Below are 83,968 nucleotides of genomic sequence, written 5' to 3'. Positions count from 1 at the left end.
AGAAGTGTTACCTTCTTGTTTTGTTGAAAAGAAAACACGTTTCTTTTCGTTGACATACTGGTTGTTTTGTTCAGTTTTCAAAGAGCAAATGTTCTATTGCTTCAGAAGCAACTTTACTACTATATCATAAATCACTTTTTGTTGTCAACAACTTTTTTCTTTTATTATTTCTTGTTGTTTTTTCGACAACTTTCAAACTATATCATGTTGTTTTCTATAAGTCAACACTTTTTTTAAAAGTGCGATGGGCCTGAGTGGACTCGAACCACCGACCTCACGCTTATCAGGCGTGCGCTCTAACCAGCTGAGCTACAGGCCCAAATAATAAATTATTTGGAGCGGGTGAAGGGAATCGAACCCTCATCATCAGCTTGGAAGGCTGAGGTTTTACCACTAAACTACACCCGCATAATATAAAGTTGTTCAAACGTTTCACTGGTCGGGAAGACAGGATTCGAACCTGCGACCCCTTGGTCCCAAACCAAGTGCTCTACCAAGCTGAGCTACTTCCCGTAAATAATGGTGCGCCCGACAGGGATCGAACCTACAACCTTCTGATTCGTAGTCAGATACTCTATCCAATTGAGCTACGGGCGCATGGAAATAGTGAAGGAACACAGTCTAACATATATTAAATTCAATAGCAAATCTTCTTTAAGTGCGGCCGAGAGGACTTGAACCTCCACGGGTTATTCACCCACTAGGCCCTCAACCTAGCGCGTCTGCCGTTCCGCCACGACCGCATAGTTTATTCATTAAAGGAATACTTTTTAAAAAATGATATTGATGAGCCATGAAGGATTCGAACCTTCGACCCTTTGATTAAAAGTCAAATGCTCTACCGACTGAGCTAATGGCTCATGATTAAAAGACATTTCATTTAGTAAAACTATGGGCTTTAGCTTAAACCTGCCCTTATATTTTCGATAAAGACATTTAAACGATAGATTTTCTCATAAAAAAATACTATTTTAAAATAGTATAAGTAATCTCAAGCATACATGTAATTATATACTGGAATTAACTTTAAAATGGCTGGGCTACTAGGATTCGAACCTAGGATACACGGGATCAAAACCCGATGCCTTACCGCTTGGCTATAGCCCAACAATGGCGGTCCGGACGGGACTCGAACCCGCGACCTCCTGCGTGACAGGCAGGCATTCTAACCAACTGAACTACCGGACCACAACATATAAAGATAAATAGATGACCCGTACGGGATTCGAACCCGTGATACCGCCGTGAAAGGGCGGTGTCTTAACCGCTTGACCAACGGGCCATTCACTAAATAAAATATGGCGGAGAAGGAGGGATTTGAACCCTCGCGCCGCTTACGCGACCTACACCCTTAGCAGGGGCGCCTCTTCAGCCTCTTGAGTACTTCCCCATATGGCTCCACAGGTAGGATTCGAACCTACGACCGATCGGTTAACAGCCGATTGCTCTACCACTGAGCTACTGTGGAATAGTGAAATATGTTAGTAATACTTAAATTACCTTTAAGCTGTAAGTTAAAATCTAATTAACAGCAACGAGAAATATCTTAACATGTTTCCCAATGTGTTGTCAACATCTTTTTAAAAGTTTCTTGTTACCTTTTTCTTGCTCATTTCTGAATCGCATATTACTACATATGTACTTACATGCCTCTTCATCGTGATTAAGTTTCCCCATCAGATTTGATAGCTTATTTAATTTACCACGGATGACAATTTTCGTCAATGTATTTTTAATAAAAAATTCACAAATCTGCTTAACACCTTAGTTAAAGGCTATTATGGCTAACAACTTACCTTCTATATCCACATTTTTTACGCAAGCTCTATCAAATTTCCATTGCATTTGCCACAGCGATATTTGTTTAAATCTACTCGGCGTACTCGTTTATATTCTTGATTGCATTGTTTACATTTATATAGGTATCGATATGTTCTTTTTTGCGAAGGCAGCGGCTTGCAATGCCTCGGTGAACCTGTCTTCCTTAATAGCACTTTGAATTCTGGATCAATATGCTTGTACCCTTTTCCTTCTATATGAAGGTGATAATGACATAACTCATGTTTAATGATGCCAATAAACTCATTATTATCCATCTCCGTAACATACTTTGGGTTTAATTGAATTAATTTCTTTGCAGGAATGTATCTGCCACCAGTCGTCCTTAAGCGATGATTAAATTCCACATCATGTTCAAATGGCTTATCAAAGAATTCTACAGAAAGCTTATCAACCAAATTATATAACGTCTGTCTGTTTATTGGATCCATTTCATATCTTCCTAACTAGATAATAATGAAAATAAGGACTGTTTCCATTCCCCTACATTTTAACATATTTCTCCCTATATTCTACATTAATCCCTATACATGAAACAAGGCTATTATAGGTATCAATAAATTACTTCTACTTAGAATCCTACGAAATCTTTAATTTTCTTTACAAGGGTATAAATATTGATTTTAAATTTGTATATCTTATAATTACATTATGAGCTTATAACGTTGCAATACTAACACTTCAAAGTCTCTTCTTTCACTATACTTCAATCCTTTTTACCTAGTATACTCTTACAGATCAGCGCCATCAATTACTCAAGTTTTATCATTTAATATTTTAGTTAAGAACACTTTCCTATTCAATTGCTAAGAATCACCTCACTTTAATATCATTATCTTATACAAGAAACCCAATCAGAGCAAACTTTACACCCATTCTATGAGTCTATAATCATAGTATTATTATAATTACTATGTTATTATAATAATTGTAGTTTATAATTTAGGAGGGAATAAATTAATGAGCGAAAATAACAAGAAAATGACGACCGCTTTTGGTGCTCCAGTGCCTAATGATGATGATTCAAAGACTGCAGGTCCTAGAGGTCCATTATTGATGGAGGACTTTTGGTTCTTGGAGAAACTAGCACATTTTGATAGAGAAGTAATTCCAGAACGTCGTATGCATGCGAAAGGTTCTGGTGCATATGGTACTTTAACCATCACAAACGACATTACAAAATATACGAAAGCTAAAGTTTTCTCTGAAGTTGGTAAGAAAACCGACATGTTTGCTCGTTTTTCAACTGTTGCTGGTGAACGTGGTGCTGCTGAGGCAGAACGCGATATTCGTGGTGCAGCATTGAAATTCTATACAGAGGAAGGTAACTGGGATTTAGTTGGAAATAATACTCCAGTATTCTTCATGCGCGATCCTAAACGTTTCCCTGATTTAAACCATGTTGTTAAACGTGATCCAAAAACAAACATGCATAATCCTCAATCTAACTGGGATTTCTGGTCAAGTCTTCCTGAAGCATTACATCAAGTAACAATCGTAATGAGTGATCGCGGAATTCCAAACGGATTTAGACATATGAACTTATTCGGAAGCCATGCATATAGCATGATTAACGCAGACAATGAACGTGTTTGGGTTAAATTCCATTTTTACACAGAACAAGGTATCGAAAACTTAACAGACCAAGAGGCAGAAGTTTTAGTTGGTCAAGATCGTGAGAGTAGCCAACGAGACCTATTTGAAAATATCGAAAAAGGCAACTTCCCTAAATGGAAAATGTACATCCAAGTAATGACTGATGAGCAAGCAAAGAATATGCCTTATAACCCATTCGATTTAACAAAAGTATGGTATAAAGGTGACTTCCCTCTAATCGAAGTTGGGGAATTAGAACTTAACCGTAATCCAGAAAACTATTTTGAAGAAGTGGAACAAGCTGCGTTCGCTCCTACTAATATTGTTCCTGGTATTGGTTTCTCACCTGATAAAATGTTACAAGGACGTCTATTCTCATATGGTGATGCACAACGTTACCGTCTAGGTGTAAACCATTGGCAAATCCCTGTTAACTATCCGAAGAATGTGAAGAACTTCCATCCATACCACCGAGATGGTGCAATGCGCATTCATCCAGCTGGCGGTAAAGTTTCTTATAGCCCTAACAGCTACGGCGAATGGGAAGATAGTAAAGAACATCAAGAGCCAACACTCGACCTTGGTGGCGATGCTAACTATTGGAACTTCCGTGAAGATGATGATCTTTACTATGAGCAACCAGGTAAATTGTTCAGACTACAAAGCCCGGAAGCACAACAAAGATTATTCGAAAACACTGCACGTAATATGCAAGGAACAACAAAAGAAATTCAACTTCGCCATATCAATAACTGCTATAAAGCAGATCCAGCTTACGGTGAAGGTGTTGCAAAAGCACTTGGCATTTCACTTAGTGAAGTAGAAGCAGCAAGCGACAAAGAATAATTTTTAGCAAAAGGCGCTTCCCTAGTTTTAACACTTGGGAAGCGCCTTTTTGTTATTTCTCATTCTGTATCATAGATAATGCAATTCTGCCTTTATCTGCATCAATATTCTCGACCCACACTGTTACAACATCGCCAACAGACGCAACATCCATTGGGTGCTTTACAAACTTGTTCGCCATCTTCGAGATATGAACAAGGCCATCTTGTTTCACACCAATATCGACGAACACTCCAAAATCAACAACATTTCTTACTGTACCTTGCATTTCCATACCAGGCTTTAAGTCTTCCAATGACAATACATTTTGCTTTAACAATGGCTGTGGAAAATCATCCCGCGGGTCTCTTTCTGGGCGGCTTAACGCATCAAGTATATCGATTAATGTTGGCACCCCGATTTCTAACTTCGCAGCAAGCTCTTGCTTATCATAAGTAATGGTTTTTTCACGAAGCTTAGCTGAGCCTATATCTGAAAGCTTACAATCCATCATTTTCAAAAGACTTTCCGTAGTTTGATAGCTCTCTGGATGGATTGGTGTTCGGTCAAGTGGATGTTCGCCATCAACAATTCGTAAGAAACCAATCCCTTGCTCATAAGTCTTTGCACCAAGTCGTGGAATTTTCTTCAATTGTTTACGATTTATAAATTTCCCTTCCTCATTCCGCTTTTTCACAATATTATTCGCTACGGTCTTACTTAAACCTGCTACATATTGCAGAAGTGAGGAAGAAGCAGTATTTACATTAACACCTACTTGGTTTACCGCAGTCTCAACGACAAAGGTTAAGGATTCATTTAATGCCCTCTGACTTACATCATGCTGGTATTGACCAACACCAATTGATTTTGGATCAATTTTAACCAGCTCTGCCAATGGATCCTGCACCCGACGAGCGATGGAAGCAGCACTTCTTTGTTCAACCTGTAAATCTGGGAACTCCTCTCTTGCTAACTCTGATGCTGAATAAACACTTGCACCAGCTTCATTCACGATGATGTAAGGAATATTCAACGAATGATTTGCGATCACATCAGAAATGAAATGCTCTGTTTCCCGTGATGCAGTCCCATTCCCAATTGCAATCAGTTCAACACCATATTTCTCCACTAATTCCTTGACGATTTTCTCTGATCCAGCAATATCATTTTTCGGTGCGGTTGGATACATGACACCAACATGGAGAACCTTTCCAGTTTCATCGATAACAGCTAACTTACATCCTGTCCGAAATGCTGGATCAACCCCCAGAATTGTTTTTCCTTTTAATGGAGGCTGAAGTAGCAAGTTCTTAAGATTTACCGAGAAGACATCAATTGCCTGTTCTTCCCCTTTTTCTGTTAAGCTATTGCGAATCTCCCTTTCAATCGAGGGCTGAATTAGACGTTTATAGCTATCCTCGATCGCATCATATAATAGCTCCACGATTTTGCCAGTTGACGCTTTTTTCACTACTTTTTTCTGCAAGTAATCATTTATACGATCGATTGGCGGTTCAATGGTAACCTTTAATACTTCTTCCTTCTCCCCACGATTGAGTGCTAATATTCGATGTGAAACGAGTGAACGAACTGCCTCATGGTATTCGTAGTACATTTCATACACATGCTTCTCGTCCTTTTCCTCATTCTTCACCTCTGAACGAATTACCCCACGCTTAAAAGTTTCCTCACGAATATAATCGCGGTATTCCGCATTATCGGAAATCCACTCCGCGATAATATCGTTTACACCAGCTAGGACATCTTCTATTGTATGTAATTCATACTCTTCACTGAAGTACTTTTCAGCTTCCAGTTCTAGATTCATTATTTCTTGTTGCCAGATAAGTTCAGCCAATGGTTCCAAACCTTTTTCTTTGGCAATCGTCGCTTTCGTTCTTCGCTTTTGTTTATATGGTCGATAAAGATCTTCAACTCGTTGTAATTGTGTCGCACCAATAATCTCACGCTGAAGTTCTTCCGTTAATTTTCCTTGTTCATCAATTATCCGTAATACTTCTTGTTTTCTATCATTAAGATTAACAGCATAATGCCATTTGTCTTGAACCGATTTTATTTGAACCTCGTCTAATCCACCCGTCATTTCCTTCCGATATCGGGCAATAAAAGGAACCGTATTTCCTTCGTCTAATAATCCGATTACTGTTTTGACGGTACTGGCTTTTACTTCGGTTTCTTTTGCAACCCAGCCAATCAAATCCTGATTTAATTCTGCTACCACTGTTTTTCCTCCTTTAATTACTCCTTTATTTTATCAAAAAAATGTTTTGTTTCATAATTTCTCATAGGGGCCCTTAGTATGATTGGATGTTTATATAAACTGCAGACTAGTTTAGTGCTTTAGGCTCTCAGGCTGATCGCTACAGAAATACACTACGCTTTCCGCGGGGAGCTTGAGTCTTCGTGTATTTCTTTCGCTGGGATTGTTCAAAAGCATCTAAAAAGAGTAACTTACCACTCACTATCGAAGTTGATTGAAGTGTTGGAATGTAACCTTTTGTGTGGACAGCAACCACTGGCCTGATTTTACATCAACTTTTACTATCGCTCAGGATATAAGAAAAGGACGGCACAGAATGAAGTGCCGCCCTTTTCTCACAAGCCTGTTCCAGCCCGAATGAACTACCTCATGCATCATATCGCATCACGATCAATGTCGTATCATCATCTCTAGCTTCAAAGCTTTTCAGTGCGAATGTGTCCGTGATTCGATGGACATCATCATAGGTAAAGTAATCCTGTGAGAGCTCTTTATCTGATACTCCATCAGAAAACATAATGAAACACATTCCGGGTTCAAGATTTCCTCTTTCAACTTTAAAGGTTCGTTTAATTCCCGCTAAATAACCTGTATTCGGGATATTACGTTTCTTCTTTTTATTGTTCATAATAGAGATTACCCCGATATTTCCAATCGAAGAGAAGGTATACATCCGTTCTTTGAAATTGATCTTCAAAATACCAAGCACGGCACCACGTTTTCCTTGCAACCTTTTATTACAAAGCTTTACTAACTGCTCAACAGAAATATTGATATTTTCTTTAATAATATCAATCACTATCTGTGAGGATTCCTTAGCAAATTCACCATTACCTAAACCATCTGCAACTGCACAAATGAACTCCGTGTCTGATTCTGCATAGAAATAACTGTCGCCACAGCAATAATTTCCTTTTTTAGCCTTTTGGAATACAGAAACATCTACCTTCTGATGTATATTCAATCAAAAACCTCCGTGCTCTCGGACTGAATTGCTTCCCTAAGCTTGCGTAGTGAACGCCGCTGCAAACGTGAGACATGCATTTGCGAGATGCCAAGTATTTCGCCCGTTTCTTTCTGACTCAAATTTTCAAAATAGGTATATTTTAAAATTTGTTGTTCGCGCTCAGATAGGATAGGAAGAATCTTTTCAAGAATAATTTTTTGATCTACATTATCGTAGCCCTGCTCCTCATTTCCAACCACATCCAAGATGGCAACCGTACCACCATCGGAATCTCCTTCAACTTTACGATCGACTGAAAGGGCTTTATAGCTTTTGCTCATTTCCATTGTTTCTAAGATATCTTCTTCTGATGCTTCAAGATGGTCTGCTATTTCCTTGATTGTAGGAGATTTTTGATTCTCTGTTGTTAATTCATCTACAGCCCTTTTTATCTTCGGTCCTAATTCTTTAATGCGTCTTGGTACATGAACACTCCAGGTTTTATCACGAATGAATCGTTTTATTTCCCCAATAATGGTTGGAACAGCAAAGGATTCAAAGGATTTACCAAATGATGCATCATATCTTCTAACTGCTGCTAGTAATCCAATCATACCTACCTGTACTAGATCCTCATGAATCATACCATTTCTTGAATATTTCCTAGCAATTGATTCTACAAGATTTTTATATGTAAGTACAATCTTCTCTTGTACTGCTTCATCTGTTGGCTCTCTTTGTAGAAATTCAATCCATTGGTAAACCTCATCTCTTCCTTTATTGTGGGGTTGAGATTTGGTTGTCATCCACATCCACCTCAGCTTCGTATAAATACTTCGTCATTAGCACTATGACACCATAATTATTATTAATACGCACTTCATCCATTAATACATTAATTAAAAACAGACCAAAGCCACCTTCTCTTAAATCTTCAACTGCTTCATTACCTGCATATGGTCCAATTTCCTCTTTAACTTCTTTTATATTAAAACTGCCACCATGATCAGCAACCATGATTTCAAGTTTATTCTCATATACACCAAAGCCAATAGTGACTTCGCCTTGGTCATCTTCCTGATACGCGTGTGTCACTGCATTTGTAATTGCTTCAGAAATGGATACTTTAAGATCTTCGATATCCTCATAAGAAAATCCCATTCGATTGGCAATTCCAGACAAACTTAAGCGGATAACACCAATATATTCCGCCTTTGCCGGAATCTTCATCTCAATAAAATCAAAGTTTTCCATTAACACTTTCACCTCGAATCGTTGTATCTATGTCGATAATTTTATCCAATCCTGTTATTCTAAACAACCGTAATATACGTTCTTGTAAATTGACTAATTTCATACTGCTTTTATTTTCCTTCGTAGACTTCAGTGCACTAACAAAGATACCTAAACCAGTGCTGTCCATATACTCCACATTTTCGAAGTTGATTTCAACAACATTTCCAGCTTGTTTAGTCAATGGTAAGAGATTCTCTTTTAATTCAGGCGCAGTATACGCATCGATTTCACCAGATAAATTTACAATAAATTTATCAATATCCTCATGAATATTCACGTTTAAGTTCATTATTCTCCCCCTCTGACTATTCTATACTGCTGTCAAATGCACATCATCTGCAGCCACTTTTTACATTCTCATAACATCCATTTACCCAATTGTTACGAAGCTTAAACCTCTTTTCGTAAAATAAGTAACGTAAAGTCATCTCGTAATTGAAAGTTTTGTAATCGCTCAAAATGCTTGTATACATTCGTTACTAGTTCCTGTGCTGGTAAATGGATATACTCAGTAATCACATTTAGTACTTCCTCTGTTTCAATAAATCGTTCTCCATCCCTACACTCGGTCACACCATCTGTTAGAAAAATCACCATATCCTGGTCATGGATTTCTAACTCATATTGTTTGTAATCGGTATCCGGTAATACTCCTAATATTAATCCTTCTGTCTCTATTTCTTCAAAAGTGCCCTTCGCAGCATTATAATAGAAGCCGGGCTCATGTCCAGCCGAGGCGTACATAAGTTTACTTTCTGAAGGAAGGTATTGCGAATAAATCATCGTAATAAACATACTAGGATCTACATTTCTCTCAACCACCCGATTGAGATTCTTTAAAATCATCTTCGGGCTCATCTTATCCTCTGGGTAACTATCAATTGCATATTTGATCATCGACATACATAATGCAGCAGGTATTCCCTTGCCAATTACATCGGCCATCGCGATGCCAATAGAACCATCATTTCCTTTTACAAAATGATGATAGTCACCATTCAATTGATTCGCGGGAATACTAATAACTCCAATATCTAAGCCACTAACATCTGGAATGGTTGTTCCTAGAAGTGTATCCTGCATGCTAGCTGCTACCGATATTTCTGACTTAAGCGCAAACTGCTCTTCTCGTAATATTTGCACCTCCTGTAGTGCAAGTCCATAAGAAATCATTGCTTCTAGAAGAAAGTCCATGGAATGCTTCACATCGAGGTTTATATCTGGGTATAATTCGCCCAATGCTTGAATGTGTAAACTTATAATTTCCTCTGGGAGTATATTATTTTTAATGAAAGATTTACTAACTAGTTCTACACCATACAGAGATTGTTCATCCTGGGTTACTATATATTTTTTCAGTAGTGTTTTATAATGTGCGATATCTAAGTCAACAATTTTATCCATAAAAAACCTCCTAGTATATTGGCGGTGATGTTGCTTAATCGTATGGAATATATCGTAGAATATAGCTATTCTCTAGTATTATTTATTTTGAAGGAGATATTAACGAACCCATTTGACTGTTTTGATCTGTGTTCCCTGTCCAATTTCAGACTGTATATCGAATTCATCCATTAATCTTTTAACACCTGGAAGTCCCGCTCCAAGACCACCGGAAGTGGTATAGCCATCTTGCATTACTTGACTAATATCTGTTATACCTGGCCCTGTATCAAATGCACCCATTCTTAGCCCTTTACGCTCAATTGTTTCAAATACTTCAAAACAAATCTGACCTTCTTCCGCATATAGATAAATATTCCGAGCAAGTTCTGATACCGCTGTTGCTATCCTAGCCTGGTCAACCGTACTAAACCCCAGTTTTTTTGCCATTTCTCTACCGAGCTGCCTAGCACTGACGATATCCCATTCTTTTCTAATTTTAACACAGGAATGTGGGGACATATTTATACCCCCAACTCTTGGTACAGTTTAATAAGACCTTGCTCTAAATCCAATGCTGTAGCTACCTTTTGCATATGAATACCAAGATCGATTAATGTTATCGCTACTGCTGGCTGAATACCTGTTAGAACTACTTTCGCCCCCATGAGATCTGACATTGTAATTACATCACCCAAAACCTTTGCAATAAAGGAATCAATAATTTCTACAGACGTCAAGTCAATTACTACTCCTGTTGCGCCGGTTTTGTGTATCTTATCTAATAAATCCTCTTGGAATTGAATTGCAGTTTTATCATCAATTTCTGTTTGAATTGAAATCAATAAATAATTATATAGCTTTAATATAGGGATTGACACTGTTCTCACTCTCCTTGTAGAGATTTAATCATTTCTTCAATACCATCTTCTTTCGGCTTTAGGTCTACAATTTTTCGATTGGTAATCTCTAAAGCGCTCGTAAACCCTTTCTTCAATGAGCTCTTCGTCGGTAAGTTCGTTAAATCGATACCAAGATTTACAATTGTCTGTGCAATTTCAGGTCGGATACCGACAAGAATACAAGTAGCGCCAATCAAGCGTACCGCCTCAGCTGCTTGAATAATATGGTGCGCAACCATCGTATCAACTACAGGAACTCCAGTAATATCGATCAATACCACTTCCGAATTATGCTTGATTGCTCCTTCAAGCAAGTTCTCCATAATTAACTTCGCACGTTCCGTATCAATCGTACCAATTAAAGGCATAATTGTTATTCCATCTGTTACTGGGATAAGTGGCGCCGACAACTCCTGCAAGGCGATGCGTTGAATCGACAAAATATGCTCCCAGCTGCCAGTATATTCATTGATAAGTTGATGAATAATCGGCTCTACCCATCTATCGACACTTGTCAGTAATTCTGAAAAGAAACTCGTATCCACTTGATCTGAGTTACTAAGTATAAAATCAATCGTAACACGTCTAAACATTTGTAGGCCATCTGTGATATAACTTAATGGCCAACCTAATGTAATAATCTTCTCCGAGAACGCAACGACTTCAATTAGTGACCCTTGCTGTTTAATACTTGTAAAAATTACATTCACGAATTCACGATTGGTGTTTTCGAATAATTCATCCGAAGTAGAAGAACTAAATTTATCGACTTTCAATGAATCTATTTTTTCTAACCACATTTGTACGATTGTATCACTATTTTCAATGGCAATTTGTATCAGCTTAGAATTCATCATTTACCTCCATTAGAATAAGAATAATTATTATAAATATTGTTACATGTTCCTGCCTTCTATGCAATCTTTAGACATAACCTTCATCTGAAAGAGCTTATGAGATATTATATCATACTAAAAATTTCGTAAAGTGAAGTAGCTTTTATCTTTAAACAAATAAAATACCCCTCTCATATGGAGAAGGGTAGTACTAATGACCATTATAAATATCTTTAAGTCCAAGGCTTATCTCTACTGCTTGATTGATTTTCTTCATCATCTCATTATCTAACTTCGTAATCTTATCTGTTAACCGTTGCTTATCTAACGTCCGAATTTGTTCTAACAAGATGACTGAATTACGTTCAAACCCATATCGTTTCGCGTCGATCTCGACATGTGTCGGTAATTTAGCCTTTTGGATTTGCGCAGTAATAGCTGCAACAATGACAGTTGGACTGAAGCGATTGCCAATATCATTTTGTAGGATCAACACCGGACGAACGCCCCCCTGTTCTGACCCAACAACAGGAGAAAGGTCTGCAAAATATACCTCGCCTCTTTGAACAATCAAGATGTTACACCCCGATCACAGAGCGCTCTAGGGTGTAATCAGCCTCCTCTTCAGCCTGAAAAGCTTCTGAAGCAATCGTCAGATTAATGCGACCCATTTCTTCGTATCCTCGCTGCATTGTTTCGTGAAATTGTTGAATATGCTCATCTTTTTTATGTTGTAGATAGCTTTTTGTAGCCTGACATATGAAATCACTTAAATTGCTATTTTCATATTGCATTAATCCATCCACCTCATTTAGTAGGTTTTTCGGTAATTTTACTAGCACTTCCTGCAAGCTCTCTGACAAAACCACGCACCTCCGCCAACTGTTGAACAAACATTATAAAATTCTCTTTAATAATATCATTGAATCAAAAGGTTTGCAAAGGGTTCTGGCGATTTATTTGTAAAAACCTTTGTTTTTGTCGTTTATTATTTATTAAATGTGGTATAGATACTATTTATCGTCAGTAAAATCGGTGCAACTAGGCGTTTTTATTATCTCTTATTCCTCCTGTAAATATATGCTTCATATTTCATTTAATGACTGAAATGAATACTCAAACAATCTTTCCACCTTCTACGGTAGGAAACCCCCGCTTAGGCCATCTAAGGGGGGCAATGAAGGATATGCAATCATTTCGTTGATGAAATGAACACTCCTATGGCACGGTAGGGATGCCTCAGAAATGTGCTTCCACTTTATTTCGTAAGCTGTCCTTGTACTGATTCTGCTACTTGGATCATCTCATCTTTCGTTAATTCATCACTTGCCAAAATATAATCCACCCCATCATGGGTCCACTCTAATGTTTTATCTGTGAGTGCAGCGAGTGTATATCCTAGATTGACGATTTCACCTTGTACCTCTTTAGGTTCGGATAACGTTGGAAATACTTCCGCGTGTTCCTCAATTAATGTAAAGCTTCGTTCTCCAGCAAAGGTTAATAAGACACGACTGCCATTTTCTAGTTTTACATTCTTCTGTTCTGCCAGCTCTGCACCTGCAGTATATTCAGGGAGCATAACAGACAGCACTTGAGGTGTTTCCGATTCTTGTCCAGCTGTAGTCGTACTAGCAGCGCCAGCAGCAAGATTCTTCTCTACGGAGAAATCATCCTCTGCAAATTGCGAATCTAATTCGAAGCTAGCAAAATTAACTTCTACTAGTACATTATTATCTTTATCCAGTACTTTTACCGTCATTGGTGTCAGCGTCTTTTTATCAAAATGGATTTCTTGCATTGGTAAATTACTATTCGTTTGATAATTTGTTTTCGTTCTAAAAATGTAGCTTGTAGCATTTGCTTCAAACGCTGCCTCACTGTCCTTCAGCACATCATTGATAAGGGATTGATATAAGTAAGGCTGACTGCTGTTTTGTGGCCATTCCGATTGAAATTTGAAGCTCTTATTTAATGCTGGGGTCAACACGAATACGCCGTCTGCATTCTTTAATATGATTTGACTTCCTTTATCATCTACATTGCTTGATAGGGCTACACGATAAAAATCTTTTTTCTTATGCCAAATATCAATATTAAACTTCTGCTCCTCTTGCCCCGTATTCATCGTCATTTCCGCTTGTGCCTTATAAGAGCCTAGTTTTTCAAGATTCTCACCCAATTTCTTAACGACGTCCTCCTGTGACTTTTCCCCACATGCTGCTAGCACGAGAATCAATAATCCAAAGATAAGCAGCTTCCAATTAAATACCCTTCTCATTAACATATCTCCCCCGTCTCTATTCGTTGCATGTTTTAACTACCAAAGAAAACTATTTACTTCCGCTTGAAAGCAAGACATGATACGATTTGGCAAATATCTTTACAACTTGGATTGTAAAAATGTTGCTTCGTAACGATCTTTTGCGGCATTCCAATAGTCACTTTGCTCCATCCTACCCGCATTAAAATATATGAGACAACCCTGGAAAATATGTTAAATAACGAAGGCATATCCGACAGTAAACCTATAATACTTAGAACCTTTACGAATCCCCTGCTTCAATCACGACTTGTGCCACGGCATAATCACGGCTGTGCGTGATGGAAATGAAGCTACGATATTCCTCATATCCATGAGCGCTTATTACCGGGGCACCATGACTATCTGGTAGAACTTCAATATGGTGGAAGCTAAGCTTACCAATTCCCGTACCAACAGCCTTTGCAAATGCCTCCTTAGCAGCAAATCTGCCAGCAAGAAACTCAACTTTCCGATGGTGATTTTGCAGTTGATTAAATAAATGCCTTTCATTTTCTGTTAAAATCCGATCTACAAATCGAGTGTTTGCTTCCATTCCTTTTTTTATTCGATATAACTCGATAATGTCGATGCCAATTCCTTTGATCATCTTTACTTTTCCCTCGCATTCCTTATTCATGAGCTTACAGTAGTCATTTGAATTAATTTTCCGTATTATAATAATAGTACCCAACTTTGTTCTGATACAACATTATTTCTTACAAGGTTGTTCAAACACGCAATTACAATCACGATTCATTTAGTTGTTGGAGGGAGTCCATTACATGTTTATTCGTAATGAAAGAAGTATAAAGGAGTTCATGCAGTCCTATCCAGTAGTATCCACTATAGTCATTATTAATCTTGCATTATGGCTATTGATTAACTTTCTACAGCTACCAATTGGCTTATTGTTTCGCGACTGGGCAATTGGCTACAATCTCTATATCGCCGCGGGACAGTACTGGCGTCTCATCACCCCGGTATTCCTACATGGGGACATCATGCATGTATTATTCAACTCGTTCTCACTCGTCTTATTTGGACCTGCTTTAGAGCAGATGTTAGGTAAATTTAAATTTATTATCGCCTATCTCAGTGTTGGTATTATCGGCAATATTGCAACCTACTTATTTGAACCGCTCCAATATGTTCATCTTGGTGCATCAGGATCCATTTATGGGTTATTTGGAATCTATGTCTTCATGATGTTATTTAGGAAAGAACTGATTGATAGTGGTAGCTCACAAATGATTAAAACAATCGTCATCATTGGCTTAATCATGACATTCCTTCGTCCAAATACTAATATTTTTGCCCATCTTGGCGGATTTGTTGGTGGGCTACTCATTGCTCTACTTATCCTTAAAAATGTTCATGCATATAATCCATGGCAACGCAGACGTTATGATATGGATGATGATTCAATCCAATTTAATCCGAACCGATGGAATAAAAAGCGCATTCTGCCAGCAAAGCTAAAGCAGAACCTTCCATGGATTATTATCGGAATTCTAGCCTTATTTGGTTTGCTAAGTAGATTTTTCTAAATCCATATTGATGAATTGAGTGGACTTAGGCAACGCACGCATTTGCATAAGTCCCCTTCTAGTTGTATTTTTTCCTAAGGATTATATATTAACTAGTGTTGCACGATAACTACAAGTATAGATAAACTGTGAACTAGTTAAGGATGTATTTGCTTCCTTGGCCGGTCGCTCCAGAATTACACTACGCTTTCCGCGGCGAGCTGGTGAGCCTTCTTATGCTTGCCCACTTCGAAGTCTCACCTAGGCTCTTCTTCCCGCAGGAGTCTCCGTGTATTTCTTCCGCTGGGGATAATGCAGAATCTAAAAACACAAGAATCTCTTATCTAATAACGACATTGATTTTAGCGAAGGAATGGAGCCTCTTGTGAATAGCAACGACTGTCCAGATCTGAAATCACAATTGCCACTAGTTCATACTTTATATCAATAACTACAAGGGATTTGTAGGATCTTATACATCACGGTAAGAATACCAATCCGATAATTGATCAATCATTTCCACATCAAGCTCTTTTAGAAAATAATGCGATCCTGTACCCATCATGCCAAGAATGGATATGTGCATGTTCCCAAGATCTTGTTTTCGATGGATGATATGCTGTGTTTTTTCGAATGACTGGATACGATTGTGATACATAATCATCGTTCTTTTACTAAATAAGCGGTACCTTAGCAATAACAACTCCCCTTTAACTTGATAACCCGCATCCTTGTAACGAAGATAACCTAAATAAATGAATGCGAGCAGCAATAATACCGGCAACAAGCTGAATTGTGGCAAAAAGTAAAATACGACAATACTAGCCAAAAGGAAGAAGATACTCGACCGTAGCAGATAATATTTCAAGGCTCGCTTCGGTAAGCCTGTCCATTCCTCTTCTTGAATTGCATAATTTGGTAAAAGTTCAGCTAGAAAGGATGCAACTTCCGTCTTCTTCATAATTGGAAATAACACCGTTGCTGCATCATCCCCTTTTCCTATCGTTCCACCTGCAACTTCAGCGAAAAGGGTCACATAGCCCAATGGTTGTCTGAGGATACTCTCCTCGATTCCAATTGCCTGAATTCTTTTTAACGGAATTGTAAGTTGCTTCTTCTCCAATAATCCCCGAGTAATAAATATCTCCTCATGGTGCTTTGTTATTGTGAAATTCCCATATTTAATCATTGTCCCTGCAATGCCAAATAGCCAAACGATAATTAATACTAAAATTGCTAGACCAACAATAAAAAAGATACTCAGGCCAATAACCCATGCCACAGTCGTTTCGAAAAATCGTTCCGGAATTAATTGCTCAATCTCAGTTATCCCCCCACCGAGGATTGCAATGATTATCCCGAGGCTCCCAGAAGTAGAACCGGCAACAAACAAGCGTTTGAAGGAAATAGTATAGGAAGCAAACTCCGGCTTAATCACTTCCTGTTCGAGGTCTACATTTTTGCCCCTTTTTAACTCATTTTGCAGTCGCTCTCCTTCTGCAAATTTCACAGCCTGAAGGGATACCTCCGCGCCGTTACCACTTCCTGCTGTTTCAATTTGTACTTTTGTCAGCTTAAATATTCTGTGTAGTACGCCTTGGGTTAAATCAATCGATTGGATGCGATTTTTGGAAATAAACCGTTTCTTTCGAATAAAAATACCATATTCTATTCGTAATTCCTCATTCTTAATCCGATAGGTATAACGATACCAAGAAAGAATACTAGAAACGAGTCCTAAAATTAGAATTGCTGCGATTACAAGAATGTAATATAGTAGACCATCCTCTCGAAACGTGACAAAACCAAAAATAATTAGGAAAATCATTTGCCTGATCCCTTTGATAAAGTTAAATAGAATAGCTACTGGATGTAAACGCTGTTCCTTAGACATCATCTTCATCCACCCTTGCCAGCGCGGAAATGCGATCGCGCAGTTCAGACGCATTCTCTTCTAGAAGCGCTGGAATCTCATGGGTTGTAGCTGCTGTTGAGATGGTGACGCTTGCCAATTGATATTTTTTCAAAATTGGACCTTGCTTCGTATCAACATGTTGGACACGGATCATCGGTACCAATGTTCGCGACGTAATGAGGATTCCGTGCTGTATGTATATTTCTTGTTCAAAAATCTCGTAACGCCATCTTCTAAATCGAACCTTTGGTAAGACAAATACAGATAAATACGTGCTAATAATGCCAATGATTACTGCAATTAGTACATACCAATAAGGCAGTTCAAAGTAATACGTAACGATGGCAAATAAAATAATTGCAATCCAGAAAATCACTTCATAAATTAATGCGGTTATCCTCCAAGCTTTCATCGCATCTGCAGCAATTGTATTCTTTGGCGGCTTTCTCATCTTATCCCATCCTTTCTCTCTTATCCTATCCTATTTACGAATAAAAGAAGGCAAAAGTTTCACACGTAACCGATATCTCTCACGCTCAGTACTAATCTCATGCACTCATTTGGTTCTCGTTCGCTTAAATCATATAGAGGAAATGTTAATGGCATATAACAGCGAAAAAGCAATGGATATCAGCCTATTCTCGGAAAATATCAGCATGTTTAGTAAATATATCAGCGTTTTTTAATTCAATAAAAAAAGCCCTCTATTAGAGAGAGCTTTTCTACCTTCATTATTGATCGCGATTTCTGCGTTTTTGGAAGTTTCCTTTGCGGTTTCTTCCTCCACTTTGGTTGCGGCCGCCTTGACTTCTAGAACCTTGGTTACGACCACCAAATCGGTTATTATTTGAACGACGTTTATCAGAGCCATTCGCTTTCTTCACACTAATTGGTGCAACTGAAGAAATTCTAACTGGTGTATCTCTGCGTTCTTTTGTTAGTAATTTTAATGCAGCTGCAATGACAGTAATTGAATCATTATCTTGTAATAATTCGTTTGCCGCTTCATGATATGCATTTAAATCTTGTTTATCAATTGCTTTTTGTAGTTTATCAATCGCTACTTGTTGTTGACCTCTTTGTGCATCTTGATTCGTTGGAGGCATTAATCGTTTCATCTTGCTATTTGTAACTTTCTCGATTAAATGCAAATGTGCGATTTCTCTTGATGTAATAAATGAAATTGCTTCTCCTGTACGACCAGCTCTACCTGTACGTCCGATTCGGTGTACATAGCTTTCAGGATCCTGTGGAATATCGAAATTATATACATGGGTTACACCTGAAATATCTAATCCACGAGCAGCAACATCTGTCGCAACTAATACATCTAAGCGTCCGCTTTTGAATTTGTTTAGAACGGACATACGTTTACCTTGCGTTAAATCACCATGGATTCCTTCCGCACGGTAACCTCTTGCTTGTAATCCTTCTGTAATCTCATCTACACGCTTTTTGGTTCTAGCGAAGACGATTGCGAGTTCCGGCGAGTTAATATCTAAATGGTTATTTAGTGTATCAAATTTATATTTTTCCGGAATTTCAATAAAGAATTGTTCAATATTCTCTACCGTCATTTCCTTAGATTTTACTTTTACTTCTTTCGGATCCTTCATTAGCTTAGAAGCAATATCGCGGATTTCTTTTGGCATTGTGGCTGAGAATAGCAATGTTTGACGCGTTTCAGGAATCCCTTTAAGAATATCGCGGATGTCATCAATGAAGCCCATGTTTAGCATTTCATCTGCCTCATCTAATACTGCAACCTGGACATTTTCAATGTGAATTGTTTTTCTACGCATATGGTCAAGCAGTCTTCCCGGTGTTGCTACAACGATTTGTGGACCATCTTTTAGTGCACGGATTTGGCGATCCATAGGTGATCCGCCATAAATTGCTAATGCACGTACACCCTTGAATTTTGAAAGGCGGTTAATTTCTTCTGCAACTTGAATGGCAAGCTCTCTTGTTGGAGCTACAACTAAACCTTGAATCTTTCTTAATTTTGAATCGAATTTCTCGATCATCGGAATACCGAATGCCGCTGTTTTACCTGTACCTGTTTGTGCTTGTCCGATTACATCGTTACCAGCAAGCGCGAATGGGATTGTTTCTGCTTGGATTGGTGTTGCTTCCTCAAATCCCATTTTTTCTAATGCTTTCATGACTGGTGCCGAAACACCTATTTCTTTAAATGTTGTCAATGAATTGTCTACTCCTTTTTTTGTGAAAAATTTATTCGCAAAAGAGGCCCTAAATTTTCTCATACTTTATTCTTTATATAGTTTTCCCCAGTTTATAATTGGGTAAACTTAACTTGTTTAAGAATATAATATATAACTCGTATCATATATTTACGTTTAATTGTAAAGTACAAAAAAGGCTTCACCATTTTTGGTAAGAGGCCTCAAAACTAATGCTAGATTAAGTATAGCATAATTGAAGTAATGATAGCTACTTCTTGTCGGATTAATGTTATTTTTTTCTGCATTATGTTAAAATAATACATGTTTGAATTACTTCTATCGTGAAAGGGAAGTTAATAATCGATGCGTATTCCTCCATTTAACCCATATATAGCTGTTATTATTGGTGTTATCTCGATTTCAACAACAGCAATATTCGTCAAGTTAGTAAGCGGTGCCCCCGCTGCAATTAGTGCAAATTATGTACTCTTGATTACCATTTTAATGATGGCTCCATCTTTCTTAACAAAGTACAGACAGGAATTTAAAACGATTACAGCGAAAAATTGGCTTTTCTCGATTGGCGCTGGAATTGTGCTGGCAATGCATTTAATTCTTTTGATGGAATCGTTACAATTTACATCTGTTTCAAGTTCTGTATTAATACTAACGCTACACCCTATCTTTACATTACTGCTATCCTATTTCTTTCGCCAAGAGAAATTATCATCTGGCGCAATCATTAGCGCTATTATTATACTTTTCGGGAGTTGCATTCTATTCCGAGGAGATTTTCTTTTAGGCGAATTGGTGATCTTTGGAGATATTCTCGCAATTCTAGCAGCAATTACATTGGCCGCTTTTCAACTATTGGGACAGCCAATCAGAAGACGCGTATCCAACATCAGCTATATGTTTATTGTCTTTTCAGTTGGTGCCATCGTGTTATTTTTCTATAATATCGTGCAACAGCATTCTTTCGTCAATTTTCCATCTCACTATTGGTGGATATTTATTGCATTGGCGATTATTCCGACTTTCCTAGGGCGTTTCTTATTTCATTGGGCAGCAAAGTGGATAAACAGTTCCACCATTTCCTTTGCTTCCATTTTTCAGCCTATTGGCGCAACGTTACTAGCTTCGCTTATATTGAAGGAATTCGTTTCTTGGTACCAGGTTTTAGGTGGGGCGATTATACTATTTGGTTTAGTCTTACTAATTGTCAGTACAACAAGGAAGCCAAAGGTAACCATATCACGAAAGGAAAGAAAATAGTCTCAGGTTCGATAATTCATATATTCGACATAGAAAAGCGAGATAATCATACTGTCCTGCCCTTTTAGCTGATATACTAGTAACATTAATAATAAAGTAGGTGTTTCCATGAGTATTCAATTAATGACGGATAGTGGTGCCGATATTCCAAAACAATTAAGAGATGCAATTGATATAAAAGTGATTCCATTATATTTAAATTTCAGTGATGGTGAATATAAAAGCGGTGTCACATTAGACTTAGAAGGTTTTTACCAAAAAGTAAAAGAGCTAAAGGAAGTGCCGCGTTCTGCTGCTCCTAGTCCAAGTGACTTCTATGCAGAATATAAAAAAATTGACCCAAATGTACCAATCCTAATGCTAAGTATTTCCAAAGGATTAAGCAGCACATATGACAATGCGGTTGCAGGAAAAAACTTGATACTTGAGGAGGAACCGAATCGCAAAATCGAAGTAATCAACACGAAAACAGCATCAAGCGGGATTACACTATTACTACAAGAAGCGAAGGATAAAATAGATGCGGGCTACACATTTGAGCAACTCATAAACCATATGAAAGAATGTGCCGAGCATATTACAACCTTGTTTGTTTTGAAAACCCTCGATAATCTTGTACTTGGTGGTCGCTTAGATAAAGTAAAGGGGAAAATTGCCAAAACCTTGAATATCAAACTGTTGATGCGCGGTAGTGCTGAAGGTACAATTGAGGTTACAGAGAAAGTTCGCGGCGATAAAAAATCCATTCGGCGATTTATCGAACAGATTGGCGAATATACGAAAAACGTCGAAGATAAAGTAATCGCAATGACCCATTGCAATGATGAGCATCGGGCAAAAAAAGTGCTTGCAGACATTCGTAGTAAATATGCATTTAAAGATGCCCTCTTAACAGAAACGGGACCATTAATCTCCACTTATGGTGGGGAAGGCGCATTAGTAATCGCCTTTTTTAAAGATAGATAAAGTGAAACTTCAATCAGTGATAGTTAGTTGAACAGAATCGGACATTTACGGGATAAACGTTCAAAAAGTCTGCTTCCATTTATGGAGCAGACTTTTAATTTGTCCTTGTTAAAAAGTCATAAACCATTGTATTCAATGTATCTTTATCATCTCCTAGACAAATGAGATGCCGTGAACGGTCAAAGAAAACGACCTCTTTCTTCTCCGAGTGAATTTCCTTTTCCAAGTAATAAGCTGTTTTATATGGTACAATCCCATCTTGATGTCCTTGTGCAATCAGTACTGGTGAATGAACTTCTTTTAAATAACGCCGAGTAAATTTCACAAGCCTCATAAATTCAATATTCGCCCGGATCGGAATTGCTCGTGCGCCTAGCTTCCTTTTATAATGGAGGTATAATTTATTTTCACCTAATGTGCCTCTAATCCCGTCACCAATGACATCACCAAGATCTAAAGCAATTTGTTTAAAGTTTAAATATTTACCTGAGGCGGCTAATAAGACAAGCTTATCGATGTTATATTTCGCGGCTAAATAGGCGGCAATCATTCCTCCCATTGAAAAGCCAATTAAGTATATTTCATCAAAATCCCGTTTCATTTTTTTGAGTTGGTTTTCTGCCGTAGTGATCCAATCTTTATAGGATGCATTTTCCAGATGAAGCTCCATCCCATGTCCCGGCAATGTTGGTACTTCAATATGCCAATCCGTATTTTCCTTCAAATATTTTGCCAATGGGTCTACTTCGTATGGTCCACCAGTAAATCCATGAATAACTAAACATCCAATCATTGCTCATTACTCCTTTTCATTTAATATGTGTCAGGCCATCTACTATTATCCTATAATTTTTTACCATTTGATGGTTATTTGCTCACTCTTTCACTATTCTTTGCAAATCCTCAATATATTTATGTTGGTTAAAGAAAAATATAGCTGATGAGTATTATTACTAACACCATCAGCCCCAAAATAATTACGTTCTAAAGTTTTTTATGATTGATCCAAATTGTTGGATTATCGGCGATACTTGATGATAGGTGCTTGCTAGCTGACCAACAGTTGATAACATTTTGTCGAAGTCTACTTGCCCTTTCTCGTCTTGAAAATAGGACTTAATATTACTCGATTGGCCACCATTAGGTGATTGCGAGAAATTTGGGTTTGTTGATGCTTGATTAGCCCAATTTAGCGGTTGCTGTGGCTTTTGGAAATAGTCATAAGGTGTCTGTTGCTGTTGCATTATTGGACTGTTGATTGGGTAGTTTTGCTGAAATGGTTGTTGCGGGTACATATGATTGTAAAAGTTATTTGGTGGGTAGACAGGCTCGCCTTGATAATAGGAGGGATTATAATTCATCGATACACACCTCTTTATTTAATCATTTCTATAATAAAGTATGCATTCTTTCGCATGTATGTGTATTATTTACTAATCACTAATCCCCATAATTTCTGTAGTTAATCTGCTTGCTTTTATACAATGCCGTATCACTTTGTTTACCTAATGCAGCCTTTAGCTTTTCCTTTTGAAATCCTAAAATCGGATGTTTCTTATCTTCAATGAAAGTCGCAGGTGTGCCAAATATCCCTCTATTCTGCAGCTCTTGCAAATATTGCCCATTCATTGTCACATTCTTCGTTTTATATCCTATCTCCAATGTGTCCATTAAATGTAATACTTTTTTGCAATGTGGATTATTCTCACTAATATAGATAATCACATTTTTATTACTCAAAGTAATCCCTCTTCCTAGTTCATAATACATGGATTGCTATTTTATCAATACAGTGATTAATACCCGGATTTTACGTAGATTAAACAACTTTTTAACAAAATTGTAATATTGGACAGATGCTAAAGAATTGTAAACATTTTTTATCCCACGACTGTAGTAGAAGTTTGTATAATGGAAGTATAGAAACTTTAGAAATTCGGATTTAGATGGAGAGGATTTATCAACATGACAAACAAAACTGCAACAATCGATATTTTATATACGAGTGATATTCATGGACATGTTCTGCCAGTACTATATGGCACAAATGAGGAAGCAGAAGTTGGACTGGCAAAATACGCAACCGTTGTGAAAGAAACAAGGGCAAAAAATGAAGATGTCATTGTTCTTGATAATGGCGATTTAATTCAAGGAACACCGTTAATGACGTATTACTTAAATCATGGTTCACAGAAGGAAAATCCAATGATTGGCATTTTTAATCAGTTGCAATTGGATGCTGGCGTGATCGGCAATCATGAATTTAATTTTGGCAAAGAGATTTTAGCGGATGCGATTAATCAATCCAATTACCCTTGGATTTCTGCAAATACACTGGATTTAGAAAGTGGGGAGCCTTTATTTGGCCCACCATATATCATTAAGACATTGTCAAATGGAATAAAGGTGGCCATTGTTGCTGTCACAACGCATTACATTCCAAATTGGGAGTCACCAAATCATATTAAAGACATCCAATTTGCCGATGCCTTTTCCACATTACAAAGATGGGTAACCAACATTCGTGAATTCGAGAAGCCAGATGTGCTTGTTGCCGCTTATCATGGTGGGCTAGAACGTGATCCTGAAACTGGTGAGCCAACGGAAACTTTGACAGGTGAAAACCAAGGCTATCAAATGTGTGAAGCGATTGAGGGCATTGATGTCTTGCTAACCGGACATCAGCATCGTACAATCGTTAGCAGCATCCATAATGTGCTCGTTATGCAGCCAGGAAATACTGGACAAGTATATGGCAAAATCGCCATCACGCTTGAAAGGAACAATAATAAGTGGGAAATTACTGATAAACAAGGAGCACTTCGCACATTGGAAAATATCGAAGCCGACCCTTGGGTAATCAATTATATAAGTGAATTGGAAGAATCGACACAGAAGTGGTTGGATCAACCAGTTGGGTATATTGAAGGGGACATGACAATAGCAAATCCTCTCCAAGCTAGAATTCATAAACATGCATTTATTCAATTTATTCAAGACGTGCAAATGGATGTAAGTGGTGTGGATATCTCTGTCACCGCTTTACTAAATAATACATCCACAGGGTTTGATCCTGTCGTAACGATGCGAGATATCGTTGCAAATTATATGTACCCGAATACCCTTGTTGTGCTTGAGTTAACTGGGAAGGATATTAAAGCAGCATTAGAAAAGACTGCTGCCTACTTTATGTTAGATGATCAAGGTCAAATTATCGTTAATCCATCCTATCTTGATCCAAAACCACAGCACTATAATTATGATATGTGGGAAGGGATCGAATATGTAATAAATGTTACAAATCCAATCGGCTCCAGGATTGAAAGTGTTACCTATCATGGTGTGAATCTCGGAGTAGATAAAACGTATTCAGTCGTTCTAAACAATTATCGTGCATCAGGTGGTGGGGATTATTTGATGTTCCGAAATAAACGTGTAAAGAAGGAAATTCAAAAGGATACGGTAGAATTAATTCATGCTTATTTCGAAAAAAATAAGACGGTTCAAGCACATATAGTGGATAATTTTATTGTAAAGACGGGATTATAATTGGAGAACTAAGACCATTTGTATTAGTACAAGCGACTCGTTCTGCGAGTAAAAGAAGCTAACCGATCAGATTAGCTTCTTCTTCATAGCTTAGGAAACTATAAAATCGGATGTTGTGGATCACTTAATTACCGAGAACAGCCACGTCCAGCTCCAGCGCAAATGCTGTAGCGAGAATTCCCTCACCGCCGTAACCTAAGTCAACCGCTTACGCACCCAATCAATTACTAATTTCTCTAATCTTCGCATAGATACATGAATCACGTAATTCCTGCCGATCAATAGACATCGAATCATTGCGGAGCGTCCCCTCAAGCGTATATCCTAATCGTTCTGGGATTGCGCGACTCTTTACGTTTTTGGAATCACATAGAATTTCAACTCGATTCGCCCGCAATGCATAAAAGGCATAGAATGTCAGCCCCTCGATTGCTTCAAGCATATAACCCTTACCGCTTTGTCTACTATCAATCCAGTACCCGATTTCGAATTTCGGAACACTCCAGTTGATATGATGCAGGCTTGCTGAACCAATAAATTCCCCCGTCTTTTTATGAAAAATGTGAAAACGTAATTCGATTCGTTTTAAGAAATGAATATGTGCTTCCCTTACCATTTGCTCCACTTGTTCCAGAGTCTGCTCAAATAATGCGAACTCCAGCCACTTATTCAAATCCTGTCTGCTCGCATTCATCGCATCATATACAACTTTGCCATCACCAGGCAAAGCCATTCTAATAAAAAGGCGTTCCGTATGAAATTCATGTGAAAAATCAATTAATATCGGATTTATCATGCTGTCTCTTCCCCTTATTCTCCGCTAGTTTATCCCATTATACTCATCTGTAGGTATTTTGGTGCCTGCCACTTCCCGAGTTTTGTCTAATGGTGTCGAAAAGCAACCAAAAAACGACCACCATATAATATGAATGATCGCTTTAACCACTAGCCTAACTGCTGATGAAGAAACGCTGATACTTCTTCAGGTGATTTCGTGTATGCACTATGCTGATGTGCAAGCTTTTCTCCATTTTGAAAAATTAAGATACTCGGAATTCCCATCACATCAAAGCCTTCCGCAATTCCGCTTAGCTCATCACTATTTACTTCATACCATTTATATTGACTGAATTCATTTTTCACATCACCAATAAACATATCTAATACCTTACAGTCTGTACACCAATCCGCATAAAACTTCACAATAATAGGATTTTCACTTTGAATTTTTTCGTTAAACACTTCGATTGTATTGATTCTTTCCACTCATGGCCACTTCCCTTCTTTTATTCCATTGTATCCATCTATTCCCTTCTTGTCCTATTGTTTGCTTCAAATATACTTTTCAATTCATTAGTAGAATATTTTAAAATCCCGTTGCAATTTCTCCCAATAAATATATACTGTAAATAAGCTACTTTGCATGACAAGGTAGCAAACAAAAAAATAACTACATTGTTATGCAAGGTAGGTGAGTGGAAATTTCACAACGAAGCCAATTATTTAAAGGAATTCTTAAAGGATGTATTTTATCGATTATTAAGATGCAGCCAACCTATGGCTATGAGCTCTCAATGAAGCTCCAAGAATTTGGATTACCCGATGTTAGCGAAGGATCGATCTACCCGATATTACTTAGACTGCAAAGAGAAAAATTAATCATTGGGGAAATGAGAAAGTCTGACACCGGGCCGAATCGCAAGTATTATCAATTAACGGAAGCAGGACAAATGCAGCTCGCGGAATTCATTCATCATTGGGATTTACTGAAACAGCCAGTAGATAAAATTATAGAAAAAGGAGGGAATTGAGATCGATTCCAAGGATATTGTACAATTAAACAATGATAAGAGAAAGATGTTAAATGAAGAAAATTTGGCTTACTATGAAGATATGCTTATTTATATCCGGTTAAATGCCAATAAATCTGAGCAACAGACTGAGGAAGTATTATTTGAGTTGCTAGAGCATCTGCTACACTCCCAGACGGAAGGGAAGACTGCAAAGGATGTATTTGGCGATGACCTGAAGTCATACTGTGATGAGGTTATCGAAGAAATACCGGGTGAACTGACAAACAATACTGTAAAGTATCTCAGTTTTATTGTCATACAGTTTTTGGCTATTATTAGTCTCTGTCATGGCATTATTGGGTTTGCTATCCATTACTTTTTTGACCTTGGAGAAAGTTCAATGACATTTCAGCTTGGATCTGGAATTGTTGTTATTGTTGGTTATTTAATCTTACTATACCTATTCATCAAGACAATATTAAGATGGATTAAAGGAACATCATTCAAAAAAAAGAAAACAAAAACATGGGTAGAGTTTCTGCAAGTTTGGATTATTAGTATGGTATTTATTGGCTTGTTTATCCTCTTTCCAATTGCTGTTCCAAGCTTTGGAAAGACCATAAATTTACCTATAATCACATTTGCAGGGGTAGGAATTGTTCTCTATATAATATCTTTTATCCTAAATAAAAAATATCGAATAACAAACTAAATAAAATGCATCCCCTCTTTTTCAGTGGGGATGCATTTTATTCTTCCACAAACTCAAGCTCGGGCACCCACTGTGACATATGTGCTTTAATTTGCTCATATTGTGCGGATGCACCGGCCAAATCTTGATTGGTTAATTGAAACATCGGGACAACCTCATAATCCGCAAAGTCTGGTCGGAACTTAACATAGGTTGGCATAAATTCCGGAGAATGAAGTTCAATTGTTTCCTTCTCTCCCTCTACTGTCTTCTTAATCTTAATAGTTGATATTCCACCTATCCGCTGATATAATTCCTGCTGATTTGAAAGGAAATTACCAAGTGAATACGCGACGAAGGTCTTATTTCCTTCCTTACCTGTCACCCATTCTACTGGTTGTAATACATGTGGATGATGTCCGATCACAATATGGACACCAAGGTCCGCTGCAAATTGAACGAGCTCCTTTTGCGCTTCATTCGGCATTCTTTCGTATTCATTACCGAAGTGAAGGCTTAACAGGGTAACATCCGCCTCCTGCTTTGCTTTCGCTATTTCATTTGCAATCAATTCCTTGTCAATGAGGTTCACTAAATAATCCTTTCCCTCTGGTACTGGGATGCCGTTCGTTCCATATGTATACGATAAAAACGCAATTGAAATTCCTTCAGATGTTTCATAGACTCTTAGATTATCCCGATCTATTTCGTCTTTGTATGCACCTGTATACATCATATCAATCGTTTCCCAGTGGCTGATTGCACTTTGAATTACAGCTTCCCCGCGATCCAATGTATGATTATTAGCAATGGAAACAACATCCACTCCAACATTTTTCAATGCATCCCCAACCTCATATGGACTATTGAAGGAAGGATATGTAGATAAACCAAACTCCTCTCCACCTATCATCGTTTCCTGATTTGCGATTGTGACGGTGGAACGTTCTAAGAAAGGTGCAACTTGTTCAAGCATCGGTAGAAAATCATAACCGCCATCAACCTTCGCATCTAAATAGACAGGACTATGGATTAGCATATCTCCAATTGCTGTGAGACTAATCTCTTTTGTAATAATTGGCTGTTCCTTTTCCTTGAGAGATACTTCCCCCAAGCTAGAATTTCCAACAGTATCGACTATTTCACTAGATTCGCTACATGCTGTCATTATCATCATTGAAAAAACAACGAATATTAATCGACAAAATTTTGCTTTAAGCATCATATTACACCTCATTATCTTTGCCGCTATTATATCATTTAGTAGAGTTGAATTCTCTAAAAGTTATAAATTTCTATTTCCTGTTAGAAAACTAGGGTTTAACCATCCTTTACGGTGACAGCCTTCGTTGCACTTATTCGTTAAAAAAATCGTTATAATTACCTACTAAAAAATGCATCCTATCATTGTCTTTTATTCCGAGTTAACTGGCAGTTGGCCCCCCCAATAAATGAAGTTTCACTTTTTAAATCCACGTTTTCCATAGTACACTTGTCCATTTCTATTCTATGAAAATTGAATACATTGCTAAGGAGGGGAGTGAAATGCATGGCGAATGAAACAAAAATGACGCCTGAATTAGCCAAACAACTACTAAATGATAATAATGCCTATTTAACAGAAGAAGGAAAACGCCTTCTACAAGGATTCGTGAAGGAAAAGAAAATGTATCACTAATTGAAGATAAGCTTAAACAAAACAGATACCAAGCACATTGTTATCTGTTTTGTAATTTTATGAAACTATTTTAAGTCATCACACGTAAGAAAGTATAGATAGAATAATGGAGGTATGAATAATGACAGAAATTGCAATGGAATTGATTGACCTCAAAAAGACAATTGGCAAGAAGGAAATTATTAAAGGGTTATCCTTTACGATTAACCGTGGGGAAGTATTTGGCTTCATTGGCCCGAATGGTGCAGGGAAGACGACAACAATTCGGATGATGGTTGGATTAATGGAGATTACCGATGGCGATGTCCGAATACTCGGGAACAGTATCAAGCAACATTTTAAAGAAGCAATTCGAGAGGTTGGCGCAATTGTTGAAAATCCGGAAATGTATCCCTTTATGACAGGGTGGCAAAATTTGTCGCACTTCGCTAGGATGATTCCAGGAATCGGCAAAGAACGCATCCATGAGGTAATCGAGATTGTCGGACTGGAAAAAGTAATTAACCAAAAGGCTGGTAAATACTCATTAGGTATGCGACAACGGCTCGGCATTGCCCAAGCACTATTACATAAACCATCCATTTTAATTCTTGATGAACCGACAAATGGATTAGATCCTGCTGGAATAAGAGAAATCAGGCATTATATTCGCAAGCTAGCAACAGAGGAAAACGTCGCCGTAATTATCTCAAGCCATCTTTTATCGGAAATTGAACTCATGTGTGACCGAATTGGAATTATTAAAAATGGGGAACTTGTCGCAACACAGCTAGTAAACGATACGACAACAGATCACACCAATCTTAGACAAGTAACACTTGAAGTAAAACCAATTAATCAGGCAATCGAAGTATTAAAAGCAAATCACGAGATCGATGCAATTCAGGAAGGTGAACAGCTCCAATTCCAAAGTGAAAAAGAAACAATACCAAATGTAATTGAGACCTTTGTAAAACATGGAATTGCTGTTTATCAGGTTGGTGTTTCCAAAGCAACATTAGAAGACAAATTCTTTGATTTGATTGGAGAGAATACGATTGAGTAACTTTTATCAGCTTGTATACAATGAACTAAATAAAATATATATCCGTAAATCAACATGGGTTATGTACGTAATTTTAGCCGCCTTAATTATCGGTGGTGCCGTTCTTACAAATTCAATTGATGATGGCTTGAATAAATATGATGATGACAATTGGCGTGAAGTATTACAAGAGGAAAATACCGCATTAGAGCAAGAAATTACGGAATATGAATCAGATGATTTTATTGCGCAAATCAATACTTCGGAAATTGGGAAAAATAATTATTACTTAGAAAATGACATTCAGCCTCAATATGGTGCATGGCAATATGTGTTAGAAAATCAGGGAATGCTCTCCATTGTCAGTTTACTTACAATTATCGTTGCAGCAGGAATTGTAGCAAATGAATTTCGCTGGGGCACGATTAAATTATTGTTAATCAGACCAATTACTCGGACAAAGATACTCGCATCGAAATACGTATCTGTACTTATTTTTGCTCTGTTCACTTTATTATTTGTGCTACTCTTTTCTTTAATTGTTGGTGCATTATTCTTTGGACTGGATGGAATTAATCCATCAATTGTTGTCGAACAAGGTGAAGGGTTCACTGATGTAAGTGCTCTTTCACAAATACTTTCAGGATACGGTTATGGCATGGTGAACCTAATCATGATGACAACCTTTGCCTTCATGATTTCTACTGTTTTCCGTAATAGCTCCCTCGCAATCGGTACTGCTATTTTCTTAATGATGGCAGGTAATACAATTGTTGCGATTTTTATGGAAAAATCATGGGCAAAATATATTTTATTTGCCAATACAGATTTAAGTCAATATGCAAATGGAGGAGAGCCTTGGATTGAAGGAACATCGCTTGGCTTCTCGATAATTGTATTAATTGTGTACTTTATTATCTTCCAATTACTATCGTGGTTCTTCTTTAATAAACGTGACATTGCAGGTAACTAAGTGTAAGAGCTAGCAGGAAAACAACTGCTAGCTCTTTATTTTAGTTATATTCAATGCTATAAGCAATCCATTCTTTTGCTATAATATAATTGAGAAGCAAGATTGTTGTTTATACAAATGTTTTATGAAATTTTCAGTTGATAAAACTGTGGATTAGGAGCAAAGTCGATGTAAAATCTGGCCAGTGATTGCTGTCCACACAAAAGGTTACATTCCAACACTTCAATCAACTTCGATAGTGAGTGGTAAGTTACTCTTTTTAGATGCTTTTGAACAATCCCAGCGAAAGAAATACACGAAGACTCCTGCGGGAAGAAGAGCCTAGGTGAGACAACGAAGCGCGATAGCGCAAGTTGGCTCACCAGCTCCCCGCGGAAAGCGTAGTGTATTTCTGAAGCGATCAGCCTGAGAGCGTAAAGCACTAAACTAGTCCGCAGTTTATACAATTTCCAACCAACTCAAGCAGTTTTACTTTTTGCAAATATTAGGAGTGTTCATTTTGAAGCGTTACTTAACAATCATGTTTATTGTTTTAAGTGGGATATGTGTTTTAATCGGTCTAATGATTGACCAGGTTTGGAGTGGCATCGTCGGCTGGGCACTTGCTGTCATTCTCCTGATATTCGCTGTATACTATACGAAATATATTCCAGAAGGAGTCAAGGCAAAAAGCCGGAAATGATTAAATGGATTGGAGGAATCTTCAATGAAAAACATGACTTCAAATGAAAGCGTACCAACAGTTTACTGTACAAATGAATACGATCGATTGAAGCAAGTCATCACGGTATCTCCTCAATATATGAAAATAGAAGAAGTCATTAACAACACACAACAGCACTATCTAACAAATAATATCGATACAGAAATCGCAGTACTGCAGCATGTAAATTTCATCAACACATTGAAGGCGAATGGAACGGAAGTTATCCAGCTAGATGCAACAGAGAAGCTAAATGAACAGGTGTTTACGAGAGATATTGGCTTTACGATTGGCAGTATCTTCTTTGTATCCTCTATGAAGGAAGCGATGCGTAAACCAGAGAAAGCCGTATTAAAGGAATGGCTGAAAACGGAAAATATCCCATTCCAATCTGTTAATAATAGTAGCATTGAGGGCGGCGATGTAATTGTCGACAATCGGAATATTTTGGTTGGCATAAGCGACCGAACATCACGAACAGCCATCACTGTATTACAAAGCATGCTTCCTGATTACAATATTACACCTATCCCTTTAAGAAAGGATATCCTTCACCTTGACTGTGTTTTCAATATTATTAGTAGCGATACTGCATTAATCTATAGGCCGTCAATTGATTCTGATATGTATGCGCAATTGAAACAATCCTATCGGTTAATTGAGGTCACAGAAGAAGAACAGTTCAAAATGGGACCGAATGTACTTTCCATTGGTGATAAAAAAATAATCAGCCTGCCAGAAAATAAACGGTTAAATCAAGTGCTAATGCAAGCGGGATATCAGATCATTGAAATTGAATTCTCTGAGATTATTAAATCTGGTGGCTCCTTCCGCTGCTGTACACTACCGCTTAATAGAGGCTAATTATTTCAGATCATTTAAGAATTGATGTTTTCTCTTTAATGAATTTGGTGCGACCTTTACCATTAATTGCATAATCAAAATTGCAATTGTCACATCATCAACGACACCGAAGCCTAAAAGGAAATCTGGGATAATATCGAGTGGAAGCACGATATAGCCTAAGATCACAATAATGAACAATAATTTGTTTGCATTATTAATTTCTTTAGATAGAAAGAAATCTTTCATAAATGGAATTGATTTGTGAAACTTAAATAAAAAACCGATTCTTGAAATAAAACGTTTCATCTTAACACCTTCTTATTAGAAAATTAAGGTTTAGTAAAGGATAGAGAACACCACTCTGATAATTAAAGTGGTGTTCCGCTTTTCACTCTTCTCGCAAAATCAACAAACCGGAATTTATCCGGCCGATGCCGCGACTCATTATATTGAAATAATCGTGTATCCTCTAAATAAACAAGGCTTTTAATCACGACAATATTCGAAAATCCTTCTAAATCCAATAAATCGCGATCCTCTGCGGTTGGCTCTTCTACTATTATTTCCTTTTGAGCAAAACCAATTACAAGCTCAAGCTTCGTCTCAATATATTCATAAATCGAATGCTCACATATCTCTTTAGAGAGTAATGGAATATAGTTTTCATTAAAATAATCCTTATCCAAAATAATTCTCTCACCAGACATTTCCCGCACACGAGCCACATGCCATATGGGCTCACCCTTGTCTACCTCAAGCGTATCTTCAAATGAATTTCCGCTTTCAAGTCTTACAAGATTCTCCACATAGGTTTTACTTGATAAATCTAATTTATCGGCAAGCTCCCTAAAGCTGACTATTCCGGATACAGGGAAAGAGAATTTATTACGATTAATAATGACAGAGCCCTTTCCGTGCACTTTTTGAATATAGCCATTTTGCGCAAGTAAATTTAGTGCCTTGCGAATGGTTTCCCTGGATGTTGCATAAAGAATACTCAATTCGTTTTCAGATGGGAGCATCGCTGTTTCTTCCCATGCATTGGCTTGGATTTTATTTAATAAATCATGGTAAATCGTTAAATACTTCTTTTGCATTTCTATCCCTCATTATTTTATATAATACACAATGGATTCATAAGCCCTTAATGTTAGCTGTTCTCCTAGCATATCAGAATCAGGATAGTTTGATAATAATATTTCGGCATTATTTTTAATTTCAATCGGTAACTCTATTGTTGTTTCCTCAGCATAAAAATTACTAATAACAACAAGCTGTTCATCCTCAAGGTTTCGTGTATATGCAAATATTTTCGGGTCATCTGCTAGTAATAATTGATAATCCCCATATGTGATAATATCATATTTCTTCCGCAATGCGATTAATTGCTGGTAATGATAAAAAATGGATTGCGGATCTTCTGTCGCAATTTCTGCGTTAATCTGCGGGTAATTACTAGCCGGATTGATCCAAGGATTACCTGTTGTGAAGCCTCCGTTTTCAGCTGTTGACCACTGCATTGGTGTTCTGCTATTGTCCCGAGATTTTTGCTGAAGGATTTCGATTATTTCCTGTTCCGACTTCCCAGCTTCTAAAAGTGCCTTATATGCATTATGTGATTCTACATCCCGATAGTCATCAATTGAAGTGAAGTTCGGATTTGTCATGCCAAACTCTTCACCTTGATAAATATATGGAGTACCCTTCATGAGATGGAGTGTTGTTGCAAGCATTTTTCCTGATTCACGGTGGTATTCCCCATCATCACCAAAGCGAGAAATAGCGCGTGGCTGATCATGATTGCACCAGAATAGTGCATTCCAGCCTCCGCCATCATGCATGCCTACTTGCCAATCAGAAAGAATTTTTTTCAACTCCAGGAAGTCAAAGGGTGCCTTTGTCCATTTTTCACCATTTGGATAATCCACCTTCAAATGATGAAATTGGAATGTCATCGAAATTTCTTCTCGTTCAGGTCTCGTATATTGCACACAATTTTCCAATGTTGTAGATGACATCTCACCAACCGTTAACATGTCATAATCCTTCAATGCCTTCTGATTCATTTCATGCAAGTATTCATGTACACGCGGTCCGTCTGTATAGAACTTTCGTCCATCTCCAATATTATCGTTTGGAAATGCTTGGTTTTTAGAAATCAGATTAATGACATCTAAACGGAAACCATCAATACCCTTCTCAGCCCAAAAATGGATCATCTCATATAGTTTATTTCGCAGTACCTCATTCTCCCAGTTCAGGTCTGCCTGTGTCACGTCAAATAGATGCAAATAATATTGCCCTGATTTCTTATCGTATTGCCATGCATCTCCAACAAATTTCGATTGCCAATTGTTTGGCACCCCTCCTGTATCAGCAGCAGGATCTTTCCAAATATAAAAATCACGAAACGCATTTGTCTTCGATGAAGCTGCCTGTTTAAACCATTCATGCTCTGTGGAAGTATGGTTAATAACAAGATCCATAATCAGCTTCATTCCACGCTTATGTGTTTCTTCAAGCAACTCCTCGAAATCATCCATTGTTCCATATGACGGTTCAATTGCATAGTAATCACTAATATCATAGCCATTATCATTTTGCGGAGACTTGTAGATCGGTGTCAGCCAAATAACATCGACACCTAATTTCTTTAGATAATCTAATCGACTAATAATCCCTTGAATATCTCCTGTTCCATTTCCTGTCGTATCCTGAAAACTTTTTGGATAAATTTGATATACGACTGATTTCTTCCACCATGGTTCACTCATACTGACACTCCTAACATCTTTTCTTAAAAATTTGCTTCTAACTATCTCATCTTACGTTTTGCGATAATTAACGTAATCACGAATGGTACAACGATAACGATTGCCATACCGATAAAGAACGCGACCCAACTGCTTTGCTGAATTGATAAGAAAGCTGGAATTCCACCAACACCAACAGATGATGCTAATACTTTCTGAACGGAAATAAATGCTCCAGCAATTGCAGTTCCAATAATTGCGGCATAAAACGGATATTTATATCTTAAATTTACCCCGAACATTGCTGGTTCCGTCACACCTAGCCATGCAGAAATACCAGAAGTACCTGCTAAACCTTTTAACTTCTCATCTTTCGCAGCAAGGAACATTGCAAATACTGCTGAACCTTGGGCAATATTCGATAGTGCAACAACTGGCCATAAGAATGTCGATCCCGTGCTGCCAATCAGTTGCAGGTCTACTGCAAGGAATGTATGATGCATACCTGTAATAACTAATGGTGCATACAGTGCTCCATAGATTAATCCACCAATGAGAGGTGCAAAGTCAAATATTGCAACAATTCCTTCTGTAATCCAGTTCCCAATTGTAAATGTAATTGGTCCAATTAGAATGAACGATAAGAAACCGGTAACTAATAAAGCAATTGGTGCTACTACTAATAGTTGCAAGGAATCAATTACATGTTTCTTCAACCAAACTTCGATTTTCGCTAAAACCCAGGAAGCGACTAGTACTGGAAGAACCTGTCCTTGATAGCCCATCATATTTATATCTAAACCAAAGAAATTCCATGTAGGTGCATTTCCTCCAATTACTGCCTGTGCAAAATCACTGGCAGGCATTAATGCTGGATGAACTAAAATCAAACCTAGTACAATACCGAGCAATGGGTTTCCCCCAAATTGCCGAACTGCGGACCAGCCAATTAATGCAGGTAAGAAAGTAAACGCAGTATTAGCAATAATATTTATCATGTCGGCTATTCCAGCCCATGATGGGTACATTTCAATAATCGATTGATCAGAGAAGATCGGATTCACTAAAATATTATTAAGTCCTAGTAATAAACCTGCTGTAACAATCGCTGGTAAAATCGGAATAAATATATCTGCTAATGTTTTAATCGCCCGTTGCAAGGCGTTCTGCTTCTTACCGCCTGCCGCTTTAACATCTTCTTTTGAGGCCTCTGAAACCCCAGCTTCGCTTACCATTGCGTTATAAACTTTATCTACTGTTCCTTGACCGATAACAACTTGAAACTGGCCATTTGCTGAGAAAGTTCCTTTGACAAGCCCCATTTTTTCCAATGCTTTTTTATCTACTTTATCTTCATCTGATAATGCGAAGCGCAGTCTTGTTACACAATGGGTTGCAGCATCAATGTTATCTAATCCACCAACTGCCTCTACAATATCTTCTGCCTCTTCACTATATTGTGGTCTATTTGTCGATTTGCTTGTTGATTTACTGCTGGTCGTTTGAGCCTCTTTCTCTATTACTTGAAATATAGCCGATTTCCCTGCCACAACTTCCTGTTCATCTGTCTTATTGTTTACCTCGAAATCATTACCATTTGTAATAATAATTGGCGTTACATGGCTAGCTGCCTTTTCTTTAATGAAATCTAAATCAAAGGTTATTAGTGGATCGCCAACTTTTACATGATCCCCTTGTTTAACATGTGCTTCAAATCCTTCTCCACCTAAAGCGACAGTTTCCAATCCAATGTGAATTAATACCTCTATTCCTGATCTCCCTTGCAAACCAATCGCATGTTTTGTCGGAAATAGCTGCACAATCTCCCCATCAATCGGTGCTACAACTTTGCCGTCTGTAGGCATGATTGCTAGCCCATCTCCAATCATTTTTTCCGCAAACGTTGGATCTGGTACATCTTCAAGCCGTATTACTTGTCCATTCAATGGCGCAACAATGATTTCTTCCTTTGCTGTTGCTTGATCTTTAGCCAATTGAAAAACCTCCTATATAAAAATATATTATTGCAAACTTGTATATACATGTCTGTTATAATATAGTATAACTTGTATATACATGTTTTGCAACTGCTTTCATTCAAAAATGGATGATTCAACTATATGTTCCCTACTCATCGTCGTTTTTAACCAATATTGAATTCATTGAATCTTAAATAAAAATGAGCTAAACTTAAGTAGAGAAAATACATGATAAAAAAGGAGGCAATTATTTTGACAGCCCAAATAGAAAATGTAAATGGAGTACCTTCTGCTATCTATACGCGCCAGATCAATCACTCTGTTGTTGATGTATGGTCCTACTTAACGGAGAACGGCAAATTAAAGCAGTGGTTTTCCGAGTTAGAAATTATCACTTTACAAAATAATGGTAAAATTCGCTTTCACTTTGGTGATGGCAGCTATGAATCAATAGCGATTACAGAGGTAGTGGAGAATAAGGTATTCGCATTTACATGGCCGCCAAAAAATTCCGTCCGCTTTGAATTAGAGGAAAATGATCAAGGTTGTAAGCTTGTCTTTATCGAGTATTTACATGAGATTACGGATCATACAGCAAAAGACTTAACTGGGTGGCATGTTTGCCTCGATGTGATTGAGACCCTACTCGACGGCAAAACAATTGAAGATCGCCAATCGTATTGGCAGGAACGCCTGCCACAATATCAAGACTTATTGAGAGAAGCATCTATTTAATTAGGTGCTTCTTTTAAATTGTTTGAAACATTCACGATTTGAGCGAGAACATGTCAATATCGCGCGAGCACCATAATAAATCGAGCGGAAGCGTCTCTGAATAGAGCGAGACCAGGACGAGATTGAGCGAGGTTCTTTCCAATATAAATACCCCCTAACCGAGTGTCATTCACTTGGTTAGGGGGTATCTTATCTTGAATTGATTATTATTTATGTCTTGCTGCTTTTTCGCGTTCGTTTTTATTTAAAATTTTCTTGCGTAGACGAATGGATTCTGGTGTAACTTCACAGTACTCATCTTCGTCCAAATATTGTAATGCTTCTTCTAATGACATCTTACGTGGTTTCTTGATGGTAGAAGTTTGGTCTTTGTTCGCTGAACGTGTGTTGGTTAAATGTTTTTCCTTTGTAATATTTACAGTAAGGTCATTTTCCCGGCTATGTTCACCGACAATCATCCCTGCATAAACTTCTGTACCTGGTTCGATGAAGATAACACCACGGTCTTCTAACTGCATCGTACCATACATCGTTGATTTACCATTTTCCAAGGCAACTAATACACCCTCACGTCTTCCACCGACATTTCCCTTGATTACTGGTTCGTAGGCTTCAAATGTGTGGTTTAGAATTCCATAACCATGTGTTTGTGTCATGAATTCAGTTGTATAACCGAGTAATCCACGTGAAGGAACCTTGAATTCAAGGCGTACTTGTCCATTACCATGGTTAACCATGTCAAGCATTTCACCTTTACGTTCACCAAGAGATTCCATAATCGCACCTGTGTATTCTTCAGGTAAATCGATTTGTACTCGTTCCATTGGTTCACATTTTTGTCCATCAATTTCTTTAATAATAACCTGTGGTTTAGAAAGTTGTAATTCGAAACCTTCACGGCGCATATTCTCAATTAAAATAGACAGATGAAGTTCCCCACGACCAGATACGATCCAAGCATCAGGTGATTCTGTTGGGGCAACTCGTAAGCTTACGTCTGTTTCCAATTGCTTCATTAGGCGTTCTTCAATCTTACGCGACGTAATATACTTACCTTCACGACCAGCAAATGGGCTATTGTTCACAACGAAGGTCATTTGTAATGTTGGCTCATCAATGTGTAACCATGGCAATGCTTCTGGATTACTTTGTGGTGCAATTGTTTCACCGATGTTAATATCTTCCATACCAGCTACTGCTACAATTTCTCCAGCTCTTGCTTCCTCAATTTCAATACGTTTTAGGCCAATAAACCCAAATAATTTCGTTACACGGAAGGATTTATTTACTCCATCCTGCTTCATTACAACAACCTGCTGTCCTACATGAATTGTTCCACGAACAACACGTCCAACTCCGATACGTCCAACATATTCATTATAATCAAGTAACGTAATTTGGAATTGTAACGGCTCATCGCTATTATCAACTGGTGCAGGAATGTGTTCTAGCACTGTTTCGAAAATCGGGTCCATTGTTTGTGGCTGATCTTCTGGATCAAGTCCTGATGTACCATTTAATGCGGATGCATACACAACTGGGAATTCCAATTGTTCATCGTCTGCTCCAAGCTCAATGAATAAATCAAGTACTTCATCGATTACTTCTGTTGGTCTTGCATTTGGACGGTCAATTTTATTTACGACAACGATTGGTGTTAATTTTTGTTCCAATGCCTTTTTCAATACAAATCGAGTTTGTGGCATTGTTCCTTCATAAGAATCAACAACTAATACTACACCATCAACCATTTTCATAATCCGTTCCACTTCACCACCAAAATCGGCGTGACCTGGTGTATCTAAAATATTGATTGTTGTATCTTTATATTTAACTGCAGTATTTTTTGCTAAAATTGTAATTCCACGTTCACGTTCTATATCACCTGAGTCCATCATACGGTCATCAATGTGCTCATTTTCACGAAATGTTCCTGAATATTTTAATAGTTGATCAACGAGTGTTGTTTTACCGTGGTCAACGTGGGCAATAATTGCGATATTACGAATATCTTCTCTTAATTGCATAAAAGTACGCTCCTCTATAATTCCGAATGAATCAAACTAGAACATTATAACACATAATGTCGTTTGCAGTAGTATTTTTTACTTATTTTTAATAAAAATAATCGCTTGTTTTTGAATCGTGTTACTCCCCATTTCGTTCTGGGAGATTTACTTCAAATTCTGCTCCACCTAATTTGGATTTACCTGCTGTTATTTTTCCGCCCGATTGTTCAATAATTGCACGGGCAATTGCTAGTCCTAAACCAGTTTCCCCATTCTTACCTTTTACAAACCGGTGAAATATATTCGGGGTAACTTCTTCCGATATTCCTTCTCCATCATCAGCGATTGTTATGAAGATTCGCCGATTGCGCTTAAATACATTAATTTCAATTTGTGAATTGGTGTGACGAATACCATTAAAGACGATGTTTAACAGTGCCCTTAGTAATTTTTCCTCATCCGCAAATAGTATAATGCTTTCATCCACTTCATGGTGAAGCCTGATCCCCTTTTCATTTACAAAGGGGATTGCTCGGTCGATTACTTGATTGATCAATTCTGCAGCATTCAATTTTACCGGTTCATATACGGATGGTTCACTATCCAATTTAGCTAATAAAATCATTTCATTGATAATAGCCTTCAAGCGATTGACTTCGGAAACCATTACTTCTAATCCCTTTTCCGCTTCCTTCTCTGTGAATATTCCATCCTTAATTCCTTCTGCGTACCCTTGAATCGTCATAAGTGGCGTCTTTAATTCATGGCTCGCATTTTGGAAAAACGTTTGCTGTGAACTCATATAACGCTGCAGTTCATTTGCCATTTCATATACACTATCTGCAACCTCTTTAATTTCCCCTGTGGCTTTAATATGTTCAATATCATCAAATTGCCGTTTTTCAATCTTCTTTAATTGTCGCTTCAGCTTACTGAGAGGGGTCACCAGCGTTTTCGTTAAATAATAACTAATGAGTACCGCTGCAAAAGCGCCAATAATAAAGATGAGGAATATACGTGAAAAGAAGCTCTGCTGTACAATCTGCAAGTCGCTAATTGGTGTAAGTAAAATCAGCTCCAGACCAGACTCCTCTGGAAGAAAGATGATTCTTGAAGTTACAAACTGTTCTTTGCCATATTCCCATTGGTTTTTCTTTGTATCTGAGAAGTCATTGTTTCTAAAAAAAGCACTTGCAACTTTGTTTGACATAGTAGATAACAGCACCTGATCATGTTTTCGGTCGTACATAAACATTTGTAAATCCTGATCTTGTAAAATGCCATTAACCCGTTGTATGTCCGCTCTACCGTATTGTTCATTTAAAACATTAACGAGTAGCTCTCCTGTTTGTTTCAGCTGCCTTTGTTCATCCTGAATGAGCAGATCTAAGATGAGTGAGTAAATAACATACCAAGCAACAGCCATAATAACGAGTAACAATGCTGTAAATGCTGCCGTTAATTGTGATTGTAGTTTCATCGATTATTCCTCTTCTTTTCGCAAACGATAGCCATAGCCCCATACTGTTTCTATTGGAACATCGCCAAGTTTTTTTCGAATTCGCTTCACTAAGTCGTCTACTGCGCGATCACTGCCAAAATAATCATTCCCCCAGATTTTCACTAATAATTCATCCCGGGAAAATGCGCGATTTGCATTCTCAGCTAGTAATAAGAGCATATCGAATTCCTTAGTAGTTACTTCATGTTCTTTCCCATTCCAAAAGATACGACGATCATTACGATATATCAATAGATGATCCACTTTAAGGCGATCCTGGGCAACGCGTGCTGGGGTGATTTGTGTTCGTTTAAACAACCGCTTCACCCTTGCCATTAATTCTCTTGGACTAAATGGCTTCGTTAAATAATCATCGCCACCAAGCTCTAACCCAATAATTTTATCGATTTCCTCGTCCTTTGCGGAAATGATGATAATCGGGACATTGCTCTCATTACGAATTCTCTTACAAAACTCATAGCCGTCCATTCCTGGAAGCATAATGTCTAAAATCCACATATCCGGTGGATCATTCTCCCACAAATCCCAGCCTTTTTCTGCTGAGTCCATTGTCGTAACCTCGTATCCCTCTTTCTTTAAATAGGCAGCTACGATATTTTGGATATTTAAATCATCTTCAACTATCCCAATATGATAATTCATGTCATTGTCACCTTTTCAATATCCTATTTTTTAAATCTATTTTTACATATATTAGCGCAAATTTACATGATTTCGCATAATTACACATTTATTCCACAATTTTTCCAAATCTATCCCTATGAACGTGTCTATAATAAAAGTATACATTAATAATAAACGTAAAGGGTGATGCATTATGGAAAATAACAATGATAAAAAATCCCAATCACAAGAATCTACCCTAGATAATCGTAAACACGACGAAAGTAATACAACTCCAGTAGATTCAGAATATCAAGATAGCAGGCAGAATACACGGGAAGAATCAGCAGCAACAGATGATTTCCAAGATAATCCATATTGGAGTGACGAACAACCAACAAGTGCGGCTTCAAGTGAAGAAGAAGAGAGTAATCAAGAGCAGATGCAAACGCAGCAACCGACGAACAAGCAGCCAAAACAGAAGAAAACATGGATTAGCGCCTTATTTGGCGGTATTGTTGGTGGGATTATTTCAGCAATCATTATTTCCCTATTGTTTACAAATAATCTGATGCCAAATGATAATGGCAAGCAAATCAATCAAACAGCTCAAAGTGATGACAGTCCAAAGGTTATCGAAACGTTAGCCTCAGATGATGCAAACGTCTCGACTAATATCGAGGAAGTTTCAAATGCTGTTGTTGGTGTTTCCAACATGCAGCAACAAAGTGTTTGGACTGAAAGTAAGGAAGCTGGAACAGGATCAGGAATCATTTACAAGAAGGAAAACGGCAAAGCATACATCGTAACAAACCAACATGTTGTTGACGGTGCAGAGCAAGTGGAAGTCGTACTGAATGAAGATCAACGACTTTCAGCAAAAGTATTAGGTGAAGATAAATTAACTGACTTAGCTGTACTCGAAGTCGATGGTGCGAATATTGATACGGTCGCAAGTATCGGCTCTTCCAATGATTTACAGGTTGGCGAAACCGTACTAGCTATCGGAAATCCACTTGGAATGGACTTTGCTAACTCTGTAACAAAGGGTATTATTAGTGGTTTAAACCGATCTGTAACGGTCGACACCAATGGGGATAGCCAACCTGACTGGGTAACAGAAGTATTACAAACCGACGCTGCAATTAACCCTGGTAACAGTGGTGGTGCACTCGTAAATGGTAACGGAGAAGTAATTGGAATTAACTCCATGAAGATTGCAGAAAGCGCAGTTGAAGGAATCGGCTTTGCAATTCCGATCGATAGTGCCTTACCAATTATCCAACAACTGGAAACAAACGGTGAAATCGCAAGACCACAAATTGGTATCTCAACAGCTTCATTAAGTCAAGTACCACCAGAATATCGCTATGAAATTAGCCTACCAGAAAATGTAGCAGGCGGAATGGTCATTGCAAATGTTCAAACAGGCTCCCCTGCAGATGAAGCAGGCCTACAACAATTTGATGTTATTACAAAAATAAATGGACAAGAAGTTACATCTATTTTAGAACTACGAAAATACTTGTATTCAGAAACAAACGTAGGTGATTCCATCGATATTGAATATATACGTGACGGTCAAGTTCAGAGTACAACCTTAGTACTCCAAGAAGCAGTACAACAGGAAGCAGCGTAGTCTGCCAAAAGATAATGACGATAAAAAGCACTCCTTCTAAAATAGAAAGGGGTGCTTTTTCCTGTCATTCTTCATATTTTCTAAAATTCGCTGTTACACCGCTGTACTTCCCATCGATATCTGCTGAAACAAAATTCTCTAAATCCTCCACTGCTCCAATATTCTCATCACTATTCGGATACATCTCATCATAATTCAGATGGTCACCAAAGAAATCGGATGCCGTTTCCGATGTTCCATACCTGCTTACGTCTTGCCAGGCATCCTCCGCATCATAGCCTGTCTGATCTTCATCCACTACCTCTGCTGCGTTAATATTAGGTGAAAAGATCTGTTCCTCAATCGGTCGGTTATGATCAAAAATATTCGCATTCGCATGCTGGATACATTTTTCCGCCGTTGGAACTGCAAATAAGCGCTGATAAGGAATATCGCCCCCACATGTACTACATATTCCATATGTGCCTGCATCAATTGCATAGAGGGCTTCATTTATCTCCTCTAGCTCCTTCTCTGCATGCTCATTTAAGGCAACGTCTTTACCTCTTTCAAATAACTCCGTACCTAAATCTCCAGGATGGTTGTCATAATTGGATAGCTCGCCAACGGACTCCTGTGCCGATTCGAGTGTTAGTCCAAAATGGTCCTGAACATGATTGATTAGTTCCGTTTGTCGTTCCATTAAAATAGCTTTACATTGGTATAGTTGTTCTTTCGTGATCATTAAGCAACAGCCTCCAATTTGCGTTATCTTAGAAAACCTGATTGTCACCAAGCTTTTAAGTGATAGCCTTCGTCGCACTGATGCAGTGAGAAAGCGTTGATACTTTCTTAGCTGCCAATTAACGATTCTTAACTATACTATGTGTAACTACAATCGAATGATTCTTTAATTACGACTCCAAATCATGTCAATATGGGGAATTCCATCCTCTAAATAAATCTCAGATATAGGACGGAATCCAAAAGAAGTATAAAATGCTTCCAAACGGCTTTGCGCCTGGATTCTAATTGCTTCTCCATTCCATTCGTTTTCAATATAACGAATTGCTTGATTAAGTAACTGACGAGCATAGCCATGCCTTCTATATTTCTCCACTACAAGCACACGCCCAATAGAAACCTCATCATATTTCGTATGTTTTGGCAAAATCCGCAAATATGCAGCGAGCTCACCATTTATTCTTAATTCATAATGGATTGAAGTCTGATCATAATCATCTAATTCAGGATAGGCACAGCGCTGTTCAACAACAAACACATCTACCCTTGCCTTTAATATTTGATATAATTCAGTAGGTATTAATTCTGAGAACTTTTTTATTTGCCATTCCATTCATCTCAATCCCCTTTTCAATTTGCTCATTTTATGCGGTATTTCGCTGTTTAGATTAAGTGCGGACTAGTTTTGCGCTTAAGGCTCTCAAGCCAGTCGCTCCAGAAATACCCTTCGCGCACATTAGGGGAGCTGGTGAGCCTACTTGTGCTGTCGCACTTCGTAGTCTCACCTAAGCTCTTCTTCCCGCAGGAGTCTTCGGGTATTTCTTCCGCTGGAATTACAAAAAATCACTAATGAAAGAGTGGCTTACCACTTAAGACGATCTTAATTGAAGTAAAACAATGTAGCCTTTTGAGCAATTTCAATTTCTCTAAAGATCTGAAAACAAAATTGTCACTAGTTCGCACTTTACATCAACTCATAATTTTTTCAGCCATTTGATAATAACTAAAATATTCCAGAGAACAGTCTTGTGAATTTACTATAGCATGAAAGAGGTTTTTCTATCGGTAATGTCGAATAATAGAAGAAGAAGGGAGAATCAGTGTAATGATTACAAAAGAGGCAAAAATTGGGTTTATTGGTACTGGTGTGATGGGGAAAAGTATGGCGAGGAACTTACATACAGCTGGATATTCAATCAATGTATATACACGAACAAAAGAAAAAGCAGAAGAATTAATTAGCCTAGGTGCGAACTGGAAAGAAACAGTGGCCGAATTAGCACAGAATTCCGATGTGATTATTACGATGGTCGGCTATCCCTCCGATGTTGAAGAAGTATACTTTGGAGAAAAGGGTATTTTGGAAAATGCGGAAAAAGGTACATATATCATTGATATGACAACCTCTAAACCATCACTAGCTAAAGATATCTATCAGGCCGCAAGTGAAAAGGGAATATTTTCTCTGGATGCACCTGTTTCCGGTGGTGACATTGGCGCGCAAAATGGTACATTAGCGATTATGGTCGGTGGCGATCAGCAAGCATTTGATGGACTGCAGCCAATCTTTACCGTACTTGGTGAAAATATCATTTTACAGGGCGGACCTGGCACAGGGCAGCATACGAAATTAGCGAATCAAATTACAATCGCCTCGAATATGATTGGTGTCTGTGAAGCAATCGTCTACGCCAAAAAAGCAGGCCTTAATTCCGAACGCGTCCTAGATAGTATTTCAACAGGTGCTGCAGGAAGTTTCTCTTTATCAAACCTCGGACCGCGAATGCTAAAAGGAGATTTCGCACCAGGATTTTATGTAAAGCATTTTATTAAGGATATGACCATTGCCTTGGAATCTGCTGAGGAAATTGGACTAACGACACCAGGATTGTCTCTGTCACTGAAGCTTTACCGTGAACTTGCCGAAAAAGGTGATAATGATAGTGGAACCCAGGCATTAATTAAGTTGTTCGATTGATAGAATGAAATTATGACAAAAAGCGAGGAGCACATTACTTTCCTCGCTTTTCGATTGCCGCTTGAACTACAAAGGCTAAATCATCATTACCAAAAAGCTGCAATACGTTTAATACCGTTTGATCGGATATTTCCTCTGCTTCGTTTTTCGGTACTGCTTGTTCAATTGTTTCTAGTAACACATTGTTTTTCAGTTGACCTGGATATGCTTCTTCATAAAGCACAGCAGGGTCCAAATCATGATTCACACACCACTGCACAAAAATTAATATCATCATTTTCTCGTCATTTTTATAGTTTTCGACTACCCGTTTCTCAAATTCCTCTTTGTTCATTGCACCCACCTACTTTTTATTATTACAATTATTATACTCTACAAAAAAAGGTTTATCTCACGGATGAGATAAACCTTTTCAAATCATCTATTATAAGCGAGTTACGTTAGCTGCTTGTGGTCCACGGTTACCTTCAACGATTTCAAATTCAACTTCTTGACCTTCTTCAAGAGTTTTGAAACCATCAGCTTGGATTGCTGAGAAATGTACGAATACATCGTCTCCGTCTTCGCGTTCGATAAAACCGAAACCTTTTTCTGCATTAAACCATTTTACTTTACCAGTCATGTAAATGACCTCCTTATACAATATGCTGCAAAGTAATTGAATCATAAATACTTTTACACCACTTGGATAAGAGATCGTAAAGTATTATTCAAACTCCAATTTCCTTTTGCACTTTATATGTTACCCCTTTTCCTATATAAATGCAAGCGTTTTAAGCAATTCTTTCAGAAAATTTGTTCCTACATTTTCCTTGTTTTTTCGACATATTTTTGTCGAATAAAGAACTTGTTAAATATGCCATTTTTCGCAGGAAAAATGACGTGAAAATGAATTTTCACTATGAAATGTGGATAACAGGGTAAAAACATGATAAAATATTATCTTGCAAGATAAAGTGAATACCCGACTACCAACCATTTGTATCTTGCAAATATAAATGAATAGGTGGTAAATAAAATGGAAACTACTACAAATTATCAAGTATTATTGTACTACAATTATGTACACATTGAAGATCCTGAAGCATTCGCTTTAGTGCATCTTAAATTTTGTAAGGAATTAGAATTGAAAGGGCGTATTTTAGTCGCTCATGAAGGAATTAATGGCACTGTTTCTGGAACAATTGAACAAACGAATAAGTATATGGATGCGATGCATAATGATCCACGCTTTGCTGACATGGTATTTAAAGTTGACGCACATGATGGACACGCATTTAAGAAGATGCATGTACGTCCGCGTAAAGAATTAGTAACCCTTCGCCTGGAAGATGATATTAATCCTTTAGAAACAACTGGGGAATACTTAGAGCCAAAAGAATTTTACAAAGCAATGCAAGATGAAAACACAATTGTCTTAGATGCTCGTAATGACTATGAATTTGACTTAGGTCATTTCCGTGGCGCTGTTCGTCCTGACATTGAAACATTCCGTGAATTACCGAATTGGGTCCGCGATAATAAAGAACTCCTAGATGGCAAGCGAGTGTTAACTTATTGCACCGGCGGAATCCGTTGTGAGAAGTTCTCAGGCTGGTTAGTGAAGGAAGGATTTGAAGATGTCGGTCAATTACATGGCGGAATCGTAACTTACGGGAAGGATCCTGAAGTTCAAGGCGAATTATGGGACGGTCAATTATACGTATTCGATGAACGTATTTCAGTTCCAGTCAATCGTAAGGAACACGTTGTAGTCGGCGTGGACTATTTCGATGGCGAACCTTGTGAACGCTATGCAAATTGCGCAAATCCTGAGTGTAATCGACAAATGCTTTGCTCAGAAGAAAACGAGCATAAACATTTACGCGGATGTTCGCATGAATGCCGTGTAACTCCACGTAATTTATACGTGCAAGAGCATAATCTATCTATTGAAGAAGTAGAAGCTCGCCTTGCAGTACTTGGCGAAACTTTAAAACAGAAAGCATAATAAGCTATAGATAATTCAAATCTCCTACGAAATGATGAATAATTTCGCAGGAGATTTTTTGTTGATTTGCAAATTCAGCTAAAGTCTACGTTAATTAATTCAATGCATCTTGAGTTTGTCTAAACTGAACCAGATTTTATTCTTTTTCTATTCTTAAAAGCAAGCCACGTTGTTTTTAATGAAGAATAAGTTCCTACTGCAGCTGCTCCATAAAAAGCCCCCATAAAAAAACCAGCCCACAAATCGCCTCTATGGCTAATAAAAATGGAAATTATAAATCCAATAATACTTGCGATAGTCGGAAAAAATTGACGAGGAATAGGGAATAGTTTAAAGCATTGCGTTAACAACACGACAGCTGGTACTGCAATAACACCATCCCAGAAATTTGTATGAATAATTGGGAATTCCAAGTTATCCCTCCTTTTTCCTGTTATTATGTCCTATAACGAATAACATTATGACCATTTCTAATACGTTCTATGGCCATGCACTCGACATCTGAATCAATATTTTGACTTATCCCTCCACTGTTGTTACTCTCTTTTATAAAGTGAAACTTCATTCAGTGGGGGTTTTCTTCATCCCCACTGGATGTTAGTTGATTTTGACTTTCTGTTGATCCCCCACTTACAATTCTTGATTTTCCTCAAATTTTTGTAGTGGGGTCTTACAGCCAGTTAATTCGGGATAAAGGGAGATGGATAAAATGAGCGTTTATGATTATTCAGTGAAAACAATGAACGGTAAGGAAAAGTCACTAGCTGACTATAATGGGAAAGTTTTACTTATCGTGAATACTGCGAGTGAATGTGGATTTACCCCACAATTCGAAGGCCTGCAAAGCTTATATGAAAAATACAAGGGGCAGGATTTTGTTGTATTAGGGTTCCCTTGCAATCAATTTGGAAATCAAGATCCTGGAACAAATGAAGATATTGCAAGCTTTTGCCAAGCAAATTATGGGGTTAGCTTCCCTATATTTAGTAAAATTGATGTAAAGGGCGAGAACGCCGATCCTTTATTCACCTATCTGACACAGGAAGCAAAAGGATTGATTACAGAGCAAATCAAGTGGAATTTCACGAAATTCTTAATCAATAAAGACGGAAAAGTAGTCGACCGTTTTGCACCACAAACGAAGCCTGAATCGATTGAAAAGGATATTGAATGCTTGCTCGGGGCTTAACAAAAATAAAAGCCATTCATTTTAAATTGATGAATGGCTTTTGTTCATTATAATACTTTAGCTAGGAAGTCCTGTGCACGCTCAGTTTTCGGATGTTCAAAAAATTCCTGTGGATTCCCTTCTTCTACTAGCATCCCATCTGCTAAAAACAGCACCCTATCTGCCACTTCTTTAGCAAAGTTCATTTCATGTGTAACGATTACCATTGTCATTCCTGTATCGACTAAGTCCTTCATTACATCAAGCACTTCTTTTACCATCTCTGGGTCTAGCGCGGATGTCGGTTCATCGAATAACATAATTTCCGGCTCCATTGCTAATGCCCTAGCGATAGCTACGCGCTGTTTCTGCCCACCAGATAAGCGATTTGGATAGGCAGCCACCTTGTCTGTTAACCCTACTTTATCCAATAATTTTTTGGCAGTCGATTCTGCTTCTGCCTTTGATAATTTTTTTACCTTTTGGGGTGCATATGCGACATTTTCCAACACAGTCATATGCGGAAATAGATGAAAATGCTGAAATACCATGCCGATATTTCTCCGGATAGCTAGTTTATCTACTTTTTTATCTGTAATTTTCTTATCATTTATAAAGATATTTCCCGATGTCGGCTCTTCTAAAAGATTGAGACATCTTAGAAATGTTGATTTGCCAGATCCAGATGGACCGATGATTGCAACAACTTGGCCTTGCTTAATTATTGTTGAAATATCTTTTAATACCGTGTTTGCTCCAAAGTCTTTAGTAATATTCATTGCTTTAATCACTTTGTCTTAACCTCCGCTCTGCAGCCTGCCCAAGTTTTGTTAGAATGAATACCATTACCCAGTAAATCGCCCCAACAAATAGTAGCGGCTCGAAATTACGATAAATGTCTGCTCCAACAATTTGCGCCCGACGCATCAAGTCCAGATAACCAATCGTCGATACAATTGCAGATTCCTTTGTTAGGGTAATGAATTCATTCATTAATGCTGGCAAAATATTCTTCACTGCCTGTGGCAAGATGATATTTTGCATCATTGGCCTGTATGATACACCTAATGCTTCAGCAGCCTCGATCTGCCCCCTGTCTACTGCCATAATACCTGCCCGAATAATCTCGGAGACATATGCAGCGGAGTTAAGTCCAAATGCCAGGATTGCTGATACAAATGGCTCAATGTCATATCCTGTTAATTGTGGAATCGCAAAATAAATAATCATTAATTGTAATATTAACGGTGTTCCTCGAAAAATCGAGGTATACACATTGGCAATTCCTTTTAAAAATTTACTCTTCGTTATTTTAAATAATGCTAAAATAATTCCTAATATCAACCCGACTAATATCGATACAAATACAAATCCTAGCGTAACCCATATTCCTTCTATCATAAAAGGAATATAAGGCACAATTTGGCTAAAATCCAAATTCATGCCTTAGCACCTCATTTCTCTAGCTTTCAATTTTTATTCTGCTAATTCCCATTTATCCCTTAACTCTTGAATCTTTCCACTTGCTTCTAGTTCTTCAAGAACACCATTCACATCTGCTACAAGCTCACTTCCCTTAGGAAAGGCAATCGCCATCCCTGGTGAACTAGTAGTTGGATCATCAAAGCCGATTAATCCTTGCGCTTCCATATAGCCTGAAGCAACTTCTTTATCCATATAAGCAACATCAATTCGATTCGAGTTAATTTCTTGAATTAGAATTCCCGCATTATCTACTTTTTTCACTTCAAAACCGTATTCCTTACTAAGCTCGTCTGCACCTTCTTCTTGGATTGTTCCAAGCTGTACCCCTACGACTTTTCCTTTTAATGATTCAAGACCTTCAATCGTTGAATCTGGTTTTGTGATGAACATTTCTCCCGAACGATGATATTCCGTAGAGAAGTCAACATTTTTCTTACGTTTTTCATCTGCACTCATTCCAGCCAACACCATGTCAACACGATTGGATTGCAGTGCACCAACTAATCCATCAAATTTCATGTCTTCAATTTTAAGTTCATAGCCGAGTTCTTCCGCAATTAAATTCGCTAGGTCAATGTCAAAGCCTTCGAAGTTTCCTTTTGTATCACGCGATTCAAATGGCGGGAAATCGGCTGATGTCGCCATTTTTAATACTTTCTTATCTCCTTCACTTGCATTTGAATTAGTTCCTCCATTATTCGTTGATCCACATGCTGCAAGTACTGCAACCATAAATGCTAACACTAATAATTTACTAAAAGATGATTTCATTGTTCTCTCTCCTATTTTTTCGAATTTGAAAATTCTTCCTGAATGGTTTTTAGTAGTTTAGGATCTGTTATTACATCGTATCCCGTTTGTGCTAATGCTAATGCACCGCTAACTAGTGCTTCATGTCCATCAGCTGTAATCGTCTTGTCTGCAAATTCAGTAGTATGGGCAATCAATCCAGGTTGATTTAGACTAATATATGGATGAATTGCTGGCACAACCTGACTTACATTCCCCATATCAATTGAACCTAGACTTTGTTTCGCTGGATGGATTGGTTCAGTACTTACTTCACCTAAATTCGCTGTAAAAGCTTTTGATAATGCTTCATTCGTAATCATATTGTCATAGCTCAGCTCATAATTTGAAATATCCAAAGTTGCACCTGTCATTAGTGCAGCCCCTTCTGCAATATTATTTACCTTTTTAACAACCTCATTCAAATATGCACGATTCTTTGCGCGAATATAAAATTGTGCTACCGCTTTGTCAGGGACAACATTCGCAGCTTGGCCGCCTTCAGCAATAATTCCATGGATTCGTACATCTGATGTTACATGCTGGCGGATTGCATTAATCCCATTAAATAATTGAATCACACTATCTAAAGCATTGATTCCTTCTTCTGGTGCTGCCGCGGCATGTGCGGTTTTTCCACTGTATGCATATTGGATAGCATCCATCGCTAGTGATTCTCCACTTTGATACGATTGATCTCCTGGATGCACAATCATTGCAACATCAATATCGTTGAAGATTCCTTCTGCACTCATCGGTACTTTTGCGCCATTTGTTTCTTCGGCAGGTGTACCGAAAACAATGACAGATCCACCAATCTCATCAATCACTTTGCTTAAAGCAATCCCTGCACCAACGCTCATCGTACCAATTAAGTTATGTCCACAGCCATGTCCAACACCAGGTAGTGCATCATATTCCGCTAAATATGCAATCGCTGGGCCAGGCTTGTTGCTTTTATATTCTGCTCTAAATGCTGTCGATCTATTTACAATTCCAGTTTCTATATTAAAGTTATGTTCTTTTAGAAAGTTAGTTAGAAGTTTCATAGATTCATATTCCTGATCCCCTAATTCGGGATGCTCATATAAATGATCACTCATTTTCCAAAGCTGCTGCTGGATGACCTCTAGCTCGCTTTGTAATTTGTTCTTCATGATGTTTCCTCCACCGTTTTACATATTTATTAGTTTGTATGTATATTTATATCATATAAGTGTATATTTATGCAATAGGTTTTATGAAAATAATTTTTGTATTAATAAAGTGAAACTTCATTAAGTGGGGTCTTACAGCCAGATAATTCGGGAAAAATTGCGCTGTTTAATCAAGGCAACATGTTGGAAAATGCGATAATCGACAATAATAGCAACTCCATACAAAAACGAGCATTCCCAAGAATGCTCGTTTTTTCTATTAATATGCTTTAGCCCAGATTACTAATTCTTTAGCTTCCTTACCACAACATACACATGTATTTGAAACTTCCTCTTGTTCAAACGGAATACAACGTGAGGTTGCTGTTGTTTCTTCCTTAATTTGTTCTTCACAAGCTAAGTCGCCACACCACATCGCCTTGATGAAGCCGCCATTTTCTTCAAGGGTTTGTTTGAATTCACCCATATTCGTTGCAATTGATGTCTTTTCATTGCGATGTGCAAGTGCTTTGTTGAATAAATTCGTTTGAATTTCCTCCAATAATGCTGGAAGACGACTTTCTAACTCATTAAGTGCAACAAATTCCTTCTCACCTGTGTCACGGCGAACAAGGACAACCTGCTCATTCTCAATGTCTTTTGGTCCCATTTCAATTCGAACTGGAATACCTTTCATTTCATATTCATTGAATTTCCAGCCTGGCATCTTATCACTCGCATCGATATCAACCCGAACAAGATTCTTCAATTGATCGCGAAGCTCATATGCTTTATCCAATACACCTTCTTTATGCTGTGCAATCGGTACGATCATTGCTTGTGTTGGTGCAATTCTTGGTGGAATCACTAATCCGCGATTATCGCCATGTACCATAATTAATGCACCCATAATTCTTGTAGAAAGTCCCCAAGATGTTTGATTGACAAATTGGCTTTCGCCATTTTCATCTAAATACGTAATATCGAATGCTTCCGCAAATCCTGTACCAAAATGATGGGATGTTCCAGATTGCAATGCTTTTCCATCATGCATCAAGCTTTCGATTGTTAATGTATATTTTGCACCAGCAAATTTTTCTTTATCGGTTTTGCGGCCTTTTATTACTGGAATTGCAAGGTAGTTTTCGACAAGATCAACATATACACCTAACATTTTATCCGTTTCAGCTGCTGCATCGGCATCTGTCGCATGTGCCGTATGACCTTCCTGCCAGTGGAACTCAGATGAACGTAAGAATGGACGTGTTGTTTTTTCCCATCTTACAACGTTTGCCCACTGGTTATAAAGCATTGGCAGGTCACGGTAAGAATGAATATTTTTTGAATAATAATCACAGAAAAGCACTTCTGATGTTGGACGAACTGCAATTCGCTCTGCCAATTCTTCCTCACCACCATGAGTTACCCAAGCAACCTCTGGTGCAAAACCAACGACATGGTCTTTCTCCTTTTGCAGTAAGCTTTCAGGAATAAATAATGGAAAAGCAACATTAGAATGTCCTGTTTCCTTGATCTTACGGTCTAGTTCATCACGAATATTTTCCCAGATTGCAAAACCATATGGCTTTATAATCATTGTTCCGCGTACTTGTCCATAATCCACTAATTCCGCTTGCTTCACAACATCGGTATACCATTGTGCGAAATCATCTTCCATTGCCGTGATTTTTTCAACAAACTGCTTGTTCTTCTTACCCAAGCTAAACACCTCTTTATAATAAATTATTTTTAAACGCAAAAAATCCCCGTATCCAAAAAAGGGACCGAGGTCTGGTGGTACCACCCTTGTTTGCAAAGGAGAATACCCCTGCACACTTCACTTGATAACGGTCATAAACCGCGCACATCTTATAGCATTCTTGCCCTTCCGATGGCGAACTCAGGAGCAGGTTCTAATTTATGTCTTTGGAAATTCCCAGCAACCATTTCCTCTCTTAGAAAGACAAGTAAATTATACTAATCCCCATCAATGTTTCCTATATCATTCTTAATATATATGGATGTTTTTATAAAGTCAAGGTTTGACTTGCAATAAGCCTTGCCGCTTATTGACAAGGCCCTATTCTTATGAACTTTTTCTCATATAGTATGCGAGCAGGAACATCATCACAGCAAGTGCGACGACTAGTGGAATCCAGCTGTAGATCCACAGTTTCAAAATAAGTAGGAAAATAAATGCACCAATTGCTAAAATCCAAATTGCAGCTGTCATTATCCCAAATGTTTGAGCATTCCCTGAAGCTTCAAAGTTCTTTGCCCATTCATTATGCTTTTCAGCCTCTTTTAAAACCCAAGCTTTACGATAGTCTGCTTCCGTAATCATCAAGAATCCAAGCACACCTATACTTGGTAAAGCAAATGGGATTAAAACTGCAAGTGCACCTTCTAATGATTTAGCTTCTCCGAAAACTAACATCGGCACAAGCAGCGCACCGAATATCAAAACAAATGTAGCAATGGCGTAAATAGTAGCACGTAATGGTCGCATCGGATTCCGTGTTGCTGTTTCCTGTGTTAAGCCCATATAGACAAACCCTGCTAATGGAGCGGCCAAGAACACCATCAATACACCGATTAAAGCTTCAACCTTTCCAGATCCAAGATAGCTTAAACCAGCAGTAATCATTCCAAATGCGACAAGGACACCTAAAACGGTATAAATAGCGGCTTGTTTCTTTGTAACAAAGCTACGTAATGACATATATTGGATTTCAAACACTTCCTTCTTTTTTGCTAAACTCATTTCTTCAGCAATTTTATTAATGTCTGCAAACTCTGTCTTAATTTCCTTTAAAGCTTTGTCGCGATTCAAACCAGATGCCTCTAAACTCTGCAGGCGATCCTCGAGATTTGTTAATAATTCTTCCTTAAAATCAATAAGTTCCGGTGATTCCTCATATTTTCCAAATGCGTTATTAATAAATTCTTTTAAATCCATCATTATTCCTCCATAAATAGCCGTTCCAAAATTTTTCTTGTAAATTCATAATCTTTAAGTTTCTGCTGATACAATTCCCGCCCTTTTTCCGTGATACGATAATACTTTCTGCGGCCACCTTGCGTCTCATTTCCCCAATATGATTCAATAAAAGCCTCTTTTTCCAAACGTTTGTAGCTGGAATAAAGTGTCGTTTCCTTTAGCTCATATAAATTTTCCGTCTTCTGCAAGACACGATTATAAATTTCAAATCCATAGCGGTCACGATCCAATAAACTAGCTAAAACAATTGTATCGGTGTGTCCTCTCAAAATATCACTTGATAATTGTCCATCCATGCCATTCACCATCTCTTTTTGCTAATCATACTACTACGACTGTCGTATATAATAATATTTTTTAAGGTGGGAAATTTCTTTACCCCACCATATCTAAGCATAATTGTATATCGTATTACTACGACTGTCAAGTATAAATTTTAAGGCTTACTGATGATAAGCCTTTACTACAGGAACATTCGTTTAGCGTGTCCCCTAACTCAATATTTCATTCAATTTTCCTGCTTTCCCCTTATATAGGTTGCAAGCAGCATAAACACAATTAAATAACCAATTAATATTAGAAAACTTCTCCAATCAGGGACATTTCCAAGGATAATTTCCCACGCACCACTTGCAAAATGATATGATGGTAGCCATTCAGCAACTTTTTGGAGAAAATCAGGGAATATCCGGATTGGCATCCACATTCCACCTAAACTAGCCAATGCTAAATAGATAATGTTACTTACACCGCCAGCAGTCTCAACTTTTTTCATTGTTCCTATCAATGAACCTATGGCTAAGAAAGGGATAGAAGCTATGAGTATCCATAATCCAGAGAATAACCATTGGTCGATTGTAAGTGAAACCCCGTTGATGAGAAACCCTGCGATAAAGACAATGATAATCGAAAGTAGATGCATGGTGAGCTGACCGAACATTTTTGCTGTAAAGTATGCCCAGGAAGGGAATGGAGTAAGCTTCATGAATGTAGACCAGCCTTCCGTTTGCTCCTGTACCATACGAATGCCGAAGTTCATAATAGCAGAACCCATTACACTAAACGTTGTCATCGACATTAAATAATACGCCTGCCACTCACCTTGATCTGGTACACCTGTGTTGACGATATTCGTGAATATAAAATAGAATAAAATCGGCATAAATAATGTCCAAAAAACAAAATAAGGATTGCGAAAAATCCGGATCATTTCAAACTTGCATTGCGTCATAATTGCATTCATATTATATTGTCTCCTTTCTTTCAGCTGTTAAATTTTCAAACACTTCCTCTAAGCGGCCATTTTCAATTGATATATTTTTTGCATCTACTTTGTTGCGGAAAATTTCAGTCAAGACTGCATCTGTATCATTCGTTACGACGAAAATCCGTCCATCCTTTTCATAGCATCTGATTACTTGATCAAAGGATTGCAGCAATGCAAAAACTTCTTTGTCATTTGTTTGGAAGGACACACTCCGAGTAGCGATGTTGTGTTTGATTTCATCGGGGTTCCCATCTGCAACGATTTCCCCATTATTAAAAAGAATAATTCGTTCAGAAAAATCATCTGCTTCCTGAAGATAATGCGTTGTAAAAATAACTGTTTTCCCTTGTAATTTCAACGTGGCAACTTTCTCCCAAAAATTCCTTCTAGCCGTTATATCAAGTCCAACAGTTGGTTCATCAAAAAAGATCAAATCTGGGTCTCCAGCGAGCGCCAGAGCAAATCCTAATCTTCTTCTTTGCCCGCCTGATAACTTACTTGCCCTTCTTTTTAATTCATCTGCATTAAATCCTGTTAATGATGTAAGTTCTTCCATTGAAAGAGGAGAGGTATAATAACTCCTGAACATCTCCATGATCTCGCGAACCTTTAGCATATCGATGACGCTAGTTTCTTGCAGCATTGCGCCAATTCTATTGCGTACCGTTATTTCTTTCGGATTTGTATCAAATACCTTCACCATCCCATCGCTCGGTTCCAGTAACCCTAGCATCATGGAAATAGTTGTAGTTTTCCCCGCACCATTTGGCCCTAAGATTGCTACAGTTGATCCTTTTTCAATGATAAACGAGACATCTTTTACAGCAGTTGTCTTTCCAAATTTTTTTGATACGTGTTCTAACTGCACTACATTTCCCATAGATCAAACCCCCATCGTTTGTTAGCTAATTTTATTTTAGCACATAAATTTCAAATAATTATTAATATTCCGTACTATCATCATATTTTAGGTAATTAGTTTTCATACAATTTCATATTTACTTTTCAATTTATAAGTGATATTATATTGTTAAATAAATTTGACCGTTTAAATTTATTTAACAAAGAGAGGATGAGAATATGAAACCAATTATGACGATTGAAACATATAATCAATTAAAAGCTTTAGGAGATCCACTACGAACGGATATGATGATGTATCTCTGTGAAGGTCCATATACAGGACAGCAGCTGTCAGAGACATTGAATATTCCTAGAGGGAAAATCCATTACCATTTAAAAGAACTGGAAAAGAACAATATCATCGAAATAGTAAAAAAAGAAGAGAAGAATGGGATCATGCAGAAGTTTTATCGCTCAGTTGCGAGTGGATTCACAATTTCTGATGAGTTATTGCCAATCCATGAGATAGATAAAACAAAGAGACAGATTTTTTACAGTATGATTGATCGTGCGAAACGTCGCGTTCAAACTGCTCCAAAACAAGCTTTTGAAAGGAAAGGCAATAGTGAAAATCCGGAAGATTGGGGTTATATGGCCGCAGCAATGGAGATTGAAGCTAGTGAAACACAATTTAAAAAATGGACTAAAAAATACTTTGCATTAATGGAAGAACTCGAGAAAATGGGTGAGGAATCAGATGAAGAAAAAAATATCTATTATTTCTTTAACCTAGGTTTCCAAGTAGAAGAATTTGCATTTAAAAAACGGGAGAAAAAATATTCCTGAGCAATTTTAGAAAAGGGGGAAAACGAATGGGGATACTAAAAAATAAGAACTTTTTATTCTTGCTTATTGGGAGAATTGTTACAAATATCGGGGACAGTATTTATTACGTTGCTGCAATGTGGCTCGTATACAGTCTAGGCGGAAATGCCTTTTATTCCGGTTTAGCCGGCTTTTTAACATTACTGCCTGTTTCTCTGCAATTTATTACCGGTCCATTCGTCGATCGCTGGCCCGTGAAACGAACACTTATTATTACACAGGTTTTGCAGGCGATTCTAATATTGATCATTCCAATTACATATTACTTTGATCTGTTAACCGTTCAAATCGTGCTGATTGTTATGCCGATTGTAGCTTTTATCGAACAGTTTGCCTATCCATCCCAAACAAAAGCATTGCCGCTTATTCTTCCAAAAGAAGATTTATTAAAAGGAAATTCCTATTTTTCCTTTGCCTACCAAGGGATTGATTTAGTATTTAATGCAATATCAGGAATTCTGGTGGCATTTGTAGGCGCTGTAGCCTTATTTCTTGCTGACTCTGTTACATTTGCTGCTGCAGCGATTCTTTTTAGTTTATTAAAACTCCCTTCCAAAACAGCAAAATCGTCCAATCAAAAAAAAGGACTAAAGCATGGAATGAAAGCATATTTTACTGAACTAAAAGAAGGATTTTCCATTGTATTTGGCTCACTGATGGCAACGTTTTTAATTGGCTCGATTGTTGCAAACTTTGCTATCGGCGGAGCGATGGCGATTCTTCCAGCTTTCGCTGATCATATGGGCGGATCAGAAATATATGGTTTCTACCTGGCAGCAATGTCTATGGGGGCACTTGTAGGCGCACTGCTAGCAAATCAGATGGGAAAATTCCGAATTGGACATTTTGTTATTCTCTCGTTCTTGTTTTCATCGCTTTGCTGGATATTTTCCTCCATCGTTCCGTGGACATTACTCGGCGTCCTATTATTCGGGATCGCTTGGATTCCAATCGGTGGAACAAATGTTATTTTTGCTGCTACTGTTCAAACCGTTGTCCCAAATCATGTTCTTGGAAGAGTAAATACAGTATCCGCAAGTATGGGGACGATTGCGATGCCAATTGGCTCTTTAGCCGGAGGATATTTTGCAAGCATTACAAACAGTACATTGATATTTGCAATAACGGGGCTCGGGTTAGCACTTCTATCGATCATTTGGTTCCTTCATCCGAGATTGCGTAGCCTGCCAAAAGCGAATGATTTATCACCCAAAACTTTCGGTTTAGAGTTCGCTGAGGAATTAGTGGATCAATCGAATTAATAGCAAAAGGCTTAGAAAAACTTTTCTCTAAGCCTTAATTTATTTTCCATGGCAATTCCTATCGAACCTCAGCACCTAAGGAATTCGCAAAATGCCCTAACGCCCAATCATGACCGGCTTGATTAAAGCTTGCTACTGCATCTTTATGAATGACAATTTTAAATCCTTTGTTATACGCATCAACAGCAGTATGTAACACACAAATATCTGTACATACACCGATAATATGAACTTCATCAATTCCTCGTTCACGGAGTTTAATTTCCAGGTCTGTACCGGCAAAAGCACTATAACGTGTTTTATCATAGTAATAAACATTTGAATTGTGCTTATTTTCCTCATAAACGTCCGCTAATTTACCATATAAATCTCTTCCAGGTGTACCTGCAATATTATGCGGGGGAAATAATGCTGTTTCCGGATGAAGCTCATCCCCTTCGTAATGGATATCGATTGCAAATGCAACGTAATCTCCTACCTCAATAAATTCCTTTGTTAAAGCAACAACTTTGTCCTCAATTTCCTGACCAGGTTTCCCTGCTGTAAGTGCTCCATCTTCTGCTACAAAATCATAGGTGTAATCAACATTAATTAAAGCGCGTTTTTCCATTATTTTCTCCCCCATTTATAATTATTTGATGTGCTTCCCCATATTTACGCTCTGCGGCATGATAGGTTGGACCAACAATTTCTGTATATGAAAAACCATGTTCAATTGCAGTGGTCACAAAACTTTTTGCAAGCTGGACCGCCTCACGTACAGGAACTCCCTTTGTTATATTTGCAGCAATTGCTGCGGAATAAGTACAGCCTGCCCCGCTCGTATTAACTGTATTAATCCTTGGTGCTTCATATGAAATTATATCTTCACCATCATATAGTACATCAACTGCTGGTCCTTCCAGTCTGCCGCCCTTTACTAGTACATACTTTGCACCAAGAGAATACAAATCGACTGCGGCCTGCTTCAGTTCCTCAACATTGCCGATGTCCCGATTCCCTAGCAGCACAGATGCTTCCGGTACGTTCGGTGTAATAATCGTCGCTAATGGAATAAGCAATCGCTTTAATGCTTCGATTGCATCGTCCTTCAAGAGCTTCGAATTCATTTTCCCAATCATAACCGGATCGACCACAATCGTTTGGACCTGAGCTTGTTTAATTAAGTTTGCAACCGTTTCAATAATTTCCTTAGAAAATAGCATTCCTGTTTTCAGCCCATCAACACCGACCTGATTGATTGCTGTTGCAAACTGTGCTTCAATTGCTTCTATTGTCTGGATATGAACATTTTTATTCGTCTCCGGATGTCTAGCAACAATTGCGGTCACAACACTCATACCATACACATCCAATTCTTGAAATGTTTTCAAATCCGCCTGAATCCCCGCACTACCTCCAGCCGCAGACCCTGCAATCGTCATGACACGTGATGGATAATTCATAATTAATGTTCCTTTCTTAGAGCATATTGAAAATTAATGTTCCTACAGGTTATTATGAAATGAATGATAGATCATTAGTTTTGGAAGTACAGTGCGAACTAATGATAATTTTAATTTAAGATCTAGATAGTAATTGTTGTTCACACATGAGTTTACATTCTAGAACTTCAATAAACATCAATTGTCAGTGGTAAGTTACTCTTTAATATCTGATTTTTAATAGCCCCAGCGGAAGAAATACACGAAGACTCCTGCGGGAAGAAGAGCCTAGGCGAGACTTCGCAGTGCGTCAGCACAAGAAGGCTCGCCAGCTCCCCGCGGAAAGCGAAGTGTATTTCTGGAGCGACTGGTCCGAGAGCCTTAAACACTAAACTAGTCCGCAGTTTATCTTAAAACAATACTACGACAAAAAACCAAATAATCATAATAACTTGAATCACCAATTTCGCAACTGTACCGCCTAAGAAGCCAAACAACGAGCCAATGGACGCTTTGAATGCCTCCGGCAATGATCGCTGCTGCAGCATTTCAATAATAAAGACAACAACGAAGGGTACAATGATAATTCCAAATGGCGGGATAATAAATGAACCAATGATTACAGCGATTGCTGCACCCCGTTCTCCCCATTTGCTTCCACCATATTTCTTTACAAAGTAGCTGTTAGCAATAATATCAGCTACAAATAGCCCGACAGTAAATACACCCATCGCAATCCAGAAAATTAGATTGAGCTCATTACTATTAATGAAAAATTGATAGAGCAAGAACCCAACCCATAATACGAGCACCCCAGGAATAATTGGATATATTAATCCAACAAAACTTAAAATGAATAGCAAAGCGATAATAATCCATATTAGAATTTCCACGATGTTATCCTCCAATCTTCAAACTTAAGACACTTTTTTCTTGAACATACTGGATAACTTTCTCTCTTCCTTATTTAAAATTCGCTTATAATTCTCTATATGTTTCATAATACTTAAGATGGATAGTAACATAACGACAATTGCTGGTTTCATCCCGAAGAATATATAAGTCGTAACAAGGAAGGATAAATACATGAATAAGACGCCAATAACTAAATAATCCGTTGCAAATGTAAATAGAAGTAATACTCCGATACCAATTACTGCGACTTTCCAATCAATTGCAAGCAATGCCCCGACAAGTGATGCTGTGCCTTTTCCCCCACTAAACTTCATCGTGACTGGATAATTATGGCCAATAATAACAAATAATGCTGTGATATAAACAAATAATATTTGGCTTTCATCAGCAATGCCGTTTTCTTTCAGAATAAATAATACGAGCAAGATTGCTAATGTCGCCTTAAATATATCGATAAGGGCAACTAAAATACCATACTTCCAGCCAAGTAAAATCGTTGTATTCGATGCTCCCGCATTTTTGACGCCTGCATTTTTTATATCAACCTTCTTATATTTCCCCACTAATTGCGAACCATGAATACAGCCGAATAGATAACCGATTATACTAGCAATCAGATAAAACATGTTTCCCCTCCCCTTAATTACAAATTCGTAATATCACCAAAGTTAATTATTCTGTCGCACACTTTATTTAAAAGCTTCCCATCATGGCTAATCACTAGCACACCTACATTTCTAGTTCTTGCATGATTAACAATCGTTTTCCAGAGATTTGCTTGTGTAATCGCATCAAGCATGGTTGTGATTTCGTCGGCGATAATGTATTTCACGTTGGGATGTAATGCACGGGCAACACAAAATCGTTGCAATTCCCCACCAGATAGCTCGCTAGGATAACGTGTTAGCCATTCATGCTTAATCCCTAGTTCTTCTAAAAGCTCTTTATCTAACATTCCACTTTCTACGAGCACCTTTTTCATTTGCCATCTTGGGTTTATCGCTTTCTCTGGATGCTGCCAGATGAGCTGGACAGGATTAATTCCAGAATGTTTCTTTGTCCTTCCATCTACTAATACATTCCCGGTTTCCGCTTCTCTATACCCAGCAATAATCTGCGCCATTGTCGTTTTTCCTGAGCCACTATAGCCATGTATGCCAATTACCTCGCCAGGAGTGACGACTAAATGTAGATTTTTAAAAAGATAGGGTCCCTTTTGATAGCGATAGCTAATTTTATCAACTTCTAGCCGCTCCTTTAGTGGTCTCGTATGATATTCCTCGACCATTAAAGGAACATCACCCCAGAAATCATTTTGCGGCAATGCATTCCATAATGCTTTTGTAAATGGATGCTTGAGCATTTCGCCATGCCCTGAGAAATCTGCTACATCCGCAGTTTCAACTGTTTCCCCTTGATTAAAGACTACTACCTTATCTGCAACTGTTAGCGCCGTATCAATATCATGTGTAATAAACATGACACCCTTTCCAGCTGTTGCAAGCTGCTTTATAATCGCAACTGTTTCATGCAATGCTTTCGGATCAAGTCCAGGTGTTGGTTCATCAGCAATGATTAAGTCTGCATCACTGACCATTGCCGTTGCCGCTAGAACTCGTCTTGCCATTCCTCCAGACAATTCAAATGGATATTTCTTCCCTGCTTCGATTGGTAACCCTACTTCACGGAAAATATTCTCCTGGATTGCTTGCTTATCCCCTTTACGAATAACAGCTTGTACTTGCTTTGCCGTCTTCATTAAAGGATCAAGTGCATTTACGGATTGAGGAATTAGCGAGATTTCCTTGCCTTGCAGCCGAACCTGTCTTTCACTTGTAAGCGGCATCCCTTTATAATTTAATATTCCCTCCTGAACGGCGTGATCTGGGAGAATTCCGAGTATCGCATTTGCAAGCAAACTTTTTCCAGAACCACTTGCACCGACAATCGCAACAATTTCTCCTTCATGAATACACATATTTAAATTACGTACAACTTGCAATTTAGTTTCACGTAACCCTTTTTTATAATGACGAAAAGAGAGGGAAAAATCCTTCACTTCTAATAATAGCTTATTGATTCCAATAATTTCCATAAATAAATTCCCTCACCCTTTCTGTCCGTGGAATGGATCAATTAGTTTCCGCATATTTTTTCCTAATATATCAAAGATGCCTACCATTATTAATAATGAGAGCCCTGGAAAAAATGCTAACCACCACATGCCAGTTGATAGATAGCGCATCGATTCTGATAAAACAATCCCAATTGCAGGCTGTTCGGTTGATAGCCCAAATCCGAGGAAGGTAATGGCTGCCTCATGTAAAATCGCATGAGGAAATAATAATACCATGCCAACAAATAGTTGGGGCAATAAGTGCGCGATTAAATGATGCCTTGCAATCCACCATCTACTTTTCCCTAATTGCCTTGATATACCAACATATTCTGCTGATTTTATTTGCAGCATTTCTCCTCGAAGTAATCTTGTCAGACTTGGCCAATGTGTAAGGGAAAGCCCAATTACAACACCTTTAAATCCACCACCAACAGCAAAGGAAATTAAGATTAGCAATACAAGATGCGGCACACTTAAGAACAAATCAATGAGCCATGTAATGAAAGCATCCATTCTTTTATTCCATGATGCGATTAAGCTGAAGGCTAATGCAATTAATGAGCTGAGAATTGCCGCAAGTAACCCTACTCCTAGGCTAATCGTTAGCCCTTTTAATGTACGTACTAGCATATCGCGTCCTAACCAGTCCGTTCCAAATGGGTGCGCTATCGATGGTGCTGTATTTTTCATATCCAAATGAATTGCTAGTTTATCATTCCCGATTAGGAAGCCACTGATAATGATTAAAAGCAGGAAAAGAATTGCTGCTACAATTTGTGCTATCGTGAGTTGTCTAAGATTTCCCCTTTTCATTATCCCCTTCATTAGAAATCCCCCTTTCTAATGCGTGGATCAATCACTTTATAAAGGGTATCCGCGATTAAATTCCCGAGAAATACGAAAATCGTCATGAATAAAACAATTCCTAATAACAGCGGAATATCTCCACCTAATCCAGCTTGTACTACTGCTTGACCTAGGCCAGGATATGAAAAAACCTGCTCGGCTAATACTGCTCCACCAAAGAGTTCGCCGAATGAAGCAAAGTGTAGAGAGATTGCAGGCAATGCAATATTCCGGACACCATGACGCCTAAATAATGTAAAGCCGTGCTCCCCTTTGGCATTAGCATAGAGAACATAATCGCTTTCAAGGACCTCAATTAGCTTTTGCCTCGTATGTAACGCAACATTTGCCACACTTACGATACTTAAAGTTAATGCAGGTAAGAATAAATGTCGCAAACGCTCAAATAAAGAAACATCACCTGCTAATACGCCTGCTGGTGTTCCTAGTCCAACTGGGAACCAGCCTAAGCTTACAGAGAAAATCATCACTAGCAATAGTCCTAACCAAAACGCTGGCGTCGATGCAAGGGTATAGCAATAGCCTTTGATGATTCGATCAATCCATGTTCCCTCCTTCATCCCAGCAATACTTCCAAGTAAAAAGCCAAAAAGGCCCGAGAACACCCAGGCCAATCCCATTAATGCTAATGAAGCGAGGAATCTCTCGGCTATAATAGTAGCAACTGGGCTGCGGTATAATAAGGAAGTACCTAAATCGCCCTGTAACAAATGACTTCCCCAATTCAAAAACTGCTGTACTTTCGACTCATTTAATCCCCAATATTCCGCGATATTCTCACGCTGCTCCGGACCTACCCTTGTCATATCTGCCCCTATATAGGACTGCACAGGATCAATCGGGGAGAGGCTAATAAGCGTAAAGGATAGAATGCTAACAGCGACTATTAATGTTATTAATTTACCTATTTTTTTTAGAATGTATAATGCAATTTGTTGATAGCGCAATTTTTCTCCCCTTTCTCACAGCTAAATTCCAATTTTAATGGAGGAAAATTGTTTCCTCCATTATATAAGACTTCATCTTATTCGATTACTCTTTCCAATGCCACTGTTCAATAAAGTCAGTAACCGGCCAGCCATGTCCATGCGGTTGGATCTTCTGTTCGCCAATTTCTAAGTCTTCATTTACAAAATATAAATGTTGGATATTTACGAGCCATGCCCATGGTGCATCACCTTGTTCCGAGAAGCCCGTTTCCCCATCCCATTGCGCTTTTTGCCAGTAGCTATTTGCCTCTTCTTCTGTTTTCGCGTGTAATGCTTGGCTCATATATTCATCGACTACATCATTTGCATAATAATTGGCATTATAATAGCCAACTCCTCTTGTTCCACTACTATATAAATTAAACATTTCGATTGGATCATGACTTCCCCAACCCATCATCACTGGATTAGAGTACATTAGATTTTCCAATTCATTCCAACTTTTCCCTTCAGTACTAACATCAATCCCAAGCGGTTTCATCATATCAGCAAAGAGAATAGATAAGGACTGGCGGATTTGATCACCTGCTGGATATAATAGGGTGAATGCAGCAGTTAATCCGTCTTTCTCTCGTATTCCATTTTCATTTTCTATCCATCCGGCTTCATCTAATATTTGCTTCGCCTGTTCCACATCATTGTCTTCTATTACTGTATCCAAATTCCACCATGGCATATTGTCAGCAACAGAGTATGCTGGTGTGCCGAATCCTTCGATTACTCCGTCAACAAACGCCTGACGATCAACACCAATGTTTATCGCTTTACGGATTGCTATATCTGCCGTCACGTCATTACCAATCGGTGCACCCGTATCTGTCACTTCACCTGCAGGGACATATGGGAACATAACACCACGATTATCAACGGTATCTAATTTAACTAGCTCCATTCCAGCAACCGCTTCTTTTGCGAAGGTTGGCGGTACAGATACAACATCCACTTCTCCTGCTTTAGCAGCAGCAAAGGCAGCATCTTCAGCCAAGAATAAGAAGGTCAGCTTCTTAAAGAATGGCCTTTCCCCATAATAATATGGATTTTCTTCAACAATAATTTGTTGTCCTTTATCCCATTGTACGAGCGTAAATGGCCCAGAGCCAATTGGATTTTCATTATATGTATCATTATATGCATGCTCAGGTACAATTCCAGTTGATACAAGTAAATAGATAAATGTAGATGCAGGTTCAACCAATGTAAATTGTACGGAATGATCATTTACGCTTTCGACCTTCTCTAAATTACTTAGGTCAATTACCGATCCACTCGATTTTGCCGTTTCAAATGTGAACACTACATCATCTGCAGTAAGTGCTTCTCCGTCTGAGAATTTTACATCATCACGAAGATTTACTGTCCATGTTTTTCCGTCTTTACTTATATCATAATCTGTTGCTAAATCATTTTTGATATTAAAATTTTTATCATATTTTAGTAATGTACTTTGAAACAGTGGTGAACCGTAGCGTCCCCATCCTGTTGTTGGATCAAATCCATCCTCTGGTTCCCCGCCAATTGCTAGGATTAATTCGTCCTTTTTCTGCTCTGAATCTTGATTTCCCTCTTCACTTGCCGATGAACAAGCACTTAATAATAGGATAGCAAGAACCAAGGTCAATGTAATGAATACTACATTTCGTTTCATTTGTTAAATCTCCTTTTTCATTATTAGTTATGTATTATTTTCTTATGTGTTTCGTCTGTAATATTTAGATGGTGCCCTTTATTTGATTTTCTGAATATGATTCACTACTCCACATTCTACCATCAATAATCATAAAAAAATGCAGATTTTCTTAGAATATTCGTTTACACAGACCTTAAGTGACAGTCTTAGTTGCATTATTGCAATGTGAGCATTTTTCCTTGGCCGCTAAAAGTAGACGCTGTTTTAACTTTGCCCTTTCTATTGTATTTTAGCTCGACAGAAATATGAGTATTCTTTCTAGTAAATGTTAATCAATCAAATCAAATTTCTCCAAAAGATTACCTTGGATTAATTAATTAGTTTGTCTACTAAACAAACTATTAATCCAGTTTAATTGCAAACGCTTCATATAGCAAGAGGATTATATAAAAAATCTAATTCATTGACATAAAGTCAGATAAGCTATGTAGCTCGAAATCTGATACAATAGAGGTATAGCTAAACATGAAAGGGATTTTTTGTACGTGAAAAAATTCAACAGCTTGATCATAACCTGGGGTCTCATCATCCTTTTTCTTGTTGTCATTGGCTTCTTTTATAATTTTTCCAGAGATGACGATTATTTATATTTAGGCAAAGATGCGCCAATCCCAAGAGAATTACACCCACTTGTTGATGAAAAGAAAAATACCTTGATCCAACAAGCCTTAGTTTTGAACATTCACCTTGTCATTACCGATGAGTTCCGCTCTTTTGAACAACAGAATGCTCTATATGAAAAAGGTAGATCGATAGAAGGGAACATCGTAACGAATGCAAGGGCTGGGGAAACATATCATAATTACGGACTTGCAATTGACTATGCATTAATAAACGATGCTGGCGATTATATTTGGGACACCACCTATGATGGAAATGTTAATGGGAAATCCGATTGGTTTGAAGTTGCTGAGCTTGCGAAAAACTTAGGCTTCGAATGGGGTGGAGATTGGTCAGGATTTAAGGATTATCCACATCTGCAAATGACCTTTGGACTCAGCATTCGCCAGCTCCAAGAAGGAGTGCGACCAGCTACCGAAGAAATGAAAACTGTGGAATGATATTACTGTCAGAATATTAGAAATTAACGCTAATTTAGGAGGAATACAATGGAAATAAAGGGGATCCATCACGTATCTGCAATTACAGCAAATGCTAAGCAGAACTTACATTTTTATACAGAAGTGCTCGGAATGCGACTCGTAAAGAAAACAGTCAATCAGGATGATACGTCAATGTATCATCTGTTCTATGCGGATGAAGCTGGTAATCCTGGAACCGATTTTACCTTTTTTGAAATTCCAAATGCCGGACAAACATACCCAGGAACAGGTAGTATCTCTGGGACGTCCCTCCGTGTTCCAACAGATGCTGCATTAGAATACTGGCAAGATAGATTAACAGAATTCAATGTTGACCATGATGGGATTTTGAAGCAAGGAGAGCGTAATATCCTTAACCTCCGTGACCCTGAAGGACAACGGATAACATTAGTTTCAGATGAAACCAATCAAGGTGTCTCTGGTGGTAAAGTTTGGGCGCATAGCAGTGTGCCAGTTAACAAAGGAATTATCGGCCTTGGTCCAACGAAACTAACGGTTAGAAAGCCTGATGCAACGATCCGAATCTTAACTGAACTCCTTACATTTAATCAAATTGGCAGCTATCCAAATTCAGTTTCAGGACAAGCCGATATTCTCGTGTTCGCAACTGGTGAAGGTGGAACAGGTGCAGAAATACATTTAGAAGTACGTGATGATCTCCCACAGGAACGTCCAGGAAGAGGGAGTGTCCATCACGTGGCATTACGTGTAGACAATAATGATGAACTAATTAAATGGAAAAACCGTCTCGAAGAAATCCAGCTTCCGAATTCAGGATTAGTGGAACGTTTTTATTTCAAATCTGTTTATTTTAGAGATGCAAATGGTATTTTATTTGAACTTGCGACAGATGGTCCAGGCTTTGCAGTGGATGAAGATATTGAACATTTAGGTGAAACATTGGCACTCCCACCCTATTTGGAAAACCAGCGAGGAAAGATTGAAGCAAAAATAAACCCGTTATATACAAAGAGATCGCACTAAACGGTGCGATCTCTTTTATTCACCAGGAAACAGTAAACTTCCTTGTTTTTTCCTAGCGATTTCTAGACTTTTAGCAACTTGTCTGCTTCTTTCCAGCCATCGCTCATGATCTGCAATGTTTCCTTCATTCATCATTTCGAGAAACACTTCAACTTCATATACCATATCTAAATCCAATTGTTCTTCAGCAACATTTACATTCTCTTTTGTCTTGCGATTATAGACTGCTAGTTGTCGAATCGGAGCAATGTGATCAACTGTAATCGTTCCATCTTCTCCTTGGATTTCCGATGGCATATTTGCCTGAGCAATCTTTGAACAGAGAATTGTCACATTAAAGGCATCATAGGTTAAGACAAGGGTTCCACTTCCATCAATACCATTCTCAAGAAGTACGGGAAAATAGGTCGTATCATTCGGCTCACCAAATAAATCAATTGCCATACTTAACGGATATACCCCTAAATCCATAAGAGCTCCACCTGCAAACTCCTTCATGAACACATTTGCTATGTTCCCATTTTTAAATGCATCGTATTTTGATGAATATTGAATATATTGGAACATCACACTACGAACCTGTCCGACCTCTAGAAGTGACTTTTTCAATAGTTTATAATTGGGTGAGAATAAATGCCGATACCCTTCAAAAACATAAATATCACTTTGCTTTGCACGTTCATGAATTACTTGCCATTGCTGTTCATTTAATACCAAAGGTTTCTCACAAAAAACATGCTTATGGTGGTCAATACATGTGAGAATATGTTCATAGTGCATTGAATTTGGTGAAGCAATATAAACAAAATCAATTTCCGTTTGCAGCATCTCTTCTATATTTGTAAACCACTCTTTCGCACCATGCTTTGTTGCAAAACTTCGCGCCATTTCCTCTGTTCGGGAGTAGACAGAAGCAAGTTCCACTTCCTTAAAATGAGTGGTTGCGTTAATAAATGCCTCCGTTATCCAGCTTGTTCCAATCGTTGAGAATTTCACTCTATCTCTCTCATTTCTGTACTGTTTTCGTTTTCATTATCTGGAAGTGGATCAATGGAGTGTTTATAGCTATACCCTTTCGATATTTGTTTCATAGAAAGGTAGAAAACCATCGCTACAAATGCTAACGAAACAATCCCCGCAATAATATAAGCACTCAATCCCTATTTCTCCCTTCATATTTACTGTTCATACTATTAATTAGCTTAACTTACTTCGAGAACGTTTTCAATAATTCCACTAGCAAATTCGCCCCGCTTTTTAACCATTCATTTTTATAGTAGAGGGCATTTATCAAAAATATTGTTTTTAACGTTGTGGATGATGAATAGTTGATATAAAATGCGAACTAGTGAAAATTTTAATTTCAGATCCAGACAGTAGTTGCTGTTCACACGTGAGTTTCTATTCTTTCACTTCAATCAACGTCAACTGTCAGTGGTAAGTCACTCTTTTAAATGTGATTTTTTATAACCCCAGCGGAAGAAATACACGGAGACTTCTGCGGGAAGAAGAGCCTAGGTGAGACTGCGAAGCGCGATAGCGTGAGTAGGCTCACCAGCTCCCCGCGAAAAGCGTAGTGTATTTCTGGAGCGACTAGCCTGAGAGCCTTAAGCACTAAATTAGTCCGCAGTTTATAAAAAGCGCGACAACCCATACGAAATAAACCTAGAAAAAAACTGTAACCACCTTTTGATGATTACAGTTTTCACGGAAAGTATCTTGCTACAAATCTTCACCGATAATTTTTACTTCACGCTCTAGTTCAACACCAAATTTTTCCTTAACGGTTGCTTGCACGTATTGTATTAAATTAATATATTCCTTTGCTGTTGCATTATCCTTATTGACAATAAAACCTGCATGCTTAAGCGATACTTGTGCACCGCCAATTTGTTTTCCTTGAAGGTCACTATCCTGGATTAACTTTCCAGCAAAATAACCTGGTGGGCGTTTAAAGACACTTCCGCATGATGGATATTCCAGTGGTTGCTTTGATTCCCGTTTATATGTCAGATTGTCCATTACTTCTTTTATCGCTTCATATTGTGCTTCCTTTAATGCAAAATTAGCTTCAAGAACGATATATCCTTTATCTGGGATATTACTCGTACGATAAGCTAAATCTAACTCCTCTGCAGTTAATGTAAGTAGATCACCTTCACGATTTACCACAAGCGTACTTACGAGCACATCTTTTATTTCCCCGCCATATGCACCTGCATTCATAAATAAGGCGCCACCGACAGATCCAGGGATGCCACAGGCAAACTCTAAGCCAGAAAGATTTGCTCGAAGTGCCTCCCTTGAAGCATTAATAATCCGCGCACCACTTTGCGCGATCAGATGATTATCTTCTATTTTGACCTCGTTTAATTTTTGCAAATTCATGACAATCCCGCGAATGCCACCGTCTTTTACGATTAGATTCGAGCCATTTCCTAATAATGTGAAAGCAATCTTTTCTTCATTTGCTAGCTTCACGATTTCCTGTACTTGTTCATAGCTTTCTGGTGTCACATAGAAATCAGCCATTCCTCCAAGGTGTGTATACGTGTGATCTTTCAACTGCTCATTCACCAACACATGCTCAGCAGCTGTAATATTTATTAATTTATCATAAATATGATGATTATTAGCCAAACCTATCATTCCTTTAATAAGATATTCCTTTTGCGTATTCGACTGAAGACCTAGGTCTATGTCATGCCCTATAACATTTCTATATTGTAAGTTATTGCTGCCTATCTTGCCACAAAAATGAATGAATTAATTTATCTACTTCTGCACTTTCATGTAATGCACTATGGCCTAGCTCATCGTCTCTAATCATTTTTTCTTGCAATTGTGATGCGGGAACAATTCTATTTAATGCCGCCACGCTTTCCGACAGCGCAACGGCGTCCCCTGTACTGCCAATACTTAGTACATTCACATCTTTAGGAAAGGCGCTATTATGAAGCATTTCTAAAGCAAGTGAGTTTGGCTGTAAGTCGGTTGCGGCTTCATCAATATTTATTTGAAAATATTCCTGGCTGTATATCCCATCAAACGGACTACCAATTGTAACCAGCTTATCTACGCTTGGATACTCTGGTCCCTCATATCCCATTATATATTTCATTGAAATAATTCCACCCATGGAATGGGCAATGATATTAACTGCTTCAATTCCATACTTTTCCTTTAAATGATGCATAACGGTGGCAAGATAATCCGTACTTTGAGTAAAGCTAGCACGATTATTCTCTAGTACTACCTGAATGAAGTTTGGACCAGATTTCTCTGCATTTACAATATAATCATGCAGCTGCCCATTCGCGCTTACATAATAAATAAGCCCTTTATTCCCCCATTGGTATTCTTTCTCAAAACGATCGAGCATATAACCAAAGGAGTTCTCCGTCCCCTTATAGCCGTGGATAAATACAATTGGATCTGTTAAGGATAACACAGACCTTGCCTGTCTAATCTCTACCAATCCACAAATTATAATGGCAATTAGTATTGCAATACTTATCTTATTTCTGTGCTTCAAAAAATACCCCTCATTTAAGCGTTTTTCTTTAATGTTTTCTGCTTCAAAATAAACCATGTGAAATAAGAACCAATTAAGAATAATAATATTTTAACTGCCATTAATGGAATGACGAAGATAATCGTAAATAACATCGAAATCCACAATACAGAAACACCAACGACCTTCGCTTGTAATGGGATTCCTTTTCCTTGACGATAATTTAATATATATGGACCGAAATATTTATTCGTAATTAACCAATTATATAAACGTTCAGAACTACGTACATAGCATGCTGCCGCTAGCAATAGGAGTGGTGTTGTTGGAAGTAATGGTAAAAAGATTCCTAATATGCCTAAACCTAATGAAATTGTACCTGCAATAATTAATAATACCCTTTTTAGTTGAATCATAATTTTACACCAGCTATTATTATATTTTAATCACTTAATTATAACATCAACTACTCGTTACTTAAATAACGAGCTTGTAACTTTCCAGTAGTGCGGACGCTGTCTAATACAGCTCTTACCTTTTAACGTTTCTTACAAAACGTGATGTTACATCATAGGCAGGTTGACATCAGCCCAACCATACAAGACATGCTTATATAGTTTCTGCAAGGATGTACTTTATTCCTTTTCGTTGCAAATTCATTCCACCAATACGGTCATCATTCGATGTGTAATGGCAGCTTTTGCATCTGAATAGATGCGTTTTTTTGTTCCTATTCCCCTTTTCTACGTGACTGCATTTCGGGCATGTTTGCGAAGTATAATGCGGATCCACAAGAATTACTTTGGATTTGCTCAAAATGGCTTTATATTCTACCATTTTTCGCAACTGAAAAAATGCCCAAGAAACAGACTCATAGCGTTGATTGGCGAATTCCTGTCAGGTCTTCCATCACAAACAGCATATTAGAACCATATTGCTTAACGAGTGCCTTACTGACTTGATGATTTACATCGGTCATCCAACGGTTTTCTCGATTTCCAACTTTCTTTAGCTTACGACGAGCAGATGGCGTTTGCCTTTGTTGGAGTTCTCTACGCATTTGTTTATACTTCGCTCGCTTATGTTTGATTTGGCGGCCATGGAAAAATATAGTTTTTCCTTTAGAGTCATACGATGTGGCTAAAAAGTTTATGCCAACATCAACACCAACCACTTCTTTGATAGAACGCAAATCGGTTTCTTCGATTTCCTTTGTCATTGGAATATGCAAAAACCACTTTTAATGCTTGTTTAAAAGTTTAGCTGTTCCAAACAACCAGTCGTTTTTAAAACAGACTGAGCCATTTGCGAACGCAATCCATATTGGCCGCGTAAGTCAGCATATGCAAAGATGATTGTTTCAAATTTTTTGTAGAAAAAACAATATCAGAAACAAAATTACATCCCTTACGATAAGCGGAAATAGTTTCTTTGAATAATTCGATTTGTTCGTTAGTTGGGTGCAATTTTATTTTTACCGTAATGGTAAGTTCCAAAGAAATTCACCTCTCTTTCACTAAAAAAAATTATATCAGGCAACAGTGAATTTATGGAAAAAATACTGCAATAAAATAGGCATTTCCTCTCGCAACTAAAAGTAATGAGTGTCTATGCCTAAGTCATGAACATTATACTAGCTTCTCGATTGAATGATACTGCGGTTCTCCCTGTTCAAATGTAGCAATGTAACGAAAGCCAATTTCCTTGAGTAATGCAAGTGATTGTTTAAATTCGTAAGCAAGCGTTGATTCAACATGTGAGTCCGAGCCGAGTGTGATAATCTCGCCACCACATTCCTTATACAATGCCAAGATATCAGCACTTGGCATCCCGCCATCAAGTCCATAGCGATAGCCTGATGTATTTAATTCAATACCTTTCCCCGCTGGAATAATTTCATTGAAAATTTCCCGAATAATCGAGTGAAAATTATTGCTGCTCTTTTCCTTTGTATAACGTTTCACCAAATCAAGATGCCCCAAAATGCTAAATTCCTTATATTTCTTAATACAGCTTAGTAATTCTTCATAATAGATTCGATATGCATCCTCAACTGTTTTTCCTTGGAAAAATTCACCTGAATGAAGATCCTTCCCTTCTGTCGCATGCATCGAACAAATGACAAAGTCAAATGATTCTAGTTTCATTAATGCTTCATATCGATTGAGCAAATGTGGCTGAAGTCCAATTTCCACTCCTTTTTTAATTCGAATCCGCCCTGCATATCTATCCTGCATTCTTTTTACTTTCTGACCATATGCCGCTAAATCAAATTCAAAAATCCAATCCTTATCTGGATAATCATAATCAATATGTTCCGTGAAACAGATTTCCTCGAGTCCAATTTGAATTGCTTTCTCAATCGTTGTTTCCATCTTGGTATCACAATCAGCAGAGAAATCACTGTGGATATGGTAATCAAACATAAATAACACTTCCTTTGTTCAGAGTTAAGTAATTAAAAAATTGACTGTATTACCTCTAATACCGGAACAGCCACGTCCAGCTCCAGCGCTAAAGCTGTAGCGAGACTTCCCTCACCTCCGTACACAGCTCAAACGGGTGCTTCCGCTTTTGTTATTGACATTTTTAATTATACTGAATATAATACTATATAACTTTAGTTAGATAAAGTAATAAAGTGATAAAGTTGAAGGAGAATCACAATGCAAAAGTATGTTCTAAGTCAGAATAAAAATTCAAATGTTGAAGATTTCCAAATGAGAGAGCAGCTCATCACCACTTTTAAAAATCGCTTTACTACTTACGGCTATAAACAAGTACGGACATCTACCTTTGAACAATATGACATGTATGGAAGTATTACTGGAACCGTAAATAAGGATGAAATGATCAAGGTAATCGACACCTCTGGAAAAGTATTGGTGCTCAGGCCCGACGTCACGATTCCACTCGCAAGAATGAATACGGCAACAACGAATCAGCGACTCTTCTATGTACTAGATGTTTTCCGCCAGTCAATCGAACAAATTGATCAAAAGGAAAGCACACAGGCTGGGGTTGAGCTCTTCGGTGATAACAGTCTAGAGGCTGACGCGGAAGTAATTGTCCTAGCAATCCATACGTTAAGGGACCTGGGCTTTACGAATTTTAAAATCGAGCTTGGTCATGCAGGTTTTTTCAAGGAATTAGTTCAACAAGCTGACTTAAATCAAAGCCAGCTTGAGACATTAAAAACCTACATCCATTCCAAAAACTTAGTAGAGATCGAGCCATTTCTAAATGAACTTAGGCTTGCAGATGATCTGCGAAATGCCATTCAATTAATTCCAATGATGTATGGCAATCCAGGGGACGTCATTACTCAAGCGAAACAAATTATCCTTAACGCTTCGATGCAGCAGGTGTTGCAAAATATCATTGATGTTTATGATGTGCTTGTGGATTATGGTGTTGCTGACTCCATTGTATTGAATCTTGGATTAATAAACAATATGGATTATTATTCTGGCATCATCTTTCAAGGATTTCTTGATAATGTCGGCAAGCCAGTATTAATGGGTGGACGATATGACCATCTTGGAAAGCAATTTGGTAAAGCGACACCCGCTATCGGTTTTGCATTTGAGGTCGACTATCTCGTGCATGCGCTAAACCAACAAGGAAAGGCAATTGTTGAAAGTGGGATCGACCTGATTATTAATTATGATAAAGCAAAGCAAAAAGTGGCATTAGAATCAGCATATCAATTACGGAATGAAGGACTACAGGTGTTAACCTATTTATTTGATGAAAAGGATACAAATCGTCCCCCTTCTACCTATATCGTAAATTATACAAACGATGAGCAACAGTTAATAATAGAGAATAAGACAATCACCTTTGCCAGTGTCAATGAGCTTGTCAGCCAGTGCCTAGCTGTTAAGGAGGCGAAATAATTGGAACAAATCACATTAGCATTAGCAAAAGGAAGACCAGCTAAGAAGACCATTACACTACTAGAAAAAACTGGTGAGCATTTCCCTGAGCTGACGGAAGAGAGTCGGAAACTTGTCTTTCATAATTCGGATCAATCAATCAAACTAATTTTCGTGAAAGCTGTAGATGTTCCAACCTATGTTGAGAAAGGTGCAGCAGATATCGGCATTGTCGGTAAGGATAATATTCTTGAATCACTTGCAGATGTTTACGAATTACTAGATTTAAAGATTGGTAAGTGTAAATTTTCTGTAGCCGGAAAAGCCAATCATTATCCAGCAGATAACCAGAAGCTGACAATAGCAACCAAGTACCCGAACGTTGCAAAGAAGCATTTCAAGCAAAAGGGACAACCAATTGAAATCGTCAAATTAAATGGTTCCGTTGAATTAGCGCCACTTATTGGCTTAGCCGATTATATTGTCGATATCGTCGAAACAGGGGATACATTGAAGGAAAATGGATTATCGATTCTGGAAGATATCGAAACAATTAGTACGAGGTTAATCGTCAATAAAGCGAGTTTTGCAACAAAAGCAGCAGAAGTGAATCAATTTATTAAGCAATTAAAATCGGCATTGGAGTGATTAGAAATGAAGATTGTAACAGCAGAACAGTTCTGGGAAACAAATAAAGATCGCTCCACAGTCATTCAAAATGAAGTGGCACTCGATCAAGCAGTTTTAGAAATCATTAATCAGGTTCGATCAGATGGAGACCAAGCATTACAGCGCTATACGAAACAATTTGATGGGATAAAGCTGGAAAGCTTCCTAGTTACAGCGGAGGAATTTGCAGAAGCACGAGATATTGTCGATGCGGCGTTTTTACCTGCATTGCAACAAGCAAGACAAAATATTACAGATTTTCACTCAGCACAAAAGGAAAAGTCTTGGTTTATCAATAAACAGCCTGGAATTCTTCTGGGACAAAAGCTCACCCCCATCGATAATGCTGGCGTGTATATTCCTGGGGGAAAAGCTGCCTATCCATCAACGGTTTTGATGAATGTCATTCCAGCACAAATAGCTGGAGTGGAGAAGATCGTTATTACTACTCCACCACAAGCAGATGGAAAAGTAAATCCATATGTGCTTGTCGCTGCTGAAATGCTTGGTGTCGACACCATTTACAAGGTCGGTGGTGCACAAGCAATTGCTGCCCTCGCCTATGGAACGGAAACAATCGGGAAGGTTGATAAAATCGTTGGACCAGGAAATTCCTTTGTTGCTCGTGCGAAAAAATGGGTATTTGGCGAAGTAGCGATTGATATGATTGCTGGACCAAGTGAGATCTGTGTTGTGGCAGATGAAACAGCAGCCCCTCGCTACGTTGCAGCAGACCTGCTTTCACAAGCAGAGCATGATGAATCAGCAAGTGCAATCTGTGTGACAACAAGCAAGGAAATTGCAGAGCAAATAAAAGCGGAAGTAGAAAAACAGACTGCAGCACTCGAAAGAAAGGCAATTATTGAACAATCAATTGCACAAAACAGCAAAATAATTATTGCCGATTCATTGCCATCTGCTATCGACATTGTGAATGAGATTGCGCCTGAGCATTTACAATTAATGATCGACGACCCAACGGCAAGCTTAAATGCAATTAAACATGCTGGAGCAATTTTTCTAGGAAATTATTCCCCTGAGCCACTTGGTGATTATTTTGCCGGACCTAACCATACATTACCGACGAACGGAACTGCAAGATTCGCTTCCCCACTTGGTGTATATGATTTTGTGAAGAAATCCAGCATTATCCGCTATTCAAAGGAAGCATTACAAAGCGCTAGCGACGCAATTATAACAATGGCAAATGTGGAAGGTTTAACAGCACATGCGAATTCAATCGCAATTAGAAGGGATGAGCCAAATGCGTAATGCAACCATTAACCGAACAACGAAAGAAACAGCAATCCAATTAAATTTTGCTATAGATGGAAAAGGTACTTCATCAATCAATACTGGTGTTGGCTTCTTCGACCATATGTTAACCTTGATGACGAAGCATGGTTTATTCGATCTTGATGTTCAATGTGACGGAGATTTAGAAGTCGATCAGCATCACTCGGTTGAGGATATTGGCATCGCACTCGGGCAAGCATTTAATGAGGCCTTAGAAAATAAGGAAGGAATTACTCGTTACGCAAATATCACGACCCCAATGGATGAAGCACTATCAACAGTCACGCTTGATATTAGTGGACGGTCCTATCTCGTTTTCAATGTTGACGGATTAAAAGATAAGGTAGGCAACTTCGATACCGAACTTGTTGAGGAATTCTTTCAGGCTTTTGTGAGTAACGCGAAGGTAAACCTCCATATCAATATAGAATACGGGAGAAACACACATCACATCATTGAGTCAATTTTCAAAGGATTTGGTAGGGCACTTGACCAAGCAAGTATGATTAATCCAAGAATTGAGGGCGTCCCATCGACAAAGGGCTCACTTTAATTTCAAATGTGCAATGGAAAGTTAAACTTTGAATAAGAACAGGGGAATGGAAAATGATTGCAATCATCGATTATGGCGCTGGTAACATTAAAAGCCTGCAATTCGCGTTAGACAAGTTTCATTTAGAATCAGAATTAACAACAGATCCACAGGTCATTCGTGATGCAAGATCGATTATTCTTCCGGGGGTTGGCGCATTTAAGGATGCGATGGATGCTTTAAGCGAACTCAATTTAGTGACCGTATTAAAACAGGAAGTCAATGATGGGAAGCCGATTCTCGGAATTTGCCTAGGCATGCAATTATTCTATGAACAAGGGTTCGAAGATGGAAGCTGGGAAGGGCTTGGTTTTCTTAAGGGTAGTGTCAATCGAATAACCGATACAGTAAAAGTTCCCCATATGGGCTGGAACACACTAACAGCGCATCAGGAAAGTCCTTTACTGAAAACTATTGCAGATAATCCATATGTATACTTCGTTCACTCCTATGCGGTAGGCGGCAATTTCGAAGCGGACACACTTGTTGCAAGCGCACAGTACGGTGGGACAATTCCTGCAATCGTCAAAAAAAGGAATATTGTCGGAATGCAATTTCATCCAGAAAAAAGCGGAACGACTGGTATCCAACTATTAAAAAATTACGGGGAGCTGATCTGATGATTTTATTTCCAGCAATCGATATAAGGGATGGAAAATGCGTTCGCCTCATTCAAGGAGATTATAATCAAGAAAAGGTTTATAGTGACACACCAATTAATATGGCTAGAGAGTGGGAAAATAAAGGGGCGGAATATGTTCATATCGTTGACCTTGATGGAGCAAAGTCCGGTGAGTCGATTAACCAATCATTAATCAAGGAAATTGCAGCAAATACGAGTATCCCCGTTCAAGTTGGTGGAGGAATTCGTTCGCTATCCGTAATCGAAGCATATATTGCGTCTGGTGTCGAACGTGTGATTATTGGTACTGCTGCGATTAATGACGAAGAATTTTTAAGAGAAGCGGTTGCACAGTACGGAGCTAAAATTGCTGTCTCTATCGATGCTAGAAATGGCTACGTTGCGACCGATGGCTGGACGGAAACAAGTACGGTAAAGGCAATTGACCTTGTCAAGGTATTGGAAGAGATTGGCGTAGAAACGATTGTTTATACGGATATTTTAAAGGACGGTATGCTTCAAGGTCCTAATTTCGATGAATTGCAAACGATCAATGAAGCAACGTCGATGAACGTCATTGCTTCTGGCGGAGTTTCCTCAAAGGAGGATATAGCGAAATTAACTTCCCTCAATCTTTATGGCGCAATTATCGGTAAAGCATTATATGACGGAACTATTGAATTTGCAGAACTCTTGGAGGGTGATACCCATGCTCGCTAAACGAATTATTCCATGCTTAGATGTTGATAAAGGTCGTGTGGTAAAAGGAAGAAAGTTTCAAAATATCCAAGACGTCGCAGATCCTGTTGAATTAGCGAAGCGGTACAATGAAGCTGGCGCAGACGAGCTTGTATTCTATGATATTACAGCCTCAAATGAGGACCGCGATATTTTCCTCGATGTAGTGGAAAATGTTGCAAGGGAAATCGCCATTCCCTTTACCGTTGGCGGTGGCATTCGGACAGTAGAAGATATTCATAAAGTGCTACGCTCTGGTGCAGATAAAGTATCCATTAATAGTGCTGCAGTATCTAATCCCGAAATTATTAAGAAAGCAGCATTGAAATTCGGTAGCCAATGTATCGTCCTCTCCATTGATGCTAAAGAAGTTGCAGAAAATAGCTGGCAGGTCTATATTAATGGCGGACGGAAAAATACTGGAATCGATGCAATCGAATGGGCAAAACGTGGCGAACAGCTCGGCGCGGGAGAAATCGTTATTAACGCAATCGATGCAGATGGGGAGAAAGATGGCTATAACATTGCATTAACGAAGGCTATAGCCGATGTGGTTAACATTCCAATCGTTGCCAGCGGTGGTGCGGGAACAATCCAGCATTTTGCGGATGTTTTAAAAGAAGGTGCCGCAGATGCTGCCTTAGCTGCATCCGTGTTTCATTACGAGGAAATTAGCATACCGGAACTTAAAGATTACTTAGAATCGGATGCAATAACGGTTAGGAGTGAAAACGAATGGAAATAAATATTGACAAGCTGAAATTCGATACAAGTGGACTTATCCCCGCAATCGTGCAGGATGCAGAAAATGGGAAAGTATTGACATTAGCATATATGAACGAACAGTCCTTACTGAAAACAATCGAAACAAATGAAACATGGTTTTTCAGCCGCAGCAGACTTGAGTTATGGAATAAAGGGGAAACCTCTGGAAATAAGCAAAAAGTGAAGAAGATTACCTTTGACTGTGATGCAGATGCATTATTAGTCCAGGTCAAACCACTCGGACCCGCCTGCCATACCGGGGAGGAAACATGTTTTAATAACGATTTCTACACCACAGATACCCCATCATATCAAATCGTATCTGATGTCGTATCCAAAATTAAACAACGCCGTGAGAATCCTGTTGAAGGATCTTATACCGCCTATCTATTCGAAAAAGGGTTGGATAAAATTCTCAAAAAGATTGGTGAAGAAACAAGCGAAGTTCTCATCGGTGCGAAAAATAATGACAAACAGGAAGTCACAAGTGAAATCGCTGACCTTACCTACCATACACTCGTATTAATGGAATTAATGGACGTATCTATAGGCGACATTAAAACCGAATTGAAAAAGCGCCATATTGAGAAAGAAGGACAAGTGAAGTAGGTATTAGGTGCCTGTAGTCAAGCCCCCTAAAAATAGACAATAAAAAATTCGACATCTAGGCACACTTTTTGTATTCTAAATAATATGATTTTG

87 protein-coding genes, 11 tRNA genes, 1 pseudogene and 1 other annotated feature are annotated in these 83,968 nt (G+C 38.2%); of the genes and pseudogenes, 29 read left to right on the top strand and 70 right to left on the bottom strand.

Annotation, left to right across the window (positions count from 1 at the left end):
- Positions 1–245: 245 nt before the first annotated feature.
- The 12 genes from CWR48_RS14880 to CWR48_RS14825 all read right to left on the bottom strand — a co-directional run bounded on the left by CWR48_RS14880 (position 246) and on the right by CWR48_RS14825 (position 2,270).
- Positions 246–319, bottom strand: a tRNA-Ile gene (locus CWR48_RS14880).
- Between the two features lie 15 nt (positions 320–334).
- Positions 335–408 (bottom strand) — tRNA-Gly (locus CWR48_RS14875).
- Between the two features lie 28 nt (positions 409–436).
- Positions 437–513 (bottom strand) — tRNA-Pro (locus CWR48_RS14870).
- Positions 514–520: 7 nt separating this feature from the next.
- Positions 521–597, bottom strand: a tRNA-Arg gene (locus tag CWR48_RS14865).
- A gap of 62 nt (positions 598–659) precedes the next feature.
- A tRNA-Leu gene (locus CWR48_RS14860) sits at positions 660–743 on the bottom strand.
- A 44-nt stretch (positions 744–787) separates the two neighbouring features.
- Positions 788–860: transfer RNA gene (locus CWR48_RS14855), tRNA-Lys, on the bottom strand.
- Between the two features lie 172 nt (positions 861–1,032).
- A tRNA-Gln gene (locus CWR48_RS14850) sits at positions 1,033–1,107 on the bottom strand.
- 4 nt (positions 1,108–1,111) lie between these two features.
- A tRNA-Asp gene (locus CWR48_RS14845) sits at positions 1,112–1,188 on the bottom strand.
- A 22-nt stretch (positions 1,189–1,210) separates the two neighbouring features.
- Positions 1,211–1,282: transfer RNA gene (locus tag CWR48_RS14840), tRNA-Glu, on the bottom strand.
- 17 nt (positions 1,283–1,299) lie between these two features.
- A tRNA-Ser gene (locus tag CWR48_RS14835) sits at positions 1,300–1,390 on the bottom strand.
- 3 nt (positions 1,391–1,393) lie between these two features.
- A tRNA-Asn gene (locus tag CWR48_RS14830) sits at positions 1,394–1,468 on the bottom strand.
- Positions 1,469–1,814: 346 nt separating this feature from the next.
- Positions 1,815–2,270: a SprT family protein gene (locus CWR48_RS14825; protein ID WP_115774110.1), complete on the bottom strand. Its 456-nt coding sequence runs from the start codon at positions 2,268–2,270 to the stop codon at positions 1,815–1,817.
- A gap of 529 nt (positions 2,271–2,799) precedes the next feature.
- On the opposite strand from CWR48_RS14825, the gene CWR48_RS14820 reads away from it, so the two are divergent.
- A complete protein-coding gene (locus CWR48_RS14820) occupies positions 2,800–4,281 on the top strand; it encodes a catalase (RefSeq protein WP_115774109.1) in 1,482 nt (493 codons plus the stop codon).
- A 52-nt stretch (positions 4,282–4,333) separates the two neighbouring features.
- Here CWR48_RS14820 and CWR48_RS14815 read toward each other — a convergent pair whose 3' ends face one another.
- The 13 genes from CWR48_RS14815 to acpS all read right to left on the bottom strand — a co-directional run bounded on the left by CWR48_RS14815 (position 4,334) and on the right by acpS (position 14,819).
- Positions 4,334–6,505 carry a Tex family protein gene (locus CWR48_RS14815; protein WP_115774108.1) on the bottom strand — a complete coding sequence of 724 codons (2,172 nt, stop codon included), beginning with the start codon at positions 6,503–6,505 and terminating at the stop codon, positions 4,334–4,336.
- A 406-nt stretch (positions 6,506–6,911) separates the two neighbouring features.
- The gene (locus tag CWR48_RS14810) at positions 6,912–7,508 is read right to left on the bottom strand and encodes a SpoIIE family protein phosphatase (RefSeq protein ID WP_115774107.1); all 597 of its coding nucleotides are present in this window, start codon (positions 7,506–7,508) and stop codon (positions 6,912–6,914) included.
- A complete protein-coding gene (gene sigB, locus CWR48_RS14805) occupies positions 7,505–8,296 on the bottom strand; it encodes an RNA polymerase sigma factor SigB (protein WP_115774106.1) in 792 nt (263 codons plus the stop codon). Before sigB ends, CWR48_RS14810 begins: the two co-directional genes overlap by 4 nt.
- Positions 8,268–8,744, bottom strand: coding sequence for an anti-sigma B factor RsbW (gene rsbW / locus CWR48_RS14800; protein ID WP_115774105.1), 477 nt, complete (start codon positions 8,742–8,744; stop codon positions 8,268–8,270). Before rsbW ends, sigB begins: the two co-directional genes overlap by 29 nt.
- Positions 8,731–9,075 carry an anti-sigma factor antagonist gene (locus tag CWR48_RS14795; protein WP_115774104.1) on the bottom strand — a complete coding sequence of 115 codons (345 nt, stop codon included), beginning with the start codon at positions 9,073–9,075 and terminating at the stop codon, positions 8,731–8,733. Before CWR48_RS14795 ends, rsbW begins: the two co-directional genes overlap by 14 nt.
- 101 nt (positions 9,076–9,176) lie before the next feature.
- Positions 9,177–10,190: a PP2C family protein-serine/threonine phosphatase gene (locus CWR48_RS14790; RefSeq protein WP_115774103.1), complete on the bottom strand. Its 1,014-nt coding sequence runs from the start codon at positions 10,188–10,190 to the stop codon at positions 9,177–9,179.
- Positions 10,191–10,289: 99 nt separating this feature from the next.
- On the bottom strand, positions 10,290–10,691 hold the full coding sequence (locus tag CWR48_RS14785; RefSeq protein ID WP_115774102.1) for an anti-sigma regulatory factor: 402 nt from the start codon (positions 10,689–10,691) through the stop codon (positions 10,290–10,292).
- Positions 10,692–10,693: 2 nt separating this feature from the next.
- On the bottom strand, positions 10,694–11,050 hold the full coding sequence (locus CWR48_RS14780) for an STAS domain-containing protein (protein WP_115774101.1): 357 nt from the start codon (positions 11,048–11,050) through the stop codon (positions 10,694–10,696).
- Positions 11,051–11,055: 5 nt separating this feature from the next.
- Positions 11,056–11,925, bottom strand: coding sequence for an RsbT co-antagonist protein RsbRA (locus tag CWR48_RS14775; RefSeq protein ID WP_115774100.1), 870 nt, complete (start codon positions 11,923–11,925; stop codon positions 11,056–11,058).
- A 193-nt stretch (positions 11,926–12,118) separates the two neighbouring features.
- Positions 12,119–12,481 (bottom strand): type II toxin-antitoxin system PemK/MazF family toxin, encoded by a 363-nt coding sequence (locus tag CWR48_RS14770; RefSeq protein ID WP_114915332.1) that lies wholly within the window; start codon positions 12,479–12,481, stop codon positions 12,119–12,121.
- A 4-nt stretch (positions 12,482–12,485) separates the two neighbouring features.
- The gene (locus CWR48_RS14765) at positions 12,486–12,770 is read right to left on the bottom strand and encodes a CopG family ribbon-helix-helix protein (protein ID WP_115774099.1); all 285 of its coding nucleotides are present in this window, start codon (positions 12,768–12,770) and stop codon (positions 12,486–12,488) included.
- A 395-nt stretch (positions 12,771–13,165) separates the two neighbouring features.
- Positions 13,166–14,188, bottom strand: a complete 1,023-nt coding sequence (locus CWR48_RS14760) for a LolA family protein (protein WP_115774098.1) — start codon at positions 14,186–14,188, stop codon at positions 13,166–13,168.
- A 265-nt stretch (positions 14,189–14,453) separates the two neighbouring features.
- Complete coding sequence (acpS, locus tag CWR48_RS14755; protein ID WP_115774097.1) at positions 14,454–14,819, bottom strand: holo-ACP synthase; 366 nt, start codon at positions 14,817–14,819, stop codon at positions 14,454–14,456.
- A gap of 175 nt (positions 14,820–14,994) precedes the next feature.
- On the opposite strand from acpS, the gene CWR48_RS14750 reads away from it, so the two are divergent.
- Positions 14,995–15,759 (top strand): rhomboid family intramembrane serine protease, encoded by a 765-nt coding sequence (locus tag CWR48_RS14750; protein WP_115774096.1) that lies wholly within the window; start codon positions 14,995–14,997, stop codon positions 15,757–15,759.
- 451 nt (positions 15,760–16,210) lie between these two features.
- Here the strand turns inward: CWR48_RS14750 and CWR48_RS14745 are convergent, their stop codons facing one another.
- The 3 genes from CWR48_RS14745 to cshA form a co-directional block, all read right to left on the bottom strand.
- Entirely contained in the window at positions 16,211–17,635 is a 1,425-nt protein-coding gene (locus CWR48_RS14745) for a PH domain-containing protein (RefSeq protein WP_245976823.1), read from the bottom strand.
- A complete protein-coding gene (locus CWR48_RS14740) occupies positions 17,625–18,104 on the bottom strand; it encodes a PH domain-containing protein (RefSeq protein ID WP_115774094.1) in 480 nt (159 codons plus the stop codon). The genes CWR48_RS14745 and CWR48_RS14740 overlap by 11 nt, the downstream gene beginning before the upstream one ends.
- 280 nt (positions 18,105–18,384) lie before the next feature.
- On the bottom strand, positions 18,385–19,857 hold the full coding sequence (gene cshA / locus CWR48_RS14735; RefSeq protein ID WP_115774093.1) for a degradosome RNA helicase CshA: 1,473 nt from the start codon (positions 19,855–19,857) through the stop codon (positions 18,385–18,387).
- A gap of 345 nt (positions 19,858–20,202) precedes the next feature.
- Here cshA and CWR48_RS14730 point away from each other — a divergent pair, with 345 nt between their 5' ends.
- Positions 20,203–21,114 carry a DMT family transporter gene (locus tag CWR48_RS14730; RefSeq protein WP_115774092.1) on the top strand — a complete coding sequence of 304 codons (912 nt, stop codon included), beginning with the start codon at positions 20,203–20,205 and terminating at the stop codon, positions 21,112–21,114.
- A gap of 108 nt (positions 21,115–21,222) precedes the next feature.
- Complete coding sequence (locus tag CWR48_RS14725) at positions 21,223–22,080, top strand: DegV family protein (protein ID WP_115774091.1); 858 nt, start codon at positions 21,223–21,225, stop codon at positions 22,078–22,080.
- A 94-nt stretch (positions 22,081–22,174) separates the two neighbouring features.
- Here CWR48_RS14725 and CWR48_RS14720 read toward each other — a convergent pair whose 3' ends face one another.
- The 3 genes from CWR48_RS14720 to CWR48_RS14710 form a co-directional block, all read right to left on the bottom strand.
- Complete coding sequence (locus CWR48_RS14720) at positions 22,175–22,873, bottom strand: alpha/beta hydrolase (protein ID WP_115774090.1); 699 nt, start codon at positions 22,871–22,873, stop codon at positions 22,175–22,177.
- 184 nt (positions 22,874–23,057) lie between these two features.
- Entirely contained in the window at positions 23,058–23,441 is a 384-nt protein-coding gene (locus CWR48_RS14715; protein WP_115774089.1) for a YppG family protein, read from the bottom strand.
- A gap of 79 nt (positions 23,442–23,520) precedes the next feature.
- Positions 23,521–23,820: a glutaredoxin family protein gene (locus CWR48_RS14710; RefSeq protein ID WP_245976822.1), complete on the bottom strand. Its 300-nt coding sequence runs from the start codon at positions 23,818–23,820 to the stop codon at positions 23,521–23,523.
- A gap of 225 nt (positions 23,821–24,045) precedes the next feature.
- On the opposite strand from CWR48_RS14710, the gene CWR48_RS14705 reads away from it, so the two are divergent.
- Positions 24,046–25,629, top strand: a complete 1,584-nt coding sequence (locus CWR48_RS14705; RefSeq protein ID WP_115774087.1) for a bifunctional metallophosphatase/5'-nucleotidase — start codon at positions 24,046–24,048, stop codon at positions 25,627–25,629.
- 220 nt (positions 25,630–25,849) lie between these two features.
- On the opposite strand, the gene CWR48_RS14700 is transcribed toward CWR48_RS14705, so the two are convergent.
- Both CWR48_RS14700 and CWR48_RS14695 read right to left on the bottom strand, forming a co-directional pair.
- On the bottom strand, positions 25,850–26,422 hold the full coding sequence (locus CWR48_RS14700) for a GNAT family N-acetyltransferase (RefSeq protein ID WP_115774115.1): 573 nt from the start codon (positions 26,420–26,422) through the stop codon (positions 25,850–25,852).
- A gap of 152 nt (positions 26,423–26,574) precedes the next feature.
- Complete coding sequence (locus tag CWR48_RS14695) at positions 26,575–26,895, bottom strand: thioredoxin family protein (RefSeq protein WP_115774086.1); 321 nt, start codon at positions 26,893–26,895, stop codon at positions 26,575–26,577.
- A gap of 215 nt (positions 26,896–27,110) precedes the next feature.
- Between CWR48_RS14695 and CWR48_RS14690 the strand changes: the two genes are divergently transcribed.
- Positions 27,111–27,440: a PadR family transcriptional regulator gene (locus CWR48_RS14690; protein WP_115774114.1), complete on the top strand. Its 330-nt coding sequence runs from the start codon at positions 27,111–27,113 to the stop codon at positions 27,438–27,440.
- Between the two features lie 46 nt (positions 27,441–27,486).
- The gene (locus CWR48_RS14685; RefSeq protein ID WP_245976821.1) at positions 27,487–28,134 is read left to right on the top strand and encodes a DUF1129 family protein; all 648 of its coding nucleotides are present in this window, start codon (positions 27,487–27,489) and stop codon (positions 28,132–28,134) included.
- 37 nt (positions 28,135–28,171) lie between these two features.
- Here the strand turns inward: CWR48_RS14685 and CWR48_RS14680 are convergent, their stop codons facing one another.
- Complete coding sequence (locus CWR48_RS14680; RefSeq protein ID WP_115774113.1) at positions 28,172–29,335, bottom strand: CapA family protein; 1,164 nt, start codon at positions 29,333–29,335, stop codon at positions 28,172–28,174.
- A 327-nt stretch (positions 29,336–29,662) separates the two neighbouring features.
- On the opposite strand from CWR48_RS14680, the gene CWR48_RS21025 reads away from it, so the two are divergent.
- The 5 genes from CWR48_RS21025 to CWR48_RS14660 all read left to right on the top strand — a co-directional run bounded on the left by CWR48_RS21025 (position 29,663) and on the right by CWR48_RS14660 (position 33,355).
- Positions 29,663–29,791 (top strand): hypothetical protein, encoded by a 129-nt coding sequence (locus CWR48_RS21025; RefSeq protein WP_281270289.1) that lies wholly within the window; start codon positions 29,663–29,665, stop codon positions 29,789–29,791.
- Between the two features lie 121 nt (positions 29,792–29,912).
- The gene (locus CWR48_RS14675) at positions 29,913–30,836 is read left to right on the top strand and encodes an ABC transporter ATP-binding protein (RefSeq protein ID WP_115774084.1); all 924 of its coding nucleotides are present in this window, start codon (positions 29,913–29,915) and stop codon (positions 30,834–30,836) included.
- Positions 30,829–31,788 carry an ABC transporter permease gene (locus CWR48_RS14670; RefSeq protein WP_115774083.1) on the top strand — a complete coding sequence of 320 codons (960 nt, stop codon included), beginning with the start codon at positions 30,829–30,831 and terminating at the stop codon, positions 31,786–31,788. Before CWR48_RS14675 ends, CWR48_RS14670 begins: the two co-directional genes overlap by 8 nt.
- Before the next feature lie 499 nt (positions 31,789–32,287).
- Positions 32,288–32,470 carry a hypothetical protein gene (locus tag CWR48_RS14665; RefSeq protein WP_115774082.1) on the top strand — a complete coding sequence of 61 codons (183 nt, stop codon included), beginning with the start codon at positions 32,288–32,290 and terminating at the stop codon, positions 32,468–32,470.
- Between the two features lie 24 nt (positions 32,471–32,494).
- On the top strand, positions 32,495–33,355 hold the full coding sequence (locus tag CWR48_RS14660; RefSeq protein WP_115774081.1) for a dimethylarginine dimethylaminohydrolase family protein: 861 nt from the start codon (positions 32,495–32,497) through the stop codon (positions 33,353–33,355).
- On the opposite strand, the gene CWR48_RS14655 is transcribed toward CWR48_RS14660, so the two are convergent.
- The 4 genes from CWR48_RS14655 to treP form a co-directional block, all read right to left on the bottom strand.
- Positions 33,356–33,643 carry a YkvA family protein gene (locus tag CWR48_RS14655; RefSeq protein ID WP_115774075.1) on the bottom strand — a complete coding sequence of 96 codons (288 nt, stop codon included), beginning with the start codon at positions 33,641–33,643 and terminating at the stop codon, positions 33,356–33,358.
- Positions 33,644–33,705: 62 nt separating this feature from the next.
- Positions 33,706–34,434 carry a trehalose operon repressor gene (gene treR / locus CWR48_RS14650; protein ID WP_115774073.1) on the bottom strand — a complete coding sequence of 243 codons (729 nt, stop codon included), beginning with the start codon at positions 34,432–34,434 and terminating at the stop codon, positions 33,706–33,708.
- Positions 34,435–34,446: 12 nt separating this feature from the next.
- Positions 34,447–36,111 carry an alpha,alpha-phosphotrehalase gene (gene treC, locus CWR48_RS14645; RefSeq protein ID WP_115774071.1) on the bottom strand — a complete coding sequence of 555 codons (1,665 nt, stop codon included), beginning with the start codon at positions 36,109–36,111 and terminating at the stop codon, positions 34,447–34,449.
- A gap of 41 nt (positions 36,112–36,152) precedes the next feature.
- A complete protein-coding gene (gene treP / locus CWR48_RS14640; RefSeq protein WP_245976819.1) occupies positions 36,153–38,084 on the bottom strand; it encodes a PTS system trehalose-specific EIIBC component in 1,932 nt (643 codons plus the stop codon).
- A gap of 237 nt (positions 38,085–38,321) precedes the next feature.
- Here treP and CWR48_RS14635 point away from each other — a divergent pair, with 237 nt between their 5' ends.
- Positions 38,322–38,804, top strand: coding sequence for an SRPBCC family protein (locus CWR48_RS14635; RefSeq protein WP_245976818.1), 483 nt, complete (start codon positions 38,322–38,324; stop codon positions 38,802–38,804).
- A 206-nt stretch (positions 38,805–39,010) separates the two neighbouring features.
- Here the strand turns inward: CWR48_RS14635 and typA are convergent, their stop codons facing one another.
- From typA to CWR48_RS14620, 3 genes are all read right to left on the bottom strand, one after another.
- A complete protein-coding gene (gene typA, locus CWR48_RS14630) occupies positions 39,011–40,831 on the bottom strand; it encodes a translational GTPase TypA (RefSeq protein WP_115774067.1) in 1,821 nt (606 codons plus the stop codon).
- Between the two features lie 121 nt (positions 40,832–40,952).
- Entirely contained in the window at positions 40,953–42,293 is a 1,341-nt protein-coding gene (locus CWR48_RS14625; RefSeq protein ID WP_115774065.1) for a sensor histidine kinase, read from the bottom strand.
- A 3-nt stretch (positions 42,294–42,296) separates the two neighbouring features.
- Positions 42,297–42,977 carry a response regulator transcription factor gene (locus CWR48_RS14620; RefSeq protein ID WP_115774063.1) on the bottom strand — a complete coding sequence of 227 codons (681 nt, stop codon included), beginning with the start codon at positions 42,975–42,977 and terminating at the stop codon, positions 42,297–42,299.
- Between the two features lie 175 nt (positions 42,978–43,152).
- Here CWR48_RS14620 and CWR48_RS14615 point away from each other — a divergent pair, with 175 nt between their 5' ends.
- Positions 43,153–44,577: a S1C family serine protease gene (locus CWR48_RS14615; protein WP_115774061.1), complete on the top strand. Its 1,425-nt coding sequence runs from the start codon at positions 43,153–43,155 to the stop codon at positions 44,575–44,577.
- 64 nt (positions 44,578–44,641) lie between these two features.
- Here the strand turns inward: CWR48_RS14615 and CWR48_RS14610 are convergent, their stop codons facing one another.
- Positions 44,642–45,301 (bottom strand): TraR/DksA C4-type zinc finger protein, encoded by a 660-nt coding sequence (locus CWR48_RS14610; RefSeq protein ID WP_115774059.1) that lies wholly within the window; start codon positions 45,299–45,301, stop codon positions 44,642–44,644.
- 165 nt (positions 45,302–45,466) lie between these two features.
- Entirely contained in the window at positions 45,467–45,913 is a 447-nt protein-coding gene (locus CWR48_RS14605) for a GNAT family N-acetyltransferase (protein ID WP_115774057.1), read from the bottom strand.
- 492 nt (positions 45,914–46,405) lie between these two features.
- On the opposite strand from CWR48_RS14605, the gene CWR48_RS14600 reads away from it, so the two are divergent.
- Entirely contained in the window at positions 46,406–47,278 is an 873-nt protein-coding gene (locus CWR48_RS14600) for an NAD(P)-dependent oxidoreductase (protein ID WP_115774055.1), read from the top strand.
- A 34-nt stretch (positions 47,279–47,312) separates the two neighbouring features.
- On the opposite strand, the gene CWR48_RS14595 is transcribed toward CWR48_RS14600, so the two are convergent.
- The gene (locus CWR48_RS14595) at positions 47,313–47,612 is read right to left on the bottom strand and encodes a hypothetical protein (protein WP_115774053.1); all 300 of its coding nucleotides are present in this window, start codon (positions 47,610–47,612) and stop codon (positions 47,313–47,315) included.
- A gap of 90 nt (positions 47,613–47,702) precedes the next feature.
- The gene (gene cspD / locus CWR48_RS14590; RefSeq protein WP_010651786.1) at positions 47,703–47,900 is read right to left on the bottom strand and encodes a cold-shock protein CspD; all 198 of its coding nucleotides are present in this window, start codon (positions 47,898–47,900) and stop codon (positions 47,703–47,705) included.
- A 396-nt stretch (positions 47,901–48,296) separates the two neighbouring features.
- Here cspD and trhO point away from each other — a divergent pair, with 396 nt between their 5' ends.
- On the top strand, positions 48,297–49,268 hold the full coding sequence (gene trhO / locus CWR48_RS14585) for an oxygen-dependent tRNA uridine(34) hydroxylase TrhO (protein WP_115774051.1): 972 nt from the start codon (positions 48,297–48,299) through the stop codon (positions 49,266–49,268).
- A 119-nt stretch (positions 49,269–49,387) separates the two neighbouring features.
- On the opposite strand, the gene CWR48_RS14580 is transcribed toward trhO, so the two are convergent.
- Positions 49,388–49,681 (bottom strand): hypothetical protein, encoded by a 294-nt coding sequence (locus CWR48_RS14580; protein ID WP_115774049.1) that lies wholly within the window; start codon positions 49,679–49,681, stop codon positions 49,388–49,390.
- A gap of 296 nt (positions 49,682–49,977) precedes the next feature.
- On the opposite strand from CWR48_RS14580, the gene CWR48_RS14575 reads away from it, so the two are divergent.
- The gene (locus tag CWR48_RS14575) at positions 49,978–50,457 is read left to right on the top strand and encodes a glutathione peroxidase (RefSeq protein WP_115774047.1); all 480 of its coding nucleotides are present in this window, start codon (positions 49,978–49,980) and stop codon (positions 50,455–50,457) included.
- A 47-nt stretch (positions 50,458–50,504) separates the two neighbouring features.
- On the opposite strand, the gene CWR48_RS14570 is transcribed toward CWR48_RS14575, so the two are convergent.
- From CWR48_RS14570 to CWR48_RS14530, 9 genes are all read right to left on the bottom strand, one after another.
- Positions 50,505–51,227 carry an amino acid ABC transporter ATP-binding protein gene (locus tag CWR48_RS14570; RefSeq protein ID WP_115774045.1) on the bottom strand — a complete coding sequence of 241 codons (723 nt, stop codon included), beginning with the start codon at positions 51,225–51,227 and terminating at the stop codon, positions 50,505–50,507.
- Positions 51,220–51,879 (bottom strand): amino acid ABC transporter permease, encoded by a 660-nt coding sequence (locus CWR48_RS14565; RefSeq protein ID WP_115774043.1) that lies wholly within the window; start codon positions 51,877–51,879, stop codon positions 51,220–51,222. The genes CWR48_RS14570 and CWR48_RS14565 overlap by 8 nt, the downstream gene beginning before the upstream one ends.
- 33 nt (positions 51,880–51,912) lie before the next feature.
- Positions 51,913–52,692, bottom strand: a complete 780-nt coding sequence (locus CWR48_RS14560) for an ABC transporter substrate-binding protein (protein ID WP_115774041.1) — start codon at positions 52,690–52,692, stop codon at positions 51,913–51,915.
- A gap of 11 nt (positions 52,693–52,703) precedes the next feature.
- Entirely contained in the window at positions 52,704–53,867 is a 1,164-nt protein-coding gene (locus CWR48_RS14555) for a M20 family metallopeptidase (protein ID WP_115774039.1), read from the bottom strand.
- 259 nt (positions 53,868–54,126) lie between these two features.
- Positions 54,127–55,566, bottom strand: coding sequence for a proline--tRNA ligase (gene proS / locus CWR48_RS14550; protein ID WP_115774112.1), 1,440 nt, complete (start codon positions 55,564–55,566; stop codon positions 54,127–54,129).
- 56 nt (positions 55,567–55,622) lie between these two features.
- Positions 55,623–55,846 (bottom strand) — a binding site (T-box leader).
- Between the two features lie 86 nt (positions 55,847–55,932).
- Positions 55,933–56,808 (bottom strand): permease prefix domain 1-containing protein, encoded by an 876-nt coding sequence (locus CWR48_RS14545; protein WP_147294893.1) that lies wholly within the window; start codon positions 56,806–56,808, stop codon positions 55,933–55,935.
- Complete coding sequence (locus CWR48_RS14540; protein WP_115774035.1) at positions 56,808–57,143, bottom strand: PadR family transcriptional regulator; 336 nt, start codon at positions 57,141–57,143, stop codon at positions 56,808–56,810. Before CWR48_RS14540 ends, CWR48_RS14545 begins: the two co-directional genes overlap by 1 nt.
- 212 nt (positions 57,144–57,355) lie before the next feature.
- Positions 57,356–58,090 (bottom strand): ABC transporter permease, encoded by a 735-nt coding sequence (locus CWR48_RS14535; RefSeq protein WP_115774033.1) that lies wholly within the window; start codon positions 58,088–58,090, stop codon positions 57,356–57,358.
- 1 nt (position 58,091) lies between these two features.
- Entirely contained in the window at positions 58,092–58,994 is a 903-nt protein-coding gene (locus CWR48_RS14530) for an ABC transporter ATP-binding protein (RefSeq protein ID WP_115774031.1), read from the bottom strand.
- Positions 58,995–59,194: 200 nt separating this feature from the next.
- On the opposite strand from CWR48_RS14530, the gene CWR48_RS14525 reads away from it, so the two are divergent.
- Both CWR48_RS14525 and CWR48_RS14520 read left to right on the top strand, forming a co-directional pair.
- Positions 59,195–59,803: an ArsR/SmtB family transcription factor gene (locus CWR48_RS14525; protein WP_115774029.1), complete on the top strand. Its 609-nt coding sequence runs from the start codon at positions 59,195–59,197 to the stop codon at positions 59,801–59,803.
- A gap of 26 nt (positions 59,804–59,829) precedes the next feature.
- Entirely contained in the window at positions 59,830–61,104 is a 1,275-nt protein-coding gene (locus tag CWR48_RS14520; RefSeq protein ID WP_115774027.1) for an MFS transporter, read from the top strand.
- A gap of 58 nt (positions 61,105–61,162) precedes the next feature.
- Here the strand turns inward: CWR48_RS14520 and CWR48_RS14515 are convergent, their stop codons facing one another.
- From CWR48_RS14515 to CWR48_RS14480, 8 genes are all read right to left on the bottom strand, one after another.
- Complete coding sequence (locus CWR48_RS14515; RefSeq protein ID WP_115774025.1) at positions 61,163–61,714, bottom strand: cysteine hydrolase family protein; 552 nt, start codon at positions 61,712–61,714, stop codon at positions 61,163–61,165.
- Positions 61,692–62,549, bottom strand: coding sequence for a bifunctional hydroxymethylpyrimidine kinase/phosphomethylpyrimidine kinase (gene thiD, locus CWR48_RS14510; RefSeq protein ID WP_115774023.1), 858 nt, complete (start codon positions 62,547–62,549; stop codon positions 61,692–61,694). The genes CWR48_RS14515 and thiD overlap by 23 nt, the downstream gene beginning before the upstream one ends.
- A 389-nt stretch (positions 62,550–62,938) precedes the next feature.
- Positions 62,939–63,424 (bottom strand): DUF456 domain-containing protein, encoded by a 486-nt coding sequence (locus tag CWR48_RS14505; RefSeq protein ID WP_115774111.1) that lies wholly within the window; start codon positions 63,422–63,424, stop codon positions 62,939–62,941.
- A gap of 21 nt (positions 63,425–63,445) precedes the next feature.
- Entirely contained in the window at positions 63,446–64,069 is a 624-nt protein-coding gene (locus tag CWR48_RS14500) for a glycerol-3-phosphate acyltransferase (RefSeq protein ID WP_115774022.1), read from the bottom strand.
- A gap of 17 nt (positions 64,070–64,086) precedes the next feature.
- Positions 64,087–65,538 (bottom strand): ABC transporter ATP-binding protein, encoded by a 1,452-nt coding sequence (locus tag CWR48_RS21090; protein ID WP_115774020.1) that lies wholly within the window; start codon positions 65,536–65,538, stop codon positions 64,087–64,089.
- A gap of 12 nt (positions 65,539–65,550) precedes the next feature.
- A complete protein-coding gene (locus CWR48_RS14490; RefSeq protein WP_115774018.1) occupies positions 65,551–66,387 on the bottom strand; it encodes an ABC transporter permease in 837 nt (278 codons plus the stop codon).
- Complete coding sequence (locus CWR48_RS14485; protein ID WP_115774017.1) at positions 66,387–67,376, bottom strand: ABC transporter permease; 990 nt, start codon at positions 67,374–67,376, stop codon at positions 66,387–66,389. The genes CWR48_RS14490 and CWR48_RS14485 overlap by 1 nt, the downstream gene beginning before the upstream one ends.
- A gap of 85 nt (positions 67,377–67,461) precedes the next feature.
- On the bottom strand, positions 67,462–69,063 hold the full coding sequence (locus tag CWR48_RS14480) for an ABC transporter substrate-binding protein (protein ID WP_115774015.1): 1,602 nt from the start codon (positions 69,061–69,063) through the stop codon (positions 67,462–67,464).
- A 527-nt stretch (positions 69,064–69,590) separates the two neighbouring features.
- Between CWR48_RS14480 and CWR48_RS14475 the strand changes: the two genes are divergently transcribed.
- Both CWR48_RS14475 and CWR48_RS14470 read left to right on the top strand, forming a co-directional pair.
- On the top strand, positions 69,591–70,166 hold the full coding sequence (locus CWR48_RS14475; protein ID WP_115774013.1) for a M15 family metallopeptidase: 576 nt from the start codon (positions 69,591–69,593) through the stop codon (positions 70,164–70,166).
- A gap of 48 nt (positions 70,167–70,214) precedes the next feature.
- A complete protein-coding gene (locus CWR48_RS14470; protein ID WP_115774011.1) occupies positions 70,215–71,192 on the top strand; it encodes a ring-cleaving dioxygenase in 978 nt (325 codons plus the stop codon).
- A gap of 15 nt (positions 71,193–71,207) precedes the next feature.
- Here CWR48_RS14470 and CWR48_RS14465 read toward each other — a convergent pair whose 3' ends face one another.
- The 7 genes and pseudogenes from CWR48_RS14465 to CWR48_RS14435 all read right to left on the bottom strand — a co-directional run bounded on the left by CWR48_RS14465 (position 71,208) and on the right by CWR48_RS14435 (position 77,132).
- Positions 71,208–72,188: a Gfo/Idh/MocA family protein gene (locus CWR48_RS14465; RefSeq protein ID WP_115774009.1), complete on the bottom strand. Its 981-nt coding sequence runs from the start codon at positions 72,186–72,188 to the stop codon at positions 71,208–71,210.
- A complete protein-coding gene (gene ytzI / locus CWR48_RS14460; RefSeq protein ID WP_115774007.1) occupies positions 72,185–72,349 on the bottom strand; it encodes a YtzI protein in 165 nt (54 codons plus the stop codon). Before ytzI ends, CWR48_RS14465 begins: the two co-directional genes overlap by 4 nt.
- 565 nt (positions 72,350–72,914) lie before the next feature.
- On the bottom strand, positions 72,915–73,841 hold the full coding sequence (gene murB, locus CWR48_RS14455; RefSeq protein ID WP_425453901.1) for a UDP-N-acetylmuramate dehydrogenase: 927 nt from the start codon (positions 73,839–73,841) through the stop codon (positions 72,915–72,917).
- 82 nt (positions 73,842–73,923) lie between these two features.
- Positions 73,924–74,727 carry an alpha/beta fold hydrolase gene (locus tag CWR48_RS14450; protein WP_245976817.1) on the bottom strand — a complete coding sequence of 268 codons (804 nt, stop codon included), beginning with the start codon at positions 74,725–74,727 and terminating at the stop codon, positions 73,924–73,926.
- Positions 74,728–74,741: 14 nt separating this feature from the next.
- Positions 74,742–75,122: a YbaN family protein gene (locus CWR48_RS14445; protein ID WP_115774001.1), complete on the bottom strand. Its 381-nt coding sequence runs from the start codon at positions 75,120–75,122 to the stop codon at positions 74,742–74,744.
- 193 nt (positions 75,123–75,315) lie between these two features.
- A pseudogene (locus CWR48_RS14440) lies at positions 75,316–76,202 on the bottom strand (RNA-guided endonuclease InsQ/TnpB family protein).
- 132 nt (positions 76,203–76,334) lie between these two features.
- Positions 76,335–77,132, bottom strand: coding sequence for a histidinol-phosphatase HisJ family protein (locus CWR48_RS14435; RefSeq protein ID WP_115773999.1), 798 nt, complete (start codon positions 77,130–77,132; stop codon positions 76,335–76,337).
- Positions 77,133–77,372: 240 nt separating this feature from the next.
- Between CWR48_RS14435 and hisZ the strand changes: the two genes are divergently transcribed.
- From hisZ to hisIE, 8 genes are read left to right on the top strand one after another with little or no spacing between them, the layout of a single operon-like run.
- Positions 77,373–78,605, top strand: a complete 1,233-nt coding sequence (gene hisZ / locus CWR48_RS14430; protein ID WP_115773998.1) for an ATP phosphoribosyltransferase regulatory subunit — start codon at positions 77,373–77,375, stop codon at positions 78,603–78,605.
- Positions 78,606–79,232 carry an ATP phosphoribosyltransferase gene (hisG, locus tag CWR48_RS14425; protein WP_115773996.1) on the top strand — a complete coding sequence of 209 codons (627 nt, stop codon included), beginning with the start codon at positions 78,606–78,608 and terminating at the stop codon, positions 79,230–79,232.
- Between the two features lie 6 nt (positions 79,233–79,238).
- A complete protein-coding gene (hisD, locus tag CWR48_RS14420; RefSeq protein ID WP_115773994.1) occupies positions 79,239–80,525 on the top strand; it encodes a histidinol dehydrogenase in 1,287 nt (428 codons plus the stop codon).
- Positions 80,518–81,102 carry an imidazoleglycerol-phosphate dehydratase HisB gene (gene hisB, locus CWR48_RS14415; protein ID WP_115773993.1) on the top strand — a complete coding sequence of 195 codons (585 nt, stop codon included), beginning with the start codon at positions 80,518–80,520 and terminating at the stop codon, positions 81,100–81,102. The genes hisD and hisB overlap by 8 nt, the downstream gene beginning before the upstream one ends.
- Before the next feature lie 53 nt (positions 81,103–81,155).
- Positions 81,156–81,761, top strand: coding sequence for an imidazole glycerol phosphate synthase subunit HisH (hisH, locus tag CWR48_RS14410; protein WP_115773991.1), 606 nt, complete (start codon positions 81,156–81,158; stop codon positions 81,759–81,761).
- Complete coding sequence (gene hisA, locus CWR48_RS14405) at positions 81,761–82,483, top strand: 1-(5-phosphoribosyl)-5-[(5-phosphoribosylamino)methylideneamino]imidazole-4-carboxamide isomerase (protein ID WP_115773990.1); 723 nt, start codon at positions 81,761–81,763, stop codon at positions 82,481–82,483. The genes hisH and hisA overlap by 1 nt, the downstream gene beginning before the upstream one ends.
- Entirely contained in the window at positions 82,473–83,246 is a 774-nt protein-coding gene (hisF, locus tag CWR48_RS14400) for an imidazole glycerol phosphate synthase subunit HisF (RefSeq protein ID WP_115773988.1), read from the top strand. Before hisA ends, hisF begins: the two co-directional genes overlap by 11 nt.
- A complete protein-coding gene (gene hisIE, locus CWR48_RS14395) occupies positions 83,237–83,875 on the top strand; it encodes a bifunctional phosphoribosyl-AMP cyclohydrolase/phosphoribosyl-ATP diphosphatase HisIE (protein ID WP_115773986.1) in 639 nt (212 codons plus the stop codon). The genes hisF and hisIE overlap by 10 nt, the downstream gene beginning before the upstream one ends.
- The last annotated feature ends 93 nt before the right edge of the window (positions 83,876–83,968 follow it).

Source organism: Oceanobacillus arenosus (assembly GCF_003369575.1).
In the GTDB taxonomy this organism is placed as follows: Bacteria; Bacillota; Bacilli; order Bacillales; family Amphibacillaceae; genus Oceanobacillus; species Oceanobacillus arenosus.
The sequence above is the reverse complement of the archived record's forward strand: the minus strand, read 5'-3'. Positions and strand labels throughout refer to the sequence as shown.

Bases quoted from the DNA above. Each gene is read 5' to 3' on its own strand.
- CWR48_RS14560 (WP_115774041.1), bottom strand. From the start codon at position 52,692: ATGAAATCATCTTTTAGTAAATTATTAGTGTTAGCATTTATGGTTGCA.
- hisF (WP_115773988.1), top strand. From the start codon at position 82,473: ATGCTCGCTAAACGAATTATTCCATGCTTAGATGTTGATAAAGGTCGT.
- cspD (WP_010651786.1), bottom strand. From the start codon at position 47,900: ATGACTGGTAAAGTAAAATGGTTTAATGCAGAAAAAGGTTTCGGTTTT.
- CWR48_RS14600 (WP_115774055.1), top strand. From the start codon at position 46,406: ATGATTACAAAAGAGGCAAAAATTGGGTTTATTGGTACTGGTGTGATG.
- CWR48_RS14625 (WP_115774065.1), bottom strand. From the start codon at position 42,293: ATGAAACTACAATCACAATTAACGGCAGCATTTACAGCATTGTTACTC.
- CWR48_RS14445 (WP_115774001.1), bottom strand. From the start codon at position 75,122: ATGATTCAACTAAAAAGGGTATTATTAATTATTGCAGGTACAATTTCA.
- CWR48_RS14680 (WP_115774113.1), bottom strand. From the start codon at position 29,335: ATGCTTAAAGCAAAATTTTGTCGATTAATATTCGTTGTTTTTTCAATG.
- typA (WP_115774067.1), bottom strand. From the start codon at position 40,831: ATGCAATTAAGAGAAGATATTCGTAATATCGCAATTATTGCCCACGTT.
- CWR48_RS14620 (WP_115774063.1), bottom strand. From the start codon at position 42,977: ATGAATTATCATATTGGGATAGTTGAAGATGATTTAAATATCCAAAAT.
- CWR48_RS14660 (WP_115774081.1), top strand. From the start codon at position 32,495: ATGAAAAACATGACTTCAAATGAAAGCGTACCAACAGTTTACTGTACA.
- CWR48_RS14795 (WP_115774104.1), bottom strand. From the start codon at position 9,075: ATGAACTTAAACGTGAATATTCATGAGGATATTGATAAATTTATTGTA.
- CWR48_RS14470 (WP_115774011.1), top strand. From the start codon at position 70,215: ATGGAAATAAAGGGGATCCATCACGTATCTGCAATTACAGCAAATGCT.
- CWR48_RS14435 (WP_115773999.1), bottom strand. From the start codon at position 77,132: ATGTTTGATTACCATATCCACAGTGATTTCTCTGCTGATTGTGATACC.
- CWR48_RS14775 (WP_115774100.1), bottom strand. From the start codon at position 11,925: ATGAATTCTAAGCTGATACAAATTGCCATTGAAAATAGTGATACAATC.
- CWR48_RS14715 (WP_115774089.1), bottom strand. From the start codon at position 23,441: ATGAATTATAATCCCTCCTATTATCAAGGCGAGCCTGTCTACCCACCA.
- treC (WP_115774071.1), bottom strand. From the start codon at position 36,111: ATGAGTGAACCATGGTGGAAGAAATCAGTCGTATATCAAATTTATCCA.
- CWR48_RS21090 (WP_115774020.1), bottom strand. From the start codon at position 65,538: ATGGAAATTATTGGAATCAATAAGCTATTATTAGAAGTGAAGGATTTT.
- CWR48_RS14595 (WP_115774053.1), bottom strand. From the start codon at position 47,612: ATGAACAAAGAGGAATTTGAGAAACGGGTAGTCGAAAACTATAAAAAT.
- CWR48_RS14500 (WP_115774022.1), bottom strand. From the start codon at position 64,069: ATGTTTTATCTGATTGCTAGTATAATCGGTTATCTATTCGGCTGTATT.
- CWR48_RS14535 (WP_115774033.1), bottom strand. From the start codon at position 58,090: ATGAATGCAATTATGACGCAATGCAAGTTTGAAATGATCCGGATTTTT.
- murB (WP_425453901.1), bottom strand. From the start codon at position 73,841: ATGATAGGTTTGGCTAATAATCATCATATTTATGATAAATTAATAAAT.
- CWR48_RS14685 (WP_245976821.1), top strand. From the start codon at position 27,487: ATGTTAAATGAAGAAAATTTGGCTTACTATGAAGATATGCTTATTTAT.
- CWR48_RS14720 (WP_115774090.1), bottom strand. From the start codon at position 22,873: ATGATTGGATGTTTAGTTATTCATGGATTTACTGGTGGACCATACGAA.
- CWR48_RS14730 (WP_115774092.1), top strand. From the start codon at position 20,203: ATGCGTATTCCTCCATTTAACCCATATATAGCTGTTATTATTGGTGTT.
- CWR48_RS14545 (WP_147294893.1), bottom strand. From the start codon at position 56,808: ATGATGGATTTAAAAGAATTTATTAATAACGCATTTGGAAAATATGAG.
- CWR48_RS14790 (WP_115774103.1), bottom strand. From the start codon at position 10,190: ATGGATAAAATTGTTGACTTAGATATCGCACATTATAAAACACTACTG.
- CWR48_RS14525 (WP_115774029.1), top strand. From the start codon at position 59,195: ATGAAACCAATTATGACGATTGAAACATATAATCAATTAAAAGCTTTA.
- CWR48_RS21025 (WP_281270289.1), top strand. From the start codon at position 29,663: ATGGCGAATGAAACAAAAATGACGCCTGAATTAGCCAAACAACTACTA.
- CWR48_RS14610 (WP_115774059.1), bottom strand. From the start codon at position 45,301: ATGATCACGAAAGAACAACTATACCAATGTAAAGCTATTTTAATGGAA.
- CWR48_RS14480 (WP_115774015.1), bottom strand. From the start codon at position 69,063: ATGAAACGAAATGTAGTATTCATTACATTGACCTTGGTTCTTGCTATC.
- CWR48_RS14825 (WP_115774110.1), bottom strand. From the start codon at position 2,270: ATGGATCCAATAAACAGACAGACGTTATATAATTTGGTTGATAAGCTT.
- trhO (WP_115774051.1), top strand. From the start codon at position 48,297: ATGGAAACTACTACAAATTATCAAGTATTATTGTACTACAATTATGTA.
- CWR48_RS14750 (WP_115774096.1), top strand. From the start codon at position 14,995: ATGTTTATTCGTAATGAAAGAAGTATAAAGGAGTTCATGCAGTCCTAT.
- CWR48_RS14705 (WP_115774087.1), top strand. From the start codon at position 24,046: ATGACAAACAAAACTGCAACAATCGATATTTTATATACGAGTGATATT.
- acpS (WP_115774097.1), bottom strand. From the start codon at position 14,819: ATGATCAAAGGAATTGGCATCGACATTATCGAGTTATATCGAATAAAA.
- CWR48_RS14615 (WP_115774061.1), top strand. From the start codon at position 43,153: ATGGAAAATAACAATGATAAAAAATCCCAATCACAAGAATCTACCCTA.
- hisB (WP_115773993.1), top strand. From the start codon at position 80,518: ATGCGTAATGCAACCATTAACCGAACAACGAAAGAAACAGCAATCCAA.
- CWR48_RS14740 (WP_115774094.1), bottom strand. From the start codon at position 18,104: ATGAGAAAGCCGCCAAAGAATACAATTGCTGCAGATGCGATGAAAGCT.
- CWR48_RS14520 (WP_115774027.1), top strand. From the start codon at position 59,830: ATGGGGATACTAAAAAATAAGAACTTTTTATTCTTGCTTATTGGGAGA.
- CWR48_RS14820 (WP_115774109.1), top strand. From the start codon at position 2,800: ATGAGCGAAAATAACAAGAAAATGACGACCGCTTTTGGTGCTCCAGTG.
- CWR48_RS14785 (WP_115774102.1), bottom strand. From the start codon at position 10,691: ATGTCCCCACATTCCTGTGTTAAAATTAGAAAAGAATGGGATATCGTC.
- rsbW (WP_115774105.1), bottom strand. From the start codon at position 8,744: ATGGAAAACTTTGATTTTATTGAGATGAAGATTCCGGCAAAGGCGGAA.
- sigB (WP_115774106.1), bottom strand. From the start codon at position 8,296: ATGACAACCAAATCTCAACCCCACAATAAAGGAAGAGATGAGGTTTAC.
- treR (WP_115774073.1), bottom strand. From the start codon at position 34,434: ATGCAAAAGAAGTATTTAACGATTTACCATGATTTATTAAATAAAATC.
- hisD (WP_115773994.1), top strand. From the start codon at position 79,239: ATGAAGATTGTAACAGCAGAACAGTTCTGGGAAACAAATAAAGATCGC.
- CWR48_RS14675 (WP_115774084.1), top strand. From the start codon at position 29,913: ATGACAGAAATTGCAATGGAATTGATTGACCTCAAAAAGACAATTGGC.
- CWR48_RS14745 (WP_245976823.1), bottom strand. From the start codon at position 17,635: ATGATGTCTAAGGAACAGCGTTTACATCCAGTAGCTATTCTATTTAAC.
- CWR48_RS14555 (WP_115774039.1), bottom strand. From the start codon at position 53,867: ATGAAGAACAAATTACAAAGCGAGCTAGAGGTCATCCAGCAGCAGCTT.
- hisH (WP_115773991.1), top strand. From the start codon at position 81,156: ATGATTGCAATCATCGATTATGGCGCTGGTAACATTAAAAGCCTGCAA.
- CWR48_RS14515 (WP_115774025.1), bottom strand. From the start codon at position 61,714: ATGGAAAAACGCGCTTTAATTAATGTTGATTACACCTATGATTTTGTA.
- CWR48_RS14725 (WP_115774091.1), top strand. From the start codon at position 21,223: ATGAGTATTCAATTAATGACGGATAGTGGTGCCGATATTCCAAAACAA.
- hisA (WP_115773990.1), top strand. From the start codon at position 81,761: ATGATTTTATTTCCAGCAATCGATATAAGGGATGGAAAATGCGTTCGC.
- CWR48_RS14575 (WP_115774047.1), top strand. From the start codon at position 49,978: ATGAGCGTTTATGATTATTCAGTGAAAACAATGAACGGTAAGGAAAAG.
- CWR48_RS14655 (WP_115774075.1), bottom strand. From the start codon at position 33,643: ATGAAACGTTTTATTTCAAGAATCGGTTTTTTATTTAAGTTTCACAAA.
- CWR48_RS14490 (WP_115774018.1), bottom strand. From the start codon at position 66,387: ATGAAGGGGATAATGAAAAGGGGAAATCTTAGACAACTCACGATAGCA.
- CWR48_RS14760 (WP_115774098.1), bottom strand. From the start codon at position 14,188: ATGAGAAGGGTATTTAATTGGAAGCTGCTTATCTTTGGATTATTGATT.
- CWR48_RS14605 (WP_115774057.1), bottom strand. From the start codon at position 45,913: ATGGAATGGCAAATAAAAAAGTTCTCAGAATTAATACCTACTGAATTA.
- CWR48_RS14565 (WP_115774043.1), bottom strand. From the start codon at position 51,879: ATGAATTTGGATTTTAGCCAAATTGTGCCTTATATTCCTTTTATGATA.
- CWR48_RS14530 (WP_115774031.1), bottom strand. From the start codon at position 58,994: ATGGGAAATGTAGTGCAGTTAGAACACGTATCAAAAAAATTTGGAAAG.
- hisZ (WP_115773998.1), top strand. From the start codon at position 77,373: ATGCAAAAGTATGTTCTAAGTCAGAATAAAAATTCAAATGTTGAAGAT.
- thiD (WP_115774023.1), bottom strand. From the start codon at position 62,549: ATGAATTATCCATCACGTGTCATGACGATTGCAGGGTCTGCGGCTGGA.
- CWR48_RS14540 (WP_115774035.1), bottom strand. From the start codon at position 57,143: ATGGATGGACAATTATCAAGTGATATTTTGAGAGGACACACCGATACA.
- hisIE (WP_115773986.1), top strand. From the start codon at position 83,237: ATGGAAATAAATATTGACAAGCTGAAATTCGATACAAGTGGACTTATC.